The following is a 115343-nucleotide window of genomic DNA, read 5'->3' as shown; positions in this document are numbered from 1 at the left end:
GGCCGCCCATTTGACCGGCTACGTCGGCGAAATCAGCGCGGAGGAGCTCAAGAAGCGCAAGGATCAAGGCTATCAATCCGGCGATCCGATCGGAAAGGCGGGGCTGGAGCAGGTGTTCGAGGAGCGGCTGCGCGGACAAGGGGGCGTCCGGATCACAATCGCGGACGCCGACGGCCGGGAGAAGGCGGTGCTCGCCGAGAAATCCGCCGAGCCGGGCGATACGATCAAGCTGACCGTCGACGCGGACCTGCAGGAGCGCGTCTATGCGGAGCTGAAGGCCGACGAGGCCTCGGCCGCCGCCATCCAGCCGCTCTCCGGCGAAATTCTGGCGCTCGTCAGCAGCCCGTCCTACGACCCGAACGCCTTCGTTCGCGGGTTGTCCGCTGAGCAGTATGCCGCTTGGAACGACGATCCCCGGCATCCGTTCCTGAACCGCTTCACCAAGGCGTACGCACCGGGCTCGGCCTTCAAGGTCGCGACCGCGGCGATCGGGCTCGACCTCGGCAAGCTTGACCCTGACGAAAACCGGACGATCGAGGGATTGACGTGGACGAAGGACAAATCGTGGGGCAGCTATTATGTCAAACGGGTGCACGCCGTCAATCCGGTCAATCTCGCGAAGGCGCTCATCTATTCCGACAATATCTACTTCGCGCAGACCGCCGTTCAAGTCGGGGCGGAAGCGTTCGCGGCGGAAGCGGCGAAGTTCGGAATCGGGGAGGCGCTGCCGCTGCCGTACCCGTTCAAGGCGTCGCAGCTGGCCAACAAGGGCATCCGAGGGGAGGTCCAGCTGGCGGATACCGGATATGGCCAAGGCGAACTGACGATGACGTCTCTGCACGTGGCGCTAGTGTTCTCGGCGCTCGTGAACGGAGGGAACATCCCTTACCCGCTCCTGACGGAGGAGGACGCCGATCAGCCGGCGCGGCTGTGGCGCGAGGGCGCGATGAAGCCCGAGACGGCGGAGCTGCTCAAGAAGGATCTCCTCCAAGCCGTGAGCACGCCCGGCGGCGTCGGCCACGGCGCCTACATCCAGGGCGCCTCCATCGCAGGCAAGACCGGGACCGCCGAGATCAAGCTGACCAAGGACGGCCCCGGCACGGAAAACGGGTGGTTCGTCGGCTTCGACGCGGCGAATCCCGAGCTGCTGCTCTCGGTGATGGTCGAGAACGTGAAGGGCCGGGGCGGCAGCGCGTATGTCACGCCGAAGGTCAAGCATGTGTTCGAGCAATACAAGCCCGGCTGACGAAGCTCGCCGGCCCTATCGGCCGCAAAAAAAGAACCGGTTCGGACTCCCGAAGGAGGACGAAGCCGGTTCTTTTCCGATCATTCGCCGATCCCGGCTTGCAGCAAATAGCCTTTGCCGCGGATGCTCTCGATCGCAATCCGCTGATCGGTTTTCTTGCGGATGCGGTAAAGCAGCGAATGGATCTCCTCGGCGGTGACCGGCACGGACGGCTCTCGGGCGCCGGATCGCTCAGGCCAGACGTACCGGATGATCTCGTCCCGGGAGACGAACTGTCCCTCCTTGCCGGCCAGCAGCTCGAGACAGCGAAACTCCTTGTCCGACAACGCGTACGAGGATTCGCCGTGCTGGACCGTCTGCCGGAGCGGGTCGAGGCCGAGGCCGCCGCGGGCTTTATGGATACCGGGCGACAACGGGGCGAAGTCCAGCGTCTCGTCCAGCCGGAACGGGGAGAACGCCAGCATGACCATACCTTTCGCGAAGGCGATCCGGTCGGAGAAGCGGAGGACCGCCGGACGGAAGGGGACGAGCGGGCTGCCGTTCAGCGTCGTTCCGTGTTTGCTATCCAGATCGGTCAGGACGTACTCGCCGTCTTCCAACCGGATTTCCGCCTGTTTGCGGGAGATGAAGGCGTTGTCGAAGGGGATGTCGGGCGTCCAGCGTTCGTCTCGCCGGCCCAGGACGGTAACGTCCTGCTCCAGCGGCAGCGGGGTGCCTCCTTCGTACGGATATCCGCGTTCGATGATCAGACAGGGCGTTCGGTGCACGGTAGGAGGCCTCGTTTCGGATTGAATTTCGTTCACGTGGGTTGGACGAGCGAAACAAGGAAAAAGTTGTTCCGAGCATTGACGGGAGAAGTCGCGGTTGATATCATGACGTGGAACGACATATTATCGATAATCATATCGATAATCAAACGGAATCTTTCATTTCGCCCGCCGGCAGCGGTACGAAGGAGGAAACGCCATTTCCTATCATCTGGACGAACGCGGTCAAACCCTGAGCGAGCAGGTGCATCTCGCGCTCCGGGAAGCGATCGTGCGGGGCGAGCTGGCGCCGGGGAGGCGGCTGCTCGTCCTTGAGATCGCGAACGCGCTCAACATCAGCCAGGCACCCGTCCGCGAAGCGCTGGAGCGGCTCAAGCAGGAGGGGCTCCTCGACAGCCAAAGCAACAAGGGCTCGATCGTGGCGGACGTCCGCAAGGAAGAGATCGAGGAGATCTACGCGCTGCGGGAGCTGATCGAGCTTCACGCCGTCCGGCGCTGCCTGCCCATTCGGCAGGGCGACATGGACGCGCTCGATGCGCTCTATTCGCGGATGCGGGAAGCCGCTGCGCAGGAAGATCATTACCGATTTATCGACCTGGACATGGATTTTCACCGGTATTTTTTCGCCCGCGCGGGCAACCGTACGATTCTGCAGCTGTGGGATCAGCTCGCCGTGAAGCTCAAGCGGTTCATGGCGGTCACGAACAAGCTGTACTTTCCGGATCTGATCTCCATCGCCGAAGGCCATCTCCCGCTGCTCGCCGCGCTGAAGTCGGGCGACGAAGGGGAGATCGAGCGAACGCTCCTCGCTCATATGAACGAGGTATGGTGGCGGATGGACAAGGGCAGGACCCATCCCGCAACGAACAAGGAGGCAACTGACGCATGACGCCTAGCAATGAAGAGAAGACGGCGGCCTTCTGGCCGGAAGTCGTCACGTTCGGCGAAACGATGGCGCTCCTGATCGGCGGCGCCAAAGGCATCGAGCACAGCGCCGGCATGGCCCGCTCGTTCGGCGGCGCGGAGAGCAACGTCGCGATCGGTCTCGCCCGGCTCGGGCACCGCGTCGGCTGGTTCGGCCTGCTTGGCGAAGATCCGCTCGGACGGAGCATCTTGAAGACGATCCGCGGCGAAGGCGTCGACGTATCCCGAGCGCGCCTCACGGCGGAGGCGCCGACCGGTCTCATGCTGCGCGAGCAGCTGGCCGGCCGGACGTCCGTCTATTACTACCGCAAGCTCTCGGCGGCGAGCGGCATGCAGCCCGGCGATCTGGACCCAGGCTACATCGCCGGGGCCAAGCTGCTGCATCTGACCGGCATCACGCCCGCGCTCAGCCCGAGCTGCCGCGCGACGGCGCTCGAGGCGGTTCGCATCGCCAAGGCGAACGGCGTCCCCGTCTGCTTCGACCCGAACTTGCGGCTCAAGCTCTGGCCGCTGGAGGAGGCGCGAAGCGTGCTGCTGCCGCTGGCGCGGGAGGCGGACTATTTCCTCCCCGGTCTGGACGAGTTGAAGCTCCTCTACGATACGGACGACTTCGACGAGATCGTCGCTCGCCTGCGCGAGCTGCCGGGCGTCTCGATCGTCAAAGGCGGCAACGAGGAGACGTACTTCGTCGACCGGGACCGCGTAACGTCGGTGCCGTATTTCAAAGCCCGCCAAGTGGTTGACGCGATCGGCGCGGGCGACGGCTTTTGCGCCGGCTTTCTCGCCGGCCTGCTGCGCGGCGCAGAGCCAGTCGAAGCGGTGCGGCTCGGCAACCTGGTCGGCTCGCTCGTCGTTCAGGTCGAGGGCGATTGGGAAGGGCTTCCGCGCGGAGACGAAGTGGACGCCCTGCTGGGCAAGGAAGCGCATATCGAACGATAACCGGGCCCCTGGCGGTCCGGATGGAGGAGAGAACGGGATGAGAAAGTGGAAGCTGATCGAATCGATCGTGGAACAGGGCGTCGTCGCGGTGCTTCGCGGCAAGGACGCGGACGAAGTGGCCGAAATGGCGGAGCAGGCGATCGCGGGCGGGATCAAGGTCATCGAGGTGACGATGACGGTGCCCTCGGCGCTCAAGGCGATCGAACGGCTGGCGGCGAAGTACGACAGCCGTTCGGACGATCCGGACCGGTTCGCCGTAATCGGCGTCGGGACGGTGCTCGATCCGGAAACGGCGCGTGCGGCCATCCTGAGCGGCGCCGAATTCGTCGTCGGCCCATCGCTGAATCCGGCTACGGTCGCGCTCTGCAACCGGTATCGCGTGCCCATTATGCCGGGCGTCATGACGATCAAGGAAATCCAGGAGGCGCTCGAGCTCGGCGTCGACATCGTCAAGCTGTTCCCGAGCAGCTCGCCGTCGATGATCAAAGCGATCAAAGGACCGCTGCCTCAGGCGAACCTGATGCCGACCGGCGGCGTCACGCTGGACAACCTCGGCGAATGGATCGCCGCCGGCGCGGTCGCGGTCGGCATCGGCTCCGACCTGACGAACGAAGCCGTGCGCCGGGGAGACCTCAGCCTGATCGCAGCCCGGGCTGCCCAATACGTCGAAGCATTCCGGGCGGCGAAAAGCCGCTGACCGGCGGGCTGCGGAGGGGACGCAAAGTCCCGCTGCCGCAGGCGCCGATTTCGCTATGCCGATGCCGTCGCGCCCGATCCTTGTGGATCGGCGGGACGGCTTTTTGTGCGCGGCGGATCTTGCCAGAGGCCGGTCCAGGAAGTCAAAATAATAGAACAAATGTAAAACGCGACGGATTCCTCGCCACTCGCGACCTCTCTATACTAAACGTAGACCACCACAATCCAGCAAAGGGGCAATGAACGTGAGGAAAATCGGACAAGCGGCGCTCGTCTCCTGTATGACGGCGGCGCTCTTGGCGGGCTGCGGCTCGAGCGGCGGCAAGGACGCGGCAGACTCAGGCTCCGCTTCGCCGTCCGGCGGCACGGGCAAAAAACAGACGCTCGTCGTTTGGACGCTGCAGCAGGCGGACACGAACATCCAGGAAGCGCAGGAAAACGCGGCCAAGTCCTTCGAGGACCAATACAACGCGGAAGTCCAGATTACGGCGTTTCCGTACGACCAGTTGAAGAGCAAGCTGCTCCCGGCGGTCGCGGGCGGCGAAGGTCCCGACGTCCTGCTGCTCGACCAGGTGTGGATCGCGCAATATGCGGCGGCAAAGTACATCGTGCCGCTCGACGACTATTTGGCGAAGTCGGAAGTCAAAGCCGACGACTACTTCGACGGGGCATGGGGCGCCGGCTCGTACCAGGACAAAGCGTACGCGGTGCCGTTCGACGTCGGCGTCTGGGGCGTGCTCTACTACAACAAAGACATGTTCAAGGCTGCCGGGCTGGATCCCGAGAAGCCGCCCGTCACCTGGGACGAATTCCTCGCCTACGGCGAGAAGTTGACGAAGAACGGCAAATACGGCGCCTCGAACTGGGCGGGCAGCAGCGAGTCGGTCCAATGTCTCATCGACGCGTTCACCGTGGCGGCGGGGGGCAAACTGCTGGACGACTCGGGCAAGAAAATTTTGATCAATGAAGAGCCCGGCGTGAGAGCGCTGCAATTTTGGTCGGACATGAGCAAGATCAGCCCGCCGGGCAGCGTCGGTAAAAACGAAGAGGACGCGATGACGCTGTTCACGAGCGGCCAAACGGCGATGACGATGTACGGCGAATGGGGGCAGGACACGATCAAGACTCGCGCGCCGAACATGAATTACGGCGTCGGCAACTTGCCGAAACCGGAGGGCGGTCAGTCGATCGGCACGTTCGGCGGCTTCAATCTCGCGATCAACGCCAACTCCAGCCACAAAGAGCTGGCCTGGGACTTCATCCAGTACTCCACCAACTATGAAAACCAGAAGAAGATCACCATGCTCACACCGGCAAACAAAAAAGCGGCGAAGGAATATTTGGACGAGAAGCGCCAATATCCCGACGTCATCTATCAGCAACTGACGACGGCGACCTACCGGCCGAACGTCGCGAACTATCCGGCGATCGCGGATCTGCAGCTGCAGGCGACGCAGAAGGTCATGACGGGCGACAAAAGCCCGAAGGACGCGCTGCAGGAAGCGGCGGACAAAATCAACGAGCTGCTGAACAAGTAAGTCGGCTTGGAACGGAACCTATTTCATAGAAGGCGCTGCCGGATTCGCTTGGCCCCTGTGCAGCGCCTTCTTTTTTAACGGCCAAAACGACCATCGCCCGGCGCAAGGCCGGGCAGGATTCCTTCGAATCGAACGGAACGAACGGGAGTGAAGACATGAAGACACGTTCGACGTGGTTGGGGTATTTGCTTGTCGGCCCCTCGGTACTGCTGCTCGCTGTGCTGTTGTTTATCCCCTTGCTTTACTCGCTGCAAATCTCGTTGCAGGATACGGATCTTTCGCACGGCGCGCCCAAATGGATCGGGCTGTCCGGTTACGTCGATTCCTGGAAGAGCGGCGAATTGTGGAAAGTCGGGAAACACTCGATCGTATGGACCGTGTGCGTCGCGTTTTTCCAAGTCGTCGTCGGCCTTGCGGCCGCGCTCATGCTGAACCGCAAATTCCCGCTGCGTTGGCTCGTGCGCGTGCTCGTCCTGCTGCCCTGGGTGCTGCCGGGCGTCATTGCCGCGTTGACCTGGCGGCTCGTATATGATTCGCAGTTCGGTTTTTTGAACTCGCTCATCGCGAAGCTCGGCTTCGGACAGCATGCGACGGATTGGCTCGGAACGCCGGGACTCGCGATGTTCTCCGTCGTCCTGGCCGCAATCTGGAAAGGTTATCCTTTCGCGATGCTCATGCTGCTGGCCGCGCTCCAGAGCGTGCCGCAAGACCAATATGAAGCCGCGCGGATCGACGGCGCCGACGGCTGGAGGCAGTTCGTCCACATCACGCTGCCGTCGATTTCCGGCGTGCTGAAGACGGTCGTTCTGCTCGTCTCGATCTGGACGTTCAACTACTTCGAGATGATCTACGTCCTGACCGGCGGTGGTCCGATCCGCTCGACGCACATCGCGCCGACGTACATCTACGAATTGAGCTTCGGCCACTTCAACTTCGGCGAAGCGTCGCGGGTGTCCGTCGTCAGCTTCCTGTTCATTTTCCTGATCAGCCTCGTCCTCATCCGGCAAATGCACAAAAACGAACGAAACGGAGGGGCGTAAAAAATGACGATGAAGCGCATCGGACCACGCGTATTGTTTGCGGCAGGCCTGGCACTGCTGCTGTTCTTCACCTTGTTTCCCTTTCTGCAGATGCTGTCGACGTCGCTGAAGCCGGCCGATCAACTGTTTGCAGTGCCGCCGGTCTGGATTCCGGAGCACTTCACGCTGTCCAACTTCACGGCGGCTCTGCATCACCAGCAGTTCGCCCGGTATTTTATGAACAGCCTGTTCGTCTCCGTCGTCACCTGCGTGCTCGTGATCGTCGTTTCGGTGCTAGCCGCCTACGGCTTTACGCGGCTAGAGTTTCCGGGGCGCAAATTTTTGCTGAACGTCATTCTGGTCAGCCAGATGTTCTGCATCAGCGCCATCGTCATCCCGCTGTACAAAATCGTAAGCGCACTCGGGCTGCTGAACTCCTATCCCGGTCTCGTTCTGGCGTATATGGCGTTCACCGTTCCGGTGGCAATCTGGCTGCTCCGAAGCTTTATGCTGAACATCCCGATCGACATGGAGGAGTCTGCGATGATGGAGGGCGCTTCCAAGCTTCAGGCCTTCGTCCGGGTTGTCCTCCCGCTGCTCCGTCCCGGCATCGGCGCGACCGCGGCCTACGTGTTCCTGATGACGTGGCAGGAATTCCTGTTTTCCCTCGTCTTCATGACGGATCCCGCCAAGCGAACGCTGCCGATCGGGATCATGGACTTCAAAGGGCAGTACGAAACCAACTGGGGTACGATGATGGCCGCGTCGATCCTGATCTCGATTCCGGTGTTCCTGCTGTTCCTGGTCATCCAGCGCCAGCTCATTTCAGGATTGACGGAAGGCGCGACAAAAGGTTAAATACTCAGTAATGCACGCAAACAAAGGAGAGCGCACCCGTTGAACATGCACAGTTTGCGTTTCAAGCTGATCGCCTACTTCCTCATCCTCATCTGCGTGCCGCTTTTCATCGTTTCCTTCTTCGCCTACAAGAGCTCGACGGCGATAATCGAAGACAAAGTCAGCGATTCGGTCTCGACCAACTTGCAATTGCTGGAGGAGAGCATCGAGTCGGTGCTGAAGGAGTCGCGGTATACCGTGACTCCCTTTCTCATTAATTTCTCCTATCGCCGCTTTCTGCAGCGGGACATCGATCTTTCCAAATACGAAGACTTGTCCCGGATCAACCAAATCATGGGCGAAATGAACTCGATGCAGATCGCCGGACACAATATCTACTCGATCAGCCTGTACAACCGCCGCAACCGCATGCTGCTCACGTCGGAAAAGACGATGTACGTTTATCCGAACAACGAAGTGCAGCATATCGAGAAGCTGGCGGCCCAAGAGGCGGGAACGCCGCATTGGTTTCTGGAGAACGAGGCGGGGTTTACCTATATGACGCGCAAGGCGAACTACATCACCTATCCGATCGCGCTCGACCCGTCGGACGACGGTAACCTGCTGTTCATACATGTAAGCGAATCCACGATCTCCGACTATATTCAAAAAGTGAACGCCAACGCGGGCGGCATCAAGACGCTCGTGCTGACGGGAGACGGGCGCAGCTTGAGCGAGACGGGAAGCGGGGAGGACGCGTTCCCGCTGGCGCGCTTCGGGGAGATGCCGGCGTTTCTCGCGCAGATGCCCGACATCCGCGAGAAGGGCGAGGGGAGACTCACGGGAGAGGCCGGGGGCGAGAAGCAGCTCGTCGTGTTCCACACGTCGCAGAGCACCGGCTTCAAGTACATGGCCTTCGTGCCCCGCGGAGACTGGAACCGGGAAATCGTCCGGCTGCGCAACGACATTCTGGCGGTCGCCGCCGTCGCCGTAGCTGCCATGCTGCTGCTCGCGTTTCTGTTCATGCGCAGCATCTACAACCCGATGTACCGTCTGCTCAGCGCGATGAAGCAGTTTGTCGGGAAAAAGGACTTCGCCTATCAAATCGAGGAACAGCGCAAGGACGAGTTCGGCATCCTGTTCGCGGGGTTCAACACGATGACCGAAAACATCCAGCAGCTCGTGCGCAACTTGTACGAAGAAAAGCTGATGAAGCAGGATTTCGAGCTGAAGCTGATGCAGTCGAAGATCCATCCGCACTTTCTGTACAACACGCTCAATTCGATCTATGCGATCGCCAAGCTTCACGGGGTACGGGAAGTGACGGAGATGACGCACGCGCTGTCGCACTTTTTCCGCCACAGTCTGAAAGGGGAGGACTGGATCACGGTGCGGGAGATGCTGGAGCACATCCGTTACTACCTGCAGATCCAGAAAATTCGTTACCGGGACAAGTTCGACGTCACCTATGACGTGGAAGACGAGCTGATGGAGATGCCGGTCTTGAAGCTGCTGCTGCAGCCGCTCGTAGAAAACGCGATCATCCATGGCGTCGAGATGAAAAAGGGGCAAGGAACGATCGCGATCACCGGGTACCGGATCGGCGCCGAAGTCGTCTTCTCGGTGCAGGACGACGGCCTCGGCATGTCCGCGGAGCGGCTGGAGGAGGTCCGGGCGCATCTGGCTTCCGGCGACCAGTCGACCGACCGGATTTTCGCGCTCAGCAATGTCCACAATCGGATCAAGCATTATTACGGAGAACGCTACGGGCTGCAAATCTACAGTCAGCCGAACCAGGGCGCGACGATCGAAGTGACGCTGCCCCAACCGCCGGGAGGGAGCCATGTATAGTCTGTTAATCGCCGAAGACGAAAGCTGGACACGGGAAGCGCTGGCGAACGCGGATTACTGGAAGCTGTGCGGCGTTTCGCGCATCTTCGAAGCCGGCAACGGCGAGGACGCCTGCCGCATCCTCCGGGAGGAGAAGATCGACTTTTTGCTGTCCGATATCCGCATGCCGGTGATGGACGGCCTGACGCTGCTCGCCCGCATCCGGGAGTCGCATCCCGATACGATCAAGGTTGTCCTGACCGGCTTCGACGACTTCGAATACGTTCGGACGGCCATGCGGCTGGACGCGCACGACTACCTGCTCAAGCCGGTCAACGACGAGGAGATGCTGCAGCTCTTCCTGAAGCTCGCGCGTCGGCGGGACGAACAGCAGGCGGAGCGGCTCCGGCGGGCGGCCGAGGAGTCCAGGTGGCAGCAGGATCGCCATCAGCTGCGAGAACAGCTGCTCGCGGGGTGGTTCTCCGGCCGCAGGACGGACGAGGCGGCCTTCGAGACGCAGCGCAAGGCGCTCGGGATGGCGGAGCCTCCGGACCGCTACGTGGTTCTCCTGTTAGAGATCGACCGGCGCAGCGGGCTCGAGGAACGCTATGGCCGTCGGGACTTCGAGCTGCTCTCCTATGCGGTCCGCAACATCGCGGAAGAGTATGCGCGGGAGAGCGGATGGCGGCATGATCCGTTCGAGATCGACGAGCGCCTCGCGCTATGGTGCGAGGATGCGGAAGATACCGCAACGCTCGAGCGGCTGCTCGCGCGCATTCGCGAAAGCGTCAAACGGTTTGTCAAGGTGACCGTCTCGATCGGCGTGAGCGGTCGCCACGCGACACTCGGCGAGGCGTTTCAAGCGTATCTGGAAGCGCTGAATTCGCTTAAGATGAAAATGTACTTCGGACACGACCGCGCGACGTTCTACGAAGACGTGACTTTCGAGGAACCGCGCAAGCTGTTCGGACAAGACCTGCAGCTTCGACTGTACAACGGCGTCGCCGCGGGCCGCTCGCAGGAAACGGAGGAACTGCTCGCGGATCTGTTCGAGGACATTCGCCGCCAACGCGTGTCCGCGCGCGATCTCGAGGAGATACTGCGCGTCCTGATGCGCATCCTGCGGGAATGCAAGGAGCCGACGGAAGGCGATGCGGGTGCTTCCGCGGGCGAAGCATGGCTCGCGCAGGCGGGCGCGTTCGATACCTTGGAGGAGATCCGGTCTTTCGTCGTCGGGGCGTTTCGGGGAGCGGTGGAGGCCGCGGCGCTGTCCAAGGCAAGCCGCAAAAGCAAGCTCATCGTCGACGTGCTGCGGTACTTGGAGGCGAACTACGCCGAGGACGTCTCGCTGCAGAAGCTGGCCGACCGGTTCTTCGTCAATGCCTCGTATCTCAGCCGGCTGTTCAAGGAAGAGGTCGGGGAGATCTTTACGAAGTACCTGATGCAGCTTCGGATCGAGCGGGCGCGCGAACTGCTGCGGACGACGCACCTGAAGGTGTACGAAGTGAGCGAGGCGGTCGGCTACGCCGACGTCAAATATTTCAACAAGATTTTCAAAGATTTGACCGGCCTCACCCCGGCCGATCACCGTAGTCTGACAAACTCCTAAAAAGAATAGAAGAAAAGTAAAACCCGTCACGTTACGCGCGCCTGCGCGGACGCTCTATCATGAAGATATCGCCTCGACCGGCCGCTGCCGGTCAAAGCGGGTTCGAACATGACGAGGAGGTCCGGTATGGCGCGAGACGTGACTTTTCATTTTGCGGGACGGACGGCCGTCGTGACGGGCGGGGCCATGGGCATCGGAGCGGCGGCGGCGCGCGCATTCGCTTATGCGGGCGCGACGACGGTCATCGCCGACCGCGACGAGGGGAAGGGCTCGGCGCTGGAGCGCGAGCTGCGCGCCGACGGGCACGACGCCGTCTTTATCCCGGCGGACGTCGGCAGCGACGAGCAGATGGCTTCGCTCATGGCGGCGGCGCATGCGCTGCGGGGCCGGCTCGACATGCTCTACAACAACGCGGGCATCGCGATAGCCGGAGAGACGGCGGCGACGAGCGAGGCGGATTGGCAGAAGGTGCTGAATGTGAATCTCGGCGGCGTATTCCGCGGGTGCAAGCACGCCATCCCCTACATGCAGCGCCAAGGCAAAGGCGCCATCGTCAATTGCTCCTCCACCCAAGCGCTGAACGGCTTTCTCGGCTGGGCCGCCTACAGCGCGTCGAAGGGCGGCATTCTTTCTTTCACCCGGCAAACGGCCGTACAGTACGCCCCGCAGGGCATCCGGATCAATGCGGTCGCCCCCGGGACGATCATGACGCCGATGAACGAGAACATATTCGAGGAAACGGAAGACCGCGAGGCGCTGATCCGGCTATGGAACGAAGCCCATCCGATCGGCCGCTTCGGACAGCCCGAGGAGGTGGCGGATCTCGTGCTGTATTTGTGCAGCGACGCCGCCTCGTTCGTCACGGGGCAAACGTTCGTCGTCGACGGCGGACAGTCGGCGCGCGGCGAATGAGAGACTGAGGAGGCTACCGGGATGAACGACATCACATTCGACTATACGTACCTGCAAGTGGAACAAACAGGCGGCGTGCTGACGCTGACGCTGCGGCGCAAGGCCAAGCTGAATGCGATGAACGCCGCGATGATGGCGGAGCTGACGGACATCTTTCGCCGGATTCACGAGCGCCCGGACGTGCGATCGGTCGTCCTGACCGGCGCGGGCAAGGCGTTCATGGCAGGGGCGGACATCGAAGAATATCGGAGCTTTGATTTGGGGGCGTTTTTTGCGTTCCAGAACAAGGGACGAGACATGTACCGGGCGATCGAGGAGTGCGCGAAGCCGGTCGTCGCCGCCGTCAACGGCTACGCGTTGGGCGGCGGCTTCGAACTCGCGCTGGCGTGCGATCTGATCGTCGCATCCGAGCGCGCCAAGTTCGGGCTGCCTGAGGTGAAGCTCGGGCTCGTGCCGGGCGGAGGCGGAGTGCAGAAGGCGCTACGCATCCTCGGCCCTTACGCGGCCAAGGACATGCTGATGACGGGCCGGTTCTTGACCGCGCAGGAAGGCCGCGAGCTGCGCTTCGTGAATGCGGTCGTCCCGCCGGAGCAGCTGGCAGAAGCCGCGGCCACGCTCGCGTCGAGCCTTGCGGAGCAGGCGCCGTTGGCGGTGCAGGGTCTGAAGAAGCTCGTCAACGAAGGGCGGGATGCGAGCCTCGAGACCGCACAGGCCTATGACCGGGCGTACTTGGCGAATTTGTTCTACAGCGCAGACGCGCAGGAGGGGATCACCGCGTTCGCGGAAAAGCGCCCGCCCCTCTTTATCGGCAAATGAGCGGGGGCGCCCGCTACGAGGCCTGCGTTGAAACGGGGCAGGACGGCCGCACCGTCGTGCTGATGGATCGGGAAACGGATTCGATGGCGGCATTCGCGCCGGACATCGGCTTCAATCTGATCCGCTGCCGGCTGGCCGGGACAGAAACGATCGTGGGGCCGCCGACGCTGGCGACGCTCGCGGCGAGGTCGTCCGAATACGGCGTGCCGCTGCTGTGGCCGCCCGGACGGATCGGCGGAGGGACGTTCGCATTCGGAGGCCACGACTACGCGTATCCCCTGAACGAAGGGGCGAATCACCTGCACGGCGAGATCCGGCGAATGCCATGGCAGATCGCCGCGCTGGAAGCGGACGAGGAGAGGGGCGCGGCGGCGGTTGCGGAGCTTCGGCTGTCCGGCGAAGCCGGGCGATCGGGCTACTACCCGCACGAAGTTGTACTGCGGCTTACCTGGCGGTTGTCGGGTGGACGGATCGAAGGGGCGTTGGAGGCAATAAACGAAGGGAAGGACATTGCGCCCTACGGCTTCGGCTTGCATCCGTATTTTGCCATGCCGGCCGGCGAGGGGTCCGCGGAGTTGGTTGCCCCGGTTGCGCTGCAATATTCCGCGGACGCGGACGGCGTCTTCCGCCGTTTGCCGATCCGCACCCCGCTCTGCGAAGCGCTGGGCGACGGGCTGACGCCGGACCGTCTGCCGGCCGACGTCGACCACTTTGTATTCCATTTGGAAGAGCGCGCTAGATCATGCCGGATCGCGCTCCCGGAGGCGGGTGTCCAGTTCCGCTTCGACTTCGACGAGGCGTTCGGCTACTTGATCGTATTCAAGCCGCCCTGGGCGGACGCCGTATCGCTCGAGCCCTGGACGTGCGTATCCGACGCGTTTAACTCCCCGCTGCCTGCGGAATGGACCGGCGCGGCCGGGCTAAGGCCCGGCGAGCGCCGAACGGCGGCATGGTCCTGGCGGGTCGAGCCGATGACGGCGGCCGGCGCGGCGGGAATGGCAGGTATGGCGGGCATGGCGGGCATGGCGGGCATGGCGGAACCAGCACCGACGAAAGGATGACGACGATGGAAAAAGCGCTGGAAGGAATCAAGGTGCTGGACTTTACGCACCTGCTGCAAGGTCCGTTTGCGACCCAGATGCTGGGCGATCTGGGGGCGGACGTCATCAAGGTGGAACGCAAGGGGAGCGGAGACAGCTACCGCCAATGGTCGTTCCTCAAATATTGGGTCGGCGGTACGGAGTCGCCCTGCTTCCTGGCGTTCAACCGCAACAAGCGCTCGCTCGCCCTCGATCTGAAGTCCGAGGAGGCGCGGGAGATCGTGTACAAGCTCGCCGCCGAATGCGACTTCGTAATCGAAAACTTCCGGCCGGGCGTCATGGAGAAGCTGGGCTTCGGCTACGAGGCGCTGAAGCGAATCAATCCGAAGCTGATCTACTGCTCCAGCACGGGCTACGGGCAGGACGGCCCGTACGCCGACCGGCCGGGCCAAGATTTGATGATCCAGTCGCTGAGCGGCCTGACGACGCTGACCGGCCGTGCCGATGCGGCGCCGACGCCGCTCGGGACGGGCATCGCAGACCAACTCGGCGCCTACAACATCGTCTACGGGCTGCTGTCGGCGCTGTACTACCGGGAACGGACGGGCAAGGGGCAAAAGCTTGAGATCAACCTGTTCCAATGCCTGATCACCCATCAGTTGCAGGAGTTCGCGGTCACGCTTAATTCGGGCAAGCTGTTCGAGCGGCCGCTGTCGGGCATCGCGCACCCGGGCCAGTCGGCGCCGTTCGGCATCTACCGGACGGCAGACGGCTACATGTGCATATCGGTCAATCCGATTTCCGTTCTCGCCGAGGTGCTCGGCGACGTAGGGTTGAACGACTACGACGATCCCGACATGCTGTACGACAAGCGGGACGAGGTGTTTTTCCGCATTCAGGCGACCGTCGTCAAAGAAACGACCGCCTACTGGGTGGAACGGATGCTCGCGCGCGACATGTGGGTGTCCGAAGTGAAAAATCACCTGGAGGTGGAGCGGGACCCGCAAGCCGTGCACCTGGGCGCGTTCGCCGCCTATACGCATCCGACCGCCGGGGTCGTCAAGACCGTGAACGTGCCGGTCAAATTCAGCGAGACGCCTGGGGCGATCGAACGGCATCCGCCGCTCGTCGGGGAGCATAACGCGGAGATTCTGCGGGAGCTCGGCTACGGCGACGACCGGATCGCCGGCATGCGGGAGAAAGGGGTCATCTGATTGGTCACGCTGAAAGGGATGACGTGGAATCACGAGCGCGGCTACGGGCCGCTGCTCCGCCTGTCCGAGCGATTCGTCGCAGGTCGTCCGGGCGTCCGGATCGAGTGGGACCGCCGGTCGCTCAAGGACTTCGGCGATTACCCGGTGGATGCGCTCGCCGAGGCGTACGACATCCTGCTGATCGACCATCCGCATGTCGGGATCAGCGCTATGCAGGGCGTACTGGCACCGCTGGACGACTGGATTCCCCGGGATTTTCTGGACGTTCAAGCGATGCATAGCGTCGGTCCGAGCCACCGGAGCTACGCCTGGGCAGGCCGGCAATGGGCGCTTGCGGTCGACGCGGCCGCCCAAGTGTCGTGCTATCGGCCCGATCTGACCGGCGGCCGGCGCCTGCCAGTTGCCTGGACGGAGGTGCGCGAGTGGGCCGCATCTCTGAACGCGGGACGCCGGGTCGGCTGGCCGCTCTGTCCGACGGATGCGATGTGCAGCTTTTTGTCCCTGTGCGCCAATTTGGGCGGGGAAGCGTTCTTCGACGAACGCGAGGGGATCGCGCCGGAGACGGGAGTGGCGGCACTCGAGCTGATGCAGGCGATGCTCCCGCACCTGCACGAGTCGTCGCTCGCGTCGAATCCGATCCAGATGTACGACCGCATGTCCGCCTCCGACGACATCGTCTACGTGCCGTTGGCGTTCGGCTACACGAACTATGCGCGGACGTCCTTTGCGGGTCGGCGTCTCCGCTTCGGCGACATCCCGTCGGCGACGGGTCGCCCGGATCGGTCGCTTCTCGGCGGCGTCGGCATCGCCGTATCGGCGAAGTCCGCGCACATCCCGCTGGCCGTCGCGTTCGCCATGCTGGCGGCCAGTCCGGAAGCGCAGCGGACGGACTATTACGACGCGGGAGGGCAGCCCGGCCACGCCTCGGCCTGGGAGGACGAGCGAACGAACGCGGACAGCGGCGGGTTTTTCCGGGCGACGCGCGAGACGCTCGAGCGCAGCTACATGCGGCCGCGCACAGCGATCTTCCCGGCTTATCAGGAACAGGCGGGCCTGCTGCTCCACGAGGCGCTCGTCCGCGCCCGCGGAGGCAGACCGTCTCCGGCGGCGACCACGGTCGCGGCGCTGAACGCGCTGTACCGCGAGCTGGCGCGCGTTTAGTCGGCGTTCCGATCGCCGCAAACCTGAAGAGCCTCGGTTCGGCAGCTTGCCGAATCGTGGCTCTTTTTGCAAGATGAGGAAAATGAAATCGAAAGAGGCTAAACAGATGCGAAAAATCGAATAGAATCGTGTTGAATGGCGGAAAAGCGATGGTTTGTATGCGAAAAATCGAACAGATTCGTGTTTTCCGACGGAAAGCGGCGGTTTATATGCGAAAAATCATACAAAGAACCCAACAAAGGGCCGGTCAGCACGACGAGGCGATGCTTGGGGATGCGCAGGCTGACGTTTTTGAGGTTGTTCTCCCGCGCGCCGCGTATATCGATCCATTCCGTCATCGTCTTTGTTCCTCCTCGGCGCTCGCAGTCACGAGGGACATCCCGTACCGGTCGGGATAGACCAGCTTGAAGCCGGCTTGCTGATAAAGCGGAAGAGCGGAGAGGGAAGCCATGACAGTCACGTCGGCCTCCCGCGTCGCGGCGCGGTTCAAGAAATCCGCGACCTCCGCCAGCAGGAGCGCCTCGATTCCTTGGTCCTGACGGGCGGGAAGGACGACGAGATCGACGACCTGCCAATGCAAGCCTCCGTCCCCGATTACCCGCGCCATGCCGATGCATTCGCCAAGCTCGTCGCGAGCGACGACCGAAAAAAGGGAATGGCGCAGCGCGATTTCGGCGGATGCTTCGTCGCTCCGCGTTAGTCCGGCCGCCGACCGCAAGCTCAGGTACGTCGGGGCGTCCGGGATTTCATGCCGAATGTTCATGATTTTGCTCCTTTCAGATTCGATTCAACTTAGATCATACAACACTGATGCAAGTGATAAGGTCGTTGTGCATGATCGCTCGCTTGCCGGGTGGAAAGCCGAGAAAAGCACTTTAAGCTTTTGCTCCAGCGTTTGTATGCGGAGGGACGATCCGGTATAGTGGAAGCAAACGAAACGAGAACGGAGGCGGACGATGCGTCGCTATAAACCGATCCAGATCGCCCGCGCGCTCGGGATCAGCACCAGCGCCTTGCGCCATTACGAAGCCTGGGATCTCGTGCCTCTTCCCGAACGGGACGCCAACGGCTATCGGCTCTACTCAGAGGTGCATCTGGCGTATTTCCGCTGTCTGCGCGCCCTGTTCGCGGGTTTTGGCGTACCCGTCACGAGGCAGGTATTGCGCCATATCCGGGAAGGAGATGCCGATGCCGCCTTGTGGCTCGTGAATCGGGAACAGGCCCATCTCCACCGCGAGAAAGAAATCGCCGACGAGACGCTCGCGCTGCTGCGGGATCCTACGCTGCCGCTCTCCGGCCACCGCAAGCCGAAAAGCCGCATGACGATCGGCGAGGTCGCAGAACTGGCCGACGTGCCGACTTCGGCGATCCGCCATTGGGAGAAGGAAGGGCTGCTGACGCCCGATCGCGATCCCGAAAACGGGTATAGGCTGTTCACGCCAACGCACGTCCGTCAAATCCTGCTCATCCGCACGCTGCGCCGCACGGTGTACTTCCTCGACCGTATGAAAGAAATCGTCAAATCCGTCGAGCATCACAGTATCGAACAAGCCCGTAAAGTGTACGAAAACGCGCTGGTCAGCATTCACGGGCGGAACCGGCTCCAATACGAGGCTGTCGGCGAGATGGTCGCGCTCTGCCGGACGCTCGGGCTGTGGACGAAGGCGCCCGAGTGCTGAGCGCCCAAGCTGGATGCGAAGGTCGTTAACGGGATTAACGGCCTTTTAGGCTTGCGCGAGAACGACAACGGCAGCAGCGCCGTAGGGAAGGGATTCGGATCCCGTTATATATTTAATACAGTTAATTAATGCGCAAGCAATTAACCACATACTTAATAACATTAATTAATTTGGTCCGTCGATGCCTTGCGATTCCTGCCTGTCGCTGAGGCGGCTGGACATACGCCGTTTCGGCGATACTGTCAGCAAAGACCGCCGATCGCCCGTATCGGCCGGACGGGAGGCCGCCGTTATCCCGAACTTAGCCGACATCGCAGCCGCCGTCACGCACGCGAAAGGCAGAAAGACGCTTTATCATTTCACCCGGGCGAGCAATTTGCCCGCCATGGCCGAGCGGGATGCGCTGCGGTCGAGCGCCCGTCTGCTCCCGGCGGAAGCGGGCAGGCGACGGGAGGCTCCGACCATGGCGAGGATGGGCGCGCACGCGGCGACGCTCAACGCGCATCTGAGGATTCCGGACGCCATGCTGGAGGAAGGATGTTCGCAGGAAACGTTCCGCGAAAGTTTGGACCGCCACGTCTTCTTCTGGCCGACGATCCGGAACTGCCGCGCGATGTGGGAGATGTACGGCCGCCGGGAGCCGGAGGAGACGTTCGCGGTGCTAGCGTTGGATGCGCATTCGTTGCTGGCGGCGCACGCCGCCAAGGTGAAGCTGTCCAAATACGATTCCGGCAGCGCTCCCCGCTTTCCCCATCGTTGCCGATACCGGAAAAGCCCGGCCTTGTTTCTGCCGTTGGCGGACTTCGGTCATGTCAGGGATGGACCCGTTCCGCTGAAGCCTTCCGACATCCGCGAAATTTTGGTCGAGGGTGAAGTCGCCCCGCTCTCCGCTTTTTTGCAAGCCGTCTACGTCACGCCCGTGTCCTCGGCACCGGAGCGATGGCTGGATTTGACGAGGCCGGCCGAGGTGTTGTTCGGATGAATGCGCCAAGGCGTTCGGGCAGATTCGCCGATCGTGCCTGTTCCATTTTGCTTCGCCGGCATCGGACCCCTGCAAGCCAAAAAGCGAAAAAAGCCTCCCAGCCGTAGGATCGGTAGGGAGGCTTTATGAATCTATTCTTCTGCGTGAATTCGCTATCGAACAAACACCGGAGGAAGAGAATCAGGCGTTCTGCTCCAAGCTGAACTGCCATTGGATGCCGAACTTGTCCGTCAACTGACCGTAGCAAGGGCTCCACGGCATGGCCTGAAGATCGAGGAGGACCGAGCCGCCTTCCTTGAGCTTGGCGAAGGCATCGCGCAGCGCCTGCTCGTCCGTCAGCACGAGCGCTAGCGAGAAGTTGTTGCCAGCTTCGAACGGCATGCCCGGGAACGTGTCGGAGAACATCAGATCGCTGCCGCCGATCCGCAGGCGCGCATGCATGATGAGATTTTCCGCACCGGGCGGCAGAGGGTGCTCCGGATTCGCGGGCATCGATCCGAACGTCATCAGCTCGGGGGCCGGGAGTCCGAATACGTCCGCATAGAAATGGACGACCTCGCGGGTGTTGCCGTTAAAGTTCAAGTAAGCATTCAGCGGCATGTCGTTTCGCTCCTTTGCTGGGTGGATTTCGTTCTTATCGTACCAGTCGTCGCGCGCGATTGCAAACGTACGTTCTTCATCGGGGAGAAGAAAAGGATTGACAGCCGTCCGCATGCCCCTTACGATGTAGGCGCGGATAATTGGATCATCCAATGAGCAAGGAAACGTCCATGAAGACGGGAAGGGCAAACCGATGACGATTCAAAAAATCAAGTACCATCGCGTCTACGAGGACGTAATCGAACAGATCGAACGCCTCATCGCAGAGGGCGAACTGTCGCCCGGCGACGCGTTGCCGACCGAGCGGGAGCTCGCGCAGGCGTTCGGCATCAGCCGAGGCACGCTGCGCGAGGCGTTCCGCATCCTCGAACGCGAAGGGCTGATCGAGACCCGCCCGGGAGGCGGCAGATCCGTCGCACGGCGGCTGGGCGAAGCGGAGGACCGCAAGGCGCTCCTCGACCGGATCGAACGGGCGACGATTCTCGAGCTGCTGGAAGCGAGGGCGCTGTTCGAAGCCGGCATCGTGGAGCTCGCGGCCGAACGGGCGTCGGAGGAAGACTTGGAGGAGATCGGACGCGCGCTCGCGCGGTGGGGGACGATCGAGCGCGCCGGCGAAGAGCAGGGAACGCCGGATCAGGCGTTCCACATGTCGATCGCGCGTGCGAGCCGCAACGTCGTGCTCGTCAACCTGATCGAGCTGCACATGGATCTGCTGCGCAGGACGATGTGCAAGACGGCGGCGATTCCCGGACGCCATGCGGACGTCTACCGGGAACATGCCGCAATCTACGAAGCGATCCGGTCCCGGGATCCCGCGCGGGCGAAGGAAGCGCTCCTCGCGCACCTCGCCCAGGTGAAGCGTCATGTGATGCGGCAGGAGGAGCCGATCGTCAATGGGTGAAGCTCGCCCTCTTTTGCCATAATTGGATCATCCAATTACCCAAAAAATGAAAGCGGATACGAAATCATCATTCGATCCCAACATGGAGGAGGCAGCGCGCGTGAACGAAGACGAATTCAAAATTTTGGCCCCTTGCGGCATGCTGGGTTACGGCTTTCCCGAATCGTCGTTCGAGGAAGGAATGGCCCGCCGCCCGGATGCGATTGTCGTCGACGCCGGATCGACCGACGCCGGTCCCCACAAGCTGGGCGCGGGGACGGCCATCGTCAGCAGACAGGCCTGCAAGAAGGATCTCGAGATCATCCTGACGCACGGCGTCCAAGCGGGCATCCCGATCCTCATCGGCTCGGCCGGCGGCAGCGGGGCGAGGGTCCATGTGGAATGGACGCGGGACATCGTGCGGGAGATTGTCCGCGAGCACGGATGGACCGGCGTCAAGCTCGCCGTCATCTGGGCCGATATTCCGAAGGAGGCTGTTGAGAAGAGCCTGGCAGCCGGGCGCTGCGAGCCGCTCGGGATCGCCGTTCCGGCGCTAACGCCGGAGCGGCTTGAAGCCACAACCCGAATCGTGGCCCAAATGGGACACGAGCCGATCGTGCAAGCGCTGGAGGCCGGCGCGGACATGATCATTTGCGGGAGAGCCTACGACCCTTCGCCATTCGCCGCGCCGGCTATCCGCCGCGGCTTCGACGCCGGGCTTGCCTATCATATGGGCAAAATCCTGGAATGCGCCGCGCTGGCCGCAGCGCCAGGGACGACGAAGGACTGCATGCTCGGCACGCTGCGCGGAGATTCGTTCGTCGTGCAGCCGCTCAGCGCGGCCCGCCGCTGCACGAGCGTCTCCGTCGCGGCGCATACGTTCTACGAGAAAGACCACCCGTATATCCTGCGCGGTCCCGGGCACGTGCTGCATCTGGGGGACTGCACGTTCGAGGAGCGGGGGGACGGGAGCGTCGAAGTGCGCGGCAGCCGGCTCGAGCGGACGCCGACTTACAAGATCAAGCTCGAAGGCGCCATGCATGCCGCCTATCGCACCTTTGTCGTCGCCGGCGTCCGCGATCCGCTGCTCGTCTCGCGAATCGAGGAGGTGGAGCGCCTCGTCGAGGCGCAGGTCCGCGAATATTACGGCGACGTCCCGGCGGACGATTACCGCATTCAGTTTCTGAACTACGGCTTGAACGGCGTCATGGGCGACCTGGAACCGAATCGGTCTCCTGCCCACGAGCTTGGCGTCGTCTTCGAGGTGGCGGCCAAAACGCAGGAGTTGGCCAACACCGTCTGCGCCACGCTCCGATCGACGTTTCTGCACTACGGGTACGAAGGGCGCAAGTCGACGGCCGGCAACCTTGCCTTCCCGTTCGCGCCGAGCGACGTTCCGTTTGGCCCGGTGTACGCGTTTTCCGTCTATCACCTGATGGAAGCGGCGGACCCGCTATCATGGTTTCCGATCGAATACGAGGAGGTGCGGGCATGAGGCTGTACGAAGCGGCCAAGGTGCTGCGCAGCAAAAACAGCGGCCCGTTCGAGCTGACGCTCGACGTGCTGTTCGAGGACGCGGACTTGTATCGCCGGGTCAAGACGCTCGGCCTGATCGACCGCAAGACGATTTCCGAGTTGTACCAAATTCCGGAAGACCGGATTACGCAGCTCGTCTATTTCGATCCCGCGCTTGGCATTAAGATCACCCTTGCCCGCAAGGTGTCCTCGGGCACGTTCCCCGACCGCGACGTCTATGGCGCCCAGCAGCACGCGCCGCTCATGGCGCTCGAGCTGCCGCTCTGAAGGAGGACGGGATGAAACGGGACTATCAGCTGAACAAAGACTTTCCCATCCATATGACGAGCTGGGTGCCGGGGACGAAGCTCGCCCCTTTCCACTGGCACGATGCGAACGAGATCGGCTGCTGCCTCGAAGGGGAAGGGCATTTTTTCTTCGAGGAAAAGAAATATGACGTTCGCGCGGGAGACGTCTTCGTCGTGAGCCATATGGAGAAGCACCGGGCGGTATCCGATCCGGATCGCCCCAGCCGGTTCTACTTCGTCAAGTTCGACGCCTCCCTCATCGGCGCGGCGGATAACGAGCTGCTCGCCCCGTTTATTCTGAAGTCGCCGCAGTTCGCGAACAAGCTGGATCGATCGCTTGCCGTCAGCGCGGAGATCGGGCGCCACATGCATGCGATCTGGCAGGAGCTGCAAGCCGGGGAACGCGGCCACCGTAGCATGGTCAAGGGATTGCTCATCCAGGTATGCGCGCTGCTGCTGCGCCACTATGCCGGCGAGCTGTCCCCGGAGGAGTGGACGCGCTCCATCCAAGCCTACCAAAAGCTGCGCCCCGCCCTCGACCTGATCCATGCCCGCCATTCCGAGAACCTTCAGCTGAAAGACATCGCCGCCTGCCTATCGCTCAGCACGTCCCGGACCTACCATCTGTTCAAGGAGACGATGGGCGAAGGCTTCAAGGATTATTTGACGAAGATCCGGATTCAGGAAGCGAAAAAGGGACTATCCGATCCGAATTTGTCCATCACCGATATTTATTTGTCCTGCGGCTTTCAAGGCCATGCGGCCTTCTACAGAGCGTTCCGCCGGATCGTCGGCATGACGCCGAAGGCGTACCGGCAATATGTTCGAACGAAGGGGCGATAGCTGTTTTTGAGAAAAAATAGCGCGTTAACGAGAAGAACGGGCGCGCGAAATCCATTAAGATCGAATTGTTCGGTAATCGCTTACACGAACGCGGGTCAAGCAGCGGAGAGGGGACGACCGAATGAACGCGAACGGCAAGCTGAAAAAAATATGGACGGATAAAGCGCTCTATCTGATGCTGCTGCCCTGCATCGCCTATTTCGTCCTTTTCCACGTCTGGCCGATCTGGGGCATGAAGCTCGCTTTTTACGATTTCCGCATCATCGGCAGCGATGTGTACGTGGGTTTCAAATATTTCAAAGAGCTGTTCAGCACGCCGATCTTCGGGCAGGTACTGGGCAACACGCTCGTCATCAGCGCGATGAAGCTGGTGCTGATCTTTCCCATCCCGATTCTGTTCGCGCTCCTGCTGAACGAGCTGTCGAACGGCAAATTCCGCAAGGCGGTGCAGGTCGTCTCCTATCTGCCGCACTTTCTGTCCTGGGTCGTCATCGCGGGCATCTGGTTCGAGTTCCTTTCCCCGTCCACCGGCGCCGTCAACGAGCTGTTGAAGCTGTTCGGCCTGCCCGCCCACGATTTCCTGACGGACAAAAGCAGCATCCGGTGGGTGCTGCTCGCGAGCGAGGCTTGGCGCAGCATGGGCTGGGACTCGATCCTTTTCCTGGCGGCGATCATGGGCGTGAGTCCGAGCCTGTACGAGGCGGCCCATCTGGACGGGGCGAACCGATGGCAAATCGTGACGCGCGTCGTCCTGCCGCATCTCTACCTCCCCATGGTCACGATTTTTATCCTGAACGTCGGGTTCATCATGAACGCCGGACTCGACCAGGTGTTGAACTTCACGAACAGCTCCGTCAACAGCCGCATCGACATCATCGACACGTATGTGTACCGGATGGGGCTGCTGAACAACCAATATTCGTTCGCGACGGCCGCCAATCTGTTCAAGAGCATGATCGGACTGATTCTCGTGCTCTCCACGCATTTCCTCTCGAAGCGATTGACGTCCAAAGGCGCCTGGTAGGAAGGAGGCGGCGACATGCCGGCCCGCAAGTTTACCGTATCCCAAACGCTCATCGCGCTTTTCCTGACGCTCGTCACGCTGACGATGTTCGTGCCGATCGTCAATCTCGTCGCCCGGGCGCTTTCGAATCCCGCCCAAGTCCATCTCTTGCGCGGATACGAGCTGTGGCCCAGAGGCTTTTCCCTTCTGAATTTCCAAGTCGTGCTCGGCAATCCGATCGTCGGCAGGGCGCTGCTGAACTCGCTGTTCATCACTGTCTCGGGCACGATCCTGAGCCTGATCTTCACCTCGATCGCCGCGTACGTGCTCGTCCAGAAAAACCTGGTCGGCAAGACGCCGCTGATGGTGTTCCTCATCGTCGTCATGATTTTCGAGCCGGGGATCGTGCAGGAGTATATGGTCGTGAAGGATCTTCACCTGCTCGACCATCTGTGGGCGATGGTCCTGTATCGGATGATCAACGTGTACTATTTGATCATTCTGATGCGCTTTTTGGAGGATATTCCGGACTCCTTGACCGAAGCGGCCAAGATCGACGGCGCCGGCCATCTGACGCTGTACGCGCGGATCGTGCTGCCCTTGTCCCGCATTCCGCTCGTGACGATCGGGATGTTTTACGCGGTGGCCAAATGGAACGAGTTTTTCAAGTCCAGCATTTTCCTGTCCAGTCCGAAAAACACGGTGCTTCAGGTGCTGCTCCGCCAATTCGTCGTCGAGCAGGACACGACGGCGCTCGTCGGGGCGAACGACCTGCTCAAGAACAACAACATCGCGCAGCTCGACTTTTCCGCCTTGAAGGCGGCGACCATCGTGGTCGCCATGGTGCCGATTCTGATGCTCTATCCGATCATCCTCAAGCATTATACCCGGGGCGTATTGGATGGCGGCGTGAAAGAATAAAGCGTTCGACCAAAAAAAGGGAGGAACATCGAAATGAAAAAAGCAATCGCGATCTTGTTGGCCGCCGGCCTCCTAGCGTCCGCGACGGCCTGCAGCGGCGGCAACGGCGGCAATGGCGGAGCGAGCGGTTCGCCGGCCGCAAGCCCTTCCGGCGGAGCGTCCGCGTCGACGCCGGCGTCGGGCGATCCGGTGACGATCACGATCGTCGACAAGGATCTGCCGGCCGACGATCCGCTCCTCAAAGGCATCGAGGAGGGGATGAAGGCCGAAGGCAAAAACGTCAAGCTCCAACTCGTGCCGGTGCAGAGCGGGACGTATTCCGAGAAGCTCGGCCTGCTGCTGCAAAGCGGCAACATTCCGGATCTCATTTACTTTCAGGGCGGGGATTACCAGTTCGCGGTCACGCAAGGCATCCTAGAAGATTTAACGCCGTACATCGCACAGTCGACCTACGTGAAAGCATCGATGAATCCCTACAACCAAAAGCGCACCCAAAACTATCCGTATCTCGTTTGGCTGTCGCCGACCAGCAGCAAAGTGCCGGTCGTCCGCCAAGATTGGCTGGACGCCGCGGCGTCCGGCAAGGAGCTGCTCGTCAACCCGACGCCCGACAACTACTACGCCTTCTTCAAGGAGATGAAGGAGAAGAAGGGGGCCGCGTACGGCTATACGACCGCGGGGACGCTGGACGAACTCGACGCGACGTTCGGCCAGGCGTTCGGCCTGACGGCCACTTGGATCAAAGGAGACGACGGCAAATACGCGTTCGGCAAGACGACAACGTTCGAAAAGCAGAAGCTCGAATATTACGCCAAGCTGTATAAGGACGGTCTCCTCGATCCAGAGTTCCTAACGAAAAAATGGGACACGAAGGAGAAGGCGTTCTACGACGGCCAAGCGGCGGTCATCGCCGGCACGCAGGGCAAGACGATCGACATCTACAACACGAAGATGACGTCGCAGAACGGCGCGGGCGCCAAGATCGTGCCGCTGCCGCCGGCGAAGGGCGTCGCCCAAGGGTATACGCCGATCGACGTCAGCAAGGAAAGCCGCGGCTTCGCCATCGGCAAGACGTCCAAGCACAAAGACCTCGCCTTCGCCGTCCTCGAGTACCTGGCCAGCCCGAAAGGCCAAATGCTCGACAAGCTCGGTGTGGAGGGCACCCAATACGAAATTACGAACGATCAAATCAAGCTGACCGACAAATTCGCCGAATGGTATCCGCGCTTCGTCGAATCGACCGTGAACTTCAAGCCGGAGTTTCCCTTCGATCCAGCTACCCCGTATTTGTCCGAGCCGGCGGCGAAGTCGCTCGACATGATGGCCGCCATGTCTTCCGAGGACAATGCCTTCATCATTCCCGCGGAGCTGGCGGCGAAGTGGGACGCCTGCACCGCCCTGTACAACGAATTCGCAGCCAATATGGTCACCGGAAAGAAGACGGCGGCCGACTGGGATTCGTTCGTCAAGGACTGGAACGCCGCGGGCGGCAAGGACTTGACGGATTACGCCAACCAGACGCTCAAGTAACGAGAAACAGACGGTGCGCGAAGCGGCATCCGCTTCGCGCGCTTTCGCCCGGAGGGAGAGAGGCAACATGGTATCATTCGCGGATCGGGTGAGCGGCGTACTCTATGGGACGGCCTTCGGCGACGCGATGGGGGCGGTCGTGGAGAAGATGACGTACGCCCAGATCCGGGCGCAGTACGGCCGGATCGAGACGACGAAGACGAAGTGGTGGAAGGCGGATTGGCCCGAGGCGGAGCGATACGGCCGGGTGAGGGGCGAGGGCATCGTAACCGACGACACGCTCATGACGCTCGCGCTGATGCAGGTCTACTGCACCGAACGGCGGCATCTCGACGCGTACGACATGGCCAACGAGCTGGTCAAGGAAATCGCCTTCCGTCCGCGCTACATTCCGGAATTCGGCCGGGAAGCGATGATCCTGGATCGGCTGTTCTACCCGGAAAAGCATATTTTCAACCGGCACGCCCTCGCGAACTGCGATCCCCGCGAAGGCGGCTACGGCAACATGGTCAACTGCGGAGCGGCCATGTATATCGCGCCCGTCGGGGTCGTGAACGCCGGGCATCCGAAGGCGGCGTACGACGAAGCGATCCTGTTCGCATCGGGCCACCAGGTCAGCTACGGACTCGAAGCCGCGGGCGTACTCGCGTGCTGTATCGCCCAGGCGTTCGTGCCTGGCGCCACGATCGACAGCATCGCGGGCGCGGCGCTGACCTATGCCAAGGACGGCACGAGGCGGGCGATCCACGATCTGTGCGAGCGGGCGTCAGTGCTGCGGAGCGACCGGGCGGACCGGGAGCGGGTGGTGCACGCTTTCCATGCGGCGATCGCACCTTACTCTCCGATGGGCAACGACGTGACTCGCAGCGCCGACAAGCTGGGCATGCCATCGAACCACTATACGCCGAGTCGGCTGTTCTCGATCGAAGAGCTGCCGATCGCGCTCGCGTACATCGTCCTTCACGAAGGCGATCTGCTCGAAGCGGTGCGAGACGGCGTCAGCTCCGGCCGCGACGCCGACTCGATCGGCGTCATGATCGGAGCCATCCTGGGTGCCAAGCTCGGCGTAAGCGCGATTCCGGCGGACGAGATCGCATCGCTCGAGGCGGCGAACCGTCAGGACTTCGCAGGTCACGCAGCCCGATTCGCCGAAGCGGCAGCCGCTATCATCAAGGAAGACATGGCTTTCCAAGCAAGCAGGAAACGGCAGCTTCAGCCGATTATGTAAAAAGGCGGTGCACGCATGATCCCCGAACGTTATGTGGAAAAAGTATACGCGGGCTATCTCGGGATGAACGTCGGCATCCGGCTGGGCGCGCCCGTCGAGCCGACGATCTGGACGTACGAGCGCATCCGCAGCACGTACGGCGACATCGCCGGCTACGTCAAGGAATTCAAAAACTTCGCGGCCGACGACGACGCGAACGGCCCCTTTTATTTTCTGCGGGCGCTCTATGACGACGCCGTGGACCGGGACATCACGCCGAACGATGTCGCGCGCGCATGGCTGAACTATGCCCGCGAAGGGATCGGCATGTTCTGGTGGGGCGGATACGGTGTCAGTACGGAGCATACGGCGTACGTCAACTTAAAGAACGGCATTCCCGCGCCGCAATCGGGATCGATCGCGCAGAACGGGCGGATCATCGCCGAGCAGATCGGCGGCCAGATCTTCATCGACACGTGGGGACTTGTGAATCCGGGCAATCCGGCGAGGGCCGCCGACTTCGGCGAAGCGGCCGCGCGCGTGTCGCATGACGGGGAGGGCGTGCTGGGCGCGCGGTTTTTCTGCGCGGCGATCGCCAAAGCGTTCGAAACGTCCGACATCCGCGTCATCCTGGATGCGGCGCTTGCCCAAATTCCGGCGGCTTCCTTGTATGCGCAGGTCTCGAAAGCGGTTCTCGCTTTTCATGCCGAGTTTCCGGACGACTTCCGGGCCTGCCGCGACATGCTGGAGCGGGAGTGGGGATACGACAAGTACAAAGGCGTATGCCATATCATCCCGAACGCCGGCGTCTGCGTGCTCGCAATGATTTACGGCCAAGGGGACTTCAACCGGACCGTCGAAATCGCGACGATGTGCGGCTGGGATACGGACTGCAACGCGGGCAATGTCGGCACCGTGCTCGGCGTGGCGGCCGGCTTGGCGGGCATCGCGGAGCGGTACCGCGCGCCGATCAACGACGGCATCGTCATGTCGGGCATTTCGGGCTACCTCAACATCCTCGACCTGCCGTCGTACGCCAAGGAGCTCGCCATCCTCGGCTACCGCCTGGCGAAGGAGCCGTGCCCGCAGCCGCTGCTCGACGGCTTCCGAGAGGACGAAGTATACTTCGACTTCGAGCTGCCGGGATCGACGCACAACATCCGCGTTTCGGATCCTTTTTTCTGCCGGACGCGCCATTCCGCGGAGCAGGCCCATACGGGGAGCGGTTCGCTCGAGATCCTGTTCGACCGGATGACCCGCGGCGAGCGGTCCAAGGTGTATTACAAGCCGTTCTACACGCGGGACGAATTCAGCGACGAGCGGTATTCGCCAACGTTTTCTCCGCGTGCCTACAGCGGTCAGAAGGTGAGCATGGCGCTCTTCCTCGACCAATGGAGCGGCAACGAGACGATGGGCGTCGCGCCCTACGTCCGGCTCGCGAAAAGCAAGCGGGAGCTCGTGCAAGGCTATCGGAAACTCGCCGATCAAGCGTGGACGCAAATCGAGTTCGAGATTCCCGATACGGACGGCGAGCTCATCGACGAAGTCGGGATTGTCCTCGAAGCCTACTCGACACGCAAGCCGAAAAGCCTTGGACGGCTGTTCCTCGACGACTTCCGCATTTACGGCAAGGCCGATTATACGATCGATTTCGCCAAACAGTCGGTCGATTTCGGCTGCGTGACGCCGTTTGCCCACCATCACGGCGCATGGAGCCTTGCGGACGGGGCGATGTACCTCATGACCGCCGAGCCTAGCGAGGCCTACGCGGGAAACTACTTCGCCAAAGACTACGCCGTCTCGGTGAAGCTGAATCCGCAGAGCGGTGACTCGCATCTCGTCGCCGTTCGCGCGCAAGGCGCCATGCGGGGCTACCATGCGGGCTTCGACGGACCGGGACGGATCGCGCTGTACTTGAACGACTTCGGGTTTACGAAGCTGGCCGAGGCCGAATTTCCTTGGCGGCTGGATCAAGATTACGAGCTTACGTTCACCGCCGTTGGAGACGCGCTTACGCTCGCCGTGGACGGCGAAGAGGTGCTGCGTCATGCGGACGGCACCTGGCGTTACGGCATGTTCGGCGTCAGCACCCGCGGCGCGGCTCGCACCTATTACCGCGGCGTTCGGATCACGGAGTTGTAATCGCAAAAGCCCCGATCGGATGAGAGGATCAAGCCCCTCATCTCAGAGACAGCAGAAAAAACCCTAAGACGCAAGCTGCCGCCGGAGCTCTACCGGCGTCAGCTTGGTTCGTTTCAATTGGATTCGGTCTTCATTATGATTAGGCAAGCGCGCAAAGGCTTCGGGACGTGTTCCGGGTTCCCTGATCGCTGTGGGCGATCGGTCGCAGCGGGGGTTGTACGAGCGAGTTAGTCGAAAAATCGACTGACGGAAACGGCAGCGAGGGTTGTACGGGCGCAATGGTTTCATGGACTGCGCCGGTGACGCATGCGGCGTACTGTCGCCGGGAGTCCAAGCTTACGCATTCGGCCGAAAGCCCTCTTATGGATCAGCTGCCCGTCATCCCGTACGGGTGCAGATTGATTTTGAGCGGCCGGTTGCCAAATGTGCGTATGTGCGTATGTAAACTACCTACATCACTCCCTCGCACGCCTTTTCGCCTTATGTGCGTATGTAAACTACCTACTTCGATCCCTCACACGTCTTTTCGCCTTATGTGCGTATATAAACTACCTACATCGCTTCCTCGCACGCCTTTTCGCCTTATGTGCGTATGTAAACTACCTACATCGCTTCCTCGCACGCCTTTTCGCCAAATGTATGCATGTAAACTACCTTCTCGCACCAACTAACCGTTTCGTCCACCGGCCCTGCGTCCTTTTCACCCGTTTCGTCAGCTTAAACGCAATGACGCCGTTATCTGCCGCTTGGGAGCTGGTTGGACCTCTTTCGTACACGGCTGCCGTATGACAGGAAAGGGCGATCCATCATCCATACGCTTGGAAGGCGACCCAGACCGAGAAGATCATAACTAGAATCCCGCCGACCTTGCACATGAAATAGTAGAAATCGCTCGGTTCGGGATCCTCTACCCAGATCCATTTCAGCGAGAGCCAGAAAGAGACTTCTTGGAATTTGCGGTACCGAAAACCGCACCAGCCGTAAATCATGAGGCCCAAGGCAAGGAATAGGAAGCCGGGAGCGCCCGGCTTCTCGTGATATTCCGGATAAGCGGTCGTTACGAGCGCGGCGGGGGAATACGCCTCTTCGTCGTCACCACGCGCGCTTTGGCCGTCGACCGATACGGTAATCGGGAAGTAGAGTTCGCCTTTCTCGTCAAAGCTGAGGAGAAGGTGAGACTGATCCTGGACCTCGAATCGGCGGCCGTCCGGATAGGACACGCTGTATTTGATGTTGTAAGGATCGCTGTTCTTCACGACGGTGTATGCCTGACTGTCGATGAGCACGGTTCGAGACGGCTCGTCGATGCGCACTTGAACGGGGCCGGCCGACCCGCTGCGGTACGTGACGAGATTGCCCTGATCGCGATCCAAGGTGTATCGATGACCATTGAGATCGAAGGCAGGCTCCGTGAAATAGGGCTTGGAGAGAATCGCGACGATCGCGGCCACGACGATTACGCTAGCGAAGAACAGGTAGCTCGGAATGCTCGCTTTCTTGAACAGGGACGCCATCTTGTAATCATCCATTCTTTTTTACGGTAAGGGATATTACGCAATAACAGGGATAGGGTTGCGTTGATCAGGCGCACGGGCAAGCTCCGACCGACAACGCCTGGAAACCCGCGTCGACGGACATCGGGCTTTTGGCGCACCGTCTCCGATGCAAATGGATCGCCGCGACGTCCACGTCTGGAGCGGAGCAGGATTCGGCACAAAAAATTGAACATGCGCAGCACCAAACGTTGAATTGTGTTTGCCCGCACGAACTGCTAATATATTGGACGCGCGTCGGCTGTCCCCTTCATGGAAGCACGCCGATCCGCATTTGCAGGCATTCCGGCAGCCGACGACGGGAGCGAAGTGAACATGTTAAAATGGTTGTTCGTGAATCGAAGCATACGTACCAAGATCATCTGGAGCAGCGCCGTCATCTCGCTTATTCCGATGCTGGTCCTGTCGCTTCTCTTCTACCGGTCCAGCACGCGATCGTTGGAGCAGACGCTGGTCCGCAGCTCCGAGCAGAACGCCGATTACCTCTACGGCTACCTGGACGATTATTTTCGCAATTTTTCCGCTTCCGCGCTGCAAATCTACGGATCCGGCTTCAACCGAATCATCGCCTTGATGGCGCACGGGGCAAACTACAACGACGCCGACATTCTTAACCTCCGGGAGACGCTGGCCAATTACTACTCGCTCGTCGTCAGCAAGAACAAAGATATCATCAAGATCATGATCTACGGCGAGAACAACGAACTGAATGATTCCTGGTCCCGGGCGTCCAGCTACGACGCCATCCGTCTCGGCCCGGGCACTCCCCATTTTCCGGAGATGCTTGATCTGCCGTTTCAGCAGTCGCTTCTGTTCTCGTACCGCGAGCCGGCGATCAACGAAGACCTGTTCGCATACGCCATTACGATCTACGATCCCTTCTATAGAAAGAAGTTCGGCACGATGGTCTTCTTCGTCCGGCAGAAAGAGCTGGCGAAGAAGATCGAATCCGTGAACAAGGCGCCGAATGTCATCGTCCTGCAGAACGCCTATGGAGAGGCGTTCTATCGGACGAACGGCGCGTATCCATCGGCGGTGACGCCGTATCGGCGGCCCGAATCGCCCCCCGCGGAACCCGTTCGCACGTTAAAGTTTACGGGGCCCAAGGACTTGCTCGTCAGCACGGCCCCGCTGGACAATGCCAATATGGGCCTTACGATTCTGTATCCGGCATCCGAGTTGGCGCAGAACCGTCGGAATACGCTCAACTTGATCTTCGGCGCGATTTTGTTCGTCATGCTCGTCGTCGTTTTGTGCTCCTATCTCGTGCAACGTTATATCACGAAACCGATCCAATTGCTCGGCAACGCGATGAAGTCCGTCCGGGCCGGCAACTTCCAAGTGACGCTGAGGCCCAAGCGCTACCGCGACGATCTCTCCGAGCTGATGCGGAACTTCAACTTCATGACGGACAAGATCCGGTCGTTAATCGAGCTGGAATACCAGACGCAGCTGCGGAACAAAGAAGCGCAGATCCTCGCGCTTCAAATGCAGATCAACCCGCACTTTCTATACAACACGCTGCAGACGATCGGGGGCAAGGCCGTACTGATCGGCGATTACGAAATTCACGAGATGTGCCGGGCGTTGGCCGATATGTTCCGCTACAGCTTCTATGAAGGGAATACGGAGTCGACCCTCGGCATGGAGCTGGCGCACGTCAACAACTATCTCTACATTCAGCAATTGCGTTTCGAGGATTCGCTGACGACGGAATTCGAGGTCGATGCCGCATTCATGGACATGACGATTATCCGCTTCATCCTGCAGCCGATCGTGGAGAACGTCATCGTTCACGCGTTGGAGAAGAACGGCGGAGAAGCGCTGACCATCCGGGCTACCGCGCACAGGGATGAACAGTCAGCAGTCATCTCGCTGAGCGACAACGGGCCGGGCATCGAAGCGGACAAGCTGGCCGCCATCCGGGAAGGACTGGACCGGCGTTCGCTCGAGATCTTCTCGGGGATGTCGATCGGTCTCAAGAACGTGCACGAGCGGATCCGCCTCGTCTACGGGGAGCCATACGGCCTCGAGATTGATAGCGAGCCCGGCATGGGGACCACGATCCGCATTCGAATTCCCTACAAGAAACGAGGAGAGGACGATGTATAAAATCATGGTCGTCGACGACGAGGCGCCGGGGCGCAAAGCCATCGCCAAAATGATCGAGGCGCTGGACCTGGACGCCGAAGTCGTCGCGGAGGCGAAGAACGGGGAAGAGGCGCTCGACCTCATTCGGATGAACAAGCCCCATATCGTCGTCACCGATATGAACATGCCGATCATGAACGGCCAACAATTCCTCGAGCGCCTTCACCGGGAGTTCCGGGAGATCAAGGTGGTCGTCATCAGCGGCTACTCGCAGTTCGAATATTTGAAGGCGGCATTGACTTACCAGGCATGCGAGTATGCGCTCAAGCCGGTCTCGATGCCGGAGCTGCGCGAAGCGCTGGGCAAGGCCATCCGTGCCGTACGCGAACATACGAGCCGGCAGCTCGAGAAGCAGTCCTCCCGGGATATGCTGAAGCTGAGGACCGAAGTGTTTCTTCAGCATGTCGCAAGCGGGCGAATCGCAAACGCGTCGGATATCCGGCGGCAGGCGAGAGAGCTCGACATCCCGACCGAAGCCGACGGCTATCGGGCAGCCGTCTGCCAGATTCGCCAGTTTCAGGAGATCGCGCAATTGAAGTTTCATGGCAACGCCGACTTGTATATGTTCGGATTGGAGAATGTCTTGCGCGAAGTGCTTCGGGACGACAGAGCGCTCCTGTTCAAGACGGACGATCGTTCCAGACTATGCTTGATTCTGCCGAGATCGGCTTATCCGGACCTGCGCGCGGGGGAAGCGCTCGGCGCCTTCCAACAAGCCGTCAACCAGACGCTGGGAGGCGACGTCGCGGTCGGATGGAGTCCGGCTTTCGACGGCTTGGAGGAGATGCCGGACGCGTTCCGGACGGCAGTCTCGGCGCTCGGAGACTGTTCGTTCTCCTATGCGGGGCTGACCGTCTCCGCAGCCGAGACCAAACGCGCAGCTTCTCCGGTGGAGTTGATCCCGACGTTCGATCTGAAGCGGCTTTCCCAAGCCTTCGGATCGGGCAACGCGAAGGACGTTCGCCGCATGCTGGACGAGTTCGTCCGCAAGCTCGGCAACCATGCGGAAGCGACGATACGCGACGTCCAGCGGGAGCTGTCTCGGATCGCGGAGCTGGCCGCGTCCGAGATGCCGGGAAGCGATGCCAAACGCGAAGGACTGTTCGAAGCGCGAACGATCGACGCAGTCATGGAAGGGCGAGCGCTCGGCGCTTATCTGGACCGGTTGACGGCGGCTGCGGAGGCGAATGCCGCAAACCGCCGAGGCGAACCGGAATCCGAACGATCGATTCGGGACATCGTGCAATATTTGGACGACCACTACTTTGAAGACGTCAGCTTGGTCGATATCGCCACTCGTTTTTACTTGGATCCGAGCTACCTCAGCAAGCTGTTCAAGACGGTTACGGACGAGAACTTCATCGAATACGTCACGCGTAAACGAATGGAGAAGGCCTGCGAGCTGCTCCGTTCCCCGAACAGGAAGATCAGCGAAATCTCCGAGCTGGTCGGCTACGAGAACCAACGGTACTTCAGCCAAGTGTTCAAGAAGTTCACCGGCCACACCCCTTCCGAATATCGCGAGATGTCGGATCGGCCTTGATCGGGCCGTTCCGCTCCGCGCCCCGTGCAAAAAAATGAACAATCGTCCCCCAAAATATTGGATTACGCCGCGTTCCCGCGCTGGATAAGATGAGGGACAGGGCAAGGACGCTTGCTCCGAACCTATACGAAGAAAAGGGGAAAGCGCATGAAAAAGACAGTAAGCCTTGGCGTCAGCGCGGCACTGATGACGCTGATCTTGGCCGCCTGCGGCGGCGGAAACAACGATTCGCAGAGCAGTCCGGGCGCCGGCGGCGGCGACTCCGCTTCCGCATCTCCTACCGCATCCGCGGACGACGGCAAACCCGTAACGATCTCCTTCATGCATTTCAAAAGCGACTTCACGGACGGTGTGGCCAAAATCGTCGAGCAGTTCGAGAGCGAGAATCCGAACATCAAGGTCGACGTCCAACCCGTGAAGTACGACGATTATTACACCCTGCTCAAGACCAAGCTCGCCGGGGGCGACGTCGTGGACGTGTTCACGCTGAATGCCGGCGCCCAGACGAAGCTGTTCTCGGACGGCGGATATCTCGAGGATCTGACGGGCAAGCCCTTCCTGGCCGACTTCGACGAGAGCGTGCTGAAGTCTCAATCGACGGACGGCAAAAACTACATCATGCCGGTAAACGCGAATCCCATCGCGGTGTTCTACAACAAGAAGATCTTCGGCGACCTTGGCATCGAGATTCCGAGAACGTACGACGCGATGATCGCTGCCGCCAAGAAGATCAAGGAAGCCGGCAAGACGCCGTTCGCACTCGGATGGAAGGACCCTTGGACGCTTAGCATGTGGCTCACCCGGGACATGCCGAGCAATTCGGCTCTCGTCTACAACCAACCGGATTTCTTCGAAAAATTGGAGACCGGCGCCGTCAAGTTCGCGGACAATCCCGCGACCAAAGTGATGCTCGAACACGCGCAGCAACTGTTCGACCTCGGCAACAAGGATCAACTGGGCGTGGACTATAACGGCGCGGTCGATCTGTTTGCCAAAGGCGACGTCGGCATGATGTACATGGGCACGTGGCCGCTCGCGGACATTCAGAAGAAAAATCCGGAGCTGTACGACAATATGGGCTATTTCCCGTATCCGTTCAGCAACGACGAAAGCCTGAACAAGCTGGAGTTCAATCCGGACGCCTCCCTCGCCATCAGCAGCAAGTCTCCGCACAAGGATGCCGCCGAGAAATTCCTGGCGTTCCTAGCCAGCAAAGAAGGCGGGGACCTCGTCGTCAAGAACATCAATACCCTCAGCTACGTGAAAGGGACGGACACGAACATCGCTCCGGCGGTCAACGATCTGAAGCCTTACTTCGACAAGGGCGAGCTGTACGACTCGCAGCTGTACCTTGCGAAGACGACGATCGACTGGGGCACGCCGTTCACCCAAGCGATGCAGAAGATGTTCTTCAAAAAATCGACGATCGACCAGGCCATCCAGGAGATGGATGCGTGGGTCGCGAAGAATCACAACTAAGCCCAGAGATTGAAGAGAGCGGCGCGGGCAAATGGCCTGTGCCGTTCTTCTTCCGAAAGGAAGTGCGCGATGAACAGCTTGAGACGGTCTCTACGCGGCGAGTCTTGGTATCTATTGTTTCTGCTGCCGGGCCTTTGCCTGTTCCTCCTGGCGGTCGTTATTCCGCTCGCGATGGGACTCCGGTATTCGTTCTCCAATTGGGATGGCGTGTCCCCCAAAATTCATTATGTCGGATGGGATAATTACGTGAAGGCTTTCCGGGATTCCGATCTGTGGAGAGCTTTATGGAACACGTTCAAATACGCGCTGATCGTGACGCTCCTCGTCAACGTTTTATCCATGGCGCTGGCCTTGTTGCTCGACGGCTATTTGAAATTCAAAAACGTATTTCGCACCATCTTCTTTCTGCCCAGCGTCATCTCGATCGTGCTCTCCGGGTTCATTTGGGGCTACAACTACAGCCAAGGCTTCCCGCAGCTGTTCAGCCGCTTCGGGATTGACATGACCAGTCCGTTAGGCAATCCCGACTACGCCATGCTGGGCCTGATCATCGTGGCGCTCTGGCAAGGCGTAGGTTCGCCGATGATCATCTATATCGCGGGCCTCCAGAGCATTCCGGGAGAGCTCGTCGAGAGCGCGAAGATCGACGGGGCGGGCACATGGATGGCGTTCCGCCATATCACGTTCCCGCTGCTTGCGCCGGCCGTGACGATCAATCTGCTGCTCGTGCTGACGGGCGCGCTCAAGGTGTTCGATCTGGTATACGTGACGACGAAGGGCGGACCCGCCTTCGCCACGGACGTCATGTCCACCTATATCTACCGAACGTCGTTCGACAACTTCAAGGCCGGGTACGGCATGACCCTGTCGGTCATCTTCTTCCTCGTGCTCGTGGCCGTCACCGTCGTGCAAGTCGGCATCTTCCGAAGAAGGGAGGTCGACATGGGATGAAACCGCTGCGCATCCTTGTCTTCGCGATCGTCTCTCTGCTCGCGATCGTGTTCGTCTTCCCGCTGTATGTCGCGGTGCTGATGGCGTTCAAGTCGGCGAAGATGACGTTCGATTCCTTCTACGCATTGCCGACCAAGCTCGACTTCGCCAACTTCGTTCATGCGTGGGAGACTTCGGAGTATCCGAAGGCGATCATGAACAGCCTCCTCGTTACGATCCTCTCCGTCGCGCTGATCGTCATCGCGTCCGCGCTCGCCGGCTACGCGATCGCCAGGCGCAACAAGCCGTTCTATAACTTCGTCTTCCTGCTGTTCCTCTCCGGGATGATGGTGCCGTTCCAGGTGACGATGCTGCCGCTTTACAAGCTGGGCAAGTCGCTGCACCTGGTCAACAGCCATTGGGGCATCGCGTTGATCTACGGCGGCTTCGGCGTGCAGATGGGCGTGCTGTTCTTTTCGGGCTTCGTTCGCGGCATCTCCCGCGAAATCGAGGAGGCGGCGCGAATCGACGGCTGTTCGACGCCCGGGATCTTCTTCCGCATCGTCCTGCCGCTGCTGAAGCCGGTAACGGCGACCGTGCTCGTGCTCAACGTGCTCTATATCTGGAACGACTTCCTGCTGCCGTTGCTTTACCTGCAGGACAAACAATTCCGGACGATCCCGCTGCAGCAGTATTTCTTCTTCGGCCAATACAGCAGCGATTTGAATCTCGCCTTCGCCTACGCGGTCATGGGCATGGTGCCGATCGTCGCGTTCTTCTTGTTCATGCAGCGTTTCATTATCAAAGGAATCGCCGCCGGCGCCATCAAAGGGTAATCGCAAAGGAGTGTCATTATGGCCATCATCTACCACGAGGAAAAAAAGCTGTTCGAAATTCGAACCGAGCGATCGTCCTATCTGTTCGGGATCAACGGGAACGGGACGATCCAGCATCTGTATTGGGGGGAGCCGATCGCGGCGGCCGAGTCCGTGGACTTGCTAAAGTCGCGATCGCATAGCTCGTTCGATGCGGCGGTCGATCGCGAGGCCGAGGAGTATGGCGGCTGGGGCGGCGCGAATTACGCGGAGCCCGGGCTCAAGGCGTCGTTCGCGGACGGCGTCCGAGATCTTCAACTGCAAGCGATCGGCCATACGATCGAAGGCGAAGAGGCGCTGGCGCTTCATCTGAAAGACGCCCACTACGATCTTCGCGTCGACGTGCGCTACAAGGTCGTCGGCCGGCACGATCTCATCGAGCGGCGTGTCGCGATCCGGAACGGGGAGGCCGAGCCCGTCCGCATCGAGCAGGCGATGGCTGCCTTGTGGTCGATCGGAGGCCTGCCCGATTACCGCTTGACGCACGTCACGGGCCGTTGGGCGGGCGAGCATCAATTACGCTCCAACCTGCTTTCGGAAGGCAAGAAAGTGCTGGAATCGCGGCGAGGGTTCACAGGCCCGCACGCGAACCCTTGGTTCGCGATCGACGACGGCGGCGCGAGCGAAACGGCGGGGCGGGTATGGTTCGGCGCGCTCGCTTGGAGCGGCAACTGGAAGCTCGTGTTCGAACGGACGACGTTCGGCGGCGTGCGGGTCGCGGGCGGCGTGAACGACTTCGACGGCGCGTTCTCGCTCGCCCCCGGCGAAACGTACGAATCGCCCGTCTTCGTGGGCGGCTTTGCCACGGGCGGCTTCGGCCAGATGAGCCGCGCGCTGCATCAATACGAGCGGGAGGAAATTTTGCCCGCGCGCGGGCCTCGCAAGGTGCTGTACAATTCGTGGGAAGCGACCGAGTTCGCGGTTAACGTCAGGGACCAGCTGGCGCTGGCGGAAAAGGCCGCACAGATCGGCGTCGAGCGGTTCGTCGTCGACGACGGCTGGTTTGGCGAGCGGCACAGCGACCGGGCAGGCCTCGGCGATTGGCGCGTCAACGCCGAGAAGTTCCCGAACGGGCTGGAGGAGTTGATCGCCGCGGTGAAGGGCTTGGGCATGGAGTTCGGGCTTTGGGTCGAGCCCGAATCGGTCAACCCGGACAGCGACCTGTTCCGCGCGCACCCGGATTGGATCTACCGGTTTCCGACGCGGCGGAGCACGCCGCTGCGCAACCAGTATTTGCTGAATCTTGGCAAGCCCGAAGTGAAGCATTTCGTGCTGGATTTTATGACGGAGCTACTGTCGAAACACGAGATCTCGTTCATCAAGTGGGACCTGAACCGCACCGTCACCGAGCCGGGCGATTCGGGAAACGCGGATACGACGCATTCGGTATGGAACCGTCACGTGGCGAATCTGTACGAGATCTGGGCGGAGCTCCGGCGGCGATTCCCGCACGTCGCGTTCGAGACGTGCGCGGGCGGTGGTGCCCGCATCGATCTAGGCATTTTGCGCTATGCCGATCAGGCGTGGATCAGCGACAATACCGACGCCAGGGATCGCTTGACCATCCAGGAAGGCTTCACCTACGCCTACAGCCCATCGGCAATGATGTGCTGGGTGACGGAGGCGCCGAACGGCTTCAACGGCAGAAGCCTGCCGCTCTCCTATCGGTTCCACAGCGCGATGATGGGGGGGCTCGGCATCGGCGCGAATATCGGCAAGTGGTCGGAGAAGGAGATGGCGGAGGCTGCGCGCTACGTGTCGCTCTACAAGGAGATCCGCCATCTGGTGACGGATGGCGATCAATATCGTCTCGCATCGCTTCGCGATTCCAATATCGCGGCTTACCAATATGTGGGCCGGGACGGCGACGAAGCGGTCGTGTTCGCGTTCCTGCAGTCCGAGCATTTCGGCGGAAGCGAGCGCAGGCTGCGCCTAAGGGGACTGGATCCGGAGGCGGTCTATGAAGTGAGAGGCGACGACGGGAGTGAAGCATGGGTCCGGCACGGCTCGACGCTGATGCATCTCGGCCTCCCGCTTGCGCTTCGCGGCGACTACGCCAGCTGGCTGCTGCGATTGCGGCGAATCGGCGAATCGGCAAAGGAGGCGTAACGCATGGCATCTTGGGCGGGCGAAGTCTACCGCAAGCTTCATCTGGATTACCATCAGCCGCCATGGATGGAGGGCGTGGCCGAGGCGTTCACGGCGGACGAGGCGCGGCGTCAGGCGGAGATGTTCCGGATGGCCGGCGTCGAGGCGGTTTCGTTTTTTGCGTACGATCATTACGGCTACGCGTTTTATCCTTCCGAGATCGCGCCGGTACATCCCGGCATGACGAACGATTACACGGGGCTCATGTCTCAAGCGTTGAAGGCGGAAGGCATCCGTACGATTCTGTACCTGAACGCGTTCACCTCGGTCGAGATGCACAAGCTTCATCCGGAATGGATGCGCGTGGCCGAGGACGGGACGATGCCGCGCGGCGCCTGGCTCCAGCACGAGGCGTCGCATATCTGCATCGCATCCGGATATCTGGAGTCGTTCTTTTTCCCGCTGCTGCGCGAGGCGATCGAGAGGCACGCGCCAGACGGCGTCTGGATCGACGCGGGCAGCTGGATGGTCGAGTATCCGTGCTACTGCGCGAGCTGCCGGGAACGCTATCGGGCCGACACCGGCCGCAGCCTGCCGGCAGGGCCGATGCCGGGTCCTTCGGACGAGCTCGAAGACGACGGTTGGCTGGAATGGCGCATTTGGCGCCGCGGCTTGATCCCTCCCTATTTGCGGCGTTTGACGGAGACGGTGAAGGCCGTCTCGCCGAACACCCTGGTCGCGGAGAATAATTCGGGCAAGTATTTGTACGGCTTCCCGATCGCGCAGGGCGGCAGCGCGGAGAAATGGCTTGCGCCGCAGGAACTCGGCCTCGACTGGCTATCCTGCGACCCGGTCCACTTCGGCGCCAATCACCAGATGACGTTCAGCCGGGAAGGCCGCTACCAGTCGACGACCGGCCTACCGTTCGACTACATGAACGAGCGGTTCCACGGCTGGGGAGAGTGGCAGATGCGGTCGCCGACCGATTGGAAACTGGAGCTCGCGACCGCGCTTGCGGTCGGCGGACGGTTCTTCTTCGCCGACCAGCCGCATCCGGATGGAACGTTGGAGCCTGCCGTGTACCGGCATCTGCGCGACGTTCACGCCTATATGAAGCCGCGTGAACCGTTCGGCCGCGAAGCGCAGCCGGTTCCGGACGTCGCCGTGCTCGCCAGCCTGCCTTCCCAGCTGGTCGGGCCGGCGGCCGGCGCGGAATGGGGGCGGGACCAGACGTGGGGCGTCGCGGTTCCCCGATCGCGTGCGGATCGGGTCGACGGCGCGTCGATGCTGCTGACGGAGCTGGGCATCCAGCACCTCATCTACGACGAGGAAACGCTGCGCCGGTCGCTGGATCGGCAGTCTCTCGTAATCGTGCCGGACCAAATGCTGTTGGAGGACGCGACGATCGAAGCGCTGGCGCAATACGTCGAGGCGGGCGGCGCGCTCCTTGTGTCGGGGCGTTCCGGCATCTGCAACGGGAGCGGAGCGCGACGGGAGACCGATCCGTTCGCGAAGCTGCTCGGACTCTCGCGCGGCGACGAATTGCCGGCTCCGCTGCACTATTGGCAGGCCGGCTCCGCTCTGGCCGACGGCATTGTGGACGGGGACTTGAAGCTGCAAATGTGGGGCACGGCCATGCAGGTGACGGTCGAAGGCGCTGAGACTTGGGCGCACGTGCTGGAGCCGGTCGAAAGCGTATGGGAGTCTGGAATCAAAGACCGCATGCATTGGCGGCATTACACGACGGTCGGGGCCGCCCCGGCGGGGAAGACGATCGCCGGTCCCGCGATCTCAACGTTCCGTTGCGGAAGCGGACGGGCGATGTATTTGAACGGCGAGCCGTTCGCGCTGTACTACCTCGAAGGGCATCGTCTGACCCGCGAATGGCTGAGGCGCTGCCTGGACGAGATGTATCCGAGAGCGCGCCGGAAGCTGGACGCGGAAAAGCCGCTTCATGTCGAGCTTGCGCTGCACGAGCGCCGCACCGCTTCGGGCGACGAACTGCTCGTGCACGCGCTGAATTTTTTTGCGCAGAAACGGCCGGGCTATATCGTTCACAATGAAGAGGTGCCGCCGATTTCCGGCATCCGGCTGCGGGTTCGAACGGCGATCCGGCCCGACCGCGTGACGCTGGAGCCGGAAGGAAAAGACCTGGCATGGACGTGGGACGGAGAACGCGTTCACGTCGAGCTGCCTCGCCTGGACCTGCACGCGATCGTGCGAATCGCGACAGGCGCGGAAGAAAGCGGCGCGAAGGAGAAGGGCGAGCGTTGAAAACGGGAAGAGGGCGATGAAGGATGACGGAGCCGCGATGGACGAGAACGGTCTGCGAAGGGTTTGAGGCTTGGGAAGGTAGAACGGAGCGATTGGCGCTGACCGTCATTCCAGCGCTCGGCGGCAAAGCCATCTCCCTCGTGAACGTGGCGACCGGTCGCGAATGGCTGTGGCGGAGCGGGAAGCCGCTCGGCAACGAGGGATACGGCTCCCCGTTCGCGAACGGGGACGAAAGCGGCTGGGACGAGATGTTCCCCGGCATCGACGCCTGCGCTTACCCCGAGTCGCCTTGGCAGGGCCGCGCCGTACCGGATCACGGGGAAGTTTGGTCGCAGCCCTGGCGATTCCGGCCGGAAGGGGCTACGCTGCGAGGCGAGGTGGAGGGGATCCATTTTCCCTATACGTTGGAGAAGTCGATCTCCATGCCGGCTCACGATACGCTGCGCATGCAATACGCGGTTACGAACCGTTCGAACGCGCCGTTCTCGTTTCTCTGGGCGGCGCATCCGCTGTTTTGCGCGCGCGAAGGGATGCGGATCCGCGTCCCCGATCGGCTGAAGGAGATCGAGGTGTCCTACTCCGCCGGAAGCCGGCTCGGCGCCTTCGGCGACAAGCGGTCTTGGCCGATCGCGCGGTCCGCGGCGGGCGAAGTCGACTTGAGCATCGTCGGCCCGCCGGACGGACGGCACGCGGAGAAGTACTATTTCACGGAGCGCGTGACGGAAGGGTGGGCTGCGCTGGAGGATCCTGAAACAGGGGAAGCGGTCGTCCTGCGCTTTCCGGCGGACCGCGTCCCGTACCTGGCGGTCTGGGCCAACGCCGGCGGCTACGGCGGATTCGAACATGTCGCGCTCGAGCCCGCGACCGGGAGAATGGACGATCTCGCCCATGCGATCGGCCGGGGGCAGGAGGCCGCAGTCGGTCCCGGCGAGCGATACGCGTGGCATTTGGAGCTGAGCCTGCGCTAACGCAGACGCGCTGCCGCTGCGCGCATCATCGCTTCTAGCCCTTCGGCACGCTGCGATAGTTGGCGGGCGACATCCCCATCAGCTTTTTGAACAATCTCGAGAAGTAATAAGGATCACCGATGCCCACGGCCGCGGCGATTTCCTTTACCGTCATGCCGGTCAGGCTGAGCAGCTGGCCGGCTTTTTGCATTTTCAGCCGGAGGAAATATTCGATGGGCGGGAAGCCCGTTTCCTGTTTGAACAGATAGACCAGATGCTGCTTCGAGACGCCGGCATGCGCCGCCAACTCGGGGAGCTTGACGGACTCGGCCAGCCGGTCGTTCATATAGCGGATCGCGCGGGCAAGATCCGACTCCCGTTTTCGGTCCCGGGCCGAGCTCTCGGCGCTCATCCCGACGTTCCCGAGCAGTTGGCCCATCGTCTGCGAGACGAGCACCTGCGCGGGAAGCGAATAAGCTTTGTCGGAGAGAAGCCGGTAGCACTTCTCGAAGCCTTCGGTCCAGGTCGAGTAAGCGCCGGCAGGCAGGCGGACGATGCCGACATCCAAGCCGAACAGCTTCATAAAGTCGGCGACGTACTCTCCTTGCAGGTGGATCCAGTAGATGCTCCAGGGCGAGTGGGCGGAGGCGCCGTAACGGTGGGGGACGTTCGCCGGAATCACGGCGAGCTGCCGTTCGCCCACGGTGGCCGTTTTGCCGTTCGTCTCGACCCAGCCTTCGCCGTCTAGGCAGTAGATCAAAATATGCGCGTCGCAGCCTTCCGGCCGTTCGCGGTAGTGGTGCCGCGCGCGTGGGAAGAAGCCAATGTCGCTCACGTACAGCCCGCGCGTCAGACGCGACGTCGAGAGCTCGTTCGCCATATAGTCGGGAAGGACGAGCAGCCGCTCTTCCTCGAATCCATCCTTTTTCCGTTCATGATCCATCTAAATAGCTCCTCTTGCGCTTAATTTCTACTAATAGATTTTCTCAATCTAAGATTATCATCCATCACAAACCGCATTTCGTCAATTGGCCTGCCGCTGTCCGCACGGTACAGTAGAGACAGGAAGAAGTCAAGGAGGAATGGAGCATGACAGCGTCGCAAGCGAACGCGCCGGCAACTGCGCGCGTCTGGGAAGAAGAAGTATCGATCCCGACTTACGCGATCGGGAAGCCCGACCGAAATCCGATGTTCCTGGAGAAACGCGTCTATCAAGGCAGCTCCGGCCGCGTTTACCCGCATCCCGTCGTCGACAAAATCGCTAACGAGAAAAAGCAGCAATTGTATAAGATGGCGATCCTGGAAAACGAGTACGTCCGCATCGAGATTATGCCCGAGCTGGGCGGACGCATCTACCGGGCGCTGGACAAGACGAACGATTACGACTTTGTCTATTACAACCGCGTCATCAAGCCCGCGCTCGTCGGATTGGCCGGACCTTGGATCTCCGGCGGCATCGAGTTCAACTGGCCGCAGCATCACCGTCCGAACACGTACGGACCGGTCGAATACCGCCTGTCCGAGAACGAAGACGGCAGCGCGACGGTCTGGGTGAGCGAGATCGACCGGATGTACGGGACGAAGGTGACCGCCGGCTTCACGCTGCACCCGGGCAAAGCTTATCTCGAAATCTCCGCGCAGCTGTACAACCGCACGCCGGAGCCCCAGACGTTTCTGTGGTGGGCGAACCCGGCCGTGGCCGTAAACGATCATACGCAGTCCGTGTTCCCGCCCGACGTCACGGCCGTCTTCGACCATGGCAAACGGGACGTCTCCCGCTTCCCCGTCGCGACGGGCACGTATTACAAGATGGATTACTCCGAGGGCGTGGACATCTCTCGCTACCGCAACATTCCGGTCCCGACGTCCTACATGGCGTACAAGTCCGACTTTAACTTCGTCGGCGGATACGATCACGGCGTCCAGGCCGGACTGCTGCACGTGGCCAATCACCATATCTCGCCGGGCAAGAAACAATGGACGTGGGGCAACGGCGCGTTCGGTCAGGCGTGGGACCGCAATCTGACCGACGAGGACGGCCCCTACATCGAGCTGATGACGGGCGTCTATACCGACAACCAGCCCGACTTCACCTGGCTGCAGCCCTACGAGGAGAAATCGTTCAAGCAATACTTCATGCCGTACAAGGACATCGGGGTGGTGAAGAACGCATCGATCCACGCCGCGGTTAATCTGGAGGTCGACGAGACCGCCCGCCTGGCGACCGTGATGGCGTATGCGACGTCGGTGTTCGCCGATGCCAAGGTGGAGTTGAAGGGCCGAAAGCGCGTCTATCTGTCCGAGCAGGCCGACTTATCTCCGCGCGCGACCTTCAAGTCGGTCGTCCATCTGGATGAGGAGGATCGCCCCAATGACCTGATCGTCTCCGTTCGCGACGCGGCCGGGCGCATCCTGATCGATTATCGGCCGGCGGAGCCGTCGCTCGAGGAAGTGCCGGATGCCGCTGCGCCGCTGCCGGAGCCGCACGAGCTGCGCACGAACGAGCAGCTGCTCTTGTCCGGTCTCCATCTGGAGCAATACCGTCATGCGACGTTCGAGCCGGAAGCCTACTACCGCGAAGGCTTGAAGCGCAATCCCGGCGATATCCGCATCAACACCGCTTACGGGACGCTTCTGCTGCGCCGGGGGTTATTCGCCGAGGCCGAAGGCTGCTTCCGGACGGCAATCAAGTCCATGACCTGGCGCAATCCGAATCCCTACGACAGCGAGGCGCTTTACCAGCTCGGCGTGGCGCTGAAGCTGCAAGGCCGCTTGACCGAAGCCTTCGCAGCGTTCTACAAGTCCGTCTGGTCCGCCGCCTGGCAGGACCCGGGCTACTTCTCGCTGGCCCAGATCGCGGCCGAGCGCGGCGAGTACGAAGAGGCACTGGAGCTGGCCGAACGCTCGCTCATCCGCAACGCGCGGAATTACAAGGCGCGCCATCTGAAAGCCGCCCTGCTGCGCAAGCTTGGACGCCCGGCGGATGCGATCGCCTACGCGGAAGAGACGCTGCGGCTGGACGTCGCCGATTTCGGTTCGGCGAACGAACGGGCGCTGGCGCTGGCCGCGCAAGGCGATCAAGCTGGCGCCGAAGCCGCTCTGGGCGAGCTGCGGCGGCTTATGCGGGACGACCCGCACAATTATTTGAATCTGGCTTCCGATTATGCCGGATGCGGCTTGTTCGAGGAAGCGGTCGACGTGCTGGAGCGCGTCGTTCCGGATGCTACCGCCGAAGCGTACCCGATGCTTCACTACACCCTCGGCTATCTTCATGAGCTTGCCGGCCGCGCACCTCTCGCTGCAGCCTATCGCGACGCGGGCAGGCGGGCCGAAACGGATTACTGCTTCCCGAACAGCCTGTTCGACTTGGTCGTGCTGGAGAGCGCCATCGCCGCTAGCGACGCCGACGCCAACGCCCACTACCTGCTCGGCAACTGGCTGTACGACAAGAAACGCCATGCCGATGCCGTCGCCCATTGGGAGGCTTCCCGCGCGCGCAACGATGCCTTCCCTACGGTGCATCGCAATCTGGCGCTCGCCTATTACAACAAGTTGGGGCAGGCCGAGTCGGCGCGAAGCTCGTTGGAGCAGGCGTTCGCTCTGCGGACGGACGACGCCAGGGTATTCTACGAACTCGACCAGCTGTACAAGAAGCTGGGCCATCCGGCCGGCGAGCGCTTCGGCAAGCTGGAGCGGCACCGGGATCTGGTGGAGCAGAGGGACGATCTCTATCTGGAATACGTCACGCTCCTGAACGCGTTAGGGCGCCATGAGGACGCGCTGGAAGCGCTGGCGGCCAGGCAGTTTCACCCGTGGGAAGGCGGAGAAGGCAAAGCGACCGCACAGCACGTTCTGGCGCTGCTGGAGCTGGCCAAACGGAAGCTTGCCGCTCGCGCATACGTGGAGGCGATTGCCCGCTTGGAGGAAGCGCTCGTTTATCCGGACAATCTCGGAGAAGGCAAACTGACCGGGGCGCAGGAGAATCATATTTACTATTATCTCGGGTGCGCCTACGAAGGCTTGAATCAACGGGCACAAGCCGAGGCGAATCTGCGGGTCGCCTCCCAGGGCCTGGAGGAGCCGGCGAGCGCCATGTACTACAACGATCAGCCGCCGGATATGATCTTCTATCAAGGGCTGGCATGGCTGAAGCTGGGCAACGCCAAAGAAGCCAAGCGGAGGTTCAACAAGCTCATCGATTACGCGGAGAAGCATATCGGGGACGACGTGAAGATCGACTACTTCGCCGTCTCGCTGCCGGACTTCCTCGTCTTCGAAGACGATTTGAACAAGCGCAACCGGATTCATTGCCTTTATATGATGTCGTTGGGTTTGATCGGACTCGGCCGGCAAGCGGAGGCCGCCAGGCACCTGGACGAAGTCGCCAAGCTGGACGTTCATCACCTGGGCGCGAGCATTCACCGGCGGATGTGCGAATAACAGAGGTCGCCAAAGAGGATTAGGAGCCCTGAACGGGGATGCCTGATCCTCTTTTTTCGATTCCCTTCCTGTCGATCGCGCCTTCAGAATAAATTCAGAAATGTCCCCAGATTTTCCTCATGAAGATGAACTAAGATTGTTGTTGGATTGACGCATCGACGGAGGGAGAAAGTTGCGATGGGGGAGTTGCCATTGAATTTCGAAATGCTGCCCAAGCTGATCTGGCTTGCGTTTGTCGGATCCGGCGTACTGCTGATCATCCGTTTTCATTCCAAACGGAAGTAGAGCCGACGGGCCATGTAATAACGTCAACATGGCAAGCGCCGGGATGCGAAGCATGACCATCTATTACATTCGGGACGGATTTCATCGTTAGCGTCAAATAAAAGATCCGCAGCGGCTTCGGATGCGTTTCCGTCGGCCGCTGCGGATTCTTTTTCCGTTCAAAGGTGCTTCGGAATCGCGCCTGCCGGCAGTTCGCCCTCCAACCCCAAATAATAATGCCGAATCGGCATCAACCGTTCGTCCAATTCGTACACGAGCGGAATGCCGGTCGGGATGTTCAGATCGGCGATGCCGTCGGCCGGCATCCGGTCCAGATGCTTGACCAGCGCTCGCAGCGTGTTGCCGTGGGCTGCAATGAGAATATGCTGCCCGGAGGTCAGGGCCGGCGCGATCGCCTCGCGCCAGTACGCGAGCACTCGGCGCTCCGTATCTTCCAAATTTTCCGTCAGCGGATACTCCCCCTCCTTAAGGCTGTGGTATCGGGGGGCGGACACCTCGTAGCGATCGTCGCCCTTCTCCAGCGCAGGCGGCCGGATGTCTACCGATCTGCGCCACAGCCGCACCTGATCTTCGCCGTAACGAGCGACGGTCTCGTCTTTGTCGAGGCCTTGCAGCGCGCCGTAGTGCCGTTCGTTCAGCATCCACGTTTTGGAAACCGGAATCCACATCAGATCCATCGTGTCGAGAATGATCCAGAGCGTCCGGATTGCCCGTTTGAGGAAGGAAGTGTGCGCCGCGTCGAAGACGTACCCGTGCTCGCGCAGCACGTTTCCCGCTTGCTTCGCTTCCTCAAGCCCTTGAGGCGACAGGTCGACGTCCGTCCATCCCGTGAACCGGTTTTCTAAATTCCACTGGCTCTGGCCGTGACGAATGAGTACGATCTTGATCATGCATGCCGCCTCCATGTATCGCTTTACTTCCTATTATAACGATTTGGAATTCAAAATCGAAAAGGAGGGCCGACGCAGCCTGGCTCGGATCTATCGCGACCGTCATCTTGTCCGGCACCGGGAGTCTGTCTATAATGAGGGCATAGCATCGGGTACGGAACCGACAACACGAAATGACGCGAGGAGCCGGTCATGAAGCATTTGTTTATCGACTTTCTGAACAGCGAACATTGGGACGGCTTGCGCGAGGAATCGTACGAGGACCGCTTGGGACGGCCGGATTGGCTGGAGCGGCTGTTGACGGAATGGCGCATTACGCCCGAAGTTCCGGCCGGCGAAGCCGAACTGGCGGAGCTCCGGCGGCTTCGGGCGTGGCTGCGGGAACTCGTGCGGCGCTTGCGCGAACCTCATCCGATCCGGGAGGAAGACGTGCCACGGCTGAACGCCTACCTGGGGGGCGAGACGGGTGTCTGGCAATTCGCGATGGCGGACGGCGACTATCGCATCGAGCGCCTGCCAGCCAGGCGGAGCTGGGAATGGGTGCAGTCGGAAATCGTTTTGTCCTTTTTGCGCCTTCTGACGGAAGGGGAGCCGAAGCGGGCTAAAATTTGTGAGAACTGCTGCTGCAACTGGATCTACTACGATTCAAGCAAAAACCAAAGCCGCAAATGGTGCGATCACGGTATCTGCGGCAATCTGATGAACGTCCGGCGGCACCGCGAGCGCAAAAAGCGTTCGGAGGAGGAGTAGCGAGGCGTTTGTCCTTGATCGCCGGAATCGCAGAGTGATCAAATTGTGATCAATATTAGGATCGAATCGAAGGGCGGATTGCCATGAGCGCATGGTCGAATCCGCTTTTTTCTCGCGCAGTCTATCGTCTGGGTTGGGGAAAAAGCATAATCCGCTTGCATTCCGAACGCTTATCGCCTTTAATGAATGAGAGAACAGTCACAAATATTGATCATTTCTAAAAATAGAATGATCAATTTATGATTATTATTGAATTTTATTTGATCGATATGCTACCATAAAAACCAAGGAGATTGATCGCATGTCCACGGAAAGAGAGAAGCGAATCGTCGAGCTCCTCCAGGAACAATCACCGTCCACCATCGAAGAATTGGCCAAGCAGCTGCAGATTTCCGAAGTGACGGTCCGCCGCGACCTGGCGGCGATGGAGAGCAAAGGACTCGTCGCCCGCACGCGGGGCGGAGCCGCGCTGCCCGATCAAGGGAACGAACCGCTATTCGTGCAGAGGCAGCGGAAAAATCACGATTTGAAGCGCCGGATCGCGCAGTATGCCGCCGATCAAATTCGCGAAGGCGAGGTGATCGCGCTCGACGTGGGTACGACCACGGCCGAATTGGCCAAAGCGCTGGTCAAACGAAGAGGTATTACGGTGTTCACTTCCTCGTTCCAAGTGGCGTCGATTCTATCCAAGAGCAATCTCCAGGTGTACATGATCGGCGGATTAATCCGGTTCAACGAAATGTCGATGGTGGGAAGCATTGCGATCGAAACGATCAAAAAGTTCAACTTCGATCGCTACTATCTCGGCCTGGCTTCCATTAGCAAGGACCGGGGATTGACGGATTACAGCGTGGAGGAAGCGGAAGTCAAGCAGGCTTTTATCGCCCAATCCAAACAAGTCATCGCACTCGCGGACAAAACCAAGCTCGGAACGTCGTCTCTGCTGAAGGTTTGCGATTTCGACCAGTTGAGCGAACTGATTACGAACCGCATCGAAGGAGAAGGAACGCATCCGGCCTTGGAGCTGGGCTTCGGCGGGAAGATCACGTTGGTATAGTCCATCAGTCGTTGGCCGAGGTGAGAAAGGGCAAGGCCGGAAAGAGAGGTGCGGCAGCACGTGTCTTATGTGATGGGAATCGACATCGGCACTTATGAATCCAAAGGCGTGATCGCGGATCGGGACGGCCGCGTGCTGGCGCAAGCCGCAACGCCGCACCGGTTGGAGATCCCGAGGCGGGGGTGGGCCGAGCACGATGCCGAGGCGACGTGGTGGCACGACTTCAAGGTGCTCAGCCGGACGCTGCTCGCCGAAGCGGGCGACCGGCACGGGATTCGCCCCGAAGAGGTGAAGGCCGTCGGGACGAGCGCTATCGCCCCGGCGCTGCTCCCGGTCGACCGGCAGGGACGGCCGCTCCGCAAGGCGATCCTCTACGGCATCGACACGAGAGCGGAGCAGGAGATCGCGGAACTGAACGCGATGCTCGGGGAACAAGCCGTCTGGCAGGTCGCCGGACAGGCGCTGACCTCGCAGGCCGCCGGGCCGAAAATCCGATGGATTCGAAACCGCGAGCCCGAGATCTACGCGCGCACGGACAAGTTCCTCTGCGGATCCGGCTACCTCGTCTACAAGCTGACGGGCGAGTACGTCATCGACCGTTATACCGCCGTGAATTACGCCCCGCTATTCGATATTCGCTCCCTCGATTGGCACGAAGGGACGGTATCCCGGATCACCGATCCGGACAAGCTTCCCCGATTGGCTTGGAGCTGCGACATCGTCGGCACGGTTTCCCCCGAGGCTGCCCAAGAAACCGGACTGACCCCCGGCACCCGGGTCGTCGCCGGCACGGCCGACGCGATGGCCGAAGCCATCAGCGTCGGCGCCGTCCGCCAAGGCGACTTGATGCTGATGTACGGCAGCTCGACCTTTTTTATCCTCACGACGGACGCCATCCTGCAGACCAAGCAGCTCTGGCCCAATGTCCATGCCGTCCCGGGTCTGCACACGCTCACGGGAGGAACGGCAACGGCAGGATCGCTTACGCGATGGTTCGTCGACCAGCATCCAGCGCCGCTCCCGGCGCACCGGATCCCCGGTGGTCCCGCGAATTTCCGAACGTTGGACGAAGCGTACACGTATTGGACGGACCAGGCCGGCCGAAGTCCGCCTGGCGCCAACGGTCTTTTGACCCTGCCTTTCTTCAGCGGGGAGCGGACGCCGATCCACGACGCATCCGCCAAGGGCACGCTGTTTGGTTTGTCGCTGCATCATACCGCCGGCGACGTGTATCGTTCTCTTCTCGAAGGCATCTCCTTTTCGATCCGGCACAATCTGGAAACGATGAAAGACTTGGGCGCTCCCATCGAGCGGGTCATGGCGGTCGGCGGCGGGGTGAAAAACCGCCTCTGGCTTCAAAGCGTCAGCGATATTTGCCAACTGCCGCAGGCGATTCCGAAGGTGACCGTCGGCGCCGCATATGGAAACGCTTACATATGTTCGTTGGCGCTTGGCTGGCATCGGTCTCTTCAGGAGGTGGAGCGGTGGGTTGCGATCGACAACATCCTGAAACCTGCCGCCGACCACTCCGAGCTGTACGAGAAGCGCTATACGCTGTATCGAAATCTGTACGAACAGACCCGCAACTTGATGAAAGAGCTATAAACCGGCGAGACCGCATGGGAACCAGGAGGCAACGATGGACGAGCAAATGACTCAAATGAAACGGCGGCTGCAGGCTTTGACCTCGATCGCGGCGGTGTCGGGCTACGAAGATCCCGTCATTCGCCATATCCGGTCGGAGCTGGAGGCGTCCGGCGATGAAGTCCGGGTCGACGCGCTCGGCAACGTAACGGTAAAAATGAACCGCATCGAAGGAAAAGATCCTTACCGGGTGATGATCTTCGCCCATATGGACGAGCTGGGGCTCGTCGTTACGCACATCGAAGAGACGGGCTTTCTGCGCCTCGAACGGCTCGGCGGCATTCCGGAGAAAAGTCTGGCCGGCCAGACGGTCAGAGCGGAGACGGGCGGCCGAACGTGGCACGGCGTCATCGGCACCAAGGCGCATCATGTGACGCCGTCCGAAGAGAAGTATCGTGTGCTGCCGGTCAGCGAGGTATTCGCGGATTTCGGCTTTCGCTCTCGGCAAGAGGCGGAAGAGGCGGGCATGCATGTCGGGATGCCGGTGGTGTACGCCCGGCAGTTTTTCGATAATGGCACGCGCGTGTTCTCCAACGCGTTGGACAACCGGGTAGGGTGTCTTGCGCTGCTGGAGCTGGCGGACCGCGTCCGCGGCCAGACGTTGCCGTGCGAGCTCTATCTCGTTTTCTCGGTGCAAGAGGAATTCAACCTGCGCGGGGTGCTTCCGGCGGTGAGGCGGATCGATCCGCATCTCGCGATTACGCTCGACATCACGATCGCCACGGATACGCCGGATTTGAATCGCAAAGGGCGTATCGCCCTGGGCGGCGGACCCAGCATCGGCATGTACACGTTTCACGGCAGAGGCACGCTGGGCGGCCTGATTCCGAATCCGAAGCTCGTGCGGCATATCCAGCGGGTCGCGAACGACCACGACATTCCGCTGCAGCCCGCCGTCTTCATGGGGATCTTGACGGACGCTTCCTTCAGCCAACTGGAAAACGAAGGCTTCCCGATGGTCGATCTCGGGTACCCGGCACGCTATACGCACGCGCCGGTCGAATCCGTCGACCTCATAGACGTGGATGGCCTGATCCGGCTGCTGGAGCGGCTGCTGCCGACGCTGGACGGCAGCGCGGATTTCAGCCGCGGCTAATCGAATGGGTTCAACAACAAAACATAGAAGCAATTACGAGGAGAGGATGAAGCGATCATGACTTGGCTTCGGGAAGTATTGGGTACGGAGAAAGCGGTCATCGCGATGTGTCACTTGCAGGCGCTGCCGGGGGATCCCTATTACGACAAACAAAGAGGGATGGACTACGTCGTGGAGATGGCGCGCAAGGATCTTCATGCGCTGCAGGACGGCGGCGTCGATGCCGTGATGTTCTCCAACGAATTCAGCCTCCCCTATTTGACGGAGGTCAAGACGGAAACCGTAGCGGCCATGGCGAGAATCATCGGCGAGCTGAAGTCCGAGGTGAAAATCCCGTTCGGCGTCAACGTGCTGTGGGACGCCAAAAAGTCGCTCGACCTGGCGGCCGCGACCGGCGCTTCGTTCATTCGGGAAATCTTCACCGGGGTATACGCCAGCGACTTCGGCTTGTGGAATACCAACGTCGGCGAGACGGTTCGCCATCAGCGCAGCATCGGCGCGGAAAACGTCAAGCTGCTCTTCAATATCGTCCCCGAAGCGGCCAAATACGTCGCGGACCGGGATATCGAGAGCGTGGCCAAATCAACGGTGTTCAACAATCGGCCGGACGCCCTGTGCGTATCGGGACTGACCGCCGGCGCCCGAACGGACTCGCAGATCTTGGAACGGGTCAAGAACGCCGTGCCGGAGACGGTCGTGCTCGCCAATACGGGCGTGCGCCGGGATAATCTCGTGGAGCAACTGACGATCGCGGACGGTGCCGTCGTAGGCACCGCATTCAAAGAAGACGGAATATTCGAAAAACAAGTGGACCAAGCGCGCGTCAAAGCGTTCATGGACGATGTGAAGGCGTTTAGAAAGCGGTAAAGCCGTCATCTGTAGCGCTTTGGCATACCAATCATCCAATTCGATTAGGGGGAAGTAAGATGCTAAACAAACGCAAGTCGTCTGCCATGGCCCTGTTGCTCGCCTTCAGTTTATTTGTCCTCGCCGCCTGCGGCGGAGGGGACGGCGGAAAAGCAAGCCCGAGCGGGAGCGCGGATGGAGGAGCAAGCGGGGACTCAGGCAGCGCCGGCGGCAAAAAGTACAAGATTGCCACCGTCGTGAAGCTGACCGGAGTCGCTTGGTTCGATCGGATGAACGACGGGGTCAAGGCGTTCGGCCAGGAGACCGGCCACGAGACGTTCATGCAAGGCCCGCAGAAGGCGGACGCCGCGCTGCAGGTGCAAATCATCGAAGACCTGATCGCGCAAAAGGTAGACGCGATCACGGTCGTGCCCTTCTCTGCCGAAGCGCTCGAGCCGGTCCTGAAGAAGGCGCGCGAAAAAGGCATCGTCGTCATTACGCACGAAGCGGACGGCATGGTGAACACGGACTTCAACATCGAAGCGTTCGACAATCTGGAGTACGGCGCTTTCCTGATGGACAACCTCGCCCAAGCGATGGGCGAAACGGGCGAATACATGACGACGGTCGGCAGCCTGACGACCACGTCGCATATGCAGTGGGAGGAAGGCGCGTACAAACGCCAGCAAGAGAAATATCCGAACATGAAGGCCGTCGCGAGAAAGCTCGAAACGAACGACGATCAAAAGACGGCGAGCGAAAAGCTGCGCGAAACGCTCAAGGCCTATCCGAACCTGAAGGGATTCCAAGGCGCTTCGGGCAACGATGCCGCAGGCGCGGCACTGGCCGTCGAAGAGTCCGGACTGAACGGCAAGCTCCATGTCGTCGGCACGAGCGTCCCGTCCGTTTCCGCGAAGTTTTTGGAGAGCGGCGCGATGTCGATGATCGGCTTTTGGGATCCGGCCGAGGCGGCCAAGGCCATGGACAAGCTCGCGGTCATGGTGCTCGAAGGCAAGAAAGACGAAATCAAGGAAGGCATGGATCTCGGCGTCCCCGGCTACGAGAGCCTCAAGGTCCGTGACGGCAAATACTTGTACGGCAGCGCCTGGGTCGGCGTCACCAAAGACAACGTAAAGGATTACGACTTTTAAACGAAAGAGGTGGCCCGAACATGCCCAATGCCCTGATCGAGCTGAAGGGGATCGCCAAGTCGTTCGCCGGCGTCCACGCGCTGAAGGACGTGTCGCTGCGGATCGACCAAGGCGAGATCCATTGCCTGGCCGGGGAAAACGGTTGCGGGAAATCCACCTTGATCAAAGTCATGTCCGGCGTTCACGCGCCGGACCATGGCGAGATCTACTTGGAGGGCCAGCTCCGCACCCAACTGAACCCATTCGAGGCGATTCAAGCCGGCATCCAGGTGATATATCAGGATTTCTCCGTTTTTCCCAATTTGTCGGTCGCGGAGAACATCGCGCTGAGCGGCGAGCTCGCAAGACGCAGGAAGTGGATCGATTGGCGCCGGATGCGACGGACCGCCAAGGAGGCGCTGGCGAAGGTCGGCATCGAGCTGGACTTGGACGCGAAGGTGGAGGAGCTCTCCGTCGCCGACAAGCAGCTGATCGCGATTTCTCGCGCGCTCATGCAGCGGGCGAAGCTCATCGTCATGGACGAACCGACGACGGCGCTGACGCAAAAGGAGGTTCGCGCGCTTTTCGACGTGATCGAAGGACTGAAGCGGGACGGTATCTCGATCCTGTTCGTCAGCCACAAGTTAGAGGAAGTGTTCGCTTTGTCCGAGCGCATCACCGTCATGCGCAACGGCCGCCGCGTCGTCACCGAGGAAGCGCGTAACCTGAACCGGGAAATGCTGGTCTACCATATGACCGGCAGACAGATCGAAGAAACCCATTACGAAGCTGCGAATAAGACAGGCAAGCCGCTGCTGAGGACGGACCGCCTTGGTCTCGCCGGCTGCTTTGAAGAAATATCGCTGGAGCTGTACCCCGGCGAAATCGTCGGATTGACGGGGCTGCTCGGCTCGGGGCGGACGGAGCTGGCCGAGTCGCTGTTCGGGCTGCTGCCGGCGACGGCTGGACGAATCGAAATCGGCGGCGAGTCCGTCCGGATCCGTTCGGTGCGCGACGCCGTGCGTCACCGGATCGCTTACGTGCCGGAAGATCGGCTTACGGAAGGACTGTTTCTGCAGCAATCGATCGAACGCAATCTGATCGTGAGCGTCGTCGACCGGCAGAAGGGGCGTCTGGGGATGGTCGACCGGCGTACGCTGAAAGCGACAGTCCGGTCCTGGATCGAAAAGCTGGGCATCAAAGCGCCTTCTCCGCTCGCTCCGGTCAAGACGCTGTCCGGTGGCAACCAACAGCGCGTCGTTCTCGCGCGCTGGCTTGCCGCGAATCCCAAGCTGCTCATCTTGAACGGCCCTTCCGTCGGCGTTGATATCGGCTCCAAGGAGGACATTCACCAAGCGATCCGCCAGCTCGCCGCGCAAGGCATCGGCGTCCTGATGATCTCGGACGACTTGCCGGAGCTTCGGCAGAACTGCAACCGCGTGCTCGTCATGAAACGCGGCCGTCTAATCGGAGAGGTCGAAGGCCAAACGTTCACGCCGGAGCTGTGGGCGCAGATGCACGAAGAAAATGCCGGGTCGGAGACGGAAGGGAAAAGGGGGGACTCCGCATGACGCGATGGGCGCGATCGAGCGAATTTTACGTCGGCTTGATTCTCCTCCTCTTGTTCGCGATCATCGGGAGCCGGAACGGCGCGTTTTTCAGCGCGGCCAACCTGTTCGACCTGATCCGCAGCGCCATCGTGCCCGGCATCTTCGCCATGTGCGCGACGATGGTCATCATCTCGGGCGGCATCGATGTTTCGTTTCCGGCGATCGCGACGTTCAGCATGTTTTCCGCGACCAAGCTGCTGCTGGCTTGGCATTTTGACGGCCCTGTATTCGTTGCATTCGCGCTCGCGGGCGCGATCGGCCTCTGTCTCGGATTGATTAACGGCCTGTTGATCGCCTATTTCCGGCTGCCGGCGCTCATCGTTACGCTAGGGACGTCTTCGATGTTCAGCGGCTTTCTGCTGACCTTCGTCGGGAGCCGTCAAGTCAGCAATCTCCCGGCGTCGCTCGACCGCTTCGGCAAGCTGCAGGTCGTGAAGTTCGCGGGCGAAGGCGGCATCACGGTCGGACTTCCCATGACGGTCCTCTTCACCGCCGCGATCGTCCTCGCGGTTGCGGGGATATTGAAGTACACGATGATCGGGCGCGGCATATACGCGCTTGGCGGCGATCCCGTCTCCGCCGAGCGGATCGGCTTCTCCGCCAAGTTTCTGCAATGCTTCGTCTACGGCTTTGTCGGGCTGCTGGCGGGCATCGCGGGCATGATTCAGACGACGATGATGCGCAGCTCCAATCCCGTCGATCTGCTGGGCACGGAGCTGCTCATCATCGCGGCGGTCGTCCTGGGCGGCGTGCGCATTACCGGCGGCCACGGCTCGGTGCTCGGCGCGCTGCTCGGACTGCTGCTGATCGTCACGATCCAGAACAGTCTCATTCTCGTCGGCATCCCCTCGTACTGGCAGCGCCTGGTCATCGGCGCGCTCATCCTGGTCGGGACCGGGATCGCGGCCTATCAGATCAAGCGTTCTTCCGCGAAGCGCAAGTCCATTTTAGCCTGACGTCGGACTACAGGAGGTACATATGTCTATCCCTACCGCGAAGCGTCCGGAGCCCGATTCTTCGTACGGCCGTTTCTCCTTTTCGCTCCGGCGCTGGATGGCGCAAGACGGGAACCTGATGAGGTTGTTCGTCATCATGATCGTCGTCTGGGCTGCGATGGCGATGTTAAGCCCCCGGACGTTTCTTACGATCGACAGCTTCAGCTCCATGGCGTTCCAGTTTCCCGAGATCGGCATTCTGGCGCTGGCTATGATGCTGGCGATGATCTCGGGCGGCATCGACCTCTCCATCGTCGGGACGGCCAATCTGACGTCCATCCTGGCCGCGATGATGATGGTGAGGCTCATGCCCGCCGATGCCGGAGCGGGCGAGAGCGCGATGTACATGGCGCTGGGCGTGCTCTGCGCGCTCGTCTCCGGCGTGCTGTGCGGGCTGCTGAACGGCTGGGCGGTCGCCAAGATCGGCATTCCGCCGATTCTGGTCACCCTCGGCAGCATGCAGCTCTTCATAGGACTCGCAATCGTCCTGACCGAGGGAAAAGCCATCGTGGGGCTTCCGGAAGCGTTCTCCTCGATCGGCAACGGAACCTTGGTCGGTTTGCCGGTACCGCTGCTCGTGTTCGCCGCGTGCATCGTCTCGGTTTATGCGCTTGTGAACCGCAGGCCGTTCGGAATCAAGCTGCAGATGCTCGGCAGCAACCCGACCGCGGCCCGCTACGGCGGCATCGACAACACGGCCGTGCTGCTTAAAACCTACGCGCTCAGCGGCTTGCTGGCCGCCGTCGCCGGATTGGTCATCATCGCGCATACGAACTCCGCCAAAGCCGATTACGGCACCTCCTATATTTTGCAATCGATCCTGATCGCGGTCATGGGCGGTGTGAATCCGAACGGCGGGTTCGGCAAAATCGCCGGCATCGTCATGGCGGTGCTCACCCTGCAATTTCTGTCCAGCGGACTGAATGCGCTTCACGTCGGCAACTTTTTCAAAGATTTCGTATGGGGCATCGTGCTGATCCTCGTCATGGTTGCAAACGAAATCGGTCCGAAGTGGCGCTGGCGGCGGAGACAGCCCGAGTCCTCCGTTTGAGCGGCGGTCCCGAACGTTCCGAAGGCGGGCCGAATCCGCGTTCGCATTGGCTTCTCCCGAATCGATGGGATAAAATAGAAGGGATTCTTTCAAATGAGGGAGGAAGAAGCGAATGCGGTATGCCAACTTGGGACGTTCCGGCTTGAAAGTGAGCAAGCTGTGTCTGGGCACGATGAACTTCGGCGTCGATACCGAGGAGAAGGACGCGTTCCGGATTATGGACGCGGCGCTCGACGCAGGCATCAACTTCTTTGATACGGCCAATGTTTACGGCTGGGGCGAAAACGCGGGCAGGACGGAAGAGATCATCGGACGCTGGTTCGCCCAAGGCGGGGGCCGGCGCGAGAAGGTCGTGCTCGCCACGAAGTTTTACGGGGAGATGAGCGATCCGCTGGATGGTCCGAACGGCGCGGCCGGCCTGTCGGCCTACAAGCTTCGCCGCCATCTGGAAGGCTCGCTCCGTCGTCTGCAGACCGATCACATCGAGCTCTACCAGATGCACCACGTCGACCGCAACGTCTCGTGGGACGAGCTGTGGGAAGGCTTCCGCGTCGCGCAGCATCAGGGTAAGATCGGCTATGTCGGGTCCAGCAACTTCGCCGGCCGCGATCTGGTCAAGGCGCAATACGAAGCGCAAAACCAGCGCATGCTCGGCCTCGTGTCCGAGCAGCACAAGTATAGTCTGCTTTGCCGTCTGCCGGAGCTGGAGGTGCTGCCGGCGGCTGAAGAGCTCGGCATCGGCGTCATCGCCTGGAGCCCGCTGGACGGGGGACTGTTGAGCGGACATGCGTTGAAGCCTGTACCCGGCTCCAAGCGCGCGAACAACCCCGCTCGCGCGGAGAAGCACCGGGCGCAGCTCGAGGCGTTCGAAGGGCTGTGCAAGGAGCTCGGCGAGAGCGAAGCGAACGTCGCGCTCGCTTGGACGCTCGCGCAGCCGGCCATAACCGCGCCGATCATCGGCCCGCGCACGCTGGAGCAGCTCGAGGGAGCGCTCCGCGTCGTCGATATCGCGCTGGATGAGCAGGCGTTGCGCCGTCTGGACGAGATTTTCCCGGGACCGGGCGGTCAAGCTCCGAACGCTTACGCCTGGTAATCGCATTGAACGTGGAACGCCCGCAGGCCGATGGCCTGCGGGCGTTTTGGCGTTCGATCGGCATGATGCCGATCGAACGCACGCTCAGGAAGGGTTTAAGCGGCATTGCGACGGAATCCCGCTCGTTCAGGAAAGCCCCGTGGCGGAACTTCTGAGCGAAAGGGATATCGTCCATAGGCGGAAAAGACGAACGAATCAGGCGAGCTTGATCACCGCGACCGAAGCCGGCGGCAGGGTGAAGCGTACGACGCCGTCCGCGAACGTCACGCCCTCGAAGCGGACCGGTGCGACCGTCTCCGGCGCTTCGAAGGTGTTGTGCGCGTCCAGCGCGCCGCCGCGCAGGAGCGTGCCGGACGCGCCGGTGCCGGATGCGCCTTCGATCCGGCAGGCCACGTCCGCCTCGCCGGTCGGATGGAGGTTGCACACCGACAGGTGAATCGCGCCGTCTGCCGCACGGGACGCGGAGGCGTGCAGCTGCGGAATTTGCGCGTCGCCGGACGCGTAGACCGGTCCGTCGCCCAGGTCGACCGGCAGCGATTCGGCATCCTGATGCACCTTGTACATTTCGAATACGTGGTAGGTAGGGGTGAGCAGCATCTTCTCGCCTTCCGTCAGGATGACGGCTTGAAGCACGTTAACCATTTGCGCGATGTTCGTCATCCGTACGCGCTCGCAATAGCGATGGAACAGATTGAGGTTGACGCCGGCCACGAGGGCGTCCCGCATCGTGTTTTGCTGGTAAAGGAATCCCGGATTCGTCCCGGGCTCCACGTTGTACCAGGTTCCCCACTCGTCGATGATGAGCGCGACCCGGCGCTCCGGATCGTATTTGTCCATGATGGCGGAGTGTTTAACGATCAGCTCCTCCATGACTAGCGTCCGCCGCAGCGTCTCGAACCATTCGGCTTCGCCGAAGCCCGTCGCGTCGCCTTTGTCTTGCCAGATGCCGGTCGGCAGCGTGTAGTAGTGGAGGCTGAGGCCGTCCATCATTTTTCCGGCTTCGCGCATGAGCACTTCGGTCCAGTTGTAGTCGCGGTCATTTGGGCCGCAGGCGATTTTGAAGATGCGATTGTTTCCGTAATTCCGCACGTACGTCTGATACCGGCGGTATTCGTCCGCGTAATACTCCGGGCGCATGTTGCCGCCGCAGCCCCAGTTTTCGTTGCCGACGCCGAAATATTTGACTTTCCAAGGCTCGTCGCGACCGTTCGCGCGGCGCAGATCGGCCATGGGGGACTCGCCGTCGAACGTCATGTACTCGACCCATTGCTGCATTTCCTGAACGGTTCCGCTGCCCACGTTGCCGCAGATGTAAGGCTCCGCTCCGATCAGCTCGCAAAGGCGGAGAAATTCGTGCGTGCCGAAATGATTGTTTTCCACTACGCCGCCCCAGTGCGTGTTGATCATGCGCGGGCGGGATTCGTACGGACCGATGCCGTCCCTCCAATGGTACTCGTCGGCGAAGCAGCCGCCCGGCCAGCGGAGGACGGGCACCTGCAGCTTGCGCAGTGCGGCTAGGACGTCGTTGCGGATGCCGTCCGTGTGGGGGATGGGGGAGTCGTGACCGACCCAGATGCCCTCATAAATACATCTGCCCAAATGCTCGGAAAAGTGTCCGTAAATGTTGCGGTTGATGGGGCCGATCGGCGCGTTGGCGCGCAAGGTCATGGCGATCATCGTTCATCTTGCTCCTCTCGGTTTGATGGGGGGGCGAGCGAATCTCTGGAGACGAAATCGGCCGCCATCCGGATCGCTTCGCCCGAAGCCGCGGTATCTTCGAAGCGGCCTTCCGACAGCAAGGCGAGCAGCTCGTCGATCATGCGCTTCATGTCGAGGCGGAAGGTCGACAAACCTGGCGTGAACTGGCCCGCCAGCGGCGTGTCGTCACAGCCGAGCACGGACAGGCGGCGGGGGACGTCGATGGCGAATTCCCGGACCCGCTGGATCAAGCCGGCCGCCATCCAGTCATTGGCCGCGAACACGGCGGTAGGCGCATCGGATTCGCCTAGCTTCAGCAGCCGGACGAGCTCGCCGCCCGCCTCGTAGCCGCCTTGCCAGTTCATCTTGGCGAGAAGGGACGTCACCCGCAGTCCGACGGCTGCCGCAGCTGCCGTGAACCCCGCACTCCGCAGCCGGGCCGAAGCGTACTTGTCCGGGCCGACGAGCTGGACGACGTCGCGATGTCCGGCATCCAGCAGCCGTGCGGCAGCCTCGCGTCCGATCGCTTCGTCGTCGAATCGGATCGCGGCGATGCCCGGTCTTCCGGGCGCTTCGAGCAGCTGCACGATGCGCTTGTAGCAGCTTGCGAGCGCTTCCAGTACGGGCGGAGGAACGCTGCCAATTAGGACGAGCGGCACTTCCGCGTCCGCTTCGGGCAGCGACTCCGGCCGCACGATGAAGAGCCGGAACGCCCGAACCGCGGCCACGTTCGCGAGCCGCGCCAACAGTTCGCTGTAGAACGGGTCGTCCGGCTTCATGTCGGGCGAAGGGAGGACGTGGAGCTCGCGCAAGCCGGCTCTCGGCGACACGTAGGTGCCTCGGCCCTGCTCCTGCGTCAGCAACCCTTCGGCGACGAGCGTCTTCACGGCGGACCGCAGGCTGATGCGGCTGACGCCTAGCGATTCCGACAGCTCCCGTTCCGAGGGGATGCGCACGTACGCGTCCGTCTGCAGCGCAATCGCCCGTTCGCGCAGCTCTTCCACGAGCCTTTCTTTCACTAGCGGTTTGCCTTTCATGCGGCGTTCCTTTCCGAATCGTGTATAATACCAATCTAATACCAATTGACGAGATTACTGTAACACCGCTTCCAACAGCTGTCAATCGTCCGCTCGCAAAAAAAAGAGACGCTCCGCTCGGAGCGTCTCTGCACGCAGGTTCGGCTCACGCCTCGATCTGCGCATAAATCTCTTCGTCGAGCTGGAGCGAAATTTGCGACGGATACACCCGCTGGTCGTATTCCGCCAGCACGTACCGCATGATCGACTCCTTCAGGTTCGCCTCCACCAGGTAACGGCTTCGTCCCTGCACCCATACTTCCGCCGTATAGCCCTGGTCTTCGTCCCAGTTCAATTCGACTTCCACCGCGGCGACCGGCATCTCCTGCCGTTCAGCCATGTGGATGCACACTGCGTTAACGATCTCGTCCATCGTGATCCGCATCGGCGATTACCAGCGGCGCGGACCGTCGTTCGGGCCTTGCGGCTGATGCTGCCTGCGCCGCTTGAAGGCGTTGACGACCGCCATGATCGCGATGACGAGCAGGAAGATGGCCGCCAGGTTGACGAGCAGGCCGAGCATGTCGCCGAAGAAGCCCATGCCGCCGAACATCCCTCCGAACAGCATGCCGGCAAGACCGCCGATCATCATGCCTTTCATAAAGCTGCCGCCGCTCGTGAAGCCGCGGTTTTGCGTCGTCGAAGCGGCGCCGCCGGTCGATTTATTCGTGTCCGTGGTGCTCTTGGAGACGTTGTCCTGCGCTTTGGACGGCGTTTTGGTGAACGACTTTTTGCCGGAGCTGAACGACTTGCGCGCCGCATCCGAGACGTCAGCCGGCATCGCGATCGTCACGGTGAAGGCGAACAGAGTGAATACGAGCAGCAATTTCTTCCACATCTTGTGCAATTCCCCCCGATTGATTTAGGTTCATTAGGGTAATACGGACAACCTTGGGCGCGGTTTCATCTTTCGCCGCTTTTCGATCCTTTGACGCCGATCGGCTCGAAAGGTTTGAGTCGCGCGGCTGCTTGCGGTATGCTGAAGGCATCTGAAACGGCGCAAATGCAGCCGATCGGGGAACTGAATACGGGGGGAGGAACCGAAACGGCGATGAAGAAAGCTTACCCGTACCCGGCCGAATTCGTCGCGTTTTTGGCGGAATACCACGGGACGCGCGATTATTTCGAATGTCATGAGATTATGGAGGAATTTTGGAAACGCGAGCGGGAGAAGGGGGGGCGCCATGTCGGCTGTTGGCTGGTGCTGACCCGCCTTTCGGTCGTGCAGTATCATGCGCGCCGGGGCAACGGCAGAGGGGCGTTCAAGCTGCTCTCCAAAGCGAATGCCGAAATCGACGGCGTCTTGATGTCGGAAATCGGGCTGGACGGCGAGCGGCTGACCGCCATGATGCGGGAACGACTGGCCGCGTGGGGACAGCCCGAGGGCGTGCGCTACGACGATTTTAACTTGCCCATCCGCGAGCCGGCGCTGCGGGAAGCGGCCCGGAGGCGGTCCGCCGAGCTCGGCGCGGCGTGGCAGGCGGACGGCATGGCGGCCGGGGAGGACGTCGTTCATCGTCATGCGACGCGGGACCGCACCGAAGTCGAAGAAGCCCGCGCGGCATCGGCCCAGCGCAAAGCGCTAGACCGCCGGCAGGCTTAGGGAACGGGCGCTGGCGGAATACCGCTGCGCCCGGCCATTTTTCAGTAGTCGTTTCCGCTTGTTTGCTCCAAATATTTGTAGCCGTCTACCACCAGATCCAGCTTGCCCGTCTCCGGGTGGATCGTCAGGCCGTGCACCGGCGTGCCGGGCGGGAGCAGCGGGTGTTTGCGCACGATGTCGACGCTGTTCTCGACGCTCTTCGTGACGTTTTCGAAGCCGGTCAGCCAGCGGTTGAAGTCGACGCCCGAGTGATGCAGCGTGCGGATCGTTTGCTTGTCGATGCCCCGTTCGACCATATGGCCTACGACGACGTTCGGATCGATGCCGGTCATGCCGCAATCATGGTGGCCGATGATCATGACTTCGTCGCCCTTCAGCTCGTAGAGGGCGACGATGATGCTCCGCATAATGTTGCCGAATGGCGCGGTGATGATGGCGCCCGCGTTTTTGATGATTTTGGCGTCGCCGTTGCGCAAGTTGAGCGCTTTCGGCAGCAGCTCCGTCAGCCGGGTGTCCATGCAGGTGACGATGACGAGCCGTTTGTCCGGCTGCTTGTCCCGCAAATACGCCTCATATTCTTTTCTTTCGACAAAAGCTTCATTATAAGCCAGCACTTCTTCCAGTCTTCGCACCATCGCGTCTCTCCCTCTCGCTTGAAATTGCCGTTCAACCGTTTCTCTAGAAATGGCCGTTTAACCGTGACGGCGATCGACCGTCGCCAGCCGGTTGGTATAGATTTGCCCGTCGCTCGCGAGCGTGAAGCTCCGCTTGGCGGCGTCGTAGGTGATCCGCATCTCGTCGTCGAAAAACACCTCGTGCCGTTTCTCGTACCAGAGCTCGACCGGTCCGCCGTCCGCCCGAAGGTCGTCAGGCAGCGGCTCGTTGACGGCCCACAAGGCCGGCACGCCATTGACGGCGCAGCCGCAGCCTTCGGCGTCCGACACGAGCTTCCACGTGCGCGCCTCCGGACCGAACCGCGCCCGCAGCGCGTCGACCGCTTCCGCGCTCCATTTGACTTCCATCCCGATCACCCTTTCCCAGGCAGGCAGCAGGGGGACCTGCAACTTGCGCGTCATGTTGATTATAGAGATCGGGCCGGGTATGATCAAGGGGACGGCTACCAGTCTAGTTGAGGAAGGATGAATGCGATGGCGACCAGCGCCAACCCGCAGCCCGAGGGGCTGACCAGATTTCGGGAATTAACTCGGCAATTGAGGCAGTATGAAGAGCTGCTCGGCGTCGTGTATTGGGACATGCGGACGGGTGCTCCGCGCAAAGGCATCGAGCTCCGATCGGAAGCGGTGGGCACGCTGTCGGCAGAGACGTTCCGCATCGCGACTTCGACCGAGATGGGCGAGCTGCTGGACCGGTTGTCGGAGCCCGCGGCGTTCGAGGCGCTCGGCGAGATCGACCGCAAGCTCGTCGAGGAAACGCGCAAGGATTACGATCGCAACCGCAAGCTGCCGCCCGAGCTGTACCGGGAATACGTCGTGCTGACGTCGCAGGCCGAATCCGCCTGGGAGGAAGCCAAGGCGAACCGCGATTTTCCCGGATTCCTGCCTTATTTGGAGCGGATCATTGATTACAACCGGCAATTTATCGCTTTGTGGGGCGTGAAGCGCACGCCGTACGATACGCTGCTCGACATGTACGAGCCGGGGACGACCGTCGCCGAGATGGACCGCCTGTTCGGCGAGCTGCGGACCCGTCTCGTGCCGCTGTCCGAGGCGATCGCGGCGAACGGAGACCGGCCGGACACTTCGTTCCTGCAAGGAACGTTCGATGTCGCCGCGCAAAAGCGCTTCAGTCTTTACATCCTGAAGCAGATGGGGTACGACTTCGAAGCGGGCCGGTTGGACGAAAGCGTACATCCGTTCGCGACCGGGCTGAACCCGGGCGACGTCCGCATCACGACCCGCTATCTGGAAGACGACGTGACGAGCGCGCTGTTCGGAACGATCCACGAAGGCGGCCACGCCCTCTACGAGCAAAATATCGGCAAGGATTTGGCCGGCACGCCGCTTGGCAGCGGCACCTCCATGGGCATTCACGAATCCCAGTCGCGCTTGTGGGAGAACATGATCGGCCGCAGCCGGGGCTTCTGGGAGCGATACTTCCCGGAGCTGCAGCGGCATTTCCCTGGCCAGCTGGACGGAGTGAGCGCTGAGGCGTTCTACCGCGGCATCAACGTGGTGGAGCCGTCGCTGATCCGGATCGAGGCCGACGAGCTGACGTACAACCTGCACATCATGATCCGCTACGAAATCGAGAAGATGCTCTTTAATGAAGGGCTTCATCCGAAGGACCTGCAGGAAGTGTGGAACGACAAGTACAAAGGCGCGCTGGGCATCTCACCTAGACATGCAGGCGAAGGGGTGCTCCAGGACGTTCACTGGTCGGGCGGTTCGTTCGGCTACTTCCCGTCCTACTCGCTGGGGAATATGTACGGCGCGCAGATCATGGACACCGCCCAGCGCAAGATCCCGGCGCTAAACGATCAGATCGCCGCGGGCGAGCTGCTCCCGCTCAAGGAATGGCTCACCGGCGAAGTCTACCGCTTCGGCAAGCTGCTGCAGCCGTCCGAGATCATCCGGCGGATCAGCGGTCAGCCGCTCCAGTCGTCATACCTGTGCGACTATTTGGAGGCCAAGTACAAAGAGATCTACCGGCTGTAAGCGACGGCCCCCGGCCGCATCCCGCGCGATTCGCGCGAGGATGCGGTTTTTTGTTTGGGGTCCGGCCGGCGCTTTGACGGATCGGCGGACGGACTGCTACGATGAGAAGAACGGCTTGGCAATCGAAGGCAAACGGCGGGAAGGCGGAAGTCGGCATGCGGCCATCGGACAAACGAACCTGGTCAAACAAACTATTCGGGCTTATCGGTCTTCGGGTCATGAAAACCGCGATCGCAACGCTGACGGCGATCTACGCAGCGATTCTCCTGAACGTGGACAACCCGCAATCGGCCGGGATTCTGGCGATTCTGGGCGTCGATACGACCCGATGGCGCGGGCTCAAGACGGTGTTCGCCCGTTTGGGCGCTTCCGTGATCGGACTGATCGTCGCTTCGGTGCTGTTCGACGCGGTGGGCTTCCACATTTGGGCGCTCGGCCTGTTCATTCTCATCGCGTTTCCGCTGCTTACCCGCTTCGGGCTGAAGGACGGCATCGTGACGGGATCGGTTATCGTCTTCCACCTTTTCGCGCGCGGCGAGGTGACGCCGGACGCGATCCTGACCGAGCTCAAGCTGCTCGCGATCGGCCTCGGCTGGGCAACCTTTTTTAATCTGGTGTACATGCCCCGGGAAAATCAGGTGCTCGACGCGCTTCGCGCGCGGACCGAATCGATGTTCGCGTCCGTCTTCGCGGAGCTGGCCCGCTATCTCCGGGATCCCGGCGCGCTCTGGAGCGGAAACGAGCTGCTGGAGGCGGAGGCTGCGATCGAAGCGGGGATCGAGGCGGCACAGCGTTCCCGGGAGAACAGGCTCATCTGGCGAACGCGGCGCAACAGGCTCGTCCTGCAGGACGAGCCATGGCTGCTCTATTTTCATATGCGGCGCAGTCAGCTGGAGTCGATCCAGGCGATGTCAGAGCTCGTCGCGCTCGCCTCGCAGCGGGTGCCGCAGGCCGAATCCATCGCGCGGCTGTTCGAGACGCTGACGGACGACGTCCGCTCGGACTTTTACGAAGGGAACACCGAGCAGGCGCTGGACGAGCTGGAGCGGCAATTCCGCGGCATGCCGCTGCCGGCAACCCGGGAAGAATTCGAGACGCGCGCCGCACTCTTGCAGCTGTGCCGCGAATTGCGGCGCTATCTGACGATCGCCAGACGCGAAAAAAAACGCAGGTCTCCGCAGGCAGCCGCCCACATACAATGAGATGGAAGCTCTCCGTGCACGGATACATTTTTGTCACTCTAGACGAATGTCCTGCATAGACTTTTAATGAATTGATTGTATGGAGGAGGTCATTGCATGGCGATTGCGGATAAACGGCTGCAACGCAGGGAAATCATCACGAAAGCAGTTTGCGGCAAAGGCCGGAAGTTCTCGACGATTACCCATACCGTTACGCCGCCGCACCACCCCTCAAGCATCCTGGGGGCGTGGATCATCAACCATCAATACGAGGCGGTCCGTTCGGGGGACGGCATCGAGGTAGTCGGGTCTTACGATATTAACATCTGGTATTCGTACAGCAAAAACTCGCAGACGGACGTGGCGAAGGAGACGATCTCCTACACGGAGCTCGTGCCTTTGTCGTATGTAGACCCGCGCCATCGCTCCGCCACCGAAGAGGTTTCCGCGGATGCAACGCAGGAACCGAATTGCGTGGAGGCAACGATCAGCTCGAACGGATCTGCGGTGCTCATTCGCGTGGAGCGCGAATTCGCCGTTGAGATGGTCGCGGAGACCAAAGTCACCGTCGTGGTCGACCCGAGCGGATTCGACGAAGTCAAGGATGCCGATTTCGGACTGGATGACGGCGACTACGAAGATCTCGACTCGGATTTGCTCGAAGACGATCTGTAAGCGGCCCCCCAAGGCCGATACTTATGCGTATGCGGATGCGATCGAAAAGTCGAGGGCGGATGCCTGATCTTTGCGAAAAAAGCAGCCTATTTCATGCGAGCAGGACGGAGCTTGGCGCGCGCTGCGCGAGTTTCCGACGGCTCGCGGCCACCGGCAAAGGGTGGCACACAGGGAAGGGTCATCCGGTTTCGGCGTATCATCGCCGACGGGACGGCCCTTCCCGCTTTCTTGAGGGGGGATCGCGATGAATGGCGACGGCGGCAAGGTATGGATCGCGTCCGGCGGCCAGGACACGCCCCGCTGGGCGGTCGAAGCGGGCTTGGCCAAGCTTCCCGAAGGCGGGCCGGCCGGTCCTCTCGACGCGGTGTTGGCAGTCGGGGCGCGTCATGGGGGGAGCTTGAACGACGGCGCCTGGCATTGGAACGCGGTCGCAGCCGAGGTCGCATCGCTACCGTGGGCTGAGATTGCGCGCCGGCTGCGGCGCGAAGGGTTCTTGGTCTCGGAGGCGGCGCGCATCCGGCCCGGTCGCTCCGGGAGAATGGCGGGCCAGCGCTTCGGCCAGCGCCGCTTTACGGTGTCCGTGTTCGGTCTGACCGCCGCGGACGTTCGGCCCGACCCCGGCACCCGCGCGCGCGACGAAGAGCTGAGGCGCCGACTCGCGAGGGCGTCCGCCCGCGCGCTGTACGCGTTGGGTCTGGACTGCGGGAGCGTCGTGTGGGAAGTCGGCGCGTCCGGGCGTACGGGCGTCATCTCGGACCTTTCGCCCGAGCTGCGGCCGGAGACGCCGGAGGCCGAGGCGGTCTTTGCCCGGGCGGCGGCGGACTTCGCCAGGAGCTGGGCGGCGGAGACCGCGCCAGGCAGCGTGCCGCTGGCTACGCTCGGCGCCGATCCCGAGTTCGTCCTGCTCTCACCGGAGGGCAAGGTCGTGCCCGCGGCACGTTATTTGCAGCCGGGCGGCCGCGCGGGGTGCGACGCGGTCGTCGTTCGCGGCGTCCCGCGATGGGCGCTCGCCGAGCTCCGGCCCGATCCGTCGCCGGATCCTCACGCCGTCGCGGCGCAGCTGCGGCGCCTCCTCGCCGCCGCGTCCAAGGCGACGGGGGAGGCCCCGCTCGCCTGGCTGGCGGGCGCGTCCCCCGTGCCGGGGCTGCCGCTCGGCGGCCACCTGCACCTGAGCGGCGTCGCCCTGACCGGCGAGCGGCTGCGCGCGCTGGACAACGCGGTCGCGCTGCCGCTGCGGCTGCTCGAACCGCCGGACGCCGGCGCGCGGCGCCCGCGCTACGGTGCGCTCGGCGACTGCCGCGCCAAGCCGCACGGCGGCTTCGAGTATCGCACGCCGCCCAGTTGGCTCGTCTCGCCGCGGTTGGCCCGTGCGACGCTCGCGCTTGCGAAGCTGGCGGCGGAGCATGCCCGGGCGCTCGCGACCGGCAGGCCGCTGGACGTCGACGCGATGCGCGACGCGTTCTATGAAGGCGATCGGCCGCGACTGGCGGAAGGAGCCGAGCGCGTCTATGCGGCAATCCGGAAAACGAGCGGGTATGCCGAGTACGGACCGGACGTGGATGCTGTCTTTCTCGACGTCCGCGAAGGACGAACCTGGGACGAGCGGGCGGATATCCGATCGAAGTGGCGAATCCCGGCGCCGGGCGGACAAAGCGGGAGGGAGCGGCATGTCCGGCGCAACGGAGATGAAGGATCTTGTCGAACGATGGTGAGAACCTAGAGAAAATCGCGGAAGCGGCGGCGGAACGTTGATTTCCCGGCGAAATGGCTCTAAAATTTAGGCATCATGCCATGTCATGGTCGCGGGACAAGGAGGCGCTGCACAATGGATCACGAAGCGGGACAATACGATACGGTTTTGGTCCTGCTTTCGGTCTTCGTTTCCATCGCGGCCTCCTACACGACCTTCGATCTTGCCAGCCGCATGCTGGGCGCCCCGTCGAAAGCGCGCCGCGGCGCGCTTTACCTCTTCGCCTCCGCGATCTTCGGCCTCGGCGTCTGGTCGATGCACTTCATCGGCATTTTCGCCCATCCGATTCCGCTCCCGATCGAATACGACATCCCTTTGCTCCTCGTCTCCATCGCGCTGCCGATCATCGCTACCGCGATCGGCTTGTTCTTGATTCTCAAACCGCACGCCGGGAAGATGACGTTCGCGATCGGGGGCTTGTTTGCCGGACTCGCCATCCTATTGATGCATTTTACGGGAATGGCTTCGATGCATCTGTCCGGCCATATCGAATACAAGCTGCCTTTCGTGATCGCATCCGCCGCGATCGCGCTGGGCATATCGTACGTCGCGCTCCATCTCGCCTTCAGCCTCCGCACCTATATCCGCGGGGAGTCGATTCATCGAATGAAGCTGGTGAGCGCCGCGCTGCTCGGCCTGTCCGTAGCCGGCATGCACTTCGTCGCGATGGCGGGAACCGTAGTCATCCCCGATGACCGCCTCCGTCCGATGCCCGAATCGTCGCTCACTGACGACGGACTGGCCTTTTGGATCGGCTGCGCCGTCCTGCTGCTGTTCGCGGTCGTGCTCGCCGTCTTGTTCAAGGACAAGCACAAGGCCGTCCGCCAAGCGCAGGATTTAGAGCTGCGTTATATGTCCCTCTTCGAGCACAGCCCGGATATGGTGCTCTGCTATGACCCGAAAGCCGACAAAGCCATCCACGTGAATCCCGTGTTTCAAGAAGCGATCGGCTATTCGGCGGAGGAGTTTTCTGCGATGGACTGGGGGAAAGACATTCTGGCGGGCCCGGCGGACTATGAAGCCGTTCGCGCATGTTATCGGAACGTCATCGCCCGGCGCGGTGCCGGCAAGGTCGATTTCCGCGTGCGCAACCGGCTGGGCCGGGAAATGCTGCTGAGCGCCACGATGTTTCCCGTGTTTTTGCCGGATCGCACGCAGGTCTACTCGATTTCGAGAGACGTCACCGAGCAAGCGCGGACGGAGGAGGCGCTCATTCGGGCAAAGGAGCTTGCCGAAAATACGGACCGCATCAAATCGGAATTCCTCGCGACGATGAGCCACGAAATCCGCACGCCGCTGAACGGCATAATCGGCATCAACCATCTGCTGCTGGACGATCCCGATGCGACGACGACCCAGCGGGAGCTGCTCCACCTCCAGCGGCGCAGCGGCCAAGACCTGCTGCATGTCATCAACGACATCCTCGACTATTCCAAGATCGAATCGGGCAGCGTCACGCTGCACGAAGCTCCGTTTAACCTAACCGCCTGCATTGAAGAATGCGTCGAGCTGTTCGCGCTGCGCGCCGGCCAAAAGGGCATCCGGTTGGAGAGGCGCCTTTCGAGATCGGTGCCGCATCTGCTAGTCGGCGACGTCGGCCGGCTCAAGCAGATTTTGAACAATCTGCTCAGCAACGCCGTCAAGTTCACGCCCCATGGCGAGATTCGACTGGAAGCCGAAGTCGCCGACTGGCTCACAGACGATCGGGGGAGCAATGTCGCGCTGCTTCAGGTACGCGTGTCCGACACGGGCGTCGGCATCAAGCCCGAACAGCTTCACCTGCTTTTTTTGCCTTTCTCGCAGCTCGACGCCACGACCGAGCGCCGATTTGAAGGGACGGGCCTCGGGCTGGCGATTTGCCGCAAGCTGCTGGCCCAAATGGGCGGCAAGATTTGGGCCGAGGAAAACTGTGCCGTCGGCTCATGCTTCACGTTTCAAATTCCTTTGCGCACCCTGGACACGGGAACGGTCGGACGACAGCATTCCGCATCCGGTTGAAACACCGCATGTTGACTTCCCGTTTGCGCGGTCCGGATCGTTCCGGGTTCGCCTATTTTTAGCGTCATTTTCAGGTTTCGGTTTCAAAGCCGGACGCCGGGGGTAGAAAATTGTGTAAGGTTTGTCTAAGGATAAGGAGGGGCGGGATTAAGGATTGTACACGATTCGGCAAGTATCGGCAATGACCGGCATCCCTTCGGTGACGATCCGGGCTTGGGAGCGCAGGTACGAGGTGGTGCGTCCGAGTCGGACCGATGCCGGGTACCGGGTCTACGACGATGACGACGTGGCTGACCTGCACTGGCTCAAAGCGCGTCTGGAGGAACGGGGCATGTCGATCTCGCAGGCGGCCTCCCAGCTGAGACGTCTGCAAGAAGAACGACGCATGCACGACACCGCATCGCAGCCCAGAACGGATGTTTACGCCGAAACGGGCGAGCGCCTCTTGGCGTCGCTTCAGGCCTACCGACCCGATCGGGCCAGAGCGATCCTCGAGCTCGGATTTTCGATGTACGGTTACGAAGCGATGATCGGCCACGTCCTTTCGCCGCTCTTTCACCGCGCGGGAGAGGAGTGGGCATCCGGCCGGCTCACGGTCGCGCAGGAACATTACATAACGGAATTCGTCATGCAGCGCTGCATGGGCTTATTCGGACTGTTCCCGATCGACGACCGAATGCCGCGGACGCTGGCTTACTGTCCTTCCGGAGAGCGCCATCAGATGGGGCTGCTGCTGTTTTCGCTTTATTTGCGCCATCGGGGCGTCGACGTGTTGTACCTGGGGGCGGACACGCCGAACGACGGCATTGCGGAGATGATCCGCGAAGCGGGCGTTTCCGTTGTTGCCGTGTCTTTCGCCGACGTCGGCCGCTGCCGGGCAGTAATGGCGCACTTGGATGCCCTGCGGGAACGCTTCCCATCCTTGACGTTCGTCGTCGGCGGCCGGGGCGCCGAATCGCTGCCCGAACCGTATTCCGAGTACGCGCTGATCGGACGGCCCGACGTGTGGGCCGAATGGTTCGAGGTTCACGTGCGCGACGAGCCTGCCAGACCGGTGCGGCGCTACCCGAAAGAGGAGGAGAACGGATCGCGCCAATCCTAAAGCCCGATATCGCCGCTAAAGACACACCTGCAAGTAGAATGCGATGGCGGCGTTCACACTCGCCGGTCGAAATAGGAGGCTAATGATGTGGCCATGCAAGCGAGATGGGGAATGATGAAAACGAGACAAGGGAGGTACCGGGTGAACGCAGAGCTAGCCGCTCCGCCTGTCGCAGCCGGCGGGCGGCGTTCGGAGGTTCGCGCCGCGGGCTGCGGGACGGACGGAAGGGGGACGGCGTGAGGAAGGTCGTCGTGATCGGCGCGGGACTCGGCGGTCTGTCCGCGGCCGTCCGGCTTGCCGCCGCCGGATTCCAGGTGACCGTTCTGGAACAGCAGCCGGAGGTGGGCGGCAAGCTCCAACGAATCGAGCTAGGGGGATACCGGTTCGATCGCGGTCCGACCGCCATTTCGATGCGGCCGGCGTTCGAGCGCGTCTTCGCGTCGGCCGGCAGCCGGATGGAAGATTATTTGAAAATGTACCCGCTGCGTAAAGAAAACCGGCACATTTTCGCGGACGGGACGATCATCGATCTCAGCGATGATCCGCAGGAGATGGAGGAACAGATTGCCGCCTACAGCTGGGAGGATGCGCGGCAGTACCGGGCGTTCATGACCGAAGCAGGCGACATTTACCGGGCCGTGGGGCGCTTGTTCGATCGCCTTCGGCCGACCTGGCGGGATCGGGCCGATCTTCGACTGATGGCCGGCCTGCTCCGCTTTCGCCCGCTCACGACGCTGGATCAGCTGCTTCGACGCTATTTCCGCCATCCGAACACGCTCGCCCTATTCGGCCGTTACGCCACCTACCTTGGCTCATCGCCGGCAAAAGGGCCTGCCGTCGCTGCGTCGCTCGCGCACTTGGAAGCCGCGATCGGCGTTTACGGGATCAAAGGCGGCACGTACGAAATCGCATCCGGGTTGCGCCGGCTCGCCGAAAAGCTGGGCGCGGAGATTCGAACGTCCGTTCAGGTGACCCGCATCCTTTCGCAACGCGGGACGGTGCGGGGCGTCGAGACGGAGGCGGGAGACTGGCTGGCCGACGTGATCGTGGCGAACGGAGACCTGCTGAGCGTCAACCGGGGTCTGCTCGCGGAAACGGATCGGCCGCGACTGTCCAACGCCAGGATCGATTCCTACGAACCGTCGCTGTCGGCCTTCGTCCTGCTCGCCGGCGTCCGCAAAAAATTCGAAGTCCTGCGGCATCATACGGTGTTTTATCCGCCCGACTACGGGCGGGAATTCGACGACATCTTCCAGGGGCGAAGACCCCCGTCGGACCCTTCGCTTTACGTCTGCTTTTCGGGGCGATCCGAGATGGGCCTCGCGCCCGAAGGCGGCAGCAACCTGTCGATTCTCGCCAACGCACCGTACGAAACTTCCGCTTGGAATTGGACGGAGGAAGAAACCGGCTATCGCGATCGCCTATTGCGACGACTCGGCGATTATGGCCTGCGCGGCATCCATCGCGAGCCGGAAGCGCTGTCCGCGTATTCGCCTGCACAGCTGCGGCAGGATACGGCGGCTTACCGCGGCGGCATCTACGGCATGTCCGCCAATTCGAAGCGTCAGGCGCTATTCCGTCCGTCGAATCGCGGCGGATTGCGCGGCCTCTGGTTCGCCGGCGGGACGACGCAGCCAGGGGGATCGGCGATGGCCGCGCTCTCCGGGCAGATGGTAGCCGAGCATATCATAGCATCCTACGGAATGGGGTAACGGAGTGGACGAACATTCGGACATCCAGCGTCGCAAGCTGGAGCATATCGACATTTGCCTGCGGGAGGAGGTGGGCGGACTGGCGGAAGGCCCGGGCTTCGACGGGTATCGCTTCCGCCACCTGGCGCTGCCCGAGATCGACTTCGAGTCCGTCGATACCAGGACGACCTTCCTCGGCAAACCGATCCGAGCGCCGCTGCTCGTCAGCTCGATGACCGGCGGGACGCCGGAAGCGGGCGTCATCAATCGCCGGCTTGCGGCAGCCGCGCAGCGCAGGGGATGGGCGATGGGACTCGGCTCGGCCCGGGCGGCGCTCGAGCGAGAGGCGGCGGCCGAGTCGTTCCGGGTTCGGAAGGTAGCGCCCGATATTCCGCTGCTTGTCAACCTCGGCGCCGTCCAATTGAATTTGGGTTACGGGCCCGATGAATGCCGGCGGCTGTTGGCGTTGACCGAAGCGGATGCGGTGGTGCTGCATTTGAACGGGCTGCAGGAGGTGTTCCAGCCGGAAGGGGATACCGGGTTTGCCGGACTGCTCGACCGGATCGCATCGCTATGCGAACGTCTCGAGGCGCCGGTAGGGGTGAAGGAGGTCGGCTGGGGCATCGACGGAGGGACGGCGCGCCGGCTGTTCGAAGCGGGCGTCGCCTTCGTGGACGTGGCCGGAGCGGGCGGGACGTCCTGGAGCGAGGTGGAGCGGAGGCGGGGGCGGGATGCGACGAGGCGCCTTGCGGCCGAAGCGTTCCGCGACTGGGGCATCCCGACCGCGACCTGCATCCGCGAAGTGCGGGAGGCGGCGCCAGGCGGGATCGTCATCGGCAGCGGCGGCGTTCAAAGCGGCGTAGACGCCGCTAAAGCGTTGGCGCTTGGCGCCGATATGGCCGGCTTCGGCCGGGCGCTGCTCGCCGCAGCGGCGGAATCCGAGGCGCAGGTCGAAACGCAGCTCGAACGCCTCGAGTTCGAGCTGCGGGCGGCGATGTTCGGGATCGGCGCCGCAGACTTGGCTGCGTTGCGTCGAACGGATCGGCTCATGCGAGTCTAGCAGTGCGCGAGAGTGGGGAAGGGATTAGAGGCGGGGGACAGATGGAAGGAAGCGCATGTATTCGGTCCCCGGCGGCGGAGGCGAATGGGGGCAAGATGCTCAGAGTGCAGGGCGGCGTGAATGATATTTCGAATACATACTCGGGATTTAGGTGACCAGATCGAATATGTATATGATTTTTCGAATAAAAACGCAGGATTTAGGCGTCTGGTTCGGACATGTGTATGATTTTTCGAATACATTCGCGGGATTTAGTCGTCTGGATCGGATATGTGTATGATATTTCGAATACAATCGTCGGTCTCGTCACCTTGGGCCTCTGTACCTGTATCGTATTAGCACGATGCCGGCAGTCCGACACGTCATCCTTCAGCGTGACTGCCAACGCAGGAGTTGGAAGAGGCACGAAAGGCATTCGATGAATCGGCGGCAAAGTTGGAACATCGCTACCAATGGGATCGACCGCCCCTGCAACGCTCGTTACGGAAACGTCCGTCCCTACTTGCAATAAAGCAACGCTCCCTATCGAATCGTCCGTCCCCGTTAATAGAGTAACGTTCCGAAGCGCCGTCGGCGCTTTTTTGCTATAATGAGGTGCTGATACGGATGAATCCGTGCGAGAAATTGAACGAAAACCTAGAATCCCACCGGGAGGACCGTCGATGGCTGGCTATACGCCGATGATGCAGCAGTACTTGGCCGTGAAGGAAGAAGCGCGCGACGCGCTGCTGTTTTTCCGGCTCGGCGATTTTTACGAAATGTTTTTCGAGGACGCCCTCTTAGCGGCACGCGAGCTCGAAATCACTTTAACGGGGCGGGGCGCAGGCCAGGAAGAGCGCATCCCCATGTGCGGCGTTCCCTATCATTCTGCGGAAGGCTACATAAGCAAATTGGTAGACAAAGGTTACAAAGTAGCGATTTGCGAGCAGGTGGAGGACCCGGCGACCGCCAAAGGCGTCGTTCGCCGCGAGATTGTGCGGATCGTCACGCCCGGCACGGTCATGGAGACGAAGGCGCTCGGAGACGGCGCCAACAACTTCATCGTCGGCGCCGCGGAGGCGGAGGGGCGCTTCGGCCTCGCCGCCTGCGACCTGACGACCGGCGAGCTGTACGTGACCTCGTTCGCCGCCGGCCGCGAGGCGGTGAAGAACGAGCTGAACGTTTACCGGCCGGCCGAGGCCGTCGGCGACGAATCGGCGCTCGCCCGTCTTCGGGAAGCGGCGCAGGCCGGCGGCCGAACGCTGCTCGGCACGGTGCGGGATGCCGGGCCGGACGAGGACACGCTCGCGGAGCGATTCCCGGACGAGCGCTGGGAGCGGCACGAGCCCGTCCGCCGGGCCGCCGTCTCGCGGCTCGTCGCCTATTTGGGCGAGACGCAGAAGCGCTCGCTCGGGCACGTGCGGTCGGTCAAGAGCTACGATCCGCAGCAGTTCATGGCGCTCGACGCCTTCACCCGGCGCAACCTGGAGCTGACCGAGACGGTTCGCGACCGGTCGCGCAAAGGCTCGCTTCTCTGGCTGCTCGACCGGACGCGAACGGCGATGGGCGCGCGGCAGCTGAAGCGCTGGATCGACCAGCCGCTGCTCGACCGCGTGGCCGCCGACGAGCGGCTGGACGCCGTCGAAGCGCTGCACGGCAACTGGATGCTGCGCGAGGAGCTGCGCGGCGAGCTGGCGGAGATCTACGATCTGGAGCGGCTGGTCGGCCGTATCGCCTACGGCTCGGCCAACGCGCGGGACCTGAACGCGCTCGGTCGCTCACTCGCCCGTATTCCCGCGATCAAGCAGCAGTGCGCGCAGCTCGGCACCGCCGCGCTTGCACGCCTAGCGGACGGGATGGACGCGTGCGCCGATCTGACGGAGGCGATCCGCTCCGCGATCGCGGACGAGCCGCCCGTCTCCGTGCGCGAAGGCGGCCTCATCCGCGGGGGCTATCACGAACGGCTGGACGAGCTGCGCGAAGCGAGCAGGAACGGGAAAACGTGGATCGCCGAGCTCGAGCGGCAGGAACGGGAAGCGACCGGCATCAAGTCGCTCAAGATCGGCTTCAACAAAGTATTCGGCTACTATCTCGAAGTGACGCGCGCGAACCTGGGAGCGCTGCCCGAAGGCCGCTACGAGCGCAAGCAAACGCTCGCCAACGCCGAGCGCTTCGTCACGCCGGAGCTCAAAGAGAAGGAAGCGCTCATTCTCGAGGCCGAGGACCGGATGGTCGACCTCGAGTACGAGCTGTTCGCCGCCCTCCGCGACGAGATCGCGGCGCACATTCCGCGACTGCAGCGGCTGGCGGAGCAGGTGTCCGCGCTGGACGCGCTGCAGTCGCTCGCCGAGGTGAGCGCGGAGCGCCGCTACGTGCGGCCCCGCTGGAGTGAAGGCTACGATCTGACCATCTCCGACGGCCGGCATCCTGTCGTCGAAGCAGTGTCGGACGGCGCCGTCTTCATCGCGAACCACGCTTCGCTCACGAAGGACGGCGGTGCGATCCTGCTCATCACCGGGCCGAATATGGCGGGCAAGAGCACCTACATGAGACAGGTCGCCATGATCAGCATCATGGCCCAGATCGGCTGCTTCGTCCCCGCCAAGGAAGCGGTCCTCCCGATGGTCGACCGCATCTTTACGCGGATCGGCGCCGCAGACGATCTCGTCGGCGGGCAGAGCACGTTCATGGTCGAGATGAAAGACATCCAAGTGATGACCGAGCAGGCCACCGAGCGCAGCCTCGTCATCATCGACGAGCTGGGGCGGGGCACGTCGACCGAGGAAGGCATGGCGATCGCCCAGGCGGTCATCGAGTACGTGCACGACGCGGTCGGCTGCAAAGCGCTCGTCTCGACCCACTTTCACGAGCTGGCGCATCTTGAGGAAACGCTGCCCCGGCTTCGCAACGGCTGCATGGCCGTCAAGGAAAGCGCCGACGGCGTGACGTTCCTTCGCAAGCTGGTGGCGGGCGCGGCCGATTCGAGCTATGGCATCTATTGCGCGCAGCTCGCCGGCTTGCCGGATTCGATCGTTCAGCGCGCGTACGGCTTGATCGCTTCGGGCGGAGACCGCCATGCGGCCGAGTCGCCGCGGCAGGCGGCGGCGGACGCTCTGACGGTCCCGCCTGCTGCCCCCGTTCCGGCGCCGACTGCGGAATCGGACCGCGAACGGCCGGACGAAGCGGCTCTGCCTGCCGCCTTTGCGACGCGCCAGGACGGCATTCAGCAGCTCTCGCTGTTCGGGGAAGTCGCCGCCGCGGCGGAAAAGCCGCGCAGGGCGCCGGCACCCGCAGAGGAAAAGATCGTCGGCAAGCTTCGCAAGCTCGACATTATGCGCATGACGCCGCTCCAAGCCCTCGAATGGCTGAACGACGCGCGCAACCAATTGATGGAAAGCGGGGAACCCTCATGAGTCATTTCCGTATTTTCCGGCGTTTCGCGGCCGCCGTGCTGGCGTCCGCTCTGGCCCTCGGCACGCTGACCGCATTGCCGGCGTCCGCGTCGAGCGCGAAAGCGGACGAGATTCGCCAGCTGTTGGAGCAATACCATATTAGCAAGCCGACGGACGAGACGCTGGACGATGCGGCGATCGACGGCATGATCGATTCGCTGAACGATCCGTATACGGAGTATTTCAGCGAAGAGCAGATGAAAGGATTTTCCAATCTCCTCGAGCAGACGTTCGTCGGCATCGGCATCGTTATGACCGAGGACGACAAGATCGTTTACATCGAGGACGTCATTTCGGGCAGCCCGGCGCAGCAGGCGGGCCTGCAGCCCGGCGACGCGATCCTGTCCGTCGACGGCGTCTCGATGGCGGGCAAAACGATCGCCGACGTGCAGCGCGCCTCCCAAGGCGTCGAAGGGACGAAGGTCAAGTTCGGCGTCAAGCGCGGGGAGCAAAAGCTGCTGTTCCAGGTCGTCCGCCAAACCGTACATATGCCTGCGGCATCGAGCAAAATGATGGGAGACGGCGTCGGCTATTTGGATCTCGACACCTTTTCGTCGGATGCCGCGAGCAAGTTCGCCAAGGAGCTGAAACAGCTTGAGCAGCAAGGCCTGCAATCGCTCATCGTCGACCTGCGGAGCAACGGCGGCGGCTACGTCGACCAAGCGCAGCTGATCGCATCGCAATTCATCGACGACGGCGTCCTCGCGCACCTGTTGGACCGGGACGGCAACGATACGCCGCTCGCCGTTCAGGGGACGACAAAGCCTTATCCGGTCTGGATTCTCGTCAACGGCGGAAGCGCGAGCGCCTCCGAGCTGCTCTCGGGCGCCCTGCAGGATTACGGCATTGCCAAGCTGATCGGGACGAAGACGTACGGCAAAGGCGTCGTGCAAAGGCTCGTGCCGGTTCCCTCCGGCGGTACGCTGAAGGTGACTGTCCAAGAGTACCTCACGCCGAACGGGAACCACGTCGACAAAGTCGGCCTTCAGCCGGACCTGGTCGTCGAAGGCTCGCTGGAGCAGCTCATGGCGGGGTTCCGCGCGGCCGGGGGCCGCACGCTCACGCTCACCTTGGGCAAAGGCTCCGCCGTGGTGAACGGCGTTCGCGTGGCCCAGCCCGGCCTCGTGCTAAAAAAGAACGGCGTCTGGTACGTCCGTACCAAGCTCGGCGCCAACGTCGCGGAGGCTATGCTGAGTTACGATGCGAAGGCCAAGCAAATCGTCCTGCTCCGCGACAGCGCGTCTTTCCGCGCGTCCGTGAAAGACGGGCAGGCGATTCTGGTCGACGGCGTCAGCTATCTCGACGTCCGGCTGCTGGCCAAGTGGTTCGGGGACGTGCAATGGAGTGCAGCGGGCGACGGGACGGTCACGCTGGCCGATACCGCGGCCGCGGCTTGATCCCGCCAAGCCGGCCGCCGCGCACAGAACGGCGGCGCGGCTCGCAAGCGCGACGCTAAACACGAAAGGAGAGCGAACATGGGGATCATCCGACTGCTGGACGAGCACCTGGCGAACCAGATCGCGGCGGGCGAGGTCGTGGAACGCCCCGCCTCCGTGCTGAAGGAGCTCATCGAAAACGCCGTCGACGCGGGCGCCAGAACGATCGACGTCACCGCCGAGGAAGGCGGTCTCGGCCTCATTCGCATCGTCGACGACGGTGCGGGCATCCAACCCGACGACCTGCTCACGGCGTTCCAGCGGCATGCGACGAGCAAAATCTCGACCGGCAAGGATCTGTTCCAGATCGGGACGCTCGGCTTTCGCGGGGAGGCGCTGCCCAGCATCGCGGCGGTCGCCAAAGTCCGCTGCGTAAGCGCCGCTGACTCGGAAGGCTTGGGCCGCCTGCTGGAAATCGAAGGCGGCGCCGTCAAGCGTCACGAGGACGCCGCCTCGCCGAAGGGCACGGACATGTCCGTGCGCGAATTGTTCTTCAATACGCCCGCTCGGCTCAAGTACATGCGGACGATCCAGACGGAGCTCGGGCATCTGTCCGAGGTCGTGTACCGACAAGCGCTGGCGCGGCCGGATATCGCGTTCACCTTTGCGCACAACGGCTCGACGCTGCTGCGTACGCCTGGCAACGGCGATTTGCGCCAGGTCGTCGCGGCCATTTACGGGACGGCCGCGGCCAAGGCGATGCTTCCGCTGCAGGCGGACCATCCGGACTACGCGCTGTCGGGACTTACGGCGATGCCGGTCGAAACGCGCGCGAACCGTAACGGCATCACGATCCTGGTGAACGGACGTTACGTGCGCAGCGCGGCGGCCGTGCAGCCGCTCCTGCAAGCGTACCATACGCTGCTGCCGATCAACCGTTATCCGCTGTCCGTGCTGCATTTGCGCATGCATCCGTCGCTGCTCGACGTCAACGTGCATCCCGCCAAGCTGGAGGTGCGCTTCAGCAAGGAGAGCGAGCTGCGCGCCTTCGTCGAGGAAGCCGTCCGACGGGCGCTCGGCGAGCAGGCTTACATCCCGTCCGGCTCATCGGTTCGCGCACCCAAGCAGCAGGTGTGGGCGCAGGAGCAGATCCGCTTCCAGGTGGCGCCGGACGCCGCCGACGCCTCGTGGGCAAACGGCGCCGGAGGCGTTTCCTCCGCTGCCGAGACCGCTTCCTCCGCACGCGGGGAAGCAGCGGCATCGGCGGAGCGGGCCGGCGAAATCCGCGAGACGGACGACGCGTCCGCCTATGCGGCGCTAGCCGCCGAGGTGCGGCCGCTCGCGCCCGGTCGCGGGGAGCCGAACGTGCTCCCGCCCGCCGATATTCGTCCCGCCGCCGTCCGTCCGGATGCATCGGGTGCTCCGGCCGCCGGCCGGGACGCCGGATCTCCCGCGCAGCCTGCGGGCCGATCCGCCGCGGACACCCGATCCGCCGCAGGCTTCCGATCTGCCGCAGCGTCCGGTGCCGCGCCGGACCGAGGGCCCCCTGCCGTCGCGGGCGGGTACGAGCGGCAGCAGCCGCCGGGCGCCCGCGTACCGGGCGAGGTGTGGGAAGCCGCCTTCGCCCCCGGCGCCGCGCCGGCGGAGAAGCCGGCGTTTCCGGAGCTGTACTGGATCGGCCAGCTTCACGGCACGTACTTGGTCGCCCAGAACGACTCCGGCCTTTACCTGATCGACCAGCACGCCGCGCACGAGCGCATCCATTACGAGATGTACTACGACAAGTTCGGGGAGCCGGAGGCGGCCAGCCAAGAACTGCTCCTGCCGGTCACGCTGTCGTTCGCACCGGACGAATGCGTCGCGCTGCGAAGCCGTCTGCGCTACTTCGAGCAGGCCGGCGTATATTTGGAGGAATTCGGTGGCAATACCTTTATCGTACGCGCAGTGCCGCATTGGCTGCCCAAAGGCGAAGAAGCGGACATCGTAAGGGAGATGGCGGAGTGGATCCTGAAGGAGCGCGCCGTCGACCTGCACAAGCTGCGGGAGAAGGCGGCGATCCTCTGCTCCTGCAAAGCTTCGATCAAAGCGAACCAGTACCAGACGCGCGAAGCCGGCGAGGCGCTGCTGCGGCGGCTCGCGAGCTGCCGTCAGCCCTACACATGTCCCCACGGCCGGCCGATCGTCGTCAGCTTCAGCACGTACGAACTGGAGAAAATGTTCAAACGGGTGATGTCGTGATCGTAACGACGATGGAAAAGCCGGATGCGGCCGTCTTGGCCGAAGCCGGCCGGCTGGCCGGCGAGCTCGGCTGCCCGCTCGTGCCGCGCCGGCGGGAGACGATTGCGGGTCTTCGCCGCAGGCATGCGGAGGCGGAGGACGGCGTGCTCGTCGTCGGGCGCGACGAGCTTCGTTTCGTGACGAACGGCGAGCCGCCGCTCTTCTACCATCCGAGCATGGCGCTCGTCCGCATTAAGCGGCTGATGGACGGAGGCGCGGACGCGCTCGTCGTCGCGGCGGACGCAAAGCCTGGCGACGTCGTCCTCGACTGCACGGCGGGACTCGCATCGGACGCGCTCGTGCTATCCTATGCCGTCGGCGCGGAAGGCAGGGTGACCGGCGTGGAAGCTTCCAGGACGCTTTATGTCATCGTTCGCGAAGGGCTGCGGAGCTATGTTTCGGAGGTCGAACCCGTCAACGAGGCGATGCGGCGCATCCGCCTGGTGCAGAGCGATCATCTAGCCGTGCTGCGGGAGCTGCCCGACCGGAGCGTCGACATCGTCACCTTCGATCCGATGTTCTCGCAGCCCGTTCAGGCGTCCGCGTCGATCCGTCCGCTGCGCGCCGTCGCCGAGGACGAGCCGCTGACCGCGGCCGCCGTCGCCGAAGCCCGCCGCGTGGCGCGCAAGCGCATCGTGCTCAAAGAACACCGCGACAGCGAGCTGTTCGAACGCCTAGGCTTCGAACGGGTGCGCAGCTCGTACTCGGCGGTGGATTATGGAGTGATTTTGATTCATGACGTTTAATAACCAGACGGAGGATCGGGATTGGCAGTCGGCGAATGCCGCGGACAAGCCGCCGCTCCTCGTGCTCGTCGGCCCGACCGCCGTCGGCAAAACCGCGCTCAGCCTGCAGATCGCCAAGGCGTTCGGCTGCGAGATCATCAGCGGCGACTCCATGCAGGTGTACCGTGGGATGGACATCGGCACGGCGAAGCTGCCGCCGGCGGAGCGGGAAGGCATCCCGCATCATCTGATCGACATCCGGGACCCGCACGAGCCTTTTTCGGCCGCCGACTTTCAGGCCGCCTGCACCGAGGCGATCCGCGACATCCACGGCCGCGGCCGCATTCCGTTCATCGTGGGCGGTACGGGGCTGTACGTCGAATCGGTCTGCTACGACTTTCGGTTCCAGCAGCACGGGAGCGACGAGGCGTTCCGGGCGCGCATGCAGGCTTTGGCGGACGAGCGGGGAGCGGATGCGCTGCACGCGCGCCTCGCCGCCGTAGATCCGGCTAGCGCGGCCAAGCTTCATCCGAACGACGTCCGCCGGATCATCCGCGCGCTCGAAATCTATGAAACGACGGGCCGGCCGCTTTCCGATCTGCAAGCGCAGGAGAGAGGGGACCGCAAATCTTCGCCTTATTCGCTCGCGCTCGTCGGCTTGACGATGGACCGCGCTCGGCTGTACGACCGGATCGAGCGCCGCGTCGACCAAATGTTGGAGGAAGGCTTGGTGGACGAGGTTGCGGGCTTGCTGTCGGCGGGCGTCCCGAGCGATGCCGTCGCCATGCAGGCGCTCGGTTACAAAGAGATCGCCGGCTATTTGACGGGACTGACCGACTATACGCGGGCGGTCGAATTGCTGAAGCGGGATACGCGGCATTTCGCCAAGCGCCAGCTGTCCTGGTTCCGCCATATGCAGGATCTCCAATGGGTGGATGTAGATGCCTATCCAAAAAACTCCGAACTTTTCAAGGAGATCTGTGCTATAATAGCAGGAAAGTTTCCATACGATCTTGAATATATTTGTTCATAATCATTAGGCGATGGGGGATACGGCAATGAACAAGTCCATTAACATCCAGGATACGTTTTTGAATCAGCTGCGCAAAGACAGCATTCCGGTCACGGTCTATCTGACCAACGGATTCCAAATCCGCGGCGTCGTACGCGCCTTCGACAACTTTACGATCGTCATCGACAGCGAAGGGCGGCAGCAGATGGTATACAAGCATGCCATCAGCACGTTTACGCCGCAGCGCAACGTATCCCTTCAGCAGCAGGACACGGGAGCGGACGCCTAATCGCAGGCGTCCCTCGCGGAAGAGAATGAAACCTTTCGCCCCCCTTTCGCGTCTAACGGAATAGTCCGGCCACCGAGCAACCCGTTCGTCGGGTTGTTCTTCTTTTGAAGCGGGTATGACGTAAATAGAGAAATGCAGGACAAAGTGGAAAAGGGGAGATCCAAATGGCACCGACAGCTAAGAAGAGCAAAGGACAGGACAGGCGTTCGAAGGCTCCCAAGCGCAAAAACCGCAAGCGCGCCGCCTTCATCTGGCTATTTTTCGTCGTCTTGTTCGCGGTCGTATGCGCGGTCGTCGGCTATCTGCTCGTCATCCTGAACGGCGAGCGCATCCTGGCCACCAACGAAAACAAGCTGAACAACATGGACCGGGCCACCATTATCGCGGACGCGAACGGCAAGGAAATCTCCAAGCTGTCCGTCGCCGAAGGGAACCGGGAATATATTCAATTCAAAGACATCCCGAAAAAAGTGCAGGACGCCTTCGTCGCGACGGAGGACAAGCGGTTCTACGAACACGGCGGCGTCGACTTGTGGGGCATCGGCCGGGCGCTCGTCAAGGACGTCGTCGCCCGCAGCATGGCCGAAGGCGCCAGCACGATCACGCAGCAGCTGGCGCGCAACCTGTTCCTGAGCTCCGACAAGACCTGGTTCCGCAAAGGCACCGAAGCGTCGATTGCGCTCGCCCTCGAGAACCACAAGTCGAAGGAAGAGATTCTGGAGCTGTATTTGAACCGGATTTACTTCGGCAAAGGCCAATACGGCATCAAAACCGCCGCCAAGTATTATTTCAACGTCGGGGACCTGAACAAGCTGGAGCTGTGGCAGATCGCCACGCTGGCGGGCATACCGAAGGGGCCGAACATCTACAATCCGGTCAAGGATCCGGAGAAGTCCAAGGAACGCCGCGGCGTCATTCTGAAGCTGATGGAGGACCAAGGGCTGATCACCGAAGAAGAGCGCGCCCAAGCGGCCGCCGTCGACTACGATCCGTCGGTCGTGCCGAAGGATCAGCGCGGCAAGTTCGCTTCCTTTACCGACTATGTCGTGGACGAGGCCCAGAAGGTGCTGGGGCTGGAGGAAGAGGAACTTCTGACCGGCGGCTATACGATCTATACGACGATCGACATTCCCGCGCAGGAAGCGATGGAAGCGGCATTCGCCAAAGATTCGAACTTCGAGAAGAGCAAGGACGAGATCCCGATCCAGGGCGCCATGGTGATCATGGATCAGCACGACGGCTCGCTCAAGGCGATGGTCGGCGGACGCGACTACGAGCGCAACGGGTGGAACCGGGTGACCAAAGGGCGGCAGCCGGGCTCCTCGTTCAAGCCGATCGTCTCGTACGGCCCGGCGATCGAATCGGGGGACTACTTCCCGTGGTCGACGCTCCGCGACGACAAAATCTGTTACGACAAAGGCAAGTATTGTCCGACCGACTCCAACGGCAAAAAGTATATCGGCGCCGTGAGTATGAAGGAAGCGATCCGCGAATCCCGGAACCAGCCGGCCGTCTGGCTGCTTAACGAGATCGGCGTATCCACGGGCATCAAGTTCGCGGACAAACTCGGCATCACGCTCGACAAGGACGACCGCAACCTCGCGATCGCGCTCGGCGGTTTGACGAAGGGGGTCACCCCGATTCAGATGGCGCGCGCGTACGGCACGTTCGCGAACGGCGGCCAGCTCCAGGATCCGCACAGCATTCTGAAGATCGAAAACGGGTCCAAAGAGCCGGTCTACACGGTCAAGAACAACGCCAAGCAGGTCATCAAAGACACGACGGCCTACTACGTGACCGACATCCTGAAAGGCGTCGTCTCGGGCGGTACGGGGACGAAGGCGCAAATGAACGGCCGGACCGTAGCCGGCAAGACGGGCACGACCCAGCTCGGCATCCCGGGCGTCAAATCGAGCGGCAACCGCGACGTTTGGTTCGTCGGCTATACACCCGAGTGGACGGCGGCCGTCTGGATGGGATACGACAAGACGGACAAAGATCACTACGTGCAAAAGAGCAGCGGCCAGGCGGCCGCCCTGTTCTCCCAAGTCATGTCCAAAGCGCTCTCCGGTCACGAGAAGCTCAGCTTCCCGGAACCGAAGAACGTACAAGAGACGAAGCCGCCGGAAGGGATCAAGGATTTGAGCGGGACGTACGACGATCAGCAAGTGGCCATCGATCTGGGCTGGTCGGCGGTCCAAGGGGACGAGGTCACATACAAGATCTACCGCAAAGCCGACGGCGAGTCCAAGTTCAGCCTGCTCGCCGAATCGTATACGCCGGCTTACGAGGATATGGCAATCCTGCCCGAGATGACGTACACTTACTACGTCAGACCTTACCAAGCATCGACCAAGACGGAAGGCGCGGAGTCCAACCAGGTGACCATCACGGTTACGACCGGATTGGAAGAAACGCCTCCGCCGGAGGAGACGCCTCCGCCGGAGGAGACGCCTCCGCCGGACGGCGAGTCGCCTCCGCCGGGAGAAGTGACACCGCCGCCGGGAGAAGTGACGCCGCCACCGGGAGGCGAGACGCCGCCGCCGTCGCCGACCCCGACGCCGACGAACGCGCCGGCGGTGGGTCAACGCGGAGACCGAGGCGGGGCGACGGATCTGACCCCGACCCCGACGCCTTGAACGAACGCACATCCGGAAGGGGAGCAAGCGATGACGCTTGTTCCCCTTTGCCATCTCTTCAGACAAGGAGCCATTCAACATGAACTGTATCGCCGTAAACGATTCCGAACAACTGGCCGCCGGCCTTCGCATCCGCACGGAAGTGTTCGTCCGGGAGCAGGGGGTTCCCATGGACCTCGAAGTGGACGAGTTCGATGCTTCTCCCGACGCCTGCCGCCACTTCCTCGCGCTGGACGGCGAGACGCCGATCGGCGCTGCGCGATGGCGCCCGTACAAGCCCGGAGCCGCCAAGCTCCAACGCATCGCGGTGCTGGCCGATCATCGCGGCAAATCGGTCGGACGCCTGCTCGTGCGGGCTATGGAAGCCGACGCCGCGGCGCGCGGCTGCACGGAAGCGATCCTGGACGCGCAGTGCAGCGCGGAGGCGTTCTACGCCAAGCTCGGATACGAGAAGGTGTCGGACGAGACATTCCTCGACGCCGGCATTTTGCACGTCCGCATGCGCCACGCGCTGGTCTGAGACGGCATTCGCCCGGCTGCCCGCGCCGTCAACTGGTGACGGACGGTAAGTTGTGGTAAGCTTTGTGTAAATCTGCATTTGGGAACGAGAGAGGACTATGAAACGTAAATTTTCGGACCGGGCCAATTGGCGCCGAATATTGAAGAAGAGCTACGCCTGCATTCCGATGGATGAGCCTTACTTCCGCGGTTTCGTCACGCTGTACCGCATCCACGAGCTGCGCGATCCGCTCTGGAAGGAGTACAACGGCAAGCGGATGTGCCTGGCGGACAAGGGTTATTTGTGGACGCAGCACTTCCCCCGCGGCGAGCACTTCGTCGTCACGACGATGTTCGACGACAAAGGCAACGTCGTGCAATGGTACATCGACATCTGCAAGACGCAGGGGCTCACCGATCAGCAAGTGCCCTGGTTCGACGACTTGTACCTGGACATCGTCGTCCTCCCGAGCGGTGAGACGCTGCTATTGGACGAGGACGAGCTGGAGGAGGCGCTCGACGAGGGTCATATTACCGCCCGCGATTCCGCGATGGCGCAGCGTACGGCCAATCGGCTGCTGTCGCTGATCCGGCAGAAAAAATTTCCTTACTTTGAACTTAGCCTGCAGCACCGCAAGCTGTTCCTCGAACGGCTCGGGTGGGAGAACGGGACGAGATGAACGCGGAGCGACCGGATTCGGCGCAACGCCGTCTTGCCGCCGTTCGACGGCCGAAGCGGCGACGCTTCCTCCGCGTCATCGCTTGGACCGCGCTTGTCGGGCTGCTCGCGCTGGCGGCCTGGTGCACGGCGATCTACGTTCATATCGCCCGATTTGACGGAGCGCCCGCAGGGGCAAAGCCGCACCGCGCGGACGTCGGCATCGTGCTCGGCGCCAGGCTCTGGAACGACAGGCCGAGCCCGGGGCTCCAGGAAAGGCTGGATTTGGCGCTTTCGCTGTACAAGGCGGGGACGTTCGACCGCTTCATCGTATCCGGCGGGCTCGACGCCGGCGGAGCGACGGTTACGGAGGCCGAAGGAATGCGCGATTATTTGCTCTCCCACGGGGTTCCGGCGGACGCGATCGTGCTTGATGACGCCTCCCGAAGCACCTACGAGAATTTGCTCTTTTCCCGGGCGATCATGGACGAACGCGGCTGGCGGACGGCCGTCGTCGTTACGCACCAGTACCACGGCGCGCGCGCGCTGGATATCGCGCGCACGCTCGGCTATCGGGATGTGCAGGTGCAGGTGACGCTGTCCCATGTCTTGAACATGGCCTACCACCGGACCCGGGAAGTGCTTGCCTATACAAAATGGCTGGGACAGAAGTGGTTGTTGCATGCCGCCTGACCGCTCCGAATAGATTGATAATGCGGCAATTTCGTCGACATTCGTCTGCGGGGTGGAAAGCGCGATGAACACGAGAGCTACGGGGACGCGGGATGCCGCGGCTGCTCGGCCTTCCCGGCAAATCAACGTCGTATTGCGGAGCCATGACGCGGCGCCGGCCGCTGGCTCGCCGTCCGAGCCCCCGGCGTCGGCACGGAGCCTCCCTGCGAACGGACCCTGGTCGGAGTGGCAGAAGGAGCTCGACCGCATGGTCGGACTCGACAACGTCAAGGAGCTCGTCTACGAGATATACGCTCTTCTCCAGATCGCACAATATCGAGGAGAGGCCGGCCTGCACAGCCAAGCGCACGTGTACCACATGATCTTCAAGGGAAATCCGGGAACGGGCAAGACGACGGTCGCGCGGCTGCTCGCGAAGCTGTTCCAGGGGATGGGCCTGCTCGCCAAGGGCCATCTGGTCGAAGTGGAGCGCGCCGATCTCGTCGGCGAATACATCGGCCATACGGCGCAGAAGACGCGGGATCTCGTAAAGAAGGCGCTGGGCGGCGTCCTGTTCGTCGACGAGGCCTACAGTCTCGCGAGAGGCGGGGAAAAGGACTTCGGCAAGGAAGCGATCGACACGCTCGTGAAGGCGATGGAAGACTACAAAAATCAATTCGTCCTGATTCTCGCCGGCTATACGATGGAGATCGACATGTTCATGCTGACCAATCCGGGACTGCCCTCACGGTTCCCGATCCAGATGGAGTTTCCCGATTACAGCATCGACCAGCTCGTGCAGATCGCCGAAGGCATGGCGCGCGAGCGGGATTACGTCCTGATGCCGCAGTCGCTCTTCAAACTTCGCCAGTTGGTGCTGCAGGAGAAGGGCGAGGCGATCTACCACTTCAGCAACGCCCGATTCGTGCGGAATGTGTTGGAGCGGGCAATCCGCAACCAAGCCGTCCGGCTGCTGCAGATGTACCCCGTGGACTCTCCCGGGCGGCAGGAGCTCGTCGGCCTGCGCCCCGAGGATCTGCGTCTTTCGTCCCCGGCGGGGACGCCCCAGCCTGCGCCCGGCGCCGCCTCGCCGCCGTAACGGCGGCGAATCGGCCTCGCTGCAGCAAGCGGTGCGCGTCGGCCTCGCTTTTTTTGCGCCGTTTGGGAAAGGATAGAAACCGGACCTTCGCTGCGCTTCCCCGAGAGCGCCGCCCTTAACGCCTGATCGGCGGCCAATCGCGTCGCGCGGTTCGGGGTAAGAATAACATGTCATGTCTCAACCGATGGAGGCTCTCTTACCCGATATGAAGCAAAATACGTACGATACCGGAGCGGACCTTCGCGAACGGGCGCTGCTGGTGAGCCTGGTGACCGACGAAGTCCGGCGGTCCGGCTCCGATCCGAAGCACTCGTTGCAGGAGCTGGTTCATCTCGCGGAGACGGCCGGCGTCGAAGTTGCCGGGCAAATTATGCAAAATCGCGATGTCCCGGATACCAAGTGGTTCGTCGGCAAAGGCAAGGCGCAGGAGCTGAAGGCCGCGATCGCGGCGGAAGGCGTAACGACGGCGATCTTCGACCAGGAGCTGTCCGGCGCGCAGGTCCGCAATCTCGAAGCCGAGCTCGACGTCAAAATCATCGACCGCACACAGCTCATTCTCGATATTTTCGCGGGACGCGCCAAGACGCGCGAAGGCATCCTGCAGGTCGAGCTGGCTCAGCTCACCTACTTGCTGCCGCGGCTGTCCGGCCAAGGGGTGAATCTGTCCCGGCTGGGCGGCGGCATCGGCACGCGGGGACCGGGGGAGACGAAACTGGAAACCGACCGCCGGCATATCCGCAACCGGATCGGGGAGCTGAAGCGGCAGCTACGGGAAGTCGTCGCGCACCGCCACCTTCACCGCGAGCGCCGCAAAAAAGCCGGCGTCGTGCAGGTCGCGCTCGTCGGCTACACCAATGCCGGCAAGTCGACGCTGCTTCGTCAGCTCACCTCGGCCGACGTGCTTGCCGAGGACAAGCTGTTCGCGACGCTGGATCCGACGACCCGGGCGCTACGGCTCCCAAGCAGCAAGGAAGTGCTGCTGACCGACACCGTCGGCTTTATTCAGAACCTGCCGCACGATCTCGTCGCAGCCTTCCGCGCCACGCTGGAGGAGGCGAACGAGGCCGATCTGCTGCTGCACGTGGTGGATGCGTCTTCTCCGATGCGGGACCGGCAGCAGGCCGTCGTCGAGGAGGTGCTGGGCGAGCTGGGGGCGGCCGGCAAGCCGACGCTGATCGTGTACAACAAGATCGACCAGGTGCCCGCCGCGGCGATCGGACTGCTCGTCGGCGGCGCCGACGCGGTCCGGCTCAGCGCGTTCGACCGACAAGATTTGGACCGCCTGCTGCACCGGATCGAGGACAAGCTTCTGGGTGGCGTCGTCAAGCTGCGGCTGCCTGCCTCGCGCGGGGATCTCTCCGCGCTTGCGTACCGGGTCGGGGACGTGCTGGTGCGGGATACCGAGGAAGAGGACGTGGTGCTCACGCTGCGCGTCAATCCGGTCGACATGGAGAAGTGGGGAGGCCCGCTGGAGCCATTCCGGGCGGAGCCAATCGCGCAGCCGGCGGCATCGGAAGCGGAAGTTTGAGCGGGTAACGCATCGGCTTCGTCGTCCTTCGGCGGCGGGGCCGTTTTTTTTGCTTGGGAGATTCGGAATGCGAACGGACATGACAAAGACCGGAATGGGGAACGAGAGAGGCATGACGAACGATCGCATGGAAACGCAATGGGATACGATGGCCGATACGGCCGAACGGTTGGCCGCTTCGCAGCTTCAGGCCATGGACCGCATGGCCGAACGAAATCAATGGAAGGTCATTCGCGCCTTTCAGGCACACAAAGTAAGCGACTATCACTTCGCATCCTCGACGGGATACGGCTACAACGACCGCGGGCGCGAGGTGCTGGATCTCGTATACGCGGACGTTTTCGGCGCGGAGGCGGCGCTCGTGCGGCCTCACTTCGTCTCCGGCACGCATACGATCGGCACGGCGCTATTCGGCGTTTTGCGTCCCGGGGATGAGCTGCTGTTCGTCACCGGGCAGCCCTACGACACGCTGCACAACGTCATCGGCAAGCCCGGCGACGGCAGGGGGTCGCTGGCCGACTGGGGCATCGCGTCCTCGGCCGTGCCGCTCGAAGCGGACGGGCGGGTCGATTGGGATGGCGTCGCGCGCGCCGTGACCGACCGGACCCGCGTATTCGCCATTCAGCGTTCGCGCGGCTACGACTGGCGGCCGTCGTTTACGATCGACGACATCCGCGACATGACGGAGCGGCTGCGGCGGCTGAAGCCGGACGCGATCATTTTCGTCGACAATTGCTATGGCGAATTTACGGAAGCACTCGAGCCGCCGCAGGTCGGCGTCGATCTGATCGCGGGCTCGTTGATCAAAAACCCGGGCGGCGGGCTGGCGGCTAGCGGGGGATACATCGCGGGCAGGGCCGATCTCGTGGAGCTGGCCGCGTACCGGCTGACGGCCCCGGGGATCGGGGGCGAAGTCGGTGCGATGCTCGGGACGACGCGTTCGCTTTACCAAGGACTGTTTCTCGCGCCGCTGCTCGTGAGCCAGGCGGTGAAAGGAAGCATTTTTGCGGCCGCCGTTTTCGAAACGCTCGGGTTCGAGACGCATCCGAAGTGGAACGATCCGCGTACCGACCTCATTCAAGCGATCCGTTTCCGCTCGCCGGAACCGCTCATCGCATTCGTGCAGGCGGTGCAGCGCGCGGCGGCCGTCGACGCGCACGTCGTTCCCGAGCCGTGGGACATGCCCGGCTACGAGAGTCCGGTCATCATGGCGGCGGGCACCTTTATTCAGGGAGGCAGCCTGGAGCTGTCCGCCGACGCGCCGATCCGCGAGCCTTATATTGCGTATATGCAGGGAGGTTTGACCTATGCGCACGTGAAGCTGGCCGTCCGTCAGGCGTGGGAGGATTTGCGCCGCAAAGACATGATCGGGTGACGCCTGCTTGACATTCGCATCACATTCGCTTCACATCCGTATTACACTCGCATCCCATTCGATTCCGTAAAAGGGCGATCTTTTGTGCGGGTAATCGTAATTAAACCTCACATTCCTTGACACGTTTTTGGAACGGAGCTACAATGGAGTTGATTTCAATTATAACGCGTCAAGATGGAAGGTTGATACGAGATGGCTGGCGATGAAATACGCAGAAACATGGCGCTGTTCCCGATCGGCATCGTAATGAAGCTGACCGACCTGACGGCCCGGCAAATCCGCTATTACGAACAACATGAACTGATCCAACCCGCGAGGACGGCAGGCAATCAACGGTTGTTTTCTTTCAATGACGTCGAACGCCTGCTCGAGATCAAATCGCTCATCGAGAAGGGCGTGAACATCGCCGGCATCAAGCAGGTGATGAACCCGGTCGGCGAAGGCGTCGACGACGGTACGATTATGAACGAACAATCCGAGGTCAAGCGCCGCGAGATGTCGGATTCGCAGCTCCACCGGATGCTCAAGCAGCAGCTGATGTCCGGCAACAAGCGCCCGGGACAAGTTTCGCTGATCCAAGGGGAACTGTCGCGTTTCTTCAAGAACAAGTAGAGCAGCTTATCCATCGAAACGACCAAACTATAGGAGGTTCCCATGAGCTACACCCGCGAGGATATCATTCGCATCGCCAAAGAAGAGAACGTCCGCTTTATCCGCCTCCAATTTACGGACTTGATGGGCATCATCAAAAACGTCGAAATTCCCGTCAGCCAGTTGACCAAAGCGCTTGACAATAAAATGATGTTCGATGGTTCTTCCATCGAAGGTTACGTTCGGATCGAAGAATCTGACATGTACCTCTATCCGGATCTCGACACGTGGGTCGTGTTCCCTTGGGTGACGCAGGATCGCGTAGCCCGTCTGATCTGCGACGTCTACATGCCGGATGGCACGCCGTTCGCCGGCGACCCCCGCGGCATTCTGAAGCGTGCGCTCCAGGAAGCCGAAGAGATGGGCTACACTGCGATGAACGTTGGACCGGAGCCGGAGTTCTTCCTGTTCCAGACGGACGAGAAGGGCAATCCGACGACCGAATTGAACGACCAGGGCGGGTATTTCGATCTGGCGCCGACCGACCTCGGGGAAAATTGCCGCCGCGATATCGTGCTCATGCTCGAAGAGATGGGCTTCGAAATCGAGGCGTCCCACCACGAAGTCGCGCCCGGTCAGCACGAGATCGATTTTAAATATGCCGATGCGATCCGCGCTGCCGACCAGATTCAGACGTTTAAACTTGTCGTCAAGACGATCGCCCGCCAGCATGGCCTGCACGCCACCTTCATGCCGAAGCCGCTGTTCGGGATGAACGGCTCGGGCATGCACTGCCACCAGTCGCTGTTCCGCGGCGGGGAGAACGCCTTCTACGACGCGAACGACCGTCTCGGCCTGAGCACGGTGGCCCGCCATTACATGGCCGGCATCCTGCAGCATGCGCGCGGAATGGCCGCCATCACCAACCCGACGGTCAACTCGTACAAACGCCTCGTGCCGGGCTACGAAGCGCCGTGCTACGTCGCTTGGTCCGCGAGCAACCGCAGCCCGATGATCCGCATTCCGGCTTCCCGCGGCCTCAGCACGCGCGTAGAAGTGCGCAATCCGGATCCGGCCGCCAATCCGTACCTGGCGCTCGCTGTTATGCTGAAGGCGGGTCTCGACGGCATCCGCAACAAGACGTCGCTCCCGGCTCCGGTCGACCGCAACATCTACGTCATGTCCGAAGAGGAGCGCGTCGACGCCGGCATTCCGAGCCTGCCGCTCAACTTGCGCGAGGCGCTCTCCGAGATGCTGCGCGACGAAGTCGTCTGCGACGCGCTCGGCGATCACGCGCTCAGCCACTTCTTTGAAATGAAGGAAATCGAATACGACATGTACCGCACCCAGGTCCATCAGTGGGAGCGGGATCAATATTTGACGATGTACTAACGGTCGTCTGCACGCGAAAATAAGCGGGAGTCTCGGGCAAGTCTCGGGCTCCCGCTTTTTTGCGTTTCGGATCGATGGACCGACTTGCGCGTAATCAAAAACCTCCAGCCGAACGAAGTCGGGAGGAGGTCTTGGCAATCGGATATGCTTCAAGCGCGGTTGCGAGCCGCACGCTGGGAACCGGTCGAAGCTTGTACGCCCGGCGAGCGCGCCGGATCAGCGGAAGCTGCGGATCAGGCCGATGACTTTGCCCAGGATGCTGACCTTGTTCAGGCGAATGGGCTCCATTGTGCTGTTCTCCGGCTGGAGGCGGATGTGATCGCGTTCCTTGTAGAACGTCTTGACGGTCGCTTCGTCTTCCTCGGTCATGGCGACGACGATCTCGCCGTTGTTGGCCGTCGGCTGCTGCCGCACGATGACGTAGTCGCCGTCGTGGATGCCGGCTTCGATCATGCTGTCGCCTCGGACGGAGAGCATGAAGACCGTCTGCTCGCCGACCATCTGGGCCGGCAGAGGGTAGTAATCCTCGATGTTCTCGGTAGCGGTGATCGGCACGCCTGCCGTAACCTTGCCGACGAGGGGGACTTGGCGGACGGTCTGGGCGAAACGCACGACGGGATCGTCTTCGCCGTCCGTGATCTCGATCGCCCGGGGCTTGGTCGGGTCGCGGCGGATCAGGCCTTTCTTCTCCAGGCGGTCCAGATGGCCGTGGACCGTCGAGCTCGAGGCGAGGCCGACGGCCTCGCCGATCTCCCGAACGGAAGGGGGATAGCCTTTGTCGCGGACTTCGTTCTTTATGAATTCCAAAATAGCGGTCTGGCGGTTGGACATCTTCGACACGGGCGAAGCCCTCCTCGGAACGAAAGAGTACATGATGACAAATTATAACACAGAACCGGAGTTCGCACAAACACTCGTTCTCTCGGAACATCCGTTCCCAATGGCGTTCGCTTGCCTCGCGCGAGGCTCGTTCTCCGCCGCCCGGCGGCCTTCGTGTTTCCGTTTTCCTACTTATTAAAAGGATCTCGAAGGAAAGGATGAATGCCAGAAGGAACAAATGTTCGATTTTTTCGTTGACTCAAACATATGTTCGTGCTAAGATACAAACAAGAACAAATGTTTGGGGTGGCGTTCATGGTTCAAGCATGGGTACTGGGATCCGGATCGGCTTCCGCTTCGACGGCGGAAATGCGGCGCGCGGGGGATGGGCAATCTGTCGGGGCGGTGCGCAATCGCCGCGAGCGGGTTGCTTCGCTGGGATTCCGCGGAGCGCGCAGCGTCTTTTTCCTCTTGGCTTTCCTGCTGTTGTTCAGCGGCTTTGCGGTCGTACGATCGTTTGCAGGGGAGTCCGCGCCACAGCCGGCATCCGCGCAAGAGTTCACGGTGCTGGTCGACAGCGGGGATTCGCTTTGGTCGATCGCCGAATCGGTCAAGCGCGACGGCTTGGATACCCGCGAGGCAATCCATCGGATCATGAAGCGCAATGCGCTTTCGTCCTCCGAGCTGGTGAGCGGGCAGTCTTTGATCATCCCGTCTTCGATCGCTTCCCAGCCTGCCTCCTGAACGTGAATGCCCCCCTTGGAGAGGCCGACTTCGTCGGCCTCTTTTTGCCGTTAGCTTCCTTGACAACGCCCCTGCGAAAATGTCAAAGTAGAAGAGGTATTTCGGGAGGTGTCACGCATGGATATGGACCGGCTGATCGCCAGAATCAACGAGCTTGCGAAAAAGCACAAGACGGTGGGATTGACCGACGAAGAGACCGTAGAGCGCCAAGCCCTTCGGCAGCGTTATTTGGAAATCTTCAAACGCAATTTCCGCCAGGAGCTCGACCGGATCGAATTTACGGACGAGCCGCCGAAGAACAACCTTACGCACTGACTGCGCGGATGGGCCGGCCGGGCATGGATGTCGCGGCCGTTGATATCAGATAGGGGGAGCCAATCTTGTCACGCTCATGGGAACGGATGGTCGAACGCAACTCCAAGCAAGTGAACAAACGGCGTAAAAAGGAAGGAAAGCAGTCGCTATCGGCGCCGACAGCGCAAATCGACCGCTTCAAAGGACGCAGCTTCGTGATGCCGGCGCTGCTGCTTTTGCTCATTTTGTTCTATATCATTCTGTTCCAGCCTTGGTCGTCGAAGTTCAACCAGGATCCGACCATGTTTTGGCTGACGGTCGGGTGCTACGTGCTGCTCGCCTTCTTCTACGCCTTGCGCCGTCCGTTCCTCGCCGTATCCAAGGACCGTCTCGAGACGCGTCGCTTCGCCGGCTACAAGACGCTGAAGCCGCTGGAGATCCGCAAGATCGTGCAGCAGCCCGGCTACATCATCATCGAGACGGTGAAAGGCGGCAACTGGGTATTTTCCAGGCTGATGAACCGTTTCCCGATCGAAAAGATGGGCGAGCGCTTGCACGAGTTCGCGACCGCGAACAAGATCGATTGGGAAGTCAAGACGAAGTAAGTCGGCCATTTCGGCCTTAGATAGAGACGCAAGCATGGGGGAGAGAGAGAATATGACGATTCGGGCGGTGCTGTTCGACCTGGACGATACGCTGCTTTGGGACGACCGCAGCGTGAAGCAAGCATTCGAAGCGACCTGTCAAGCCGCTGCACAAGCGGCGGGCGTCGATCCGGCCGCGCTGGAGGAAGCGGTTCGCGCCGAAGCGCGCGCGCTTTACGAGACGTACGAGACGTATCCGTTCACGAAGATGATCGGCATCAATCCGTTCGAAGGGCTGTGGGGCAACTTCACGGCCGGCGAGCACGACATGTTTCGCAAAATGGCGCAAATCGTGCCCGGCTACCGCCGCGAAGCGTGGACCCGCGGACTTGCCGCGCTGGGCGTCGACAATCCGGCTCTAGGTGCCGAGTTGGCCGAGCTGTTTCCGTCTCACCGCCGCAAGCTGCCGCTCGTTTATGAAGAAACGTACGACGTGCTGAACGCGCTGAAGGGGAAGTACAAGCTCCTCCTCTTGACGAACGGATCTCCCGATCTGCAAGAAGAAAAGCTGGCGATGACGCCCGAACTCGCGCCTTATTTCGACGAGATCGTCATTTCCGGGCGGTTCGGAGAGGGCAAGCCCTCGCCCAGGCTGTTCGCGCATGCCGTCGAGCGCCTCGGCGTCGAAGTGGAAGAGGCGGTCATGGTCGGCGACAAGCTGACGACCGATATCCAAGGCGCGAACGGTGTCGGGATGATCTCCATTTGGATCAACCGGCACGGCGCTTCGCGTAACGATGAGATCGTGCCCCGCCACGAAATCGCGCGACTGGACGAGCTGCCGGAGCTGCTTGCCAAGCTCTAGTCCACGGATTCCCTAGTCAGACGCCTTGCAAGTTGCCCCAAAAAAGGCCAATCCTTCCGAAACTTCGAAGGGATTGGCCTTTTTGGCGTTTCGCGGTCGCACGGGATTACTTGACGAACGTCGGATCTTCGTACGGGTGGGCGATCCAGCCTTCGGTCTCGATAAAGAGACGGACGGCGACGACCTTTTTGGCTTCGGTCAGGGTGAAGAAGTGAACGCTGCCTTCCGGAACGGAAATGACGTCCCCGGCGGAGAGGATGACGTCGAAGTAGCCGACGCTTTCGTCGCCGCGGATGATGAAGATGCCTTCGCCTGCCGTGATGGCGCGGACTTCGTCCTCGGTGTGCGTATGGATCTGCTCGAATTTCTTCAACAGCTCCTCAATGTTCGGCGTGGACTCCGACAGCACGACGATGTCCCAGGTCTTGTAGCCGCGGCGGCTCGCCAGATCGCGGATCTCGCTGTCGAACGTCTTCAGGATTTCTTCCTTGTCTTCGGCGGACAGGTTGAAATTCTCCTGGAGTCGCTCCGGCAGCTTGGCCGGATTCCAGTGTTCGTAAAGCACTTCTTGCTTGGCCAGGAACGAGCGGACATTTTCTTCGCCTTCGATCAGTTCGCCGGTGTTGCGGACGCGGACTTTAGCCATGGATTATTCCTTCTTTCCCTATGAGAATTTATGTCTTAATTATAAACCCAATCGCCGCGGATGTCGACAACCGTCATGTAACATCTTTTCGTGTCTGTTCGATTCTGGTAGTATAGAGGTTAACGATTTTTCAGACAAGGGAAGAGGCACCTAATCATGACTGTAACCGATCCGAAACCGTCATTGCAAGAGGCGCTCCAACAACGCATCCTTCTCTTGGACGGCGCAATGGGCACGATGATTCAACAGGCCCATCTGACGGCCGCCGATTTCGGCGGCGAAGCGCTCGAGGGCTGCAACGAAATGCTCGTTCTGACGCGCCCCGATCTGATCTATGGTATTCACGCAGCCTATCTCGAGGCCGGTTCCGATATTATCGAGACCAATACGTTCGGCGCGACTGCGGTCGTGCTCGCCGAATACGATATTCCCGAGAAGGCGCGCGAAATCAATCTGGCGGCCGCACGGCTCGCCCGTGAAGCCTGCGACAAATATTCGACGCCGGCAAAGCCCCGTTACGCGGCCGGGGCGCTCGGACCGACGACCAAGACGCTGTCTGTAACCGGAGGCGTAACGTTCGACCAGCTCGTGGACGATTACCGCGAGCAGGTGCTGGCCCTCATCGAAGGCGGCGTCGATCTCATTCTGATCGAAACCTGTCAAGATACGTTAAACGTCAAAGCGGCCAGCATCGGCGTGCGGCAGGCGTTCGAGCGGACCGGCTGCGAGCTACCGGTCATGATCAGCGGCACGATCGAGCCGATGGGCACGACGTTGGCCGGACAAAACATCGAATCCTTCTACGTCTCGCTCGAGCATTTGAACCCGGTATCGGTAGGCCTCAACTGCGCGACCGGACCGGAATTCATGCGCGACCATATCCGCACGCTGTCCGCCATCGCCAAAACGGCCGTCAGCTGCTACCCGAACGCCGGGCTGCCCGACGAAAACGGCCATTATCACGAGTCGCCCGAGTCGCTCGCCCGCAAGCTCCGCGGCTTTGCGGAGCAGGGCTGGCTTAACGTCGCCGGCGGATGCTGCGGCACGACGCCGGCTCATATCGCGGCGATGGCCGAGGCGCTCCGGGACATCGCTCCCCGCAGCCAGGCCGGCGTCCATCCGCCGGCGGTCTCCGGCATCGAGACGGTGTACATCGAGAGCGAGAACCGGCCGTACATGGTCGGCGAGCGCACGAACGTGCTCGGCTCGCGCAAGTTCAAGCGCCTGATCGCGGAAGGCAAGTACGAGGAAGCTTCGGAGATCGCCCGCGCCCAGGTGAAGAGCGGGGCGCACGTCATCGACGTCTGCTTGCAGGATCCGGACCGGGACGAGGCGGAAGACATGAAGCGATTCCTCGACTTCGTCACGAAGAAGGTCAAGGCGCCGCTCATGATCGACACGACCGATCCGGCCGTCATCGAAATGTCGCTGAAATATATTCAAGGCAAATCGCTGATCAACTCGATCAACCTCGAGGACGGCGAAGAAAAGTTCGAAAAAGTCGTTCCCATCCTGCACAAGTACGGCGCGGCCGTCGTCGTCGGCACGATTGACGAGCGCGGGCAGGCGATTTCCCGCGAGGACAAGCGCGATGTCGCCGTCCGCTCGCACGACCTGCTCGTGAACAAGTACGGACTGAAGGCCGAAGACTTGATCTTCGACGCCCTCGTTTTCCCGGTCGGCACCGGCGACGAGCAGTACATCGGATCGGCCAAGGAAACGATCGAGGGCATCCGGCTGATCAAAGAAGCGCTTCCCGCATGCCAGACGATCCTCGGGGTGAGCAACATTTCGTTCGGTTTGCCCGAAGCGGGCCGCGAAGTGCTGAACTCGGTGTTCCTGTACGAGTGCACGAAGGCGGGACTCGACTACGCGATCGTCAACACGGAGAAGCTCGAGCGCTACGCGTCCATCCCCGAGCACGAGCGCAAGCTCGCCGAAGGCCTGCTGTACCGGACGAACGACGAGACGCTTGCCGCCTTTGTCGCCGCGTTCCGGGACAAGAAGGTGGAGAAAAAGGCGAAAGCTCAAAATCTCCCGCTCGAGGAACGTCTCGCCAGCTACGTCGTCGAAGGCAGCAAAGAGGGTCTGCTTCCCGATCTCGAAGAAGCGCTCGCGAAATACGCGCCGCTCGACATCATCAACGGGCCGCTCATGGCGGGGATGTCGGAGGTCGGACGGCTGTTCAACAACAACGAGCTGATCGTGGCCGAGGTGCTGCAGAGCGCCGAAGTGATGAAAGCGTCCGTGGCCTATCTCGAGCCGCACATGGAGAAGGCCGACTCGGCGGTCAAGGGCAAGATCATGCTCGCCACCGTCAAGGGCGACGTCCACGATATCGGCAAAAATCTGGTCGAAATCATCCTGTCGAACAACGGCTACCGGATCGTCAACCTTGGCATCAAGGTGCCGCCTGAGCAGCTCATCGAAGCGTACCGCGCGGAGAAGCCGGACGCGATCGGCCTGTCGGGCCTGCTCGTCAAGTCGGCGCAGCAAATGGTGCTCACCGCGCAGGACTTGCGCAGCGCCGGCATCGACGCGCCGATCCTTGTCGGCGGCGCCGCGCTGACGCGCAAGTTCACCAAGACGCGGATCGCGCCGGAATACGACGGCGTCGTGCTGTACGCCAAGGACGCCATGGACGGACTCGACCTGGCGAACCGACTGAGCGACCCGGCGCAGCGCGCCGTCATCGAGCAAGAGCACCGGGCCGCCGTCGCGACGCTTGTCGCCGAAGGCGAGCGCAAGCCGGAACTGCCGGCGGCGTCGCGTGCCCGTCGCTCCAACATATCGCCGGACGCGCCGGTGTTTGCGCCGCCGGACTACGAACGGCACGTTCTGCGCGACTATCCGCTCGCACACGTGCTGCCGTACGTGAACCTGCAAATGCTCATGGGCCATCATCTCGGGCTGAAGGGCAACGTGGAGGAGCTGCTGAGAGCCGGGGACGAACGCACGACGCAGCTGAAAGCGACGGTCGATGCGATTCTTGCGGAGTCGCAGCAGCACGGGTGGATCAAGCCGCAGGCGATGTACCGCTTTTATCCGGCGCAGTCGGACGGAAACGACATCCTGATTTACGACCCGGCCGATCGCGCGACGGTCATCCAACGGTTCTCGTTCCCTCGCCAGGCGGTCGCGCCTTTCCTATGCCTCGCGGACTTCCTTAAGCCGGTCGAGAGCGGGATCATGGATACGGTCGGATTTCTCGTCGTCACGGCGGGGAACGGCACCCGCGAGCAAGCGGAGAAGTGGAAGGAGAGCGGCGACTATTTGCGCTCGCACGCGATGCTCGCCACCGCGCTCGAAGTAGCGGAAGGGATGGCTGAACGCGTCCATCAGATCATGCGGGACAACTGGGGATTCCCGGACCCGGCGGAGATGACGATGAAGCAGCGATTCGGCGCCCGCTACCAGGGCATCCGCGTCTCCTTCGGCTATCCGGCTTGCCCGGATCTCGAGGACCAAGGTCCGCTGTTCGCGCTGATGAAGCCGGAGGACATCGGCGTGCACCTGACCGAAGGCTTTATGATGGAGCCGGAGGCTTCGGTCTCGGCGATGGTGTTCGCCCATCCGGAAGCGCAGTACTTCAACGTTGAAAAAAGTTAACCGCCTTAAATAATCCGCCTCGCGGGCGTCGGCCGATCGTCGGCTAACCGTGGGGCGGATTTGTTTTGGGCATGGACCGGGGTGTGGCCCAAGCAATCGGCCTCGGGCTCATAGGCTCGACCGTAAGAGCGCCGTCCGCACTTGTTGTTGCGAATCCCTCTGCACATCCTCATTGCGCGATCTGCATTTGTCGCGAATTCCTCTATTTGTGCGCAATATGTTCGATTTTTCGAATACAAATGCTCATTATCTCGTCAAACGGCAGGATTGGATTCGATTTTTCGAATACGATGGACCTTTTTGAGCTTCAATAGAAGGGATCTGTTCGAATTTTCGCATACACATGATCTCGCTGCGGAACGTTAGGCAGGCTTATTCGAATTTTCGCATGCACATGCCCACGCTGCTAGGGGGAGGCGCGCTTATTCGAAACTTCGCATACGCATGACCGCGCTGCTTGGGATAGGCACGCTTATTCGAATTTTCGCATACACATGATCTCGCTGCGGAACGTTAGGCAGGCTTATTCGAATTTTCGCATGCACATGCCCACGCTACTGGGGGTAGGCAAGCTTAAACGAATTTGATATCGCGATTGGCCGGGAAACACAGAAAAGAAAAGACCGGCCACCGGCCGGTCGTTCGGGTCAAGCGTTCGTTTCGTCCTGAATCTCGCTGCGCTGATCCGAAATGCTCTGGCGTCTGCGCTCGTTTTTGGCGTGAATCGCCTCGGACTCCTCCGGGCTGATCTCGTCCGCATGCTCGTCCAGGTATTCCTCGGATTCCTCCAGGTTGGAAACCGTATTCTGCACCGAGCGCTTCAGCTTCTCGGCGTTGTCCGAACGGTCGTCGGGTTTGGCCATCTGTTCTCTCCTCCTTCCGCGCGGGTTGGAAGCGCCGCTTCCGTCGCATAGCTTGGCAGTTCCGCGCGGCTTCTATACGTCGTGCCTCATCAATGCGTTCTGGCGGGGGAGGGGGAGAAGAGGGAGGCGGGGCCTTCGGCGAGCGTTAGGAGCCAGGAAGCATCGTGCGCCCGGATGAAGCCCGTTGGCTGCGATCGCAAACCCCAGGCGCTCAGACGGAGAAGTCCACGATGGATTCCTCGATCGGCCGCCGCGTGCTGGGACGCTCCGCGGCTTGCCGCTCCGGCGGCAGCGCGTCGGCGGGACCGCGATAGCCGAGCGCGACGACGGCGTGCATCGCATAATCTTCCGGAATCTGCAGCGTCGTCCGCGCCGCCTCTTGATCGAATCCGCCCATCGCGTGCGAAACGAGCCCCAGATGAACGGCCTCCAGGGCGAGATATCCCCAGGCGGCGCCGGCGTCAAAGGCGTGCGTGCGGGCCGGCGTACCTTTGTCGGTCGTCGTTTTGGACAGCACAAGGATCAGGACCGGCGCTTTGGCGCACCAGGTCAGGTTGCTCGGGTTGATGAACGTATGGAATGCCCGAAGCCGATCGGGCGTCGACGCCACGATGAAGCGCCAAGGCTGCAGGTTGTTGCCCGAAGGCGCCCAGCGGGCCGCTTCCAGCACCCGGTGCAGCAGCGTCTCCGGGACCGGCTTCTCCTGGAAAGACCTCGGCGACCATCGATTCAGAAACTGGCTTTCGATCTCGTGTTTCGCATGGCGCAGCTCCGCCACCTCCGGGAACAAAGCTAAGCGTGTCATCCCGTATCCTCCCTTTCGCGAATCTATCTCCAGTATACCCGAGCGGGAAATGAATGCACCTTTTCCCGGGAAAGCGCAGGAAGCGACAGCCGAAGCGACGTTTCGCCCGTCTCCGGACCGCTGTTTCGACCGGTTGCGGCGGGATGGACAAGCGTTCGACACGAATATTCAGAAAATTAAAAAATCATCTGCGCGCCTTTCAAAACCGGCATTTCCCGCCCGTCTGCCGTTGCTGGGCGAACATGTATTCTGTACAATGGAGAAAAAGGGACGGGAGCGATACGAAGTGAATCCATGGACGGGGAAAGCGGCAACGGTAGAGGAATGGCTGGATCATCTGCGGTCCAATCCGGAGATCATGGCGAACGTCACCTATTGGCATACGCAGCCTGCGCGGCCCGCCCGCACGGTGCCGCTGCCCGCGTCGATCGACGAACGGCTGCGCGGGGCGCTGAAACGCAAAGGCATCGAGTCGCTGTTCACGCATCAGGCCGCGGCGTTCGAGGCGGTGCGGAGGGGGAGGAGCGTCGTCACCGTCACGCCGACCGCCTCCGGCAAGACGCTGTGCTACAATTTGCCGGTCCTCCAGCATCTGCTGGCGGACGATAGCGTGAGGGCGCTGTACTTGTTTCCGACGAAGGCGCTGGCGCAGGACCAGGTAGCCGAGCTGCAGGAGCTCGCGAACCTGATGGAAGCCGACATCAAGACGCATACCTACGACGGCGACACGCCGCCGACGGTCCGGCAGGCGATCCGCAACGCGGGCCATATCGTCGTGACCAACCCCGACATGCTGCATTCGGCCATCCTTCCCCATCATACGAAGTGGGTCAAGCTGTTCGAGAACGTGCGCTACATCGTCATCGACGAGCTGCACGCCTATCGGGGCGTGTTCGGCAGCCACGTGGCCAACGTCATCCGAAGGCTGAAGCGCATTTGCAAGTTTTACGGGAACGACCCGCTGTTTTTGTGCGCGTCGGCCACCATCCGCAATCCCCGGGAGCATGCGGAGCGGCTGCTCGAAGTGCCGGTCGAGCTCGTCGACGACAACGGAGCGCCCGCTGGGGAAAAGCATATGGTGTTCTACAATCCGCCCGTCGTCAACCAGCAGCTCGGCATCCGGCGCTCGAGCGTGCTGGAGTCGCAAAAGCTCGCGTCCTTGCTGCTGCGCAGCGGCATCCAGACGATCGTGTTCGCCCGCAGCCGCGTGCGGGTCGAGATTTTGCTGACCTATTTGCAGGAGCTGGTCAAGCGGGAGCTCGGGACCAAGTCGATCCGCGGCTATCGCGGCGGCTATCTGCCGAAGCTGCGGCGGGAGATCGAGCGCGGGCTGCGCAGCGGCGAGATCCGCGGGGTCGTCAGCACGAACGCGCTGGAGCTCGGCATCGACATCGGCCAACTGCAGGCGTGCGTGCTGAACGGCTATCCCGGCTCGATCGCCAGCACCTGGCAGCAGTCGGGACGCGCGGGGAGGCGCCACGGAAGCTCCGTGACGTTCCTTGTGGCGAGCAGCAATCCGCTGGATCAATACTTGATCCAGAATCCGGACTACTTCCTCGGGCGGTCTCCGGAGGAGGCTCGCATCCATCCGGACAACCTGCTCATCCTGCTCGATCATCTGAAGTGTGCGGCGTATGAGCTGCCCTTCGAGATGGGGGATACGTTCGGAGGGGAAAAGCTAACGGACCTGCTCGAGTTTCTCGAGGAGGAAAAGGTGCTCCACCGAACCGGCGACCGCTGGTACTGGATGGAGCAGGCGTTCCCCGCGCATGGCATCTCCCTGCGGTCGGCCGCCCAGGAAAACTTCATCATCATCGACATGACCGAAGGCCATCGCGTGCTCGGCGAGGTGGACCGGTTCAGCGCGCCCACGCTGATTCACGAGGAAGCGATCTACCTGCACGAAGGGGTGCAATATCAGGTCGAGAAGCTGGACTATCCGGAGAAAAAAGCATACGTGCGCGAGGTCAATGTGGATTACTTCACCGACGCGAATCTCGCGGTCGAGCTCAAGGTGCTGCACGTCGACCAGGAAAAGGCGTCCCCCTCGGGCGCCATCGTGCGCCAATACGGCGAGCTGATGGTGACGTCGAAGCCGACGATCTTCAAAAAGCTTCGCCTGCGCACCCACGAGAACATCGGTTCGGGCCCGATCCATCTCCCGGAGGAGGAGCTGCATACGAGCGGCTACTGGTTTTCCTTTTCGGAGGAGGCGGCCGAGGCCAAAAGCGCGAACGACATGCAGTCCGCGCTGCTCGGCCTGGCGAATGTGCTCGTCCATCTCGCCCCGCTGCACCTGATGTGCGACCCGCTCGATATCCGGGTCGTCCCTCAAGTGAAGGCCGTCCACACGAAGCAGCCGACGATTTACTTTTACGACCGGTATCCGGGCGGCATCGGACTGAGCCAGCGGCTGTTCGAGATTCACGACGCGCTGTTGGCCGAGGCGGGACGGCTCATCCAGGGCTGCGGCTGCATGAGCGGCTGTCCCGCCTGCGTCGGACCGATTGAGGAGGTCGGCTTGCTCGGCAAGGATCTGGCACTCGGCCTGCTCCGGCGGACGGAGGGAACGGCGTGAGCGGCGGGCTGCGAGACCGGCTGGAGCGCCTACGCGCGCACGCCGCGGCCGTCAAGCAAGCCGAAACGGAGGCGCGCGAAGCCGCGGAAGCGGCGGACCAAGCCGCGCGGCCGGACGGCGAGCGGACGGCGGACGGGCGGAACGGCCTGCCGGAGGGATCGTCGGCGGGCGGCGCGCAAGCCGGACCCGCGTTGTTCGCGGGCCGGGACGCCTTTGCTGAACTGGGCGCAGAGGAAGTCGTGACCGATCAAGGCGCTTTTCTCCTGCGTAAGGCCGTCTACCCGCTCGAGCATCGCCATGGACACTATTTACTCGAACAGCTGCCGGTGTACGCGGCCGAGCTGAAGCCGATCGCAGCCCGGCAGAACAAAAAGCGGGCGGAGGAAGAGACCGGCGAGCGGCTCTCCGGCGACATCGAGACCGGCAAGCTGCTGTTCCTCGATACGGAAACGACGGGACTGGGCGTCGGGGCGGGCAACGTGCCGTTCATGGTCGGCATCGGCTACGCCGATCTGCAGGACCGCCTGTTCGTCGTGGAACAGCTGCTCATCCGCCATCCCGGCGAAGAGCGGGCGATGCTATCTTATCTGCTGACGCGATTCAACGGCAAGACGCATTTGGTCACCTACAACGGCCGGACGTTCGACTGGCCGGTGCTCGTGAACCGGTTCGTGCTGAACGGCTGGCGCCGAAGCGGGGCGGAGCCGGGCCATCTCGACTTTCTGCATCCGTCGCGGGCGCTGTGGCGCCATACGCTGCCTTCCTGCAAGCTCAGCCGCATCGAGGAAGACCGGCTCGGCATCATCCGCAAAGACGACGTGCCGGGCTCGCTCGCGCCGGAGCTCTATATGCGTTATTTGAGCGAAAGGGACCCGGAGCATTTGCGGGGCGTCTTCCTTCACAACGAGCGCGACATCCTGACGCTCGCGACGCTCTCCATCCACTTCGGCGGACTGCTGGCGGGTCGGCTCGGCGCCGAATGGGCGCTGCCCGAGGAGTCGGAGGAGCTGTACCGGACCGCCGCGTGGCTCGATGCGCACGGCGCGGAAGCGTACGCGGAGCGGCTGTACGAAGCTCTGCTCGCAAGACGGGGGGAGCCCGCGTCGGAGCGATGGGTGCTGCCGGCCGCGGCGCGTTTCAAGCGGCTCGGCCGGCTGGACGAGGCCGCATCGCTTTGGCTGCGCGCCGCCGAAGCGGCGGAGCGGAGCGCGCTGCCCTCCGTCGAAGCGCACGTGGAGCTCGCGATGCTTTATGAGCATCGCCTCAAGGATCTGCCCCAGGCGCTCCGCTATGCGGAGCGGGCGCTGGAGCTCGCGCGGCGCAAACCGCTTCCCGCTCGGGATCCCGCCCGCGGACGGGCGGAGCGGGAAGCGCTGGCGAGGCGGATCGAGCGGCTGCTGCGCAAATCGAACGCTCCGATCGCCCGCTAAAGCTTGCGGAACAGGCGGCAAAACGGTATTGTTGGGACAGATATCCATCGCAACAAGGGGGAAACGTAACCGTGGAGAGCTCGACGCTCACGCTGCGGCCGGAGGCCGTGTCGCGTCCGCCCAAGGCGCTGCTGTTCGATCTGGACGGCACGCTGTACCGGGGGGACGCGCTCATTCCCGGCGCCGATCGGCTCGTCGCGGATCTGGAGGCGCAAGATTTGCCTTGCTGGTATTTGACGAACAATTCGACGCGGACGCCCGCGCAAGTGGCGAAACATCTGCATAAAATGGGTATTCCGGCTCGCCCGGACCGGGTGATCACCTCCGCGATGGCGGCCGCCGCCTACGTACGGGAACGCCATCCGGGCGCCGCGGCATACGTCGTTGGGGAGCACGGCTTGCGGGAAGCGCTCCGCGAAGCCGGACTTCGCTTGCTCGACCCCGACAGCGCGGAGCCGGCGCAAGTCGTCGTTCAAGGCATCGACCGCGCGCTCGCCTACGACAAGCTGACCGAAGCGGTCGGACATCTGCTGGGAGGGGCCGCGTTTGTAGCTACCAATCCGGATCGGCTGCTGCCGGTGGACGGCGGATTTCTGCCCGGCGCAGGAAGCATAACGGCGCTGCTGGAAGCGGCGACGGGCGTTCGCCCCGTCGTCATCGGCAAACCGAGCGGCATCATCATGGATTATGCGCTGGCGCTGGCCGGCGTCGCGGCTGCGGACGTCTGGGTCGTCGGGGACAATCCCCACACCGATATCGCCGCAGGCGCCGCGGCAGGCTGCCCGACGCTGCTCGTTCTCACCGGGCTGTGCGCCCCGGACGATTGGCGCCGACGGTGCGAGACGGCCGGCGTTCTTCCTGACGCGGTGTGCGCCGGTCCGGCGGAGCTGTACGCGCTCCTCCTCGAAACGGGACGCGGGCCGGGAAGATCTTGATCCGCGCCATCGCTTCATCCGCTTCGCCTTCCTTGCACGCGCGCAGGACGAAGCCGTCAGCACTTACATACGAAGATCCGCAAGGATGAAACGAAGGGATTGAACTGGAATGCCGGAATGGCCCGAGATGGATACGTATCGCCGCCTGCTGTCGCCGCTCTTGAACGGCCGCGTCATCTTGCGAGCGGTCGTGAACCGCGAGAAGACGATCAACGAAGCGCCCGAGGCGTTCGCGGAAGCGCTGGAAGGCAAACGCATCCTGTACGTGGAGCGGCGAGGCAAGCATCTGCTGTTTCACCTGGACGACGGATACCGCCTGCTCCTCCACCTCATGCTCGGCGGCTATTTGCACTATGGAGAGCATGCGCCGAAGGAAGACGAACACTATCAGGTCATTTTGACATTCGACGACGGCAACCGATTGTTCTTCGGCGGTTTGCGGCTCGGCTTTTTGCACCGTCTGAGCGCCAAGGCCGCGCTGGAGCAGCTGAAGGAACTCGGACCCGATCCGTTCGACGCCCGTCTGACGGCGGCCGCCTTCAAGGACCGGCTGTCGAAGCGCCGCGGCAAACTGAAGTCCGCGCTCACGGACCAGAAGTTCCTCTCCGGCATCGGCAACTGCTATGGAGACGAGATTTGCTTCGACGCCGAGATCCGGCCGGACGCCGCGATTCCCGAGCTGACGGAAGAGACCAAGGATCGCCTCTTCGCGTCGATGCGAAGCGTGCTGACGGAAGCCGCCGCCAACGGGGGGTATATGGACCGTCCGCTCACGCCGACGGATACGTTCACCGGGGGCCACGACGACAAAGTGAAAATTTATGACCGCGAAGGCGAAGCCTGCCCGCGCTGCGGAGGCACGATTCGGCTCGAAACGCTGTCCGGGCGCAAGATGTTCTACTGTCCGGACTGCCAGCGGAACGCCTGAATGACGGCCGTCGGCAGTCACGTGAGCACGCGCCGCGGCTTCCGGGAGGCGGCGCGCTGGGCGAAGGAGATGGGCGGCGACGCGTTCCAGTACTTCCCTTCCAATCCGCGGACGCTTCAGCTCAAGCGATTCGACTCGGGCGACGCAGAGCGGTGCGCGTCATGGTGCCGGGAGGAGGGCGTCGTCTCGATCGGCCACTCGGCCTACCTGCTCAATCCCGCCGCCGAAGGAGACGTTGCTCTGCAGATGGCGGCAAGTGCGCTGAACGATCTGGCGATCGCGGAGGCGTGCGGCTCGCTCGGCACGGTCGTCCATTTCGGCGTGATCCGGGGAGACGATCCGCTCGCCGGCTACCGGCGCATCATTGATTGGCTCAATCGCGTGCTCGCGCAATGGCAAGGCGATGCGAAGATCTTGCTGGAGAATCAGGCAGGCGACCACGGACCGGCCGGAACGACGCCGGAGGAGCTCGTCCAGATCCGCAGCCTGTGCGAACGGCCGGAGCGCATCGGCTTTTGCCTGGACACGTGCCATCTGTTCGCGAGCGGCGAATGGAACGGAGCGAACGGCGAAGCGTTCGGACGGCGCTGCGATCGGCTAGGCTTTTGGGACGGGCTCGTCGCCGTCCATCTGAACGATTCGCGCCATCCGTCCGGTTCGAGGCGAGACCGCCACGCGGCCATCGGTGAAGGCCACATCGGCGATGCGGGATTCCGCGACCTGCTGGCGATTCCGGGTTTCCGCGGCGTTCCGCTCGTTCTGGAGACGCCGCCGGACGCCGACGGCACGCATCGGGCGCAGATCGCTCGGGTCCGGCAATACGGGGAAGGGGAGAATGTCCAGTGATGAACGTTTTTTTGGACGACGTGCGACCTTGTCCGCGAGGCTTCGTCGTTGCGCGATCCGCGGAGGAATGTCTGCTGCTGCTCGCGGAGCACGAGGTCGGCATTCTTTCGCTCGACTTCGAGCTTGGCATCGGGATGCCGAACGGCCTATCCGTCGTGCACGGCATGATCGCGGCAGGGCGATATCCGGCCAGCGTCTATGTCCATTCCTCCAGCATGATGGGCCGCGCGCAGATGGTGTACGAGCTGCGGCGGGCGCAGCCTGCCGGCGTCGACATTCACGACGGACCGATGCCGCCCGAGGTGCTCGACGCGGCCGCTCGCGCCGCCGGCGACCGGGGGATCGCGGGCCGATGAAGGAATGGGCGGCCGGCCGATGGGCGGCGGAGCTTGCGGCGCGCGAAGGCCCGCTCGCGCTCTTCGTCCACACACCGCTGTGCGGCACGTGCGCCGTGGCGCGGCGCATGCTTGAAGTCGCCGAAGCGTCCTCTGATGGCGTCGAGGTGCAGGCGGCCAATCTGAATCTCATGCCCGGGCTCGCCGAGCAGTTCCGGATCGAGAGCGTGCCGTGTCTCTTGACCCGCCTGCCGGACGGCACATGGCGCAAGCGATACCGGTTCGGTACGGTCATGGAGGTCGCGGCGAGCCTTGACGCGCTCTTGGCGCCGGACGATGCGCAGGGGCGATGATCGAAGGGGATTAACGGCTGCAGGCTTCCGGGAGGATGAGCTTGCGCCGTCGGCAGGACAGGGGAGAGGGGAAAAACAGATGATTCATTTGCAACAACTGACGCTGCGGCGAGGAAAACGCGATATCCTTCAAGGCGTCGATCTCAAGGTGAACAGCGGCGAGCGTTGGGTGCTGCTTGGGCGCAACGGCTGCGGCAAGTCCACGGTGCTCGAGATGATCAACGGCTATCTGTTCCCGACGAGCGGAACGGTCGACGTGCTCGGCCACCGCTTCGGTCAGGTGGACGTTCGCGATGTCCGCAAGAAGATCGGCAACATCGGACCCGCGCTCATCGACAAGCTGGTGCTTCGGGATCCCGTGTGGGAAATCGTCGTCGGCGGCATCAACGCGTATTTGCGCATCTACGAGCAAGTTTCGCCCGAAGTGCGGGAGCAGGCACAGATGGAGCTGGAGCGGGTCGGCCTCGCGGCGCTGTCCGAGCAGCCGTTCGGCACGCTCTCCCAAGGGGAACGCAAAAAGGTGCTGCTCGCCCGCACGATGATGGCCTCCCCGGAGCTGCTCATCATGGACGAGCCCTGCGCGGGGCTGGATCTGTTCGAGCGCGAGCGGTTCCTGGAATCGCTGCGCCGCATCTTGAGCGATCGCGAAGGCATGTCCATGCTGTACGTAACGCACCATATCGAAGAGATTATCCCGCTGTTCACGCACGTCGCCCTCATGGCGGACGGCCGCATCGTCGCGGCCGGGCCGAAGCGGGACGTATTGACGCCGGAGCTGCTGGAGTCCGCCTACGATCTGCCGGTTCAAGTTGCGTGGCAGGACGAGCGGCCTTGGATCCGAGTCGGAAAGGGGCTATGAAAATGACCGCGTTCATCGCGACCGCCAACCCGGGATTTGCGCCTTACGCCATGGAAGAGCTGCGCAGGCGCTTCCCGGGCATCGCGCTGTCCGGACTGGCGCCGGGCGAGACGTTCCGCCTGCAACATGACGATTACAGCGACGAGGAATGGATTGCCGCGCTTCGCCGGGACGAGCCGATTTTTCTTCGGCACGTCTTTCCCGTGACGGAGGAGATCGCGATGCCGGCTTCGCCGGAAGAAACGGCCGCGGCGCTCGCGCGCTTCGCCGCTTCCCGTTCCGCGGACGCGAAAGGATCCGCCGTTGCGGTGCAGGTGCGCAAATCGCAAGACAGCCCGTTCCCGTTCTCTTCGGCGGAGGCGAGGGACTTGATAACGCCGATCCTGCGGGAAGCCGGCGCCGAGACGGTGGCGCGGGACGCCCGTTGGATCTTGTCCGTCTATGCCGTGAAGAAGGCGATCTACTTCGGCTGGTCGGCGCCGCGGGACAATCTGTCCGACTGGCCGGGCGGGGCCGTCCGCTTCCGCCGCGAGGAAGGCCTCATCTCCCGCGCGGCCTTTAAGCTGCTCGAGGCGGAGACGACGTTCGATCTGCCGCTGGCCCGCTTTTCGAGCGCGCTCGACCTGGGCGCCGCCCCGGGCGGGTGGACCTCGGTGCTGCTCGAGCGCGGTTTGCGGGTGACGGCCGTCGATCCCGCGGAGATGCATCCGTCGCTGTCCGGGCATCCGATGCTCCGTCATCTCCGGCAGAACGCCTCGGAGCTCTCGTTCCGGCCGGGCTCGTTCGACCTGCTCGTCTGCGACATGAGCTGGGACCCGCACCACACGTGCAAGATCGTCACCCAGCTCGCGCCCGCGCTGACCGCCGGCGCGTCCGGGTTGATCACGTTAAAGC

The 115343-nt window shown here is 62.0% G+C and carries 100 protein-coding genes (2 of these 100 cut by a window edge); 83 read left to right on the top strand and 17 right to left on the bottom strand.

All coding sequences use genetic code 11. From position 1 onward, the window contains the following. Window positions 1-1246, top strand: partial view of a penicillin-binding transpeptidase domain-containing protein gene (locus tag LKX83_RS09370; protein WP_227881909.1) — the 3' portion only. The gene continues 821 nt to the left of window position 1, outside the view; only the last 1246 of its 2067 coding nucleotides appear in the window; its start codon lies off the left edge, out of view; it ends in the stop codon at window positions 1244-1246. An 80-nt stretch (window positions 1247-1326) separates the two neighbouring features. Here LKX83_RS09370 and LKX83_RS09365 read toward each other — a convergent pair whose 3' ends face one another. Next, the gene (locus tag LKX83_RS09365) at window positions 1327-2013 is read right to left on the bottom strand and encodes an FHA domain-containing protein (RefSeq protein WP_227881908.1); all 687 of its coding nucleotides are present in this window, start codon (window positions 2011-2013) and stop codon (window positions 1327-1329) included. A gap of 244 nt (window positions 2014-2257) precedes the next feature. On the opposite strand from LKX83_RS09365, the gene LKX83_RS09360 reads away from it, so the two are divergent. From LKX83_RS09360 to LKX83_RS09300, 13 genes are all read left to right on the top strand, one after another. Beyond that, entirely contained in the window at window positions 2258-2902 is a 645-nt protein-coding gene (locus LKX83_RS09360; protein ID WP_227881907.1) for a GntR family transcriptional regulator, read from the top strand. Further along, window positions 2899-3876, top strand: a complete 978-nt coding sequence (locus tag LKX83_RS09355; protein ID WP_227881906.1) for a sugar kinase — start codon at window positions 2899-2901, stop codon at window positions 3874-3876. The genes LKX83_RS09360 and LKX83_RS09355 overlap by 4 nt, the downstream gene beginning before the upstream one ends. 37 nt (window positions 3877-3913) lie before the next feature. After that, complete coding sequence (locus LKX83_RS09350; protein ID WP_227881905.1) at window positions 3914-4573, top strand: bifunctional 2-keto-4-hydroxyglutarate aldolase/2-keto-3-deoxy-6-phosphogluconate aldolase; 660 nt, start codon at window positions 3914-3916, stop codon at window positions 4571-4573. Window positions 4574-4817: 244 nt separating this feature from the next. Continuing rightward, a complete protein-coding gene (locus tag LKX83_RS09345; protein WP_227881904.1) occupies window positions 4818-6110 on the top strand; it encodes an ABC transporter substrate-binding protein in 1293 nt (430 codons plus the stop codon). A gap of 155 nt (window positions 6111-6265) precedes the next feature. Continuing rightward, a complete protein-coding gene (locus LKX83_RS09340) occupies window positions 6266-7150 on the top strand; it encodes a carbohydrate ABC transporter permease (RefSeq protein WP_227881903.1) in 885 nt (294 codons plus the stop codon). A gap of 3 nt (window positions 7151-7153) precedes the next feature. Beyond that, window positions 7154-7987, top strand: coding sequence for a carbohydrate ABC transporter permease (locus tag LKX83_RS09335; protein ID WP_227881902.1), 834 nt, complete (start codon window positions 7154-7156; stop codon window positions 7985-7987). Window positions 7988-8032: 45 nt separating this feature from the next. Beyond that, window positions 8033-9817: a sensor histidine kinase gene (locus LKX83_RS09330; protein WP_227881947.1), complete on the top strand. Its 1785-nt coding sequence runs from the start codon at window positions 8033-8035 to the stop codon at window positions 9815-9817. Continuing rightward, window positions 9810-11405 (top strand): response regulator, encoded by a 1596-nt coding sequence (locus LKX83_RS09325; RefSeq protein ID WP_227881901.1) that lies wholly within the window; start codon window positions 9810-9812, stop codon window positions 11403-11405. The genes LKX83_RS09330 and LKX83_RS09325 overlap by 8 nt, the downstream gene beginning before the upstream one ends. Before the next feature lie 126 nt (window positions 11406-11531). Further along, a complete protein-coding gene (locus LKX83_RS09320) occupies window positions 11532-12317 on the top strand; it encodes an SDR family NAD(P)-dependent oxidoreductase (RefSeq protein ID WP_227881900.1) in 786 nt (261 codons plus the stop codon). Between the two features lie 21 nt (window positions 12318-12338). Next, the gene (locus LKX83_RS09315) at window positions 12339-13133 is read left to right on the top strand and encodes an enoyl-CoA hydratase/isomerase family protein (protein ID WP_227881899.1); all 795 of its coding nucleotides are present in this window, start codon (window positions 12339-12341) and stop codon (window positions 13131-13133) included. 62 nt (window positions 13134-13195) lie between these two features. Continuing rightward, window positions 13196-14194 carry an aldose 1-epimerase gene (locus LKX83_RS09310; protein ID WP_227881946.1) on the top strand — a complete coding sequence of 333 codons (999 nt, stop codon included), beginning with the start codon at window positions 13196-13198 and terminating at the stop codon, window positions 14192-14194. A gap of 5 nt (window positions 14195-14199) precedes the next feature. Then, complete coding sequence (locus LKX83_RS09305; RefSeq protein WP_227881898.1) at window positions 14200-15387, top strand: CaiB/BaiF CoA transferase family protein; 1188 nt, start codon at window positions 14200-14202, stop codon at window positions 15385-15387. Further along, window positions 15388-16548 carry an ABC transporter substrate-binding protein gene (locus LKX83_RS09300; protein WP_227881897.1) on the top strand — a complete coding sequence of 387 codons (1161 nt, stop codon included), beginning with the start codon at window positions 15388-15390 and terminating at the stop codon, window positions 16546-16548. Window positions 16549-16646: 98 nt separating this feature from the next. Here the strand turns inward: LKX83_RS09300 and LKX83_RS09295 are convergent, their stop codons facing one another. Both LKX83_RS09295 and LKX83_RS09290 read right to left on the bottom strand, forming a co-directional pair. Continuing rightward, on the bottom strand, window positions 16647-16886 hold the full coding sequence (locus LKX83_RS09295; RefSeq protein ID WP_227881896.1) for a hypothetical protein: 240 nt from the start codon (window positions 16884-16886) through the stop codon (window positions 16647-16649). Continuing rightward, window positions 16883-17311 (bottom strand): GNAT family N-acetyltransferase, encoded by a 429-nt coding sequence (locus LKX83_RS09290; protein WP_227881895.1) that lies wholly within the window; start codon window positions 17309-17311, stop codon window positions 16883-16885. The genes LKX83_RS09295 and LKX83_RS09290 overlap by 4 nt, the downstream gene beginning before the upstream one ends. A gap of 193 nt (window positions 17312-17504) precedes the next feature. Here LKX83_RS09290 and LKX83_RS09285 point away from each other — a divergent pair, with 193 nt between their 5' ends. Next, a complete protein-coding gene (locus LKX83_RS09285) occupies window positions 17505-18227 on the top strand; it encodes a TioE family transcriptional regulator (RefSeq protein ID WP_227881894.1) in 723 nt (240 codons plus the stop codon). A 181-nt stretch (window positions 18228-18408) separates the two neighbouring features. After that, window positions 18409-19209 carry a DUF7002 family protein gene (locus LKX83_RS09280; RefSeq protein ID WP_227881893.1) on the top strand — a complete coding sequence of 267 codons (801 nt, stop codon included), beginning with the start codon at window positions 18409-18411 and terminating at the stop codon, window positions 19207-19209. A 180-nt stretch (window positions 19210-19389) separates the two neighbouring features. Here the strand turns inward: LKX83_RS09280 and LKX83_RS09275 are convergent, their stop codons facing one another. Continuing rightward, on the bottom strand, window positions 19390-19809 hold the full coding sequence (locus tag LKX83_RS09275; RefSeq protein ID WP_227881892.1) for a VOC family protein: 420 nt from the start codon (window positions 19807-19809) through the stop codon (window positions 19390-19392). Between the two features lie 193 nt (window positions 19810-20002). Between LKX83_RS09275 and LKX83_RS09270 the strand changes: the two genes are divergently transcribed. The 9 genes from LKX83_RS09270 to LKX83_RS09230 all read left to right on the top strand — a co-directional run bounded on the left by LKX83_RS09270 (window position 20003) and on the right by LKX83_RS09230 (window position 30158). Beyond that, window positions 20003-20710 (top strand): FadR/GntR family transcriptional regulator, encoded by a 708-nt coding sequence (locus LKX83_RS09270; RefSeq protein WP_227881891.1) that lies wholly within the window; start codon window positions 20003-20005, stop codon window positions 20708-20710. Between the two features lie 100 nt (window positions 20711-20810). Then, complete coding sequence (locus tag LKX83_RS09265) at window positions 20811-22184, top strand: acyclic terpene utilization AtuA family protein (RefSeq protein WP_227881890.1); 1374 nt, start codon at window positions 20811-20813, stop codon at window positions 22182-22184. Beyond that, window positions 22181-22492, top strand: coding sequence for a DUF4387 domain-containing protein (locus LKX83_RS09260; RefSeq protein WP_227881889.1), 312 nt, complete (start codon window positions 22181-22183; stop codon window positions 22490-22492). Before LKX83_RS09265 ends, LKX83_RS09260 begins: the two co-directional genes overlap by 4 nt. An 11-nt stretch (window positions 22493-22503) precedes the next feature. After that, complete coding sequence (locus tag LKX83_RS09255; RefSeq protein ID WP_227881888.1) at window positions 22504-23355, top strand: helix-turn-helix transcriptional regulator; 852 nt, start codon at window positions 22504-22506, stop codon at window positions 23353-23355. Between the two features lie 121 nt (window positions 23356-23476). Next, window positions 23477-24379, top strand: coding sequence for an ABC transporter permease (locus LKX83_RS09250; protein WP_227881887.1), 903 nt, complete (start codon window positions 23477-23479; stop codon window positions 24377-24379). A 15-nt stretch (window positions 24380-24394) separates the two neighbouring features. Then, window positions 24395-25279, top strand: coding sequence for a carbohydrate ABC transporter permease (locus LKX83_RS09245; protein WP_227881886.1), 885 nt, complete (start codon window positions 24395-24397; stop codon window positions 25277-25279). A gap of 33 nt (window positions 25280-25312) precedes the next feature. Beyond that, on the top strand, window positions 25313-26809 hold the full coding sequence (locus LKX83_RS09240) for an extracellular solute-binding protein (protein WP_227881885.1): 1497 nt from the start codon (window positions 25313-25315) through the stop codon (window positions 26807-26809). A gap of 67 nt (window positions 26810-26876) precedes the next feature. After that, complete coding sequence (locus LKX83_RS09235; RefSeq protein WP_227881884.1) at window positions 26877-28037, top strand: ADP-ribosylglycohydrolase family protein; 1161 nt, start codon at window positions 26877-26879, stop codon at window positions 28035-28037. Between the two features lie 15 nt (window positions 28038-28052). Beyond that, window positions 28053-30158: an ADP-ribosylglycohydrolase family protein gene (locus LKX83_RS09230; RefSeq protein WP_227881883.1), complete on the top strand. Its 2106-nt coding sequence runs from the start codon at window positions 28053-28055 to the stop codon at window positions 30156-30158. Between the two features lie 806 nt (window positions 30159-30964). Here LKX83_RS09230 and LKX83_RS09225 read toward each other — a convergent pair. After that, window positions 30965-31672 carry a DUF6199 family natural product biosynthesis protein gene (locus LKX83_RS09225; protein WP_227881882.1) on the bottom strand — a complete coding sequence of 236 codons (708 nt, stop codon included), beginning with the start codon at window positions 31670-31672 and terminating at the stop codon, window positions 30965-30967. Between the two features lie 354 nt (window positions 31673-32026). Between LKX83_RS09225 and LKX83_RS09220 the strand changes: the two genes are divergently transcribed. From LKX83_RS09220 to LKX83_RS09185, 8 genes are all read left to right on the top strand, one after another. Next, the gene (locus LKX83_RS09220) at window positions 32027-33823 is read left to right on the top strand and encodes a sensor histidine kinase (protein WP_227881881.1); all 1797 of its coding nucleotides are present in this window, start codon (window positions 32027-32029) and stop codon (window positions 33821-33823) included. After that, window positions 33816-35405, top strand: coding sequence for a response regulator (locus LKX83_RS09215; RefSeq protein ID WP_227881880.1), 1590 nt, complete (start codon window positions 33816-33818; stop codon window positions 35403-35405). Before LKX83_RS09220 ends, LKX83_RS09215 begins: the two co-directional genes overlap by 8 nt. 147 nt (window positions 35406-35552) lie before the next feature. After that, entirely contained in the window at window positions 35553-36884 is a 1332-nt protein-coding gene (locus LKX83_RS09210) for an ABC transporter substrate-binding protein (protein ID WP_227881879.1), read from the top strand. Window positions 36885-36953: 69 nt separating this feature from the next. Then, complete coding sequence (locus LKX83_RS09205; protein WP_227881878.1) at window positions 36954-37835, top strand: carbohydrate ABC transporter permease; 882 nt, start codon at window positions 36954-36956, stop codon at window positions 37833-37835. Further along, entirely contained in the window at window positions 37832-38650 is an 819-nt protein-coding gene (locus tag LKX83_RS09200) for a carbohydrate ABC transporter permease (protein ID WP_227881877.1), read from the top strand. Before LKX83_RS09205 ends, LKX83_RS09200 begins: the two co-directional genes overlap by 4 nt. Window positions 38651-38668: 18 nt before the next feature. Further along, window positions 38669-40798 (top strand): alpha-galactosidase, encoded by a 2130-nt coding sequence (locus LKX83_RS09195; RefSeq protein WP_227881876.1) that lies wholly within the window; start codon window positions 38669-38671, stop codon window positions 40796-40798. A gap of 3 nt (window positions 40799-40801) precedes the next feature. After that, the gene (locus tag LKX83_RS09190; RefSeq protein ID WP_227881875.1) at window positions 40802-43051 is read left to right on the top strand and encodes an alpha-L-fucosidase; all 2250 of its coding nucleotides are present in this window, start codon (window positions 40802-40804) and stop codon (window positions 43049-43051) included. A 23-nt stretch (window positions 43052-43074) separates the two neighbouring features. Next, window positions 43075-44019, top strand: a complete 945-nt coding sequence (locus LKX83_RS09185; RefSeq protein ID WP_227881874.1) for an aldose epimerase family protein — start codon at window positions 43075-43077, stop codon at window positions 44017-44019. Between the two features lie 34 nt (window positions 44020-44053). Here the strand turns inward: LKX83_RS09185 and LKX83_RS09180 are convergent, their stop codons facing one another. Beyond that, on the bottom strand, window positions 44054-44941 hold the full coding sequence (locus LKX83_RS09180; protein WP_227881873.1) for an AraC family transcriptional regulator: 888 nt from the start codon (window positions 44939-44941) through the stop codon (window positions 44054-44056). Window positions 44942-45087: 146 nt separating this feature from the next. Here LKX83_RS09180 and LKX83_RS09175 point away from each other — a divergent pair, with 146 nt between their 5' ends. After that, window positions 45088-48438 carry a DUF5107 domain-containing protein gene (locus tag LKX83_RS09175; RefSeq protein ID WP_227881872.1) on the top strand — a complete coding sequence of 1117 codons (3351 nt, stop codon included), beginning with the start codon at window positions 45088-45090 and terminating at the stop codon, window positions 48436-48438. 443 nt (window positions 48439-48881) lie between these two features. Here LKX83_RS09175 and gpmA read toward each other — a convergent pair whose 3' ends face one another. Further along, window positions 48882-49613 carry a 2,3-diphosphoglycerate-dependent phosphoglycerate mutase gene (gpmA, locus tag LKX83_RS09170; protein WP_227881871.1) on the bottom strand — a complete coding sequence of 244 codons (732 nt, stop codon included), beginning with the start codon at window positions 49611-49613 and terminating at the stop codon, window positions 48882-48884. Between the two features lie 192 nt (window positions 49614-49805). Here gpmA and LKX83_RS09165 point away from each other — a divergent pair, with 192 nt between their 5' ends. From LKX83_RS09165 to LKX83_RS09120, 10 genes are all read left to right on the top strand, one after another. After that, window positions 49806-50363, top strand: coding sequence for a CGNR zinc finger domain-containing protein (locus LKX83_RS09165; protein ID WP_227881870.1), 558 nt, complete (start codon window positions 49806-49808; stop codon window positions 50361-50363). 253 nt (window positions 50364-50616) lie between these two features. Further along, on the top strand, window positions 50617-51420 hold the full coding sequence (locus LKX83_RS09160; protein WP_465249329.1) for a DeoR/GlpR family DNA-binding transcription regulator: 804 nt from the start codon (window positions 50617-50619) through the stop codon (window positions 51418-51420). A 60-nt stretch (window positions 51421-51480) separates the two neighbouring features. After that, entirely contained in the window at window positions 51481-53025 is a 1545-nt protein-coding gene (locus LKX83_RS09155) for an FGGY-family carbohydrate kinase (RefSeq protein ID WP_227881868.1), read from the top strand. Between the two features lie 34 nt (window positions 53026-53059). Next, on the top strand, window positions 53060-54160 hold the full coding sequence (locus tag LKX83_RS09150; RefSeq protein ID WP_227881867.1) for a M42 family metallopeptidase: 1101 nt from the start codon (window positions 53060-53062) through the stop codon (window positions 54158-54160). Window positions 54161-54217: 57 nt separating this feature from the next. Further along, complete coding sequence (locus LKX83_RS09145) at window positions 54218-55027, top strand: BtpA/SgcQ family protein (protein WP_227881866.1); 810 nt, start codon at window positions 54218-54220, stop codon at window positions 55025-55027. A gap of 59 nt (window positions 55028-55086) precedes the next feature. Next, window positions 55087-56157 carry an autoinducer 2 ABC transporter substrate-binding protein gene (locus LKX83_RS09140; protein WP_227881865.1) on the top strand — a complete coding sequence of 357 codons (1071 nt, stop codon included), beginning with the start codon at window positions 55087-55089 and terminating at the stop codon, window positions 56155-56157. A gap of 20 nt (window positions 56158-56177) precedes the next feature. After that, complete coding sequence (locus tag LKX83_RS09135) at window positions 56178-57707, top strand: sugar ABC transporter ATP-binding protein (protein ID WP_227881864.1); 1530 nt, start codon at window positions 56178-56180, stop codon at window positions 57705-57707. Continuing rightward, complete coding sequence (locus tag LKX83_RS09130) at window positions 57704-58702, top strand: ABC transporter permease (RefSeq protein WP_227881863.1); 999 nt, start codon at window positions 57704-57706, stop codon at window positions 58700-58702. The genes LKX83_RS09135 and LKX83_RS09130 overlap by 4 nt, the downstream gene beginning before the upstream one ends. 22 nt (window positions 58703-58724) lie before the next feature. Beyond that, window positions 58725-59792, top strand: coding sequence for an ABC transporter permease (locus LKX83_RS09125; RefSeq protein ID WP_227881862.1), 1068 nt, complete (start codon window positions 58725-58727; stop codon window positions 59790-59792). Window positions 59793-59904: 112 nt separating this feature from the next. After that, window positions 59905-60885 carry an aldo/keto reductase gene (locus tag LKX83_RS09120; protein ID WP_227881861.1) on the top strand — a complete coding sequence of 327 codons (981 nt, stop codon included), beginning with the start codon at window positions 59905-59907 and terminating at the stop codon, window positions 60883-60885. A gap of 195 nt (window positions 60886-61080) precedes the next feature. Here the strand turns inward: LKX83_RS09120 and LKX83_RS09115 are convergent, their stop codons facing one another. The 4 genes from LKX83_RS09115 to LKX83_RS09100 all read right to left on the bottom strand — a co-directional run bounded on the left by LKX83_RS09115 (window position 61081) and on the right by LKX83_RS09100 (window position 64497). Next, the gene (locus tag LKX83_RS09115; protein ID WP_227881860.1) at window positions 61081-62562 is read right to left on the bottom strand and encodes an alpha-N-arabinofuranosidase; all 1482 of its coding nucleotides are present in this window, start codon (window positions 62560-62562) and stop codon (window positions 61081-61083) included. After that, entirely contained in the window at window positions 62559-63620 is a 1062-nt protein-coding gene (locus LKX83_RS09110) for a GntR family transcriptional regulator (RefSeq protein WP_227881859.1), read from the bottom strand. The genes LKX83_RS09115 and LKX83_RS09110 overlap by 4 nt, the downstream gene beginning before the upstream one ends. A gap of 145 nt (window positions 63621-63765) precedes the next feature. After that, a complete protein-coding gene (locus LKX83_RS09105) occupies window positions 63766-64044 on the bottom strand; it encodes a DUF2653 family protein (protein WP_227881858.1) in 279 nt (92 codons plus the stop codon). Between the two features lie 6 nt (window positions 64045-64050). Beyond that, window positions 64051-64497: a hypothetical protein gene (locus tag LKX83_RS09100; RefSeq protein WP_227881857.1), complete on the bottom strand. Its 447-nt coding sequence runs from the start codon at window positions 64495-64497 to the stop codon at window positions 64051-64053. A 138-nt stretch (window positions 64498-64635) separates the two neighbouring features. On the opposite strand from LKX83_RS09100, the gene LKX83_RS09095 reads away from it, so the two are divergent. Beyond that, window positions 64636-65262, top strand: coding sequence for a DUF309 domain-containing protein (locus tag LKX83_RS09095; protein ID WP_227881856.1), 627 nt, complete (start codon window positions 64636-64638; stop codon window positions 65260-65262). A gap of 41 nt (window positions 65263-65303) precedes the next feature. Here LKX83_RS09095 and LKX83_RS09090 read toward each other — a convergent pair whose 3' ends face one another. Further along, complete coding sequence (locus LKX83_RS09090) at window positions 65304-65897, bottom strand: beta-class carbonic anhydrase (protein WP_255654419.1); 594 nt, start codon at window positions 65895-65897, stop codon at window positions 65304-65306. Between the two features lie 57 nt (window positions 65898-65954). After that, window positions 65955-66284 carry an iron-sulfur cluster biosynthesis family protein gene (locus tag LKX83_RS09085; protein WP_227881855.1) on the bottom strand — a complete coding sequence of 110 codons (330 nt, stop codon included), beginning with the start codon at window positions 66282-66284 and terminating at the stop codon, window positions 65955-65957. Between the two features lie 126 nt (window positions 66285-66410). On the opposite strand from LKX83_RS09085, the gene LKX83_RS09080 reads away from it, so the two are divergent. The 24 genes from LKX83_RS09080 to glnA all read left to right on the top strand — a co-directional run bounded on the left by LKX83_RS09080 (window position 66411) and on the right by glnA (window position 96956). Further along, window positions 66411-67937, top strand: coding sequence for a carboxypeptidase M32 (locus LKX83_RS09080; protein ID WP_227881854.1), 1527 nt, complete (start codon window positions 66411-66413; stop codon window positions 67935-67937). Window positions 67938-68038: 101 nt separating this feature from the next. Further along, window positions 68039-69139, top strand: a complete 1101-nt coding sequence (locus LKX83_RS09075; protein ID WP_227881853.1) for an aromatic acid exporter family protein — start codon at window positions 68039-68041, stop codon at window positions 69137-69139. Between the two features lie 96 nt (window positions 69140-69235). Next, a complete protein-coding gene (locus LKX83_RS09070; RefSeq protein ID WP_227881852.1) occupies window positions 69236-69793 on the top strand; it encodes an outer spore coat protein CotE in 558 nt (185 codons plus the stop codon). Window positions 69794-70037: 244 nt separating this feature from the next. Continuing rightward, entirely contained in the window at window positions 70038-71513 is a 1476-nt protein-coding gene (locus tag LKX83_RS09065) for a putative amidoligase domain-containing protein (RefSeq protein ID WP_227881851.1), read from the top strand. Between the two features lie 105 nt (window positions 71514-71618). Beyond that, the gene (locus tag LKX83_RS09060; RefSeq protein WP_227881850.1) at window positions 71619-73541 is read left to right on the top strand and encodes an MHYT domain-containing protein; all 1923 of its coding nucleotides are present in this window, start codon (window positions 71619-71621) and stop codon (window positions 73539-73541) included. A gap of 154 nt (window positions 73542-73695) precedes the next feature. Next, window positions 73696-74643 carry a MerR family transcriptional regulator gene (locus tag LKX83_RS09055; RefSeq protein WP_227881849.1) on the top strand — a complete coding sequence of 316 codons (948 nt, stop codon included), beginning with the start codon at window positions 73696-73698 and terminating at the stop codon, window positions 74641-74643. A gap of 87 nt (window positions 74644-74730) precedes the next feature. Next, on the top strand, window positions 74731-74883 hold the full coding sequence (locus LKX83_RS09050) for a hypothetical protein (protein WP_227881848.1): 153 nt from the start codon (window positions 74731-74733) through the stop codon (window positions 74881-74883). Then, entirely contained in the window at window positions 74880-76355 is a 1476-nt protein-coding gene (locus tag LKX83_RS09045; RefSeq protein WP_227881847.1) for a phytoene desaturase family protein, read from the top strand. The genes LKX83_RS09050 and LKX83_RS09045 overlap by 4 nt, the downstream gene beginning before the upstream one ends. Window positions 76356-76359: 4 nt before the next feature. Next, complete coding sequence (gene fni, locus LKX83_RS09040) at window positions 76360-77394, top strand: type 2 isopentenyl-diphosphate Delta-isomerase (RefSeq protein ID WP_227881846.1); 1035 nt, start codon at window positions 76360-76362, stop codon at window positions 77392-77394. Between the two features lie 662 nt (window positions 77395-78056). Beyond that, window positions 78057-80786 (top strand): DNA mismatch repair protein MutS, encoded by a 2730-nt coding sequence (mutS, locus tag LKX83_RS09035; RefSeq protein ID WP_227881845.1) that lies wholly within the window; start codon window positions 78057-78059, stop codon window positions 80784-80786. Beyond that, window positions 80783-82222 (top strand): S41 family peptidase, encoded by a 1440-nt coding sequence (locus LKX83_RS09030; RefSeq protein WP_227881844.1) that lies wholly within the window; start codon window positions 80783-80785, stop codon window positions 82220-82222. The genes mutS and LKX83_RS09030 overlap by 4 nt, the downstream gene beginning before the upstream one ends. 78 nt (window positions 82223-82300) lie before the next feature. Then, window positions 82301-84439 carry a DNA mismatch repair endonuclease MutL gene (gene mutL / locus LKX83_RS09025; protein WP_227881843.1) on the top strand — a complete coding sequence of 713 codons (2139 nt, stop codon included), beginning with the start codon at window positions 82301-82303 and terminating at the stop codon, window positions 84437-84439. Then, window positions 84436-85224: a class I SAM-dependent methyltransferase gene (locus LKX83_RS09020; protein ID WP_227881842.1), complete on the top strand. Its 789-nt coding sequence runs from the start codon at window positions 84436-84438 to the stop codon at window positions 85222-85224. Before mutL ends, LKX83_RS09020 begins: the two co-directional genes overlap by 4 nt. After that, entirely contained in the window at window positions 85214-86236 is a 1023-nt protein-coding gene (miaA, locus tag LKX83_RS09015; protein ID WP_227881841.1) for a tRNA (adenosine(37)-N6)-dimethylallyltransferase MiaA, read from the top strand. Before LKX83_RS09020 ends, miaA begins: the two co-directional genes overlap by 11 nt. 25 nt (window positions 86237-86261) lie before the next feature. After that, on the top strand, window positions 86262-86504 hold the full coding sequence (hfq, locus tag LKX83_RS09010) for an RNA chaperone Hfq (RefSeq protein WP_185140595.1): 243 nt from the start codon (window positions 86262-86264) through the stop codon (window positions 86502-86504). Between the two features lie 164 nt (window positions 86505-86668). Next, window positions 86669-89143 carry a transglycosylase domain-containing protein gene (locus LKX83_RS09005; protein ID WP_227881840.1) on the top strand — a complete coding sequence of 825 codons (2475 nt, stop codon included), beginning with the start codon at window positions 86669-86671 and terminating at the stop codon, window positions 89141-89143. 79 nt (window positions 89144-89222) lie between these two features. Beyond that, entirely contained in the window at window positions 89223-89663 is a 441-nt protein-coding gene (locus LKX83_RS09000; RefSeq protein ID WP_227881839.1) for a GNAT family N-acetyltransferase, read from the top strand. 97 nt (window positions 89664-89760) lie between these two features. Further along, entirely contained in the window at window positions 89761-90321 is a 561-nt protein-coding gene (locus tag LKX83_RS08995; protein WP_227881838.1) for a ribonuclease FAU-1 family protein, read from the top strand. Further along, on the top strand, window positions 90318-90992 hold the full coding sequence (locus LKX83_RS08990; RefSeq protein WP_227881837.1) for a YdcF family protein: 675 nt from the start codon (window positions 90318-90320) through the stop codon (window positions 90990-90992). Before LKX83_RS08995 ends, LKX83_RS08990 begins: the two co-directional genes overlap by 4 nt. Before the next feature lie 64 nt (window positions 90993-91056). Continuing rightward, window positions 91057-92070 (top strand): AAA family ATPase, encoded by a 1014-nt coding sequence (locus LKX83_RS08985; protein ID WP_227881836.1) that lies wholly within the window; start codon window positions 91057-91059, stop codon window positions 92068-92070. Between the two features lie 205 nt (window positions 92071-92275). After that, complete coding sequence (hflX, locus tag LKX83_RS08980; RefSeq protein ID WP_227881835.1) at window positions 92276-93598, top strand: GTPase HflX; 1323 nt, start codon at window positions 92276-92278, stop codon at window positions 93596-93598. Window positions 93599-93710: 112 nt separating this feature from the next. Further along, window positions 93711-94973: a methionine gamma-lyase family protein gene (locus LKX83_RS08975; RefSeq protein WP_370639052.1), complete on the top strand. Its 1263-nt coding sequence runs from the start codon at window positions 93711-93713 to the stop codon at window positions 94971-94973. Between the two features lie 192 nt (window positions 94974-95165). Beyond that, window positions 95166-95585 (top strand): MerR family transcriptional regulator, encoded by a 420-nt coding sequence (locus tag LKX83_RS08970; protein ID WP_227881834.1) that lies wholly within the window; start codon window positions 95166-95168, stop codon window positions 95583-95585. A gap of 42 nt (window positions 95586-95627) precedes the next feature. Further along, the gene (glnA, locus tag LKX83_RS08965) at window positions 95628-96956 is read left to right on the top strand and encodes a type I glutamate--ammonia ligase (protein WP_227881833.1); all 1329 of its coding nucleotides are present in this window, start codon (window positions 95628-95630) and stop codon (window positions 96954-96956) included. Between the two features lie 216 nt (window positions 96957-97172). Here the strand turns inward: glnA and lexA are convergent, their stop codons facing one another. Next, window positions 97173-97796, bottom strand: a complete 624-nt coding sequence (gene lexA / locus LKX83_RS08960) for a transcriptional repressor LexA (protein WP_227881832.1) — start codon at window positions 97794-97796, stop codon at window positions 97173-97175. A gap of 294 nt (window positions 97797-98090) precedes the next feature. Between lexA and LKX83_RS08955 the strand changes: the two genes are divergently transcribed. The 4 genes from LKX83_RS08955 to LKX83_RS08940 all read left to right on the top strand — a co-directional run bounded on the left by LKX83_RS08955 (window position 98091) and on the right by LKX83_RS08940 (window position 100262). After that, complete coding sequence (locus LKX83_RS08955; protein WP_227881831.1) at window positions 98091-98519, top strand: LysM peptidoglycan-binding domain-containing protein; 429 nt, start codon at window positions 98091-98093, stop codon at window positions 98517-98519. Between the two features lie 117 nt (window positions 98520-98636). Then, entirely contained in the window at window positions 98637-98834 is a 198-nt protein-coding gene (locus LKX83_RS08950) for a DUF896 domain-containing protein (protein ID WP_227881830.1), read from the top strand. Between the two features lie 65 nt (window positions 98835-98899). Beyond that, a complete protein-coding gene (locus tag LKX83_RS08945; RefSeq protein WP_227881829.1) occupies window positions 98900-99418 on the top strand; it encodes a hypothetical protein in 519 nt (172 codons plus the stop codon). Window positions 99419-99470: 52 nt separating this feature from the next. Next, window positions 99471-100262 carry an HAD family hydrolase gene (locus LKX83_RS08940; RefSeq protein WP_227881828.1) on the top strand — a complete coding sequence of 264 codons (792 nt, stop codon included), beginning with the start codon at window positions 99471-99473 and terminating at the stop codon, window positions 100260-100262. A gap of 106 nt (window positions 100263-100368) precedes the next feature. Here LKX83_RS08940 and LKX83_RS08935 read toward each other — a convergent pair whose 3' ends face one another. Next, window positions 100369-100908 (bottom strand): cupin domain-containing protein, encoded by a 540-nt coding sequence (locus LKX83_RS08935; RefSeq protein ID WP_227881827.1) that lies wholly within the window; start codon window positions 100906-100908, stop codon window positions 100369-100371. A 156-nt stretch (window positions 100909-101064) separates the two neighbouring features. Here LKX83_RS08935 and metH point away from each other — a divergent pair, with 156 nt between their 5' ends. After that, window positions 101065-104517: a methionine synthase gene (gene metH / locus LKX83_RS08930; RefSeq protein ID WP_227881826.1), complete on the top strand. Its 3453-nt coding sequence runs from the start codon at window positions 101065-101067 to the stop codon at window positions 104515-104517. A 647-nt stretch (window positions 104518-105164) separates the two neighbouring features. Here metH and tlp read toward each other — a convergent pair. Together tlp and LKX83_RS08920 are read right to left on the bottom strand one after the other, a co-directional pair. Beyond that, a complete protein-coding gene (gene tlp / locus LKX83_RS08925) occupies window positions 105165-105380 on the bottom strand; it encodes a small acid-soluble spore protein Tlp (RefSeq protein ID WP_227881825.1) in 216 nt (71 codons plus the stop codon). Between the two features lie 211 nt (window positions 105381-105591). Continuing rightward, on the bottom strand, window positions 105592-106185 hold the full coding sequence (locus tag LKX83_RS08920) for a nitroreductase family protein (protein ID WP_227881824.1): 594 nt from the start codon (window positions 106183-106185) through the stop codon (window positions 105592-105594). 286 nt (window positions 106186-106471) lie between these two features. On the opposite strand from LKX83_RS08920, the gene LKX83_RS08915 reads away from it, so the two are divergent. The 9 genes from LKX83_RS08915 to LKX83_RS08875 all read left to right on the top strand — a co-directional run. After that, on the top strand, window positions 106472-108763 hold the full coding sequence (locus tag LKX83_RS08915; RefSeq protein WP_370639051.1) for a DEAD/DEAH box helicase: 2292 nt from the start codon (window positions 106472-106474) through the stop codon (window positions 108761-108763). Beyond that, on the top strand, window positions 108760-110193 hold the full coding sequence (locus LKX83_RS08910; protein ID WP_227881823.1) for a ribonuclease H-like domain-containing protein: 1434 nt from the start codon (window positions 108760-108762) through the stop codon (window positions 110191-110193). The genes LKX83_RS08915 and LKX83_RS08910 overlap by 4 nt, the downstream gene beginning before the upstream one ends. A gap of 71 nt (window positions 110194-110264) precedes the next feature. Then, window positions 110265-111128 carry an HAD-IIA family hydrolase gene (locus tag LKX83_RS08905; protein WP_227881822.1) on the top strand — a complete coding sequence of 288 codons (864 nt, stop codon included), beginning with the start codon at window positions 110265-110267 and terminating at the stop codon, window positions 111126-111128. A gap of 109 nt (window positions 111129-111237) precedes the next feature. Further along, window positions 111238-112056 carry a bifunctional DNA-formamidopyrimidine glycosylase/DNA-(apurinic or apyrimidinic site) lyase gene (gene mutM / locus LKX83_RS08900; RefSeq protein WP_227881821.1) on the top strand — a complete coding sequence of 273 codons (819 nt, stop codon included), beginning with the start codon at window positions 111238-111240 and terminating at the stop codon, window positions 112054-112056. Then, window positions 112057-112902, top strand: a complete 846-nt coding sequence (locus LKX83_RS08895; protein WP_227881820.1) for a deoxyribonuclease IV — start codon at window positions 112057-112059, stop codon at window positions 112900-112902. After that, on the top strand, window positions 112902-113258 hold the full coding sequence (locus LKX83_RS08890) for a cyclic-phosphate processing receiver domain-containing protein (RefSeq protein ID WP_255654418.1): 357 nt from the start codon (window positions 112902-112904) through the stop codon (window positions 113256-113258). The genes LKX83_RS08895 and LKX83_RS08890 overlap by 1 nt, the downstream gene beginning before the upstream one ends. Continuing rightward, complete coding sequence (locus LKX83_RS08885) at window positions 113255-113590, top strand: thioredoxin family protein (protein WP_227881818.1); 336 nt, start codon at window positions 113255-113257, stop codon at window positions 113588-113590. Before LKX83_RS08890 ends, LKX83_RS08885 begins: the two co-directional genes overlap by 4 nt. A 79-nt stretch (window positions 113591-113669) precedes the next feature. Further along, complete coding sequence (locus tag LKX83_RS08880) at window positions 113670-114449, top strand: ABC transporter ATP-binding protein (protein WP_227881817.1); 780 nt, start codon at window positions 113670-113672, stop codon at window positions 114447-114449. Window positions 114450-114451: 2 nt separating this feature from the next. After that, window positions 114452-115343: the 5' portion of an SAM-dependent methyltransferase gene (locus tag LKX83_RS08875; RefSeq protein ID WP_227881816.1), read on the top strand. 131 nt of this gene lie beyond the right edge of the window; 892 of the gene's 1023 nt are visible here — the first part of the coding sequence; the start codon lies at window positions 114452-114454; its stop codon lies beyond the right edge, outside the window.

Origin of the sequence: Cohnella baijiui (genome assembly GCF_020731285.1) — a bacterium.
GTDB lineage: Bacteria > Bacillota > Bacilli > Paenibacillales > Paenibacillaceae > Cohnella.
The sequence above is the reverse complement of the archived record's forward strand: the minus strand, read 5'-3'. Positions and strand labels throughout refer to the sequence as shown.

Coding starts and splice junctions, on each gene's coding strand:
- LKX83_RS09355 (WP_227881906.1), top strand. CDS start 2,899: ATGACGCCTAGCAATGAAGAGAAGACGGCGGCCTTCTGGCCGGAAGTC.
- LKX83_RS09350 (WP_227881905.1), top strand. CDS start 3,914: ATGAGAAAGTGGAAGCTGATCGAATCGATCGTGGAACAGGGCGTCGTC.
- LKX83_RS09340 (WP_227881903.1), top strand. CDS start 6,266: ATGAAGACACGTTCGACGTGGTTGGGGTATTTGCTTGTCGGCCCCTCG.
- LKX83_RS09335 (WP_227881902.1), top strand. CDS start 7,154: ATGACGATGAAGCGCATCGGACCACGCGTATTGTTTGCGGCAGGCCTG.
- LKX83_RS09330 (WP_227881947.1), top strand. CDS start 8,033: ATGCACAGTTTGCGTTTCAAGCTGATCGCCTACTTCCTCATCCTCATC.
- LKX83_RS09325 (WP_227881901.1), top strand. CDS start 9,810: ATGTATAGTCTGTTAATCGCCGAAGACGAAAGCTGGACACGGGAAGCG.
- LKX83_RS09320 (WP_227881900.1), top strand. CDS start 11,532: ATGGCGCGAGACGTGACTTTTCATTTTGCGGGACGGACGGCCGTCGTG.
- LKX83_RS09315 (WP_227881899.1), top strand. CDS start 12,339: ATGAACGACATCACATTCGACTATACGTACCTGCAAGTGGAACAAACA.
- LKX83_RS09310 (WP_227881946.1), top strand. CDS start 13,196: ATGGATCGGGAAACGGATTCGATGGCGGCATTCGCGCCGGACATCGGC.
- LKX83_RS09305 (WP_227881898.1), top strand. CDS start 14,200: ATGGAAAAAGCGCTGGAAGGAATCAAGGTGCTGGACTTTACGCACCTG.
- LKX83_RS09295 (WP_227881896.1), bottom strand. CDS start 16,886: ATGACGGAATGGATCGATATACGCGGCGCGCGGGAGAACAACCTCAAA.
- LKX83_RS09290 (WP_227881895.1), bottom strand. CDS start 17,311: ATGAACATTCGGCATGAAATCCCGGACGCCCCGACGTACCTGAGCTTG.
- LKX83_RS09285 (WP_227881894.1), top strand. CDS start 17,505: ATGCGTCGCTATAAACCGATCCAGATCGCCCGCGCGCTCGGGATCAGC.
- LKX83_RS09280 (WP_227881893.1), top strand. CDS start 18,409: ATGCCTTGCGATTCCTGCCTGTCGCTGAGGCGGCTGGACATACGCCGT.
- LKX83_RS09275 (WP_227881892.1), bottom strand. CDS start 19,809: ATGCCGCTGAATGCTTACTTGAACTTTAACGGCAACACCCGCGAGGTC.
- LKX83_RS09270 (WP_227881891.1), top strand. CDS start 20,003: ATGACGATTCAAAAAATCAAGTACCATCGCGTCTACGAGGACGTAATC.
- LKX83_RS09260 (WP_227881889.1), top strand. CDS start 22,181: ATGAGGCTGTACGAAGCGGCCAAGGTGCTGCGCAGCAAAAACAGCGGC.
- LKX83_RS09255 (WP_227881888.1), top strand. CDS start 22,504: ATGAAACGGGACTATCAGCTGAACAAAGACTTTCCCATCCATATGACG.
- LKX83_RS09250 (WP_227881887.1), top strand. CDS start 23,477: ATGAACGCGAACGGCAAGCTGAAAAAAATATGGACGGATAAAGCGCTC.
- LKX83_RS09245 (WP_227881886.1), top strand. CDS start 24,395: ATGCCGGCCCGCAAGTTTACCGTATCCCAAACGCTCATCGCGCTTTTC.
- LKX83_RS09240 (WP_227881885.1), top strand. CDS start 25,313: ATGAAAAAAGCAATCGCGATCTTGTTGGCCGCCGGCCTCCTAGCGTCC.
- LKX83_RS09235 (WP_227881884.1), top strand. CDS start 26,877: ATGGTATCATTCGCGGATCGGGTGAGCGGCGTACTCTATGGGACGGCC.
- LKX83_RS09230 (WP_227881883.1), top strand. CDS start 28,053: ATGATCCCCGAACGTTATGTGGAAAAAGTATACGCGGGCTATCTCGGG.
- LKX83_RS09225 (WP_227881882.1), bottom strand. CDS start 31,672: ATGGCGTCCCTGTTCAAGAAAGCGAGCATTCCGAGCTACCTGTTCTTC.
- LKX83_RS09220 (WP_227881881.1), top strand. CDS start 32,027: ATGTTAAAATGGTTGTTCGTGAATCGAAGCATACGTACCAAGATCATC.
- LKX83_RS09215 (WP_227881880.1), top strand. CDS start 33,816: ATGTATAAAATCATGGTCGTCGACGACGAGGCGCCGGGGCGCAAAGCC.
- LKX83_RS09210 (WP_227881879.1), top strand. CDS start 35,553: ATGAAAAAGACAGTAAGCCTTGGCGTCAGCGCGGCACTGATGACGCTG.
- LKX83_RS09205 (WP_227881878.1), top strand. CDS start 36,954: ATGAACAGCTTGAGACGGTCTCTACGCGGCGAGTCTTGGTATCTATTG.
- LKX83_RS09200 (WP_227881877.1), top strand. CDS start 37,832: ATGAAACCGCTGCGCATCCTTGTCTTCGCGATCGTCTCTCTGCTCGCG.
- LKX83_RS09195 (WP_227881876.1), top strand. CDS start 38,669: ATGGCCATCATCTACCACGAGGAAAAAAAGCTGTTCGAAATTCGAACC.
- LKX83_RS09190 (WP_227881875.1), top strand. CDS start 40,802: ATGGCATCTTGGGCGGGCGAAGTCTACCGCAAGCTTCATCTGGATTAC.
- LKX83_RS09185 (WP_227881874.1), top strand. CDS start 43,075: ATGACGGAGCCGCGATGGACGAGAACGGTCTGCGAAGGGTTTGAGGCT.
- LKX83_RS09180 (WP_227881873.1), bottom strand. CDS start 44,941: ATGGATCATGAACGGAAAAAGGATGGATTCGAGGAAGAGCGGCTGCTC.
- LKX83_RS09175 (WP_227881872.1), top strand. CDS start 45,088: ATGACAGCGTCGCAAGCGAACGCGCCGGCAACTGCGCGCGTCTGGGAA.
- gpmA (WP_227881871.1), bottom strand. CDS start 49,613: ATGATCAAGATCGTACTCATTCGTCACGGCCAGAGCCAGTGGAATTTA.
- LKX83_RS09165 (WP_227881870.1), top strand. CDS start 49,806: ATGAAGCATTTGTTTATCGACTTTCTGAACAGCGAACATTGGGACGGC.
- LKX83_RS09150 (WP_227881867.1), top strand. CDS start 53,060: ATGGACGAGCAAATGACTCAAATGAAACGGCGGCTGCAGGCTTTGACC.
- LKX83_RS09145 (WP_227881866.1), top strand. CDS start 54,218: ATGACTTGGCTTCGGGAAGTATTGGGTACGGAGAAAGCGGTCATCGCG.
- LKX83_RS09140 (WP_227881865.1), top strand. CDS start 55,087: ATGCTAAACAAACGCAAGTCGTCTGCCATGGCCCTGTTGCTCGCCTTC.
- LKX83_RS09135 (WP_227881864.1), top strand. CDS start 56,178: ATGCCCAATGCCCTGATCGAGCTGAAGGGGATCGCCAAGTCGTTCGCC.
- LKX83_RS09130 (WP_227881863.1), top strand. CDS start 57,704: ATGACGCGATGGGCGCGATCGAGCGAATTTTACGTCGGCTTGATTCTC.
- LKX83_RS09125 (WP_227881862.1), top strand. CDS start 58,725: ATGTCTATCCCTACCGCGAAGCGTCCGGAGCCCGATTCTTCGTACGGC.
- LKX83_RS09120 (WP_227881861.1), top strand. CDS start 59,905: ATGCGGTATGCCAACTTGGGACGTTCCGGCTTGAAAGTGAGCAAGCTG.
- LKX83_RS09115 (WP_227881860.1), bottom strand. CDS start 62,562: ATGATCGCCATGACCTTGCGCGCCAACGCGCCGATCGGCCCCATCAAC.
- LKX83_RS09110 (WP_227881859.1), bottom strand. CDS start 63,620: ATGAAAGGCAAACCGCTAGTGAAAGAAAGGCTCGTGGAAGAGCTGCGC.
- LKX83_RS09105 (WP_227881858.1), bottom strand. CDS start 64,044: ATGCGGATCACGATGGACGAGATCGTTAACGCAGTGTGCATCCACATG.
- LKX83_RS09100 (WP_227881857.1), bottom strand. CDS start 64,497: ATGTGGAAGAAATTGCTGCTCGTATTCACTCTGTTCGCCTTCACCGTG.
- LKX83_RS09095 (WP_227881856.1), top strand. CDS start 64,636: ATGCTGAAGGCATCTGAAACGGCGCAAATGCAGCCGATCGGGGAACTG.
- LKX83_RS09090 (WP_255654419.1), bottom strand. CDS start 65,897: ATGGTGCGAAGACTGGAAGAAGTGCTGGCTTATAATGAAGCTTTTGTC.
- LKX83_RS09085 (WP_227881855.1), bottom strand. CDS start 66,284: ATGGAAGTCAAATGGAGCGCGGAAGCGGTCGACGCGCTGCGGGCGCGG.
- LKX83_RS09080 (WP_227881854.1), top strand. CDS start 66,411: ATGGCGACCAGCGCCAACCCGCAGCCCGAGGGGCTGACCAGATTTCGG.
- LKX83_RS09075 (WP_227881853.1), top strand. CDS start 68,039: ATGAGAAGAACGGCTTGGCAATCGAAGGCAAACGGCGGGAAGGCGGAA.
- LKX83_RS09070 (WP_227881852.1), top strand. CDS start 69,236: ATGGCGATTGCGGATAAACGGCTGCAACGCAGGGAAATCATCACGAAA.
- LKX83_RS09065 (WP_227881851.1), top strand. CDS start 70,038: ATGAATGGCGACGGCGGCAAGGTATGGATCGCGTCCGGCGGCCAGGAC.
- LKX83_RS09060 (WP_227881850.1), top strand. CDS start 71,619: ATGGATCACGAAGCGGGACAATACGATACGGTTTTGGTCCTGCTTTCG.
- mutS (WP_227881845.1), top strand. CDS start 78,057: ATGGCTGGCTATACGCCGATGATGCAGCAGTACTTGGCCGTGAAGGAA.
- LKX83_RS09030 (WP_227881844.1), top strand. CDS start 80,783: ATGAGTCATTTCCGTATTTTCCGGCGTTTCGCGGCCGCCGTGCTGGCG.
- mutL (WP_227881843.1), top strand. CDS start 82,301: ATGGGGATCATCCGACTGCTGGACGAGCACCTGGCGAACCAGATCGCG.
- miaA (WP_227881841.1), top strand. CDS start 85,214: ATGACGTTTAATAACCAGACGGAGGATCGGGATTGGCAGTCGGCGAAT.
- hfq (WP_185140595.1), top strand. CDS start 86,262: ATGAACAAGTCCATTAACATCCAGGATACGTTTTTGAATCAGCTGCGC.
- LKX83_RS09005 (WP_227881840.1), top strand. CDS start 86,669: ATGGCACCGACAGCTAAGAAGAGCAAAGGACAGGACAGGCGTTCGAAG.
- LKX83_RS09000 (WP_227881839.1), top strand. CDS start 89,223: ATGAACTGTATCGCCGTAAACGATTCCGAACAACTGGCCGCCGGCCTT.
- LKX83_RS08995 (WP_227881838.1), top strand. CDS start 89,761: ATGAAACGTAAATTTTCGGACCGGGCCAATTGGCGCCGAATATTGAAG.
- LKX83_RS08990 (WP_227881837.1), top strand. CDS start 90,318: ATGAACGCGGAGCGACCGGATTCGGCGCAACGCCGTCTTGCCGCCGTT.
- LKX83_RS08985 (WP_227881836.1), top strand. CDS start 91,057: ATGAACACGAGAGCTACGGGGACGCGGGATGCCGCGGCTGCTCGGCCT.
- hflX (WP_227881835.1), top strand. CDS start 92,276: ATGAAGCAAAATACGTACGATACCGGAGCGGACCTTCGCGAACGGGCG.
- LKX83_RS08975 (WP_370639052.1), top strand. CDS start 93,711: ATGACGAACGATCGCATGGAAACGCAATGGGATACGATGGCCGATACG.
- LKX83_RS08970 (WP_227881834.1), top strand. CDS start 95,166: ATGGCTGGCGATGAAATACGCAGAAACATGGCGCTGTTCCCGATCGGC.
- glnA (WP_227881833.1), top strand. CDS start 95,628: ATGAGCTACACCCGCGAGGATATCATTCGCATCGCCAAAGAAGAGAAC.
- LKX83_RS08955 (WP_227881831.1), top strand. CDS start 98,091: ATGGTTCAAGCATGGGTACTGGGATCCGGATCGGCTTCCGCTTCGACG.
- LKX83_RS08950 (WP_227881830.1), top strand. CDS start 98,637: ATGGATATGGACCGGCTGATCGCCAGAATCAACGAGCTTGCGAAAAAG.
- LKX83_RS08940 (WP_227881828.1), top strand. CDS start 99,471: ATGACGATTCGGGCGGTGCTGTTCGACCTGGACGATACGCTGCTTTGG.
- LKX83_RS08935 (WP_227881827.1), bottom strand. CDS start 100,908: ATGGCTAAAGTCCGCGTCCGCAACACCGGCGAACTGATCGAAGGCGAA.
- metH (WP_227881826.1), top strand. CDS start 101,065: ATGACTGTAACCGATCCGAAACCGTCATTGCAAGAGGCGCTCCAACAA.
- tlp (WP_227881825.1), bottom strand. CDS start 105,380: ATGGCCAAACCCGACGACCGTTCGGACAACGCCGAGAAGCTGAAGCGC.
- LKX83_RS08920 (WP_227881824.1), bottom strand. CDS start 106,185: ATGACACGCTTAGCTTTGTTCCCGGAGGTGGCGGAGCTGCGCCATGCG.
- mutM (WP_227881821.1), top strand. CDS start 111,238: ATGCCGGAATGGCCCGAGATGGATACGTATCGCCGCCTGCTGTCGCCG.
- LKX83_RS08895 (WP_227881820.1), top strand. CDS start 112,057: ATGACGGCCGTCGGCAGTCACGTGAGCACGCGCCGCGGCTTCCGGGAG.
- LKX83_RS08890 (WP_255654418.1), top strand. CDS start 112,902: ATGAACGTTTTTTTGGACGACGTGCGACCTTGTCCGCGAGGCTTCGTC.
- LKX83_RS08885 (WP_227881818.1), top strand. CDS start 113,255: ATGAAGGAATGGGCGGCCGGCCGATGGGCGGCGGAGCTTGCGGCGCGC.
- LKX83_RS08880 (WP_227881817.1), top strand. CDS start 113,670: ATGATTCATTTGCAACAACTGACGCTGCGGCGAGGAAAACGCGATATC.